116 protein-coding genes, 3 tRNA genes and 1 pseudogene (2 of these 120 only partly in view) are annotated in these 110,133 nt (G+C 71.7%); 54 read left to right on the top strand and 66 right to left on the bottom strand.

The genetic code is table 11. From position 1 onward, the window contains the following. From ITJ54_RS07535 to tilS, 15 genes are all read right to left on the bottom strand, one after another. Nucleotides 1–824, bottom strand: partial view of a sigma-70 family RNA polymerase sigma factor gene (locus ITJ54_RS07535; RefSeq protein ID WP_194626984.1) — the 5' portion only. Its footprint begins 238 nt before the window's first position; the window shows 824 of its 1,062 coding nt (coding positions 1–824); the start codon lies at nt 822–824; the stop codon falls past the left edge of the window. A 356-nt stretch (nt 825–1,180) separates the two neighbouring features. Beyond that, nucleotides 1,181–1,312 (bottom strand): hypothetical protein, encoded by a 132-nt coding sequence (locus ITJ54_RS18095; RefSeq protein ID WP_267237989.1) that lies wholly within the window; start codon nt 1,310–1,312, stop codon nt 1,181–1,183. A 100-nt stretch (nt 1,313–1,412) separates the two neighbouring features. Further along, nucleotides 1,413–1,616: a hypothetical protein gene (locus ITJ54_RS07530; RefSeq protein WP_194626982.1), complete on the bottom strand. Its 204-nt coding sequence runs from the start codon at nt 1,614–1,616 to the stop codon at nt 1,413–1,415. Nucleotides 1,617–1,686: 70 nt separating this feature from the next. After that, on the bottom strand, nt 1,687–3,213 hold the full coding sequence (gene lysS / locus ITJ54_RS07525) for a lysine--tRNA ligase (protein ID WP_194626980.1): 1,527 nt from the start codon (nt 3,211–3,213) through the stop codon (nt 1,687–1,689). A gap of 64 nt (nt 3,214–3,277) precedes the next feature. Beyond that, nucleotides 3,278–3,733 (bottom strand): hypothetical protein, encoded by a 456-nt coding sequence (locus ITJ54_RS07520; RefSeq protein ID WP_194626978.1) that lies wholly within the window; start codon nt 3,731–3,733, stop codon nt 3,278–3,280. Next, nucleotides 3,730–4,422 (bottom strand): Rossmann-like and DUF2520 domain-containing protein, encoded by a 693-nt coding sequence (locus tag ITJ54_RS07515; protein WP_323741628.1) that lies wholly within the window; start codon nt 4,420–4,422, stop codon nt 3,730–3,732. The genes ITJ54_RS07520 and ITJ54_RS07515 overlap by 4 nt, the downstream gene beginning before the upstream one ends. Then, nucleotides 4,419–6,179, bottom strand: a complete 1,761-nt coding sequence (locus ITJ54_RS07510) for a PH domain-containing protein (RefSeq protein WP_194626977.1) — start codon at nt 6,177–6,179, stop codon at nt 4,419–4,421. Before ITJ54_RS07510 ends, ITJ54_RS07515 begins: the two co-directional genes overlap by 4 nt. A gap of 8 nt (nt 6,180–6,187) precedes the next feature. Further along, the gene (locus tag ITJ54_RS07505) at nt 6,188–6,709 is read right to left on the bottom strand and encodes a PH domain-containing protein (protein WP_194626975.1); all 522 of its coding nucleotides are present in this window, start codon (nt 6,707–6,709) and stop codon (nt 6,188–6,190) included. Between the two features lie 59 nt (nt 6,710–6,768). After that, on the bottom strand, nt 6,769–7,248 hold the full coding sequence (locus tag ITJ54_RS07500; RefSeq protein WP_194626974.1) for a DUF3180 domain-containing protein: 480 nt from the start codon (nt 7,246–7,248) through the stop codon (nt 6,769–6,771). Further along, a complete protein-coding gene (gene folK / locus ITJ54_RS07495; RefSeq protein ID WP_194626973.1) occupies nt 7,245–7,841 on the bottom strand; it encodes a 2-amino-4-hydroxy-6-hydroxymethyldihydropteridine diphosphokinase in 597 nt (198 codons plus the stop codon). Before folK ends, ITJ54_RS07500 begins: the two co-directional genes overlap by 4 nt. Then, nucleotides 7,838–8,218 (bottom strand): dihydroneopterin aldolase, encoded by a 381-nt coding sequence (gene folB, locus ITJ54_RS07490; RefSeq protein WP_194626972.1) that lies wholly within the window; start codon nt 8,216–8,218, stop codon nt 7,838–7,840. The genes folK and folB overlap by 4 nt, the downstream gene beginning before the upstream one ends. Next, nucleotides 8,215–9,006, bottom strand: coding sequence for a dihydropteroate synthase (gene folP / locus ITJ54_RS07485; protein WP_323741627.1), 792 nt, complete (start codon nt 9,004–9,006; stop codon nt 8,215–8,217). The genes folB and folP overlap by 4 nt, the downstream gene beginning before the upstream one ends. A 77-nt stretch (nt 9,007–9,083) precedes the next feature. After that, nucleotides 9,084–11,069, bottom strand: coding sequence for an ATP-dependent zinc metalloprotease FtsH (ftsH, locus tag ITJ54_RS07480; protein ID WP_194626970.1), 1,986 nt, complete (start codon nt 11,067–11,069; stop codon nt 9,084–9,086). A 157-nt stretch (nt 11,070–11,226) separates the two neighbouring features. Continuing rightward, a complete protein-coding gene (gene hpt / locus ITJ54_RS07475) occupies nt 11,227–11,778 on the bottom strand; it encodes a hypoxanthine phosphoribosyltransferase (RefSeq protein ID WP_194626969.1) in 552 nt (183 codons plus the stop codon). A gap of 25 nt (nt 11,779–11,803) precedes the next feature. After that, a complete protein-coding gene (gene tilS, locus ITJ54_RS07470) occupies nt 11,804–12,826 on the bottom strand; it encodes a tRNA lysidine(34) synthetase TilS (protein WP_194626968.1) in 1,023 nt (340 codons plus the stop codon). Nucleotides 12,827–12,878: 52 nt separating this feature from the next. On the opposite strand from tilS, the gene ITJ54_RS07465 reads away from it, so the two are divergent. Then, nucleotides 12,879–13,370, top strand: coding sequence for an inorganic diphosphatase (locus ITJ54_RS07465; protein ID WP_194626967.1), 492 nt, complete (start codon nt 12,879–12,881; stop codon nt 13,368–13,370). A 165-nt stretch (nt 13,371–13,535) separates the two neighbouring features. On the opposite strand, the gene ITJ54_RS07460 is transcribed toward ITJ54_RS07465, so the two are convergent. Together ITJ54_RS07460 and ITJ54_RS07455 are read right to left on the bottom strand one after the other, a co-directional pair. Then, nucleotides 13,536–15,053 (bottom strand): NlpC/P60 family protein, encoded by a 1,518-nt coding sequence (locus ITJ54_RS07460; protein ID WP_194626965.1) that lies wholly within the window; start codon nt 15,051–15,053, stop codon nt 13,536–13,538. Between the two features lie 32 nt (nt 15,054–15,085). Next, entirely contained in the window at nt 15,086–16,399 is a 1,314-nt protein-coding gene (locus tag ITJ54_RS07455) for a M23 family metallopeptidase (RefSeq protein WP_194626963.1), read from the bottom strand. Nucleotides 16,400–16,699: 300 nt separating this feature from the next. On the opposite strand from ITJ54_RS07455, the gene ITJ54_RS07450 reads away from it, so the two are divergent. From ITJ54_RS07450 to ITJ54_RS07440, 3 genes are all read left to right on the top strand, one after another. Further along, a tRNA-Glu gene (locus ITJ54_RS07450) sits at nt 16,700–16,772 on the top strand. Between the two features lie 72 nt (nt 16,773–16,844). Beyond that, a tRNA-Asp gene (locus ITJ54_RS07445) sits at nt 16,845–16,921 on the top strand. A 1-nt stretch (nt 16,922) separates the two neighbouring features. Continuing rightward, nucleotides 16,923–16,995 (top strand) — tRNA-Phe (locus ITJ54_RS07440). A 53-nt stretch (nt 16,996–17,048) separates the two neighbouring features. Here the strand turns inward: ITJ54_RS07440 and ITJ54_RS07435 are convergent. Next, on the bottom strand, nt 17,049–18,059 hold the full coding sequence (locus tag ITJ54_RS07435) for an aldo/keto reductase family protein (RefSeq protein ID WP_194626961.1): 1,011 nt from the start codon (nt 18,057–18,059) through the stop codon (nt 17,049–17,051). A gap of 206 nt (nt 18,060–18,265) precedes the next feature. Here ITJ54_RS07435 and ITJ54_RS07430 point away from each other — a divergent pair, with 206 nt between their 5' ends. Both ITJ54_RS07430 and ITJ54_RS07425 read left to right on the top strand, forming a co-directional pair. After that, complete coding sequence (locus ITJ54_RS07430; RefSeq protein WP_194626959.1) at nt 18,266–18,934, top strand: hypothetical protein; 669 nt, start codon at nt 18,266–18,268, stop codon at nt 18,932–18,934. Nucleotides 18,935–18,990: 56 nt separating this feature from the next. Then, the gene (locus tag ITJ54_RS07425) at nt 18,991–19,983 is read left to right on the top strand and encodes an NAD-dependent epimerase/dehydratase family protein (protein ID WP_194626957.1); all 993 of its coding nucleotides are present in this window, start codon (nt 18,991–18,993) and stop codon (nt 19,981–19,983) included. Between the two features lie 167 nt (nt 19,984–20,150). On the opposite strand, the gene ITJ54_RS18090 is transcribed toward ITJ54_RS07425, so the two are convergent. Next, nucleotides 20,151–20,285, bottom strand: coding sequence for a hypothetical protein (locus ITJ54_RS18090; RefSeq protein WP_267237988.1), 135 nt, complete (start codon nt 20,283–20,285; stop codon nt 20,151–20,153). 305 nt (nt 20,286–20,590) lie between these two features. On the opposite strand from ITJ54_RS18090, the gene ITJ54_RS07420 reads away from it, so the two are divergent. Next, nucleotides 20,591–21,772 carry a hypothetical protein gene (locus ITJ54_RS07420; protein WP_194626955.1) on the top strand — a complete coding sequence of 394 codons (1,182 nt, stop codon included), beginning with the start codon at nt 20,591–20,593 and terminating at the stop codon, nt 21,770–21,772. A gap of 19 nt (nt 21,773–21,791) precedes the next feature. Here the strand turns inward: ITJ54_RS07420 and rocD are convergent, their stop codons facing one another. Together rocD and ddaH are read right to left on the bottom strand one after the other, a co-directional pair. Beyond that, the gene (rocD, locus tag ITJ54_RS07415; protein ID WP_323741626.1) at nt 21,792–23,006 is read right to left on the bottom strand and encodes an ornithine--oxo-acid transaminase; all 1,215 of its coding nucleotides are present in this window, start codon (nt 23,004–23,006) and stop codon (nt 21,792–21,794) included. 53 nt (nt 23,007–23,059) lie between these two features. Further along, on the bottom strand, nt 23,060–23,956 hold the full coding sequence (gene ddaH / locus ITJ54_RS07410) for a dimethylargininase (protein ID WP_416354899.1): 897 nt from the start codon (nt 23,954–23,956) through the stop codon (nt 23,060–23,062). Between the two features lie 215 nt (nt 23,957–24,171). Here ddaH and ITJ54_RS07405 point away from each other — a divergent pair, with 215 nt between their 5' ends. Together ITJ54_RS07405 and ITJ54_RS07400 are read left to right on the top strand one after the other, a co-directional pair. Then, nucleotides 24,172–24,609 carry an Lrp/AsnC family transcriptional regulator gene (locus ITJ54_RS07405; protein ID WP_194626951.1) on the top strand — a complete coding sequence of 146 codons (438 nt, stop codon included), beginning with the start codon at nt 24,172–24,174 and terminating at the stop codon, nt 24,607–24,609. 85 nt (nt 24,610–24,694) lie between these two features. Beyond that, entirely contained in the window at nt 24,695–25,468 is a 774-nt protein-coding gene (locus ITJ54_RS07400) for a YqjF family protein (RefSeq protein WP_228508728.1), read from the top strand. A gap of 19 nt (nt 25,469–25,487) precedes the next feature. Here ITJ54_RS07400 and ITJ54_RS07395 read toward each other — a convergent pair whose 3' ends face one another. Beyond that, a complete protein-coding gene (locus ITJ54_RS07395) occupies nt 25,488–26,102 on the bottom strand; it encodes a hypothetical protein (RefSeq protein ID WP_194626947.1) in 615 nt (204 codons plus the stop codon). A gap of 81 nt (nt 26,103–26,183) precedes the next feature. Here ITJ54_RS07395 and ITJ54_RS07390 point away from each other — a divergent pair, with 81 nt between their 5' ends. From ITJ54_RS07390 to ITJ54_RS07375, 4 genes are all read left to right on the top strand, one after another. Then, complete coding sequence (locus ITJ54_RS07390) at nt 26,184–27,179, top strand: SDR family oxidoreductase (RefSeq protein WP_194626945.1); 996 nt, start codon at nt 26,184–26,186, stop codon at nt 27,177–27,179. Continuing rightward, nucleotides 27,176–27,544, top strand: coding sequence for a hypothetical protein (locus ITJ54_RS07385; protein WP_194626943.1), 369 nt, complete (start codon nt 27,176–27,178; stop codon nt 27,542–27,544). The genes ITJ54_RS07390 and ITJ54_RS07385 overlap by 4 nt, the downstream gene beginning before the upstream one ends. Nucleotides 27,545–27,785: 241 nt before the next feature. Then, complete coding sequence (locus ITJ54_RS07380; RefSeq protein ID WP_194626941.1) at nt 27,786–27,983, top strand: hypothetical protein; 198 nt, start codon at nt 27,786–27,788, stop codon at nt 27,981–27,983. 140 nt (nt 27,984–28,123) lie between these two features. Next, nucleotides 28,124–28,771 carry a hypothetical protein gene (locus ITJ54_RS07375; protein ID WP_194626939.1) on the top strand — a complete coding sequence of 216 codons (648 nt, stop codon included), beginning with the start codon at nt 28,124–28,126 and terminating at the stop codon, nt 28,769–28,771. Nucleotides 28,772–28,777: 6 nt separating this feature from the next. Here ITJ54_RS07375 and ITJ54_RS07370 read toward each other — a convergent pair whose 3' ends face one another. Further along, a complete protein-coding gene (locus ITJ54_RS07370; protein WP_194626936.1) occupies nt 28,778–32,350 on the bottom strand; it encodes a proline dehydrogenase family protein in 3,573 nt (1,190 codons plus the stop codon). 151 nt (nt 32,351–32,501) lie between these two features. Here ITJ54_RS07370 and ITJ54_RS07365 point away from each other — a divergent pair, with 151 nt between their 5' ends. Continuing rightward, entirely contained in the window at nt 32,502–32,966 is a 465-nt protein-coding gene (locus tag ITJ54_RS07365; protein ID WP_194626934.1) for a MarR family winged helix-turn-helix transcriptional regulator, read from the top strand. A gap of 56 nt (nt 32,967–33,022) precedes the next feature. Here the strand turns inward: ITJ54_RS07365 and ITJ54_RS07360 are convergent, their stop codons facing one another. The 3 genes from ITJ54_RS07360 to ITJ54_RS07350 form a co-directional block, all read right to left on the bottom strand. Beyond that, nucleotides 33,023–33,202 carry a hypothetical protein gene (locus ITJ54_RS07360; RefSeq protein ID WP_194626932.1) on the bottom strand — a complete coding sequence of 60 codons (180 nt, stop codon included), beginning with the start codon at nt 33,200–33,202 and terminating at the stop codon, nt 33,023–33,025. A gap of 36 nt (nt 33,203–33,238) precedes the next feature. After that, nucleotides 33,239–33,982 carry a M23 family metallopeptidase gene (locus ITJ54_RS07355; RefSeq protein ID WP_194626930.1) on the bottom strand — a complete coding sequence of 248 codons (744 nt, stop codon included), beginning with the start codon at nt 33,980–33,982 and terminating at the stop codon, nt 33,239–33,241. Nucleotides 33,983–34,093: 111 nt separating this feature from the next. After that, the gene (locus ITJ54_RS07350; RefSeq protein ID WP_194626928.1) at nt 34,094–35,044 is read right to left on the bottom strand and encodes a DNA-3-methyladenine glycosylase family protein; all 951 of its coding nucleotides are present in this window, start codon (nt 35,042–35,044) and stop codon (nt 34,094–34,096) included. Nucleotides 35,045–35,118: 74 nt separating this feature from the next. Between ITJ54_RS07350 and ITJ54_RS07345 the strand changes: the two genes are divergently transcribed. The 4 genes from ITJ54_RS07345 to ITJ54_RS07330 all read left to right on the top strand — a co-directional run bounded on the left by ITJ54_RS07345 (nt 35,119) and on the right by ITJ54_RS07330 (nt 38,884). Beyond that, entirely contained in the window at nt 35,119–36,147 is a 1,029-nt protein-coding gene (locus tag ITJ54_RS07345; RefSeq protein WP_071278774.1) for a 6-phosphofructokinase, read from the top strand. A gap of 101 nt (nt 36,148–36,248) precedes the next feature. Beyond that, nucleotides 36,249–37,226 (top strand): acryloyl-CoA reductase, encoded by a 978-nt coding sequence (locus ITJ54_RS07340; protein ID WP_194626927.1) that lies wholly within the window; start codon nt 36,249–36,251, stop codon nt 37,224–37,226. Between the two features lie 87 nt (nt 37,227–37,313). Beyond that, the gene (locus tag ITJ54_RS07335) at nt 37,314–37,982 is read left to right on the top strand and encodes a GntR family transcriptional regulator (protein ID WP_194626926.1); all 669 of its coding nucleotides are present in this window, start codon (nt 37,314–37,316) and stop codon (nt 37,980–37,982) included. An 80-nt stretch (nt 37,983–38,062) separates the two neighbouring features. Continuing rightward, complete coding sequence (locus ITJ54_RS07330) at nt 38,063–38,884, top strand: ABC transporter ATP-binding protein (RefSeq protein ID WP_323741625.1); 822 nt, start codon at nt 38,063–38,065, stop codon at nt 38,882–38,884. Nucleotides 38,885–39,349: 465 nt separating this feature from the next. On the opposite strand, the gene hemL is transcribed toward ITJ54_RS07330, so the two are convergent. The 11 genes from hemL to hemE all read right to left on the bottom strand — a co-directional run bounded on the left by hemL (nt 39,350) and on the right by hemE (nt 49,228). Further along, nucleotides 39,350–40,693 (bottom strand): glutamate-1-semialdehyde 2,1-aminomutase, encoded by a 1,344-nt coding sequence (gene hemL, locus ITJ54_RS07325; RefSeq protein ID WP_194626924.1) that lies wholly within the window; start codon nt 40,691–40,693, stop codon nt 39,350–39,352. Then, entirely contained in the window at nt 40,690–41,745 is a 1,056-nt protein-coding gene (gene hemB / locus ITJ54_RS07320; protein WP_323741624.1) for a porphobilinogen synthase, read from the bottom strand. The genes hemL and hemB overlap by 4 nt, the downstream gene beginning before the upstream one ends. Continuing rightward, a complete protein-coding gene (locus ITJ54_RS07315) occupies nt 41,742–42,530 on the bottom strand; it encodes a uroporphyrinogen-III synthase (RefSeq protein ID WP_194626923.1) in 789 nt (262 codons plus the stop codon). The genes hemB and ITJ54_RS07315 overlap by 4 nt, the downstream gene beginning before the upstream one ends. A gap of 52 nt (nt 42,531–42,582) precedes the next feature. Continuing rightward, nucleotides 42,583–43,602: a hydroxymethylbilane synthase gene (gene hemC / locus ITJ54_RS07310; protein WP_194626922.1), complete on the bottom strand. Its 1,020-nt coding sequence runs from the start codon at nt 43,600–43,602 to the stop codon at nt 42,583–42,585. Beyond that, entirely contained in the window at nt 43,599–44,834 is a 1,236-nt protein-coding gene (locus ITJ54_RS07305; RefSeq protein ID WP_194626921.1) for a ferrochelatase, read from the bottom strand. The genes hemC and ITJ54_RS07305 overlap by 4 nt, the downstream gene beginning before the upstream one ends. Beyond that, complete coding sequence (hemQ, locus tag ITJ54_RS07300; protein ID WP_228508726.1) at nt 44,831–45,637, bottom strand: hydrogen peroxide-dependent heme synthase; 807 nt, start codon at nt 45,635–45,637, stop codon at nt 44,831–44,833. Before hemQ ends, ITJ54_RS07305 begins: the two co-directional genes overlap by 4 nt. Nucleotides 45,638–45,729: 92 nt before the next feature. Continuing rightward, a complete protein-coding gene (locus tag ITJ54_RS07295) occupies nt 45,730–45,960 on the bottom strand; it encodes a hypothetical protein (RefSeq protein ID WP_194626919.1) in 231 nt (76 codons plus the stop codon). 44 nt (nt 45,961–46,004) lie between these two features. Next, nucleotides 46,005–46,463 carry a phage holin family protein gene (locus ITJ54_RS07290; RefSeq protein ID WP_194626917.1) on the bottom strand — a complete coding sequence of 153 codons (459 nt, stop codon included), beginning with the start codon at nt 46,461–46,463 and terminating at the stop codon, nt 46,005–46,007. Next, on the bottom strand, nt 46,460–46,714 hold the full coding sequence (locus ITJ54_RS07285; protein ID WP_071278748.1) for a hypothetical protein: 255 nt from the start codon (nt 46,712–46,714) through the stop codon (nt 46,460–46,462). Before ITJ54_RS07285 ends, ITJ54_RS07290 begins: the two co-directional genes overlap by 4 nt. 88 nt (nt 46,715–46,802) lie before the next feature. After that, entirely contained in the window at nt 46,803–48,119 is a 1,317-nt protein-coding gene (locus ITJ54_RS07280) for a protoporphyrinogen/coproporphyrinogen oxidase (protein WP_194626915.1), read from the bottom strand. Further along, entirely contained in the window at nt 48,116–49,228 is a 1,113-nt protein-coding gene (hemE, locus tag ITJ54_RS07275) for a uroporphyrinogen decarboxylase (protein WP_323741623.1), read from the bottom strand. The genes ITJ54_RS07280 and hemE overlap by 4 nt, the downstream gene beginning before the upstream one ends. A 38-nt stretch (nt 49,229–49,266) precedes the next feature. Between hemE and ITJ54_RS07270 the strand changes: the two genes are divergently transcribed. Continuing rightward, the gene (locus ITJ54_RS07270) at nt 49,267–50,583 is read left to right on the top strand and encodes a glutamyl-tRNA reductase (protein ID WP_194626913.1); all 1,317 of its coding nucleotides are present in this window, start codon (nt 49,267–49,269) and stop codon (nt 50,581–50,583) included. Between the two features lie 80 nt (nt 50,584–50,663). Next, on the top strand, nt 50,664–51,062 hold the full coding sequence (locus ITJ54_RS07265) for an NUDIX domain-containing protein (RefSeq protein ID WP_323741622.1): 399 nt from the start codon (nt 50,664–50,666) through the stop codon (nt 51,060–51,062). 10 nt (nt 51,063–51,072) lie between these two features. On the opposite strand, the gene ITJ54_RS07260 is transcribed toward ITJ54_RS07265, so the two are convergent. Next, a complete protein-coding gene (locus ITJ54_RS07260) occupies nt 51,073–51,381 on the bottom strand; it encodes a hypothetical protein (protein ID WP_194626910.1) in 309 nt (102 codons plus the stop codon). A gap of 154 nt (nt 51,382–51,535) precedes the next feature. Here ITJ54_RS07260 and ITJ54_RS18270 point away from each other — a divergent pair, with 154 nt between their 5' ends. The 10 genes from ITJ54_RS18270 to ITJ54_RS07210 all read left to right on the top strand — a co-directional run bounded on the left by ITJ54_RS18270 (nt 51,536) and on the right by ITJ54_RS07210 (nt 56,956). Continuing rightward, on the top strand, nt 51,536–52,738 hold the full coding sequence (locus ITJ54_RS18270; RefSeq protein ID WP_194626908.1) for an AraC family transcriptional regulator: 1,203 nt from the start codon (nt 51,536–51,538) through the stop codon (nt 52,736–52,738). A 160-nt stretch (nt 52,739–52,898) separates the two neighbouring features. Next, nucleotides 52,899–53,363, top strand: a complete 465-nt coding sequence (locus ITJ54_RS07250) for an Asp23/Gls24 family envelope stress response protein (protein WP_194626907.1) — start codon at nt 52,899–52,901, stop codon at nt 53,361–53,363. After that, nucleotides 53,360–53,551 (top strand): DUF2273 domain-containing protein, encoded by a 192-nt coding sequence (locus ITJ54_RS07245; protein ID WP_194626905.1) that lies wholly within the window; start codon nt 53,360–53,362, stop codon nt 53,549–53,551. Before ITJ54_RS07250 ends, ITJ54_RS07245 begins: the two co-directional genes overlap by 4 nt. Continuing rightward, entirely contained in the window at nt 53,548–53,862 is a 315-nt protein-coding gene (locus tag ITJ54_RS07240; protein ID WP_194626903.1) for a hypothetical protein, read from the top strand. Before ITJ54_RS07245 ends, ITJ54_RS07240 begins: the two co-directional genes overlap by 4 nt. A gap of 9 nt (nt 53,863–53,871) precedes the next feature. Further along, on the top strand, nt 53,872–54,462 hold the full coding sequence (locus ITJ54_RS07235) for a DUF6286 domain-containing protein (RefSeq protein ID WP_194626901.1): 591 nt from the start codon (nt 53,872–53,874) through the stop codon (nt 54,460–54,462). After that, entirely contained in the window at nt 54,459–55,022 is a 564-nt protein-coding gene (locus ITJ54_RS07230) for a hypothetical protein (RefSeq protein WP_194626899.1), read from the top strand. The genes ITJ54_RS07235 and ITJ54_RS07230 overlap by 4 nt, the downstream gene beginning before the upstream one ends. Before the next feature lie 85 nt (nt 55,023–55,107). After that, nucleotides 55,108–55,281 (top strand): CsbD family protein, encoded by a 174-nt coding sequence (locus ITJ54_RS07225; protein ID WP_194626897.1) that lies wholly within the window; start codon nt 55,108–55,110, stop codon nt 55,279–55,281. A 93-nt stretch (nt 55,282–55,374) separates the two neighbouring features. After that, complete coding sequence (locus tag ITJ54_RS07220) at nt 55,375–56,313, top strand: Asp23/Gls24 family envelope stress response protein (protein ID WP_194626895.1); 939 nt, start codon at nt 55,375–55,377, stop codon at nt 56,311–56,313. Then, nucleotides 56,310–56,732, top strand: coding sequence for an MFS transporter permease (locus ITJ54_RS07215; protein WP_194626893.1), 423 nt, complete (start codon nt 56,310–56,312; stop codon nt 56,730–56,732). Before ITJ54_RS07220 ends, ITJ54_RS07215 begins: the two co-directional genes overlap by 4 nt. A gap of 32 nt (nt 56,733–56,764) precedes the next feature. Then, on the top strand, nt 56,765–56,956 hold the full coding sequence (locus ITJ54_RS07210; protein ID WP_194626891.1) for a hypothetical protein: 192 nt from the start codon (nt 56,765–56,767) through the stop codon (nt 56,954–56,956). 65 nt (nt 56,957–57,021) lie between these two features. Here the strand turns inward: ITJ54_RS07210 and ITJ54_RS07205 are convergent, their stop codons facing one another. Continuing rightward, nucleotides 57,022–57,960 carry a serine hydrolase gene (locus ITJ54_RS07205; protein ID WP_194626889.1) on the bottom strand — a complete coding sequence of 313 codons (939 nt, stop codon included), beginning with the start codon at nt 57,958–57,960 and terminating at the stop codon, nt 57,022–57,024. Continuing rightward, nucleotides 57,960–59,924: a M13 family metallopeptidase gene (locus tag ITJ54_RS07200; RefSeq protein ID WP_194626887.1), complete on the bottom strand. Its 1,965-nt coding sequence runs from the start codon at nt 59,922–59,924 to the stop codon at nt 57,960–57,962. The genes ITJ54_RS07205 and ITJ54_RS07200 overlap by 1 nt, the downstream gene beginning before the upstream one ends. A gap of 94 nt (nt 59,925–60,018) precedes the next feature. Between ITJ54_RS07200 and ITJ54_RS07195 the strand changes: the two genes are divergently transcribed. After that, nucleotides 60,019–61,362, top strand: a complete 1,344-nt coding sequence (locus ITJ54_RS07195) for a uracil-xanthine permease family protein (RefSeq protein ID WP_194626885.1) — start codon at nt 60,019–60,021, stop codon at nt 61,360–61,362. A 102-nt stretch (nt 61,363–61,464) separates the two neighbouring features. Here ITJ54_RS07195 and ITJ54_RS07190 read toward each other — a convergent pair whose 3' ends face one another. Further along, on the bottom strand, nt 61,465–62,136 hold the full coding sequence (locus tag ITJ54_RS07190) for a GAP family protein (RefSeq protein ID WP_194626883.1): 672 nt from the start codon (nt 62,134–62,136) through the stop codon (nt 61,465–61,467). A gap of 32 nt (nt 62,137–62,168) precedes the next feature. Here ITJ54_RS07190 and ITJ54_RS07185 point away from each other — a divergent pair, with 32 nt between their 5' ends. Continuing rightward, complete coding sequence (locus ITJ54_RS07185) at nt 62,169–63,479, top strand: MATE family efflux transporter (protein WP_194626881.1); 1,311 nt, start codon at nt 62,169–62,171, stop codon at nt 63,477–63,479. Nucleotides 63,480–63,670: 191 nt separating this feature from the next. Here the strand turns inward: ITJ54_RS07185 and ITJ54_RS07180 are convergent, their stop codons facing one another. Continuing rightward, nucleotides 63,671–64,810 carry a LacI family DNA-binding transcriptional regulator gene (locus ITJ54_RS07180; RefSeq protein ID WP_194626879.1) on the bottom strand — a complete coding sequence of 380 codons (1,140 nt, stop codon included), beginning with the start codon at nt 64,808–64,810 and terminating at the stop codon, nt 63,671–63,673. Nucleotides 64,811–64,863: 53 nt separating this feature from the next. Here ITJ54_RS07180 and ITJ54_RS07175 point away from each other — a divergent pair, with 53 nt between their 5' ends. The 4 genes from ITJ54_RS07175 (at nt 64,864) to ITJ54_RS07160 (ending at nt 69,132) form a co-directional block, all read left to right on the top strand. Further along, nucleotides 64,864–66,192, top strand: a complete 1,329-nt coding sequence (locus ITJ54_RS07175; protein ID WP_194626877.1) for an MFS transporter — start codon at nt 64,864–64,866, stop codon at nt 66,190–66,192. 9 nt (nt 66,193–66,201) lie between these two features. Then, nucleotides 66,202–66,897: an endonuclease NucS gene (gene nucS / locus ITJ54_RS07170; protein WP_194626875.1), complete on the top strand. Its 696-nt coding sequence runs from the start codon at nt 66,202–66,204 to the stop codon at nt 66,895–66,897. A 226-nt stretch (nt 66,898–67,123) separates the two neighbouring features. Next, nucleotides 67,124–67,879 (top strand): HAD hydrolase-like protein, encoded by a 756-nt coding sequence (locus ITJ54_RS07165; protein ID WP_228508724.1) that lies wholly within the window; start codon nt 67,124–67,126, stop codon nt 67,877–67,879. Further along, on the top strand, nt 67,876–69,132 hold the full coding sequence (locus ITJ54_RS07160) for a CynX/NimT family MFS transporter (protein WP_194626872.1): 1,257 nt from the start codon (nt 67,876–67,878) through the stop codon (nt 69,130–69,132). Before ITJ54_RS07165 ends, ITJ54_RS07160 begins: the two co-directional genes overlap by 4 nt. A gap of 12 nt (nt 69,133–69,144) precedes the next feature. Here the strand turns inward: ITJ54_RS07160 and ITJ54_RS07155 are convergent, their stop codons facing one another. Beyond that, entirely contained in the window at nt 69,145–69,978 is an 834-nt protein-coding gene (locus ITJ54_RS07155) for an SDR family oxidoreductase (protein ID WP_194626870.1), read from the bottom strand. Between the two features lie 42 nt (nt 69,979–70,020). After that, the gene (locus tag ITJ54_RS07150; protein WP_194626869.1) at nt 70,021–70,659 is read right to left on the bottom strand and encodes a nucleoside/nucleotide kinase family protein; all 639 of its coding nucleotides are present in this window, start codon (nt 70,657–70,659) and stop codon (nt 70,021–70,023) included. Between the two features lie 33 nt (nt 70,660–70,692). Between ITJ54_RS07150 and ITJ54_RS07145 the strand changes: the two genes are divergently transcribed. Further along, nucleotides 70,693–71,064 (top strand): VOC family protein, encoded by a 372-nt coding sequence (locus ITJ54_RS07145; RefSeq protein WP_071278694.1) that lies wholly within the window; start codon nt 70,693–70,695, stop codon nt 71,062–71,064. Between the two features lie 113 nt (nt 71,065–71,177). Here the strand turns inward: ITJ54_RS07145 and ITJ54_RS07140 are convergent, their stop codons facing one another. From ITJ54_RS07140 to ITJ54_RS07130, 3 genes are all read right to left on the bottom strand, one after another. After that, nucleotides 71,178–71,615: an NUDIX hydrolase gene (locus ITJ54_RS07140; protein WP_194626867.1), complete on the bottom strand. Its 438-nt coding sequence runs from the start codon at nt 71,613–71,615 to the stop codon at nt 71,178–71,180. A gap of 79 nt (nt 71,616–71,694) precedes the next feature. Continuing rightward, complete coding sequence (locus ITJ54_RS07135) at nt 71,695–72,297, bottom strand: TetR family transcriptional regulator C-terminal domain-containing protein (RefSeq protein ID WP_194626865.1); 603 nt, start codon at nt 72,295–72,297, stop codon at nt 71,695–71,697. 122 nt (nt 72,298–72,419) lie between these two features. Continuing rightward, on the bottom strand, nt 72,420–73,739 hold the full coding sequence (locus ITJ54_RS07130; protein ID WP_194626863.1) for a carboxylesterase family protein: 1,320 nt from the start codon (nt 73,737–73,739) through the stop codon (nt 72,420–72,422). A gap of 214 nt (nt 73,740–73,953) precedes the next feature. On the opposite strand from ITJ54_RS07130, the gene ITJ54_RS07125 reads away from it, so the two are divergent. Both ITJ54_RS07125 and ITJ54_RS07120 read left to right on the top strand, forming a co-directional pair. Then, entirely contained in the window at nt 73,954–74,754 is an 801-nt protein-coding gene (locus ITJ54_RS07125; protein WP_194626861.1) for a sugar phosphate isomerase/epimerase family protein, read from the top strand. Beyond that, entirely contained in the window at nt 74,751–75,854 is a 1,104-nt protein-coding gene (locus ITJ54_RS07120; RefSeq protein ID WP_194626859.1) for a Gfo/Idh/MocA family protein, read from the top strand. Before ITJ54_RS07125 ends, ITJ54_RS07120 begins: the two co-directional genes overlap by 4 nt. A gap of 24 nt (nt 75,855–75,878) precedes the next feature. Here ITJ54_RS07120 and ITJ54_RS07115 read toward each other — a convergent pair whose 3' ends face one another. The 3 genes from ITJ54_RS07115 to ITJ54_RS07105 form a co-directional block, all read right to left on the bottom strand. Continuing rightward, entirely contained in the window at nt 75,879–76,487 is a 609-nt protein-coding gene (locus tag ITJ54_RS07115) for a TetR/AcrR family transcriptional regulator (protein ID WP_194626857.1), read from the bottom strand. Between the two features lie 95 nt (nt 76,488–76,582). Next, the gene (locus tag ITJ54_RS07110; protein ID WP_194626856.1) at nt 76,583–77,122 is read right to left on the bottom strand and encodes a MarR family winged helix-turn-helix transcriptional regulator; all 540 of its coding nucleotides are present in this window, start codon (nt 77,120–77,122) and stop codon (nt 76,583–76,585) included. A 71-nt stretch (nt 77,123–77,193) separates the two neighbouring features. Beyond that, the gene (locus ITJ54_RS07105; RefSeq protein ID WP_194626855.1) at nt 77,194–77,376 is read right to left on the bottom strand and encodes a hypothetical protein; all 183 of its coding nucleotides are present in this window, start codon (nt 77,374–77,376) and stop codon (nt 77,194–77,196) included. A 157-nt stretch (nt 77,377–77,533) separates the two neighbouring features. Between ITJ54_RS07105 and ITJ54_RS07100 the strand changes: the two genes are divergently transcribed. Then, entirely contained in the window at nt 77,534–78,247 is a 714-nt protein-coding gene (locus tag ITJ54_RS07100; RefSeq protein WP_194626854.1) for an SDR family NAD(P)-dependent oxidoreductase, read from the top strand. A 34-nt stretch (nt 78,248–78,281) separates the two neighbouring features. Here the strand turns inward: ITJ54_RS07100 and ITJ54_RS07095 are convergent, their stop codons facing one another. Beyond that, complete coding sequence (locus ITJ54_RS07095; protein ID WP_228508722.1) at nt 78,282–78,614, bottom strand: hypothetical protein; 333 nt, start codon at nt 78,612–78,614, stop codon at nt 78,282–78,284. On the opposite strand from ITJ54_RS07095, the pseudogene ITJ54_RS18455 reads away from it, so the two are divergent. From ITJ54_RS18455 to ITJ54_RS07070, 6 genes and pseudogenes are all read left to right on the top strand, one after another. Continuing rightward, nucleotides 78,585–79,040 (top strand): annotated as a pseudogene (locus ITJ54_RS18455) (alanine racemase); the annotation flags it as partial. The gene ITJ54_RS07095 and the pseudogene ITJ54_RS18455 overlap by 30 nt on opposite strands. Before the next feature lie 121 nt (nt 79,041–79,161). After that, nucleotides 79,162–79,746: an alanine racemase gene (locus ITJ54_RS17865; RefSeq protein WP_323741621.1), complete on the top strand. Its 585-nt coding sequence runs from the start codon at nt 79,162–79,164 to the stop codon at nt 79,744–79,746. Then, nucleotides 79,739–80,743 (top strand): D-alanine--D-alanine ligase family protein, encoded by a 1,005-nt coding sequence (locus tag ITJ54_RS07085; protein WP_194626853.1) that lies wholly within the window; start codon nt 79,739–79,741, stop codon nt 80,741–80,743. The genes ITJ54_RS17865 and ITJ54_RS07085 overlap by 8 nt, the downstream gene beginning before the upstream one ends. Continuing rightward, entirely contained in the window at nt 80,740–81,930 is a 1,191-nt protein-coding gene (locus ITJ54_RS07080) for a sensor histidine kinase (RefSeq protein ID WP_323741620.1), read from the top strand. Before ITJ54_RS07085 ends, ITJ54_RS07080 begins: the two co-directional genes overlap by 4 nt. Beyond that, nucleotides 81,927–82,595, top strand: coding sequence for a response regulator (locus ITJ54_RS07075; RefSeq protein WP_194626852.1), 669 nt, complete (start codon nt 81,927–81,929; stop codon nt 82,593–82,595). The genes ITJ54_RS07080 and ITJ54_RS07075 overlap by 4 nt, the downstream gene beginning before the upstream one ends. Before the next feature lie 82 nt (nt 82,596–82,677). Continuing rightward, a complete protein-coding gene (locus ITJ54_RS07070; RefSeq protein ID WP_228508720.1) occupies nt 82,678–83,076 on the top strand; it encodes a hypothetical protein in 399 nt (132 codons plus the stop codon). 10 nt (nt 83,077–83,086) lie between these two features. Here ITJ54_RS07070 and ITJ54_RS07065 read toward each other — a convergent pair whose 3' ends face one another. From ITJ54_RS07065 to ITJ54_RS07030, 8 genes are all read right to left on the bottom strand, one after another. Then, nucleotides 83,087–84,040 carry a 3-hydroxyacyl-CoA dehydrogenase family protein gene (locus ITJ54_RS07065; RefSeq protein WP_194626851.1) on the bottom strand — a complete coding sequence of 318 codons (954 nt, stop codon included), beginning with the start codon at nt 84,038–84,040 and terminating at the stop codon, nt 83,087–83,089. Continuing rightward, nucleotides 84,037–85,077, bottom strand: a complete 1,041-nt coding sequence (locus tag ITJ54_RS07060; protein ID WP_194626850.1) for a sugar phosphate isomerase/epimerase family protein — start codon at nt 85,075–85,077, stop codon at nt 84,037–84,039. Before ITJ54_RS07060 ends, ITJ54_RS07065 begins: the two co-directional genes overlap by 4 nt. 206 nt (nt 85,078–85,283) lie before the next feature. Next, on the bottom strand, nt 85,284–85,613 hold the full coding sequence (locus ITJ54_RS07055; protein ID WP_194626849.1) for a hypothetical protein: 330 nt from the start codon (nt 85,611–85,613) through the stop codon (nt 85,284–85,286). 188 nt (nt 85,614–85,801) lie between these two features. Further along, nucleotides 85,802–86,119, bottom strand: a complete 318-nt coding sequence (locus tag ITJ54_RS07050) for a transcriptional regulator (RefSeq protein ID WP_194626847.1) — start codon at nt 86,117–86,119, stop codon at nt 85,802–85,804. A 69-nt stretch (nt 86,120–86,188) separates the two neighbouring features. Beyond that, a complete protein-coding gene (locus ITJ54_RS07045) occupies nt 86,189–86,905 on the bottom strand; it encodes a GntR family transcriptional regulator (RefSeq protein ID WP_194626845.1) in 717 nt (238 codons plus the stop codon). A 42-nt stretch (nt 86,906–86,947) separates the two neighbouring features. Further along, nucleotides 86,948–88,900 (bottom strand): S9 family peptidase, encoded by a 1,953-nt coding sequence (locus ITJ54_RS18265; protein WP_323741619.1) that lies wholly within the window; start codon nt 88,898–88,900, stop codon nt 86,948–86,950. After that, nucleotides 88,897–90,708, bottom strand: coding sequence for an N-acetylglutaminylglutamine amidotransferase (locus tag ITJ54_RS07035; protein ID WP_194626843.1), 1,812 nt, complete (start codon nt 90,706–90,708; stop codon nt 88,897–88,899). Before ITJ54_RS07035 ends, ITJ54_RS18265 begins: the two co-directional genes overlap by 4 nt. Further along, the gene (locus ITJ54_RS07030; protein WP_194626841.1) at nt 90,708–93,257 is read right to left on the bottom strand and encodes a carboxylate--amine ligase/circularly permuted type 2 ATP-grasp protein; all 2,550 of its coding nucleotides are present in this window, start codon (nt 93,255–93,257) and stop codon (nt 90,708–90,710) included. The genes ITJ54_RS07035 and ITJ54_RS07030 overlap by 1 nt, the downstream gene beginning before the upstream one ends. Nucleotides 93,258–93,422: 165 nt before the next feature. On the opposite strand from ITJ54_RS07030, the gene ITJ54_RS07025 reads away from it, so the two are divergent. From ITJ54_RS07025 to ITJ54_RS07015, 3 genes are all read left to right on the top strand, one after another. Beyond that, complete coding sequence (locus tag ITJ54_RS07025) at nt 93,423–94,772, top strand: alpha/beta fold hydrolase (RefSeq protein ID WP_194626839.1); 1,350 nt, start codon at nt 93,423–93,425, stop codon at nt 94,770–94,772. Beyond that, entirely contained in the window at nt 94,769–96,358 is a 1,590-nt protein-coding gene (locus tag ITJ54_RS07020) for a GMC family oxidoreductase (protein ID WP_194626837.1), read from the top strand. The genes ITJ54_RS07025 and ITJ54_RS07020 overlap by 4 nt, the downstream gene beginning before the upstream one ends. A 179-nt stretch (nt 96,359–96,537) precedes the next feature. Then, the gene (locus ITJ54_RS07015; protein ID WP_194626835.1) at nt 96,538–96,711 is read left to right on the top strand and encodes a hypothetical protein; all 174 of its coding nucleotides are present in this window, start codon (nt 96,538–96,540) and stop codon (nt 96,709–96,711) included. Between the two features lie 422 nt (nt 96,712–97,133). Here ITJ54_RS07015 and ITJ54_RS07010 read toward each other — a convergent pair whose 3' ends face one another. Genes ITJ54_RS07010 through ITJ54_RS06990 form a run of 5 tightly spaced genes read right to left on the bottom strand, consistent with a single transcriptional unit; the run spans nt 97,134 to nt 102,813 of the window. Next, nucleotides 97,134–98,012, bottom strand: a complete 879-nt coding sequence (locus ITJ54_RS07010; protein ID WP_194626833.1) for an ABC transporter permease — start codon at nt 98,010–98,012, stop codon at nt 97,134–97,136. Further along, a complete protein-coding gene (locus ITJ54_RS07005) occupies nt 98,009–98,929 on the bottom strand; it encodes an ABC transporter permease (protein WP_228508716.1) in 921 nt (306 codons plus the stop codon). The genes ITJ54_RS07010 and ITJ54_RS07005 overlap by 4 nt, the downstream gene beginning before the upstream one ends. Further along, complete coding sequence (locus ITJ54_RS07000) at nt 98,926–100,146, bottom strand: ABC transporter substrate-binding protein (protein WP_194626831.1); 1,221 nt, start codon at nt 100,144–100,146, stop codon at nt 98,926–98,928. Before ITJ54_RS07000 ends, ITJ54_RS07005 begins: the two co-directional genes overlap by 4 nt. After that, on the bottom strand, nt 100,143–101,327 hold the full coding sequence (locus tag ITJ54_RS06995) for an ABC transporter ATP-binding protein (RefSeq protein ID WP_194626829.1): 1,185 nt from the start codon (nt 101,325–101,327) through the stop codon (nt 100,143–100,145). Before ITJ54_RS06995 ends, ITJ54_RS07000 begins: the two co-directional genes overlap by 4 nt. A gap of 19 nt (nt 101,328–101,346) precedes the next feature. Beyond that, nucleotides 101,347–102,813 carry a gamma-aminobutyraldehyde dehydrogenase gene (locus tag ITJ54_RS06990; RefSeq protein ID WP_194626827.1) on the bottom strand — a complete coding sequence of 489 codons (1,467 nt, stop codon included), beginning with the start codon at nt 102,811–102,813 and terminating at the stop codon, nt 101,347–101,349. A gap of 125 nt (nt 102,814–102,938) precedes the next feature. Here ITJ54_RS06990 and ITJ54_RS06985 point away from each other — a divergent pair, with 125 nt between their 5' ends. From ITJ54_RS06985 to ITJ54_RS06975, 3 genes are read left to right on the top strand one after another with little or no spacing between them, the layout of a single operon-like run. After that, a complete protein-coding gene (locus ITJ54_RS06985; RefSeq protein WP_139200785.1) occupies nt 102,939–103,409 on the top strand; it encodes an Lrp/AsnC family transcriptional regulator in 471 nt (156 codons plus the stop codon). Next, nucleotides 103,406–104,836 (top strand): aspartate aminotransferase family protein, encoded by a 1,431-nt coding sequence (locus tag ITJ54_RS06980; RefSeq protein ID WP_194626825.1) that lies wholly within the window; start codon nt 103,406–103,408, stop codon nt 104,834–104,836. The genes ITJ54_RS06985 and ITJ54_RS06980 overlap by 4 nt, the downstream gene beginning before the upstream one ends. 6 nt (nt 104,837–104,842) lie before the next feature. Beyond that, nucleotides 104,843–106,165, top strand: a complete 1,323-nt coding sequence (locus tag ITJ54_RS06975; RefSeq protein ID WP_194626823.1) for a flavin monoamine oxidase family protein — start codon at nt 104,843–104,845, stop codon at nt 106,163–106,165. A 28-nt stretch (nt 106,166–106,193) separates the two neighbouring features. Here the strand turns inward: ITJ54_RS06975 and ITJ54_RS06970 are convergent, their stop codons facing one another. Both ITJ54_RS06970 and ITJ54_RS06965 read right to left on the bottom strand, forming a co-directional pair. After that, nucleotides 106,194–107,012 carry an SDR family oxidoreductase gene (locus ITJ54_RS06970; protein WP_194626821.1) on the bottom strand — a complete coding sequence of 273 codons (819 nt, stop codon included), beginning with the start codon at nt 107,010–107,012 and terminating at the stop codon, nt 106,194–106,196. 119 nt (nt 107,013–107,131) lie between these two features. After that, the gene (locus ITJ54_RS06965; protein ID WP_194626819.1) at nt 107,132–107,575 is read right to left on the bottom strand and encodes a VOC family protein; all 444 of its coding nucleotides are present in this window, start codon (nt 107,573–107,575) and stop codon (nt 107,132–107,134) included. Between the two features lie 158 nt (nt 107,576–107,733). Between ITJ54_RS06965 and ITJ54_RS06960 the strand changes: the two genes are divergently transcribed. Together ITJ54_RS06960 and ITJ54_RS06955 are read left to right on the top strand one after the other, a co-directional pair. Next, a complete protein-coding gene (locus ITJ54_RS06960; protein ID WP_194626816.1) occupies nt 107,734–109,500 on the top strand; it encodes a hypothetical protein in 1,767 nt (588 codons plus the stop codon). 44 nt (nt 109,501–109,544) lie between these two features. Continuing rightward, nucleotides 109,545–110,133, top strand: the 5' portion of a protein-coding gene (locus tag ITJ54_RS06955; RefSeq protein ID WP_194626814.1) for a family 16 glycosylhydrolase. It continues 245 nt past the right edge of the window; 589 of the gene's 834 nt are visible here — the first part of the coding sequence; its start codon is at nt 109,545–109,547; the stop codon falls past the right edge of the window.

Raw genomic sequence — 110,133 nt, 5'->3', positions numbered from 1 at the left:
GTGAGCTCGTTCGGGGACGCGGCGTCCTCGTCCTCGATGAAGTCGCCCAGTTCGCTGTCGTCCGAGTCGCCGACGACGGTGTGGATCGAGACCGGCTCGTGCGAGCGGCCCTTGAGGTCGACGAGTTCCTCGACGCTCATGCTCAGCTCGGCGGCGACCTCGTCGGGCATCGGCGCACGGCCGAGGTCGACGGTGAGGTCACGCTCGGTGCGGGAGATCTTGTTGATCAGCTCGACGGTGTGCACCGGGATGCGGATGGTGCGGGCCTTGTCGGCGAGGCCGCGGGAGATCGCCTGGCGGATCCACCAGGTGGCGTACGTGGAGAACTTGTAGCCCTGCGTGAAGTCGAACTTCTCGACAGCGCGGACGAGGCCGAGGTTGCCCTCCTGGATGACGTCCATGAACGGCAGGCCGCGCTGGGAGTAGCGCTTCGCGATGCTGACGACCAGGCGGAGGTTCGAGGTGATCATCCGCTCCTTGGCGCGCTCACCGTCGCGGACGAGCCACTTGAGCTCACGCTGCAGCGCCTTCGGCAGGCCCTGCTCGGTGGCGAGCTTCTCGCCGGCGAACAGGCCGACCTCGATGCGACGGGCGATGTCCGCTTCTTCCTCGGCGGTGAGGAGTGCGAGACGCCCGATGTGGCGGAGGTAGTCACCGACCTGGTCGACGGATGCACCACGGACGCCGGCGAGCTGCTCGTCTGCCTCGACCTCAGCTGCTGCGGCGTCGAGCGTGGTGCTCTCGACCTTGGCGGAGTCGGTCTTGGTAGTCGCCTTCTTGGTGCGGCGTGAGGTGGTGCTCGGCGTTGCCGTTGCGATCGTCATGTGACTCTCCCTGCATTCGACGGTGATGAACCTCGTCGGTGTTGGCCCTTGTCGGGTGAGACCGAGTAAAGCGGTCCGGAGGTGTACCCCACAAACCCGCTGCATCGATTCCCAGGGTTCTCCGTGCTTCGCCATCACCACCCCTTGGTAAGGGGTACACGATGCTGACGGCATTTCCCCTCGACTTCCGCGGAAGTGCGCGGTTCGCGGTGTTTTTCCGGCGATGTCGGCATGTGTCGGGCAGGTTTCAGCAGGTGTACCCCGGGGCACAGCGCTTCGTGGACATCAAAAAGGGGTACGTCGGTCCGGATCAGTGCGATCCGGCCTCCGTACCCCGAAGAGCAGGTGCGTGGGGGTCACCAGGACGGTTCGAGCCACCCCGATCGCCGCTTCGAGACCTCGAGGTCGGCGTCGCGGTCGTACTCGTCGTACTCGCTCTCGATGTCGCCGACGAGGCTGCGAGAACGGAACATCTGCGTGAGGGACATGCGGATGATGCTCACACCGGTCGGCAACAGCCGCGTGAACGCCGGACGACCGGGACGTGTCGGGCTGCTCGGACGAGTCGGACTGCTCCGACGGGTCGGGCTACTCGGAGGGCGTCGACGTGGGCGCCGTGGTGCCGTGGACACGCTCGAAGCGGGCGCGCTCCTCGGCCTCGACCTTGGCGTACGCGGACCGCTCGTTGCGGTCCGCCCGCATGATCGCGCGCATGACGAACCAGAACACGAGGCCGACCACGACGGTCGGCGTCAGCGCGAAGATGATCCCGGTCACGACTCCATGCGGCACGCGGTCATCGTACCTCGCCCTGTCAGGAGGCTCGGTGTGCGTCGGACGCGCACCGAGCCTCCTGGCTGGCTCACTTGACGAGCGGGAAGAGGATCGTCTCGCGGATGCCGAGACCGGTGATCGCCATGAGCAGGCGGTCGACGCCCATGCCCATGCCGCCGGACGGCGGCATGGCGTGCTCGAGGGCCCGCAGGAACTCCTCGTCGACGCGCATGGCCTCGGGGTCGCCGCCCGCGGCGAGCTTCGCCTGCTCGACGAAGCGCTCGCGCTGCACGACCGGGTCGACGAGCTCCGAGTAGGCCGTCGCGAGCTCGAACCCGCGGATGTACAGGTCCCACTTCTCGACGATGCCCGGGCGGGTGCGGTGCTCACGGGTCAGCGGTGAAGTGTCGACCGGGAAGTTCATCACGAACGTCGGGCGGTCGAGCGAGTCGATGACGAAGTGCTCCCACAGCTCTTCGACGTACTTGCCGTGCGTGGCGTGCGCGACCTCGACGCCCTCGGCGGCCGCGAGCTCCTGCAGCTCGGCGAGCGGGGTCTCCGGCGTGATCGTGCGCCCGGCGGCCTCGGACAGGGAGCCGTACATGTCGATGCGGGGCCACTCGCCACCGAGGTCGTACGCGGTGCCGTCGGGCAGCGTGACCTCGAGCGAGCCACCGGTCACCGCGCGGGTCGCGTTCTGCACGAGCTCCTGCGTGAGGTCGGCCATCTGCTCGTAGTTGCCGTACGCCTGGTAGGCCTCGACCATCGCGAACTCGGGCGAGTGCGACGAGTCGGCGCCCTCGTTCCGGAAGTTGCGGTTGATCTCGAAGACGCGGTCGATCCCGCCGACGACGGCCCGCTTCAGGAAGAGCTCCGGCGCGATGCGCAGGTAGAGCTCGGTGTCGAACGCGTTCGAGTGCGTGACGAAGGGCCGGGCTGACGCGCCACCGTGTTGGGTCTGCAGCATCGGGGTCTCGACCTCGAGGTACTCGTGGCCGGTGAACGTCTGGCGGAGCGACGCCATCACGGCGGCACGGGCACGGACGGTCGCGCGGGCCTGGTCGCGGACGATGAGGTCGAGGTACCGCTGGCGGACGCGGGTCTCCTCGTTGAGTTCGTTGTGCAGGTTCGGCAGCGGCAGGATCGCCTTCGCCGCGATCGCCCACTCGTCGACCATGATGCTCAGCTCGCCACGACGCGACGAGATCACGCGGCCGTGCACGAACACGTGGTCGCCGAGGTCGACGTACTCCTTCCAGCGTGCCAGGGAGTCCTCGCCCACCTCGGCGAGGGAGACCATCGCCTGGATGCGCTGGCCGTCGCCGGACTGCAGGGACGCGAAGCAGAGCTTGCCGGTGTTGCGCGAGAACACGATGCGGCCGGCGATCCCGACGACGTCCTGGGTCTCCTCGCCGGTCTCCAGGTGCTCGTACTGCGCCCGGACCGCGGGGATCGTCGTGGTGATCGGGAGCTCGGCGGGGTAGGCCTCGATCCCGGCCTCGAGCAGCCGCGCGCGCTTGTCGAGCCGGACCTGACGCTGCTCGTTCGTCTCCTGTTCGGCCAGGGCGGCGGCGTCGGCGATCGCGGTGTCGGTGGTGGCGGTCTCGTCGGTCATGGGGTGCGGCTCCGGAGGTCGTGGGGGATCGCGTCGATGCTACCGGCCAGCGCCCCGCCGCCCGTCACCGGCGGGATGCGGCCCCGCCCTCGGCGAAGGCCCCGGCGGGCGGACGGCCCTGCGACCGCAGCACGAGCAGGGTCACCGAGGAGCCGACGTAGGCCGCCGCGACGAGGAGCATCACGACGGTGCCGGCCACGTCGTACGCGCTCGAGACGGTCGGCCGCGCGAGCAGCCCGTCGGCGACGAAGTACGCGGCCAGCAGGAACCCGGCGAAGGGCCTCGCGGTCATCCGCCACCACGCACGCGGCGGCGCGACGGGCTCGTCGTCCCCGCGGAACACCCGGACGCCGATGCCGACCATCAGGACGAAGCCGATCGCAGCGATCAGCGGCACGACGGCGTCCGGCAGACCGAACGCGAAGAGCAGCAGCGTGAGCAGGATCCCGATGACGGTGGCCGCGACGACGTACCCGACCTTGGCCTGGGCGGTGGTGATGCGGAACGGGCCGCCCTTCACAGCGCCGACTGCCCGTCCGCCGCCGTCAGCGCGTTGTCGACCGCCGAGCGCACGAGCGCCCCGAGCACACGGCCAGGCCGCTCCACCCCGATCGACGACAGCGTGCCGGCGGACTGGTCCACGATGGCCGTCGAGAAGCTCACGGCAGCGCGCACGGCATCGGCGTACGCGGGCCGGTCCTGCTCGGCGACGACGAAGGGCTCGGCCCCCATCTCGACCACGAGCGCCTGGGCGATCGGGAGCACGGGACCGGGAGCGGTCACGGCGCAGTAGGCGTCCCGCAGCCGCGACAGGTCGACGCTGGTGCCGGTGAACGCCATCGCCGGGTGGATGGCCAGCGGGATCGCGCCGGCGGCCATCGCGGGCGCGAGGATGCCGACGCCGTGGTCCGGACTCGTGTGCACGACGAGCTGTCCCGGCTGCCAGATGCCCGCGTCGGCGAGCCCCTGCACGAGCTCCGCGAGCTGGTCGTCCGGCACCGCGAGCAGCACGAGCTCGCTGCGCTCCACCAGCTCCGGCGTCGTGAGGACGGGGACGCCGGGCAGCAGGGCCTCGGCACGGTCGACGCTCGACATCGAGACGGCGGTGATGCCGACGACCGCGTGCTCCGCGTTCGCCAGCGCCGCGCCGAGGACCGGGCCGACCCGTCCGGCGCCGACGACGCCGACTCCCAGCCGTCCCGCCCTCACCGGGCGGCTCCCGTCCCGGGGACGTCCTGCCAGCCGGGAGGCACGGCGAGCCCTGGGCGGGCCGCTTGCGGGACCGCAGGGTGCGCGTCGGGGGTGGTGCGAGCCTCCTGGCCGTCAGCTGCTGCGGGTCCACGCGACCGCCAGCGGTGCGAGGTGTCGGTGGCCGCTGCCTCGACCGCGCGTTCGGCGGTGCCGGACCACAGGAGTTGGGCGTCCTTCGCATCGAGCGCACCGACGCGCGCCGCGACCGGACCCGACACGGTGTGGACGTGGACCGAGGCCAGGCGGAGCGCACGCTCCAGCGGTCCCTGCTCGACGCGGACGCTCTGCACGCGGGGCAGCGGGACGACGACGAGCGAGCGCCAGACGGCACCGAGGCGGAGCAGCACGGCGCCCTCGACGAAGCGGTACCCGTTGCGGCGCGCCGAGAGCGGGCGGAGCCAACGACCCCGACGCGGCGAGTGCACGAAGCCACCGGCGTCCCCGGTGGTGGTGAGACTGTCGTCGACGACGCTGACCGCTTCCGCGGAGCCCTCGCGGAGGCGGTCCTTCGAGGCCTCCGGGCCGACCACGGCGGACCCGACGAGTGCCGGCAGGATGATCTCGAGCACCTGGCGGACGTCGGCGGCGGTCCCCACGGGGAGGACGATGGACGACACCTGCTGGTTGCTCGACGCCCCGTTGCCGGCGTTGGTCGCGCGGTTGATGCGGACGTCCCACCAGCCGAACGGGCGCCAGAGCAGGGGCTGCGCGACGCTCACGGCGTGGATGCGGCCGGGCGGCAGGGTCTCGTTCGTCGTCGAGACCAGGCCGAAGCCGATCCGGATGCCGTCGCGGGTGTCGGCGATCGTGTACTGCAGCGACTTCGAGAACTTGCGGACGTAGTAGCCGCCGCTGCCGATGACGGCGGGGAACAGCGTCACGAGCAGGAAGTACTCCCCCGTGATCGCGATGCTGACGATGATCGCGACGACCAGCGCCAGGATGACCACGGTCGTGCCGGAAAGCAACATCGAGGCGATGAGGCGCCCGGGACGGACCTTCACGATGCGGGTGGCGTGCACGGCGTCGGCGTCGAGCTCGGGCGAGAGGAACTCGTAGACGCGGTCCGACACCACCCCGTCCGAGCTGTACTGGCGGCGGGCGGTCGCTTCCTCGGGCTCGTCGCGCGCACCGGACGCGAGCGACAGGATGCGCTGCCGGAGGTCGTCCGACGCCTTCGCCCCGAGGTACGCGAGCTGCACGTTGGCGTCGTTGCCCGCCTGCGCGATCTCGAGCTTCGCCGTCCCGAACAGGCGGGGGATCAGCGGACGGGTGATGTTGATGCCCTGGATCCGGTCGAGTCGGGCCTTGCGGTGGTTGCGGAAGAGCACGCCGGAGCGCACCTCGACGATCTCACCGGTGACGCGGAACTCGTGCATGCGCCACGACAGGTAGAACAGCCCGATCAGCACGATCAGGAACACCGCGATCCCGAGCAGCACCCACCCGAACGCGCCGTGCTCCCACACGTAGCGAACGGGGTCACCCTGCTCGCGTGAGCCGCTGCCCGGGATGAAGGTCTCGAACAGGGTGTCGCGGAGGTTGTTCACGACGATGCCGAGCACGACGACCAGGAAGATCCCGCCGCGCAGCAGCGGTGTCAGCGGGTGCAGTCGGTGCCACTCCCCGTCGGTCAGGGGCGCTGCCGCGGCCGCGTTCCCCCGGCGGTTCGGGGCGGGCGGTGCGGGCGGCGGCGGTCCGGGTCGGAAGGTCACGTCGGCCCCTACAGCCCGGCGCGACGGGACTCGGCGAGCTCGACGAGTCGGTCGCGGAGCTCGTCGGCGCGGTCGGCGGGGATGCCCGGGATCCGGACGTTCGTCGACGCTGCGGCGGTCACGAACTTCAGCTCGCTCATGCCGAGCGCCCGGTCGAGCGGACCGCGGTTCACGTCGACGAGCTGCAGACGGCCGTACGGCACCGCGGTGAAGCGCTGCCACATCAGGCCCTTGCGGAGCACGAAGTCGTCGTCGCGCAGGGCGTACCCGATCGCACGGACCCGGCGCGGCGTGAGGACGGCCGTGACCAGCGTGATGATGCCGATCGCGACACCGATCAGCGTCCAGACGAGGCCGGACGTCTCACCGGGCCCACCGCTCGCGACGCCGATCAGCACGCAGCCGACGGTCACGACGACGCCGGCCAGGACGGTCGTGATGAGCTCGGTCCAGACGAGCTTGGAGGACACCCGGGTCCAGTCGACACCGGTCAGGCCGAGGCTGGGCTCGTCGAGTCGTTCGCGCGGCATCGCGGCCTCCTGTGGTGTGGCGTCGGTGGGCCGTCGCGCGGTGGTCGTGCGGCCGTCGGTCAGTGCACCGCCGTGCCGCCGCGCGGGTCGTCGTGGTCGTCGTCGTCCGGGGGGACGACGCACATGCGTTCGGCGGCGAGGGCGCACACGGTGAGCACGATCCCGCCTCCGACCGCCACGGCGTTCGGCAGGGTCGAGCCTAGCGAAGGCACGACCGAGCGGGTCAGGAGGTACACGACCAGTCCGAGCGCCAGCGCACCGAACAGGGTGCCGCAGATGCTCGAGGCCTTCGCGAGCAGGACCACGCGGGTGGCGTAGTGCGGGTCGACGCGGCGCTCGGCACGCCCCCGGACCTGTCGACGGATCGGGAGCGCCATCACCACGAGGGCGATGCCGATGAACGCGAGCGTCAGGCCGAGGGGGGCGGACAGGATGAGCGTCGGGGCCTGACGCGAGGCGAGCGCTGCGTCGAGGGCGAAGCCGGCCACGACCGCGACGATCGCGACGCTGACCAGGGTCGAGGCGCGGGTCGGCTTCACGAGGGAGCTCCGGGGGTCGCGTCGGCGGTCGGCGCTGCTGCGGCGTCGGTCGGACGGGAGGCTCGGGTCGGCTCGTCGAAGAGGCGCGGCTCGTCGACGCGCTCGGTGTCGTCGCCGACCGCGGCGAGCAGGTCGGCCACCGGCCCGGCACCGGGCAGCACGGCCGAGGGGTCGGCGTCGTGCCAGGGTGCGAGCACGAACGCCCGCTCGTGTGCCCGGGGGTGCGGCACGGTCAGCGTCAGGGTGTCGACGAGGACGTCCGTGCCGTCGTCGTCCTGCAGCGCGACGACGTCGAGGTCGAGCGTGCGGTCGCCCCACCGGACCTCGCGGGTGCGGCCGTGGGCGTCCTCGATGGCGTGCAGGGCGTCGAGGAGCTCCTGCGGACCCAGGTCGGTGTCCACGACGACCACGGCGTTGCGGTACCGGGGCTTCGCCGTGTCCGGGCCGTCGAGGGTCACGGCGACGGACTCGACCTCGTGGCTGGACGCGACCGGTCGGACGCCGGGGACCGCTGCGACGGCGGCCGCTGCGGCGCGGAGCGTGCTGCCCCGGTCGCCGAGGTTGGCGCCGAGGGCGATGACGGCACGGCTCACGCGGGGGCCTCGCCAGCGGCGCGCTCGCGGCGAATCGTGATCGACACGTCGGTGAACGGCACGGTGATCGGCGCCTGCGGCTTGTGCACGGTCACCTCGGTGGCCAGGGCGGCGCGGTGGGTGAGCACGGCGGCGGCGATGCGCTCGGCGAGGGTCTCGATGAGGTCGACCGGGTCGCGCTCGATCTCGGCGACGACCTGCTCGGCGAGGACCCCGTAGTGCACGGTGCGGTCGAGGTCGTCGGTGCCGGCCGCGGCTCGGGCATCGACCTCGACCGCGACGTCGACCACGAAGTCCTGGCCGTCGGCACGCTCGTGGTCGAAGACGCCGTGGTTGCCACGGGCACGGACCCCGGTGAGGCGGATGGTGTCGTTCACGATCGAGCTGCCCTCCAGGCTTCCCACACGTCCAGGACGGCGCGGGTCGGTGCGGGGTCGTGCACGCGCACGCCCCAGGCGCCTCGTTCGGCGGCCAACAGGCTGATGGCGGCCGTGGCGAGGTCACGGTCCTTCGGTGGAGCACCCTCGGCGCTGCCGACGCCCTCGAGGAAGCGCTTCCGCGAGGCGGCGACGAGCACGGGCAGACCGATCGAGGCGAAGCGCTCGTACCCGGCGAGGATCTCCCAGTTCTGCGCGCCCTGCTTGGCGAAGCCGAGGCCCGGGTCGATGACGACCTGCTCCTGACGGACGCCCAGCACGATCAGCTCGGCGACGCGCATCTCGACCTCGCGACGGACCTCGTCCACCGCGTGCTCGTAGACCGCGTCGCGGTACATCCGGTCGCTGTGGCCCCGCCAGTGCATCACCACGAAGCCGGTGCCCGTCGCTGCCACCACCCGGGCCATGTCCGGGTCGGCGAGACCGCCGGACACGTCGTTCACGATGACGGCGCCGAGCTCGACCGCGCGTTCGGCGGTGCTGGCGTTCATCGTGTCGATGCTGACCGGCACGCCCTCGGCGACGAGCTGCTCGACGACGGGAAGCACCCGCGCCTGCTCGACGTCCACGGGCACACGCTCGGCCCCGGGACGGGTGGACTCCCCGCCGACGTCGACGATGTCGGCACCGGTGGCGACGAGGTCACGGGCGTGGGCCAGGGCACTGTCGTACGCCTGGTGCAGCCCGCCGTCGGAGAACGAGTCCGGCGTGACGTTGAGGATCCCCATCACGCGGGTCCGTCCTCCGACGGACGAGCGGCCACCTCGGCGGCGTTCCCGTCTCGTCGGCAGGTCCGTCATGCCGGCTACGCGGGTGCGATGCCCGGGTTGCCGAACGGACGGGCCCGACGGTTCTTCGACGCCTCGGTCTCCTGCTCGGCGGCGGTGTTCGCGGCCTTGCCGGGGACGGCGATGGCGGGCAGGTCGCTCACCGGTCGCTTCTCGCTCGAGAGCCACTGCGGGCGCTCGGGGAGCTTGCGGACGTCCTTGAACAGCTCGACGAGCTCCGGCGCGTCCAGCGTCTCCTTCTCGAGGAGCTCACCGGCCAGGCGGTCGAGCAGGTCGCGGTTGTCGTTGAGGACCTGGTAGGCCTCGTCGTGTGCGGCCTCGAGCAGCGCGCGGGTCTCGGCGTCGACGGTCTCGGCGATGTTCTCCGAGTAGTCGCGCCCCGTCCCACCGCTCATGTCACGGCCGACGAACGGCTCGGTCGACCCGGCGCCGAGCTTGACGGACCCGACGGCACGGCTCATGCCGTACTCGGTCACCATCTTGCGCGCGGTGCCGGTGGCCTTCTCGATGTCGTTCGACGCGCCCGTGGTCGGGTCGTGGAAGACGATCTCCTCGGCGACGCGGCCGCCCATGGCGTAGGTGAGCTGGTCGAGGAGCTCGTTGCGCGTGACGGAGTACTTGTCCTCGAGCGGGAGCACCATCGTGTAGCCGAGGGCACGGCCGCGCGGCAGGATCGTGATCTTCGTGACCGGGTCGGTGTGGCGCATCGCCGCTGCCGCGAGTGCGTGGCCGCCCTCGTGGTACGCGGTGATCAGGCGTTCCTGGTCGGACATGATGCGCGTGCGGCGCTGCGGGCCGGCCATCACGCGGTCGACGGCCTCGTCCAGGGCACGGTTGTCGATGAGCTGCGCGTTCGACCGGGCGGTCAGCAGCGCGGCCTCGTTCAGCACGTTCGCCAGGTCGGCACCGGTGAAGCCCGGCGTCTTGCGGGCGAGCAGCTCGAGGTCGACGCCGGCGGCCAGGGGCTTGCCCTTCGAGTGCACCTCGAGGATCTGCTTGCGGCCCTGCAGGCCCGGTGCGTCGACGCCGATCTGGCGGTCGAAGCGGCCCGGACGCAGGAGCGCGGGGTCGAGCACGTCGGGACGGTTCGTCGCGGCGATGAGGATGACGTTCGTCTTGCCGTCGAAGCCGTCCATCTCGACGAGGAGCTGGTTCAGCGTCTGCTCGCGCTCGTCGTTGCCGCCGCCGATGCCGGCGCCACGGTGACGTCCCACGGCGTCGATCTCGTCGATGAAGACGATGGCCGGGGAGTTCTGCTTGGCCTGGTCGAAGAGGTCACGGACACGGCTCGCACCGACACCGACGAACATCTCGACGAAGTCCGAACCGGAGATCGAGTAGAACGGCACGCCCGCTTCGCCGGCGACGGCACGTGCGAGCAGGGTCTTGCCGGTGCCGGGAGGGCCGTACAGCAGCACGCCCTTCGGGATCTTGGCACCGACGGCCTGGAACTTGGCCGGCTCCTTGAGGAACTCCTTGATCTCGTGGAGCTCCTCGATGGCCTCGTCCGCACCGGCGACGTCGGAGAAGGAGACCTGCGGGTTCTCCTTGTTGTTCATCTTCGCCTTGGACTTGCCGAACTGCATGACCTTCGACCCGCCGCCCTGCGAGTTGGCGATGAGGAACCAGAACAGCGCACCGATGAGCAGGAACGGCAGGAGCGTCAGGATGAGCGTGACGAACCAGTTCGACTGCTGGACGGTGTCGTTGTAGCCCTTCGGCAGGTCGGCCTGCGCGATGGCGTCGACGACCTCGGGCCCGCGCGGCTCGGAGTAGTAGAACTGCTCCGTCGCGCCGCCGTCCTTGAGGACGAGGTCGACGCGCTGGTCGGTCGAGTTCACGACGGCGGAGGACACCTTGCCGTCAGCGATCTGCTCGAGCCCCTTCTGGGTGTCGATCTGGGAGGTACCGGTCGAGGACAGGAGCTGCCAGCCGACGATGATCCCCACGAGCGCGAGCAGTACCCAGACGTACGGTCCGCGGAAGATGCGCTTGAAGTCCATGTGATCCGGGCAGAGTGCCCGACACCTTTCTCTGCCGAAGTTGCGTGCAGGTCAGCATACGGCTGCGACTCTGTGGCGAGAATGGGTGTCCTCTGCGGGCGAACTGGACGGTTCGCCAGCGGGACTGGACGGTTCGCCAGCGGGACTGGACCGTTCGTCAGGAGTAGACGTGCGGGGCGAGGACCCCGATGCCGCGTAGGTTGCGGTAGCGCTCGTCGTAGTCGAGACCGAAGCCGACGACGAAGGCGTCCGGGATGTCGTAGCCGACGTAGCGGACGTCGACCTCGACCTTGGCGGCCTCGGGCTTGCGCAGGAGTGCGACGATCTCGACGCTCGCGGCTCCGCGGGACTCGAGGTTCTGCTTGAGCCAGGACAGCGTCAGCCCGGAGTCGATGATGTCCTCGACGATGATGACGTCGCGACCGTGCAGGTCGGTGTCGAGGTCCTTGAGGATGCGCACGACGCCGGACGACTTCGTGCCGGAGCCGTAGGACGACACCGCCATCCAGTCCATCTTCGCCTGCAGGGTCAGGTGCCGCGAGAAGTCCGCCATCACCATGACCGCGCCCTTGAGCACGCCGACGAGCAGCGGGTCCCGGTCGGCGTAGTCGCGATCGACCGCCGCCGCGAGCTCGGCGATCTTGTCGTCGATCTGCTCGGGGGTGAAGAGCACTTCGGAGAGGTCGTCCTGCACGTCGGAGAGTTCCACGCGCCAAGCCTAACGGCCCGCGGACTCAGTGCCCGGCGCTGAACGACAGCCGGTCGCCGTCGCGCGAGGCCCGGACGCCGGGCAGGTCGATCGGCCCCTGCCCGCTCCAGTCGGTCACGAGCCGGCAGACCTCGAGCGTCTGCACACGGGTCAGCGTCACGCCGAACTCGCTCTCGACGGCCAGGCGCACCAGCCGCTGCCGGAGCGCGGGCGGGTTCGCCTGGAGCTGCCGCACGGACAGCGCGATGCCGGCCTCGGAGTGCTCGGCGAGGTCCTCGGCCATCTCCTCGGCGAAGTGGTCGAGCGCGGCCGAGTCCTCGCGCAGCTGGTCGGCCGTGCGGGCAAGGGCCTCGGCCACGTCGGCACCGAGCTCCCGTTCGAGCGCGGGCAGCAGCGTCGTGCGGACCCGCACCCGCGTGTACGCCGGGTCGTCGTTCTGCGGGTCGTGCCACGGTGCCAGCCCCGCGGCGGCGCAGGCCTGCCGCGTCGTGGGCCGTCGGACCGCCAGGAGCGGTCGGCCGTAGGCGAGCCCGTCCGTCCGTCGCGCCAGCGGCGGCATGCCGGACAGGCTGTCCGGCCCGCTGCCGCGCAGCAGGCCGAGCAGCACCGTCTCGGCCTGGTCGTCCAGGGTGTGCCCGAACAGCACCAGGGGTGACCCGGTGGCGGCGGCGACCTCGGCGATCGACGCGTGGCGGGCCTCCCGGGCGGCGCCCTCCGGACCACCGTCGGAGCCGACGGTGACCCTGCGGACCTCGACCGGTGCCAGGCCCAGCTCGGCGGCCTGCCTGGAGGCTCGGCTCGCCACCGCCTCGGAGCCCGCCTGGAGCGCGTGGTCGACGACGACCGCGCCGGCGCGGAGGTCCTGCTTCGGGGCCTCGAACGCGGTGGCCGCGGCGAGGGCGAGGGAGTCCGGTCCGCCGCTCAGGGCGACGAGGACCAGGTCGCCGTCACGGACGATCCCCTCGGTGCGCGCCTGGGCGAGGAGCTCGCGCACGGCGCGGCGTGTGCCGGCGACTGCGGGATCCAACCGGGGACGCGGAGAGTTCACCCGGTAACGTTAGCCGCGCTTTCCCGTGCAACCGACAGACCAGGAGCAACCAATGGCCGCGTACGACGTCGTCGTCGAGATCCCCAAGGGCAGCCGCAACAAGTACGAGGTGGACCACGAGACCGGTCGCGTCTACCTCGACCGCGTGCTGTTCACGTCGTTCGTCTACCCGACGGACTACGGCTTCTTCGAGCAGACCCTGGCGGACGACGGTGACCCCGTGGACGCCCTGCTGCTGCTCGAGTACCCGACCTTCCCGGGCGTGGGCGTGAAGGTCCGCCCCGTCGGCGTCTTCAAGATGAGCGACGAGGCCGGCATCGACGCCAAGGTCCTCGTGGTCCCCGCGAAGGACCCGCGCTGGGCGCACATCCAGGACATCTCGGACGTCGACGACCAGACCAAGGCCGAGATCGCGCACTTCTTCGAGCGCTACAAGGACCTCGAGCCGAACAAGTGGGTCAAGGCCGAGGGCTGGGGCGACGCCGCCGAGGCCGAGGCCATCGTCACGGCCGGCCAGGCCGCGTACGTGCCCGCGGGGCACTGACGCCCGTCTGCTGACGCCCGAACGGCCCGGTCCCCTCGTGGGGCCGGGCCGTTCTGCGTGTGCCGCCGGGTCGCTCCTGCGGGGCGTCTCGGGTTGCGCCCCCGCGTGCACATCGCGCCCCGGTGCGACGGGGCGCGATGTGCGCGGCGGGGCGCGACGTCCGGCCTAGAGGGAGCCGCTCGGGCGGCCGACGTACGGCAGGAGTTCGCCGGGCGACCAGATGGCCCGTTCGACGACGCCGACGCGGACGTTCGCGGCCTCGACCATCATCCCGCCGCCGGTGTAGATGGCGTCGTGGTACCCGCCGGACGCTGCGCCGTTCTTCGAGAAGAACAGGACGTCGCCGGGCTGGCGCTGCGACATGGGCACGAGCCGTCCGACGCTCTGGAAGTAGTAGTACTGCGACACGACGTTGTGGGCACCGGTGGCGACACCCTGGCTCGAGTAGGCCATCTTCACGAGGCCGGAGCAGTCGTAGGCACGAGGGCCCTCGCCGCCGAACTCGTACGGCTTGCCGATCTGTGCCCGGGCGTAGCCGATGGCGCCGGCGGCCTTGGACGGGGAGCTCGGGGCGGGGGCGGGCTTCGGCGCCGGAGCTGGGGCTGGGGCTGGAGCCGGCTTCGGCGCGGGGGCAGGCGCTGGCTTCGGGGCGGGCGCGGGAGCCGGGGCTGGGGCCGGCTCGGCGCCGGAGCCGGAGCCGCTCGACGCGGTGTCGCCACTCGTGCTGCCGCTGGGCCTGCTGCTGTTGGGCTTGCTGCTGTTGGGCTTGCTGCTGCTCGGCTTGCTGCTGCTGGGCTTGTCGTTGCTGGGCTTGCTGCTGCCCGACGTGCTGCCGCCGGCCGTGCTGCCGCCCGTGTTCTCATCGCCGGAGGAAGTCGTCGTGGTCCCGCTGCCGGTCGAGGTCGTCTGCGCGGCGAGCTGTGCCTCAGCCTGCTCGGCCCGCTGCTGCGTGTAGTAGGCGCTCTCGGCGGCGGCCGTCGTGCCCTTGAGGAACGCGAGCTGCTCGAGCACCTCACCCTGCTGCGCCTGGCTCTTCTCGAGGCGCCCGTTCGCCGTGGCTGCGGCGTCGTTCGCGTCGGCGAGCGCGGCCTTCGTGGTCTCGGTGGCCGCAGCGAGTGCCATCGTCGCCTTCGACTTCTGCGCGGCGAGGGCGTCGACGGTCTTCTGGTCCGCCTCGGCACGGGCGAGGACCATCGCGGACCGCTCGGACAGGTGCGACATCGTGCCGACCTGGTAGAGCAGGTCCTTCGCGTCGCCGTCGTCCAGCAGCAGGCTCGTCGAGAGGTCTCCGCCACCCGAGCGGGACAGTTCGACGACGAGCGCGGCGACCTGCGCCGCTGAGTCGTCGGCCTTCGACTTCGCCCGCTTCGACTGCGCGCTGAGGTCGTCGAGCGTCGACTGCGCCTCCTGCTGCTGCGACGCGGCGGCCGAGTACGTCTGGCCTGCCTGCTGCACCACGGCGCCAGCGGCGTCCGCGGCGTCCTGCAACGAGGACAGCCGCGACGCCAGCTCGTCGACCGTCTGCTGCGTGTCGGCCTGGTCGGCCTTCGCTGCCTGCACGTCCGCCCACGACGGGGCCTTCGGTGCCGCCTCGGCCGGTCCGGCGATCGACACGGACAGCCCGATGCCGATCAGGGTGACGGTGGCGATGCCGCAGGCGAGGGAACGCGCAGGCTTCTTCATGTGGTGTCAGGGCCTCTCGGGCGCGCACACGGTCATACCGAGATCCCCCGCGCAGCCATGAAGGGGACCGGGTCGACGGCAGCACCGTTGACGCGGGTCTCGAAGTGGAGGTGGCAGCCGGTCGACCACCCGGTCGAACCGACCTGGGCGATCTGCTGGCCGGCCTCGACGTGCTGGCCGCTCGCGACCATGATGCCGCCGTCGACCACGTGCCCGTAGGCGGTGGAGATCCCGCCGCCGTTGTCGAGGATGACCTCGTTGCCGTAGCCGCCGCCGTTGCCCGCGAACACCACGGTGCCGGACGCCGCGGCGTAGATCGGGGAGTAGCAGGCCGGGGCCAGGTCGACACCCGCGTGCAGGGCGTGCGCGTGCGTGTACGGGTCGACGCGGTAGCCGAAGGGACTCGTCTGGTACCCGGCAGAGGGGCGGACCCACCCGGACGCGTTCGCGGTGCCTCCGGCGACGGCCGGGGCGCTGCCGCTGGGCTGCGCCGGCGTCGGTGCTGCTGCGGCCGCCGCAGCTGCCGCTGCCGCTTCTTCTGCGCGCTTCCGAGCGAGGGCCGCCTGCCGCGCCTTCTCGACCTGGACGCCCTTCTTGTACTTCGACTCGACGTTGCTCGCGTTCGTCGTGAGCAGGGTCAGCTGCGCTTCGAGACGTTCCTGGTTGGCGTTCTGGGCGTCGACAGCTCGCTGCGCGGAGTCGGCGGCCGACTGCGCGGCCTGCATCTTCTGCTGGGCGGCATCAGCCAGTGCGCCGAGGGCCTTCTTGGCGACGTTCGACTTGTCGGCGAGGGCCTGCGCCGTGCCCCGGTCCTGTGACGCCTGCGAGTAGATGCCGTCCGCCTGCTCGCTGAGCTTCGACATCGCGCCGAGCTCGTACAGCAGGTCACCGGAGTTCGTGGGGTGCGTGAGGAGGTCCGTCGTCACGTCGCTCGAACTCGCGCGCCCGAGCTGAGCGGCCAGCTGACCGGCCTGCTCCTCGGACTGGGCAGCGGTCTTCTCGGCGGCGTCGGCCTGACCCTGGAGCTTCTGCTGCTTGAGCGTGGCCTCGTCGAACGCGGTCTGTGCCGTCTGGTACGCCGAACCGGCAGCCGCGGCGGACTTCTGCTTCGCCGAGGCGTCCGACTTCAGGCCCGCGATGAGGCCACGGATCTCGGTCACCTTGTCCTGCTGCGCCGACGCCGAGGCCTTCGCGGACTGCACGTCGTCCCAGCTCGGGTACGACACGGCAGAAGCGGCCCCGACGGGTCCGACCACAGCGAGGGTCCCTGCGGTGAGCACGACAGCGACCGCGGCGGCGACGAGGCGGCGGCGGAAGCGGCGGGACTGCGGGAATGAGGTCGACATGTATCTCGATTTCGTAACAGCGCGGCAAGGCTCACGCACGTAACACTGTTAACAGACGCAACAGTAACAACAGGTGCCGACCCGATGCAGCCCCTCGGAGGAGGGGCGCGGGCCGACGACGATGGTCCCACTCGACCATCGACAGCGCAGAATCGGAGCCAGTGCTCCACGGTGAGTGAAGACCGGCGGGATGAACACGACCACGCGACACGCCGGGCGGACCGGCTCGGACGCATCCGATTTGGCATCGGGGCGAGGCATCCGTATGCTTGTCCATCGGTAGCGCGATGCACTGCTTGCGGCCCTATCGTTTAGTGGCCTAGGACACCGCCCTTTCACGGCGGCAGCACGGGTTCGAATCCCGTTGGGGTCACTCTCCGGAGTGAGCAAGTAACGTAGTGCGAAGCAACACCGAGCAAGACAGTACGATCAAGTAATTCCATATGGCCCTGTAGCGCAGCTGGTTAGCGTGCCGCCCTGTCACGGCGGAGGTCGCGGGTTCAAGTCCCGTCAGGGTCGCCACGGCTGGGTAGCTCAGTTGGTAGAGCGTTCGACTGAAAATCGAAAGGTCCGCGGATCGACGCCGCGTCCAGCCACATGGTGAAGAGCCCCTCGCGGAAGCGAGGGGCTCTTCTGCGTTTCCCTGGCCTCAGGCCTCGCGGGTCTTCGGGCTGCTGTCGTTCGTCTTCGCCGGGTCGCTCTCCACGACGCCACCGAGTGCGTCGTCGATGCGGGACATCAGCTCGGCCGGGATCGTCATGCCCGCGGCGCCGGCGTTGTCGTGCACCTGCTCCGGTCGGGACGCACCGATGATCGCCGAGGCGACGTTCTCGTTCTGCAGCACCCAGGCCACGGCGAGCTGCGCCATCGATAGGTCGAGCTCCTTCGCGATCGGCTCGAGCTCCTGCACGGACGACAGGACCTCGTCGCGCATGAAGCGCTTGATCATGTCCGCGCCGCCCTTGTCGTCGGTCGCGCGGGACCCCTCGGGCAGCGGCTGACCCGGCTTGTACTTGCCGGTGAGCACGCCCTGGGCGATCGGCGACCAGACGATCTGCGAGATGCCGAGTTCCTTCGAGGTCGGGACGACCTCGGCCTCGATGACCCGGTACAGCGCGGAGTACTGCGGCTGGTTCGAGATGAGCTGGAAGCCGAGCTCCTTCGCGAGCGCAGCACCGGCGCGGAGCTGGTCGGCGGTCCACTCGGACACGCCGACGTACAGCACCTTGCCCTGGCGGACGATGTCGGCGAACGCCTGCATCGTCTCTTCGAGCGGGGTCTCGTGGTCGTAGCGGTGCGCCTGGTACAGGTCGACGTAGTCCGTCTGCAGGCGACCGAGCGAGCCGTCGATCGACTCGAGGATGTGCTTGCGCGACAGCCCGGTGTCGTTGTGCTGCTTCGGGCCGGTCGGGCCGAAGACCTTCGTGGCGATCTCGAGCGACTGGCGGCGCTCACCCTTGAGGGCTTCACCGAGAACGGTCTCGGCGCCGGTGTTCGCGTAGACGTCGGCGGTGTCGAACGTCGAGATGCCGACGTCGAGCGCGGCACGGACGCAGGCGATCGCCGCGTCGTTCTCGACCTGGGACGCGTGGGTCAGCCAGTTGCCGTAGGTGATCTCGGAGACCTTGAGGCCCGAGTTGCCGAGGTAGCGGTACTCCATGTGCAGTTTCCTCCCGTGCCGCGGCGTCGCGGCGTCCGCCCCGACGGTAGTCCACAGCTCGGGGCCATCGACCCAGCCGGAACTACCACCCGTGATACATGTGTATTTGAGCGGAACACGGAGAAGCGGGAAAGACGAAACCCCGGCGATGTGGCTGGGCCAGTGATCGTTCCGGGGTCTTCAAGATCAGTCTACGAGGAGGGCGGATGGGAAGCAACAGGGGCACACCGAGCACTGATGCAGTCCGCGCGCTCTTGACTCCGAGTCGCCTGCGGTCGTACGTCGACGCGACTCCCGACCTCCGCGGCGCGCTGACGCTCTACGAGTGGAACATGCGGGCGTCGGCCGGCGTGACGGAACTCGTCGGCATCGTGGAGGTCGTCGCGCGGAACGCCCTCGATCGTGAACTGACCACCTGGGTCAGGAGGCGACACCCGGACAGCACCTGGTTCGAGGAGGTCCGCCTGGACGCCCAGGGCAGGAGCGATCTGGCGAAGGCGAGGGGTCGCGCGACGCGGAACGGGCGACGTCCCGAGGTACACGGCCGTGTCGTGGCGGAACTGACCTTCGGGTTCTGGCGGTACCTCGTGGAATCGCGCTACCTGACGACTCTCTGGATCCCAGTTCTCCACGCCGCGTTCCCCCACGGTCCTCATGACCTCCTGACCCGTCAGCGCGAGGTCCGGGCGCGCCTGCAGCAACTGCACTTCGTCCGCAACCGCGCCGCACACCACGAGCCCCTCCATGCACGCGACCTCGATCGGGACCACGACTACGCGATCGAACTCCTCGGCTGGATCCACCCAGCGGCCGCGGAGTGGGCCCAGGACGTGACGAGCCTCCGGGCGGTACTGGGCGCCCGGCCCAGCGCGTGAGGTGCAGGATCGGGAAGAGTGCAGTGCGCACGACCACCACGACGAAGGAGTCATCAATGACCGGAGCGAGCGTCCTGTTCATCGGCGGGAGCGGCGTCATCAGCGCCGCATGCGTCACGGAGGCCACCCAGCAGGGGTACGACGTCACGGTCCTGAACCGTGGGACCACCGGAGGCAGGCCGATCCCGGACAGCGTGACGCGCCTCCAGGCCGACGTGTCGGACCGCACCGCCCTGGCGGAGGTGCTGGGCGACCGCCACTTCGACACGGTCGTGAACTGGATCGCCTTCACGCCGGACCAGGTGCAGGCGGACGTGGAGTTCTTCGCGGGCCGGACCCGGCAGTACGTGTTCATCAGCTCCGCCTCGGCGTACCAGACGCCGGCGACGCACCTGCCGATCACGGAGTCGACGCCGTTGAAGAACCCGTTCTGGCAGTACTCGCGCGACAAGATCGCGTGCGAGGAGCTGCTCATGGAGGCCTACCGGGAGCAGGACTTCCCGGTGACGATCGTGCGGCCGTCGCACACCTACGACGAGACGAAGCTGCCGCTGACCGGCGGGTGGACGGCGATCGCGCGCATGCGCGCCGGCAAGCCGGTCATCATCACGGGTGACGGCACCTCGCTGTGGACCCTCACGCACAGCCGCGACTTCGCGGTGGGCTTCACCGGGCTGCTCGACAACGCTTCGGCGATCGGCGAGGCCTTCACGATCACGAGCGACGAGGCGCCGACCTGGAACGCGATCGCGGCCGAGCTCGCCGCCGCGGCAGGCGTCGAGGACCTGAAGATCGTGCACGTGCCGGCGGAGGCCATCGCGGCCGTCGACGAGGACTGGGGCGCGGCGCTGCTCGGCGACAAGGCCAACAGCTCGGTGTTCGACAACAGCAAGATCCGGTCGCTGGTGCCGTGGTACCGGCCGCGCACGACCTACCGGCAGGGCGCTCGCGAGGTCATCGCCTGGTACGAGGCACACCCGGAGGAACAGGTCGTCGACGAGGGACTCGACGCGCGGATGGACCAGCTCGCGGAGCGCTGGGCGGTCTGACGCGGCGGCCCGACGCGGCGGCGGCGGGGGGCACCGGCCGCTTGAGGAAGGTGCCGCACAACGGAGATCGGCTCGCACCACGTAATTGCATGGTGCGAGCCGATTTCTGTCGTGCGAGACAGGACCGGCACTCCGCCGCCCGGGAGGTTCGGCGCGGGCCCGGTGGGTCAGCTGCGGTCATTCAGGACCGCCGCCAGGGCCCCAATCGCCATGGCGACCTCGTCGTCCGTGACAACGAGCGGCGGTGCGAAGCGGATCGTCCACCCGTGGGTGTCCTTCACGAGGACCTCGCGGGTCGCCATGGCCTTGGCGATCTCCTTGCCGGTGCCGATGGCGGGGGGTCGATGTCGATCGCGCTTATCGCCGAGGAGACGAGTGTACGGGTCGCTCGAACCTGCCGCAGTTCACTGACCACGTCCGCCGACAGAGGTAGTACTGCTCCCCTGGCCTGGCATGATCGCAGCCAGACACAAGAGATGGACCTCTTTCGCCTTAAATCTCGGGGGGGGGGGGAGGAGGAGACTCTCCGGCTTACCGAAGAGAGGTTAGCCGCCTTCCACTCCTGCAGGAAGTGCGCCGATCTAGATCTCTTGGGTACGATATTCAGATGACCATTCAAACGCAACACCCGATTTACTTTGGCATTGGCTGTTACACCTTTGAAGCTCCTGACGCCGATCTCCTTACGATGGTGAACCCAGAAGGAAGCTATTCAATTCACTCATGGTCCCAGGATGTGGAAGCTGCACTCCGATCAATTCCAAGCTTGGACAATATCGAGGTCAGTGGCTTTCACTCGGTCCGCGGTGACCACCCTTTCAATTGGCGCGAGACTACTAGAGCTGCGCTGCACTCGCTACCACATTCCTCGCTTCACCGCGGTGGAGATTTTCGACCTCACCCCGTCAACGGTCAAATCCGGTTCGATGCCACCATTCCGGTGCACATACAGAACGAAGTTTTTCCATACGTCGAAAATCGGAGGGGGACTCGATTCACCGTGCATATTTCCTACGCATTTGGCATGCCGGTCGCCTTCGTTCGCACGTATGACGACCATCAAGACCCTTCCACTGCGGTCGCCATCGTTCGAGAATTTCTGAAAAGAGAATTCGACAAACAGATCCCAGCAGGCAACCCGATCAAGTTCGTCTGCATGGGCCCAAGTCCTGCATGGCTTAACCTGGTACTGAATGCACCCGAGTCTGGCCCCGTCGACGAGGCTGACAGAGTGACTGTGATCGATACGCCGGGCTACAAATGGGTGACCATGCGCATCGCCCAACAACCTGGAGTGATGACGGTCGAGGACGCCTATGACTTCCTCAGAGCCGTTATCTCTGAATCCGCTGCGGTGTTTTATGATCTGGTATCCGAAATGGCTATCAGCGCCTTAACCAGGCAATATATTGAAACTCAACTACAGAAACTCGTGGAACTTCACCGAGCGCCTGGTTTCCGAAGCTGGCTTCGTCGCGTGTGGAGCGCAGGTAAGTCAGCAAATGACTTGATGCTCGAAATACTCGCAGTCGACCTCGAGGAGAAGCGAAGCTTCGCAGCAAGTAAAGAACGTTGGAATTCTATTCGTTCAGCCTCGGGTAAGAAGATTATTGCACCGGTGTTCAACATCGAATCTTCTCGAGACATACCTGACTACGTTCCACATGCTCGAGCCGTGGTGGACCTTCTCAGCACGCGGCAGTCGCGTAGCATCGAGTTGATTGGCGTCATTACTTCAGCAGTGATTGGCGGTGCCGCTGGTGCCGCCCTTACCGCATTCTTCCAGTGAAATGGGTGCGCTGCCTCGGTCAGCTGCGGTCGCGCAGGACCGCGGCCAGGGCTCCGATCGCGGTGGCGACCTCGTCGTCGGTGACGACGAGCGGCGGGGCGAAGCGGATCGTCGATCCGTGGGTGTCCTTCACGAGGACCCCGCGGGCGGCCATGGCCTTCGCGATCTCCTTGCCGGTGCCGATGGCGGGGTCGATGTCGATGCCCGCCCAGAGCCCGGCGACGCGGTGCGACACGACGCCGTGCCCGACGAGGTCGTCGAGCAGGCCGCGCAGGACCGGCTCGCCCGCGAGGGCCCGCTGCTGGAACGTGCCCTCGTCGAGCATCGCGACGACCTCGGCACCGACGGCTGCGGCGAGCGGGTTGCCGCCGAACGTGGAGCCGTGCTCGCCCGGACGCAGGACGCCGAGCACCTCGCGCGACCCGACGACCGCGGACACCGGGACGATGCCGCCGCCGAGGGCCTTGCCGAGCGTGATGAGGTCGGGCCGGACGCCGACGCGCGACACCGCGAGGGTGTGCCCGGTGCGACCGAGGCCGGACTGGATCTCGTCGGCGATGAACAACGCGCCGAACTCGTCGCAGACCTCGCGCACGGCCGGCAGGTACTCGGCGGGCGGGATGACCACGCCGCCCTCGCCCTGGATCGGCTCGAGCAGCACGGCGACGACGGTCTCGTCCATGGCCTCGCGGAGCGCAGCGGCGTCGCCGTACGGCACCGTGCGGAACCCCGGCGTGTACGGGCCGAAGTCGTTGCGCGCGTCGGGGTCGTCGGAGAACGAGATGATCGTCGTCGTGCGGCCGTGGAAGTTCCCGCCGGCGACGATGATCGTGGCCTGCCCCTGCGGCACGCCCTTCACCCGGTAGCCCCAGGCCCGCGACACCTTGATCGCGGACTCGACGGCCTCGGCACCGGTGTTCATGGGCAGGACCATGTCCGTGCCGGTGAGGGCGGCGAGCGACTCGGCGAACGGGCCGAGCCGGTCGTTGACGAACGCGCGGCTCGTCAGGGTCACCCGGTCGAGCTGCGCCCTGGCGGCGTCGAGCAGCCGCGGGTTGCCGTGGCCGAAGTTCACCGCCGAGTACGCGGCGAGGCCGTCCAGGTAGCGCTTGCCGTCGACGTCCGTCACCCAGGCGCCGTCACCGGAGGCGATGACGACGGGCAGCGGGCTGTAGTTGTGGGCGAGCGCACGGTCCTCGACGGCGAGGGCGGCAGCCGTGTTGGTGCCGGTCACGGAGGTGCCTGCGGCCGTCGCGCTGCCGGGTGTGGTGTCCGGTGCGGTGTCCATCAGGACCGCGCGACGGAGTTGCCGGTGCCGACCGGGTGCAGGTCGAGCGTGCAGCACTTCACGCCGCCGCCACCGAGGAGGAGCTCGGACAGGTCGACGCCGATCGGGTTGTAGCCCTTCGCGCGCAGCTGCTCGGCGAACGTGGTCGCACGGGCCGCGATCACGATGTTGTAGCCGTCGGAGTAGGAGTTCAGGCCGAGGATGGCCGCGTCCTCCTCAGTGGCGATGATCGCGTCCGGGAACCGCTCACGGAGGATCGCCAGCGAGGGCTCGTCGAACGCGGACTCGAGGTACGCGATGTTCGAGGTGCCGTCGGCGGTGGGCTCCGGGTCGAGCACGGCGATGGCGGTGTCGAGGTGGTAGAAGCTCGGGTTGATCAGCTTCAGGGTGATGACGTCGCGGCCGTAGACCTTCGCGATCTCCTCGTGCGAGGTGCTGTCCGAGCGGAACCCGGTGCCGGCGAGGATCACGTCGCCGACGAGCAGGAAGTCGCCCTCGCCCTCGTTCGTCTCGACGGGCTCGGCGACCTGCAGGCCGGCGGCGCGGAACCAGTCCATGTACGCCGGGCCCTCGGGCTGACGCTCGGGGTACTGGAACTTCGCGCCGTACGCCACACCGTCGAGCACGAACCCGCCGTTGGCCGCGTAGACCATGTCGGGCAGGCCGTCGACGGGGTCGATCAGGTGGATCTCGAAGCCGAGCCCCTGGTAGACGTCGTACAGCTCCTGCCACTGGGCGACGGCCTTGGCGGTGTCCGTCGGGTCCTCGGGGTGCATCCAGGGGTTGATCCGGTAGCTGACCGTGTAGAAGTCGGGCTTGCACATGAGGATGGTGCGCTTCGTCGCGGTGCGGGCCGGAGCGGCCGCAGACACGGTGTTGGGTGCGGGGTTCGACACTGGAGTCCTCCTGGGACTTCGGGCCCGAGCCTGCCAGGAACCACCACTGGACCAACCTCGGCGAGATGCAGGCTCACTCGCCGGTACCGCGGCGGACCAGGTCGACGCCGAGCATCAGTCTAGGAGTGCACGCCGACCGCCACAGCACCGGATCGCGCACGTTTCGTGCGTGCACCCCGACGTCCTCGCAACGACTGCGCGTACGATGGCTGCCGATGGACTCGCTCGACCACCGCATCCTGGACCAGCTCCGGGAGAACGCCCGCGCCGGATACGGCGACATCGGGTCGGTCGTCGGGCTCTCGGCGTCGGCCGTCAAGCGTCGCGTGGACCGTCTGGTCGCCGACGGGGTCATCCGCGGGTTCACGATCAAGGTCGACCCCGCGGTCGAGGACCGTGGCACCGAGGCCTGGGTGGAGCTCTACTGCCGCGGCACGGTCTCGCCCGACGAACTCCGGACGCTGCTCGACTCCGTGCCCGAGGTCGTCGACGCCGGCACGGTCACCGGCAGTGCCGACGCCGTGGTGCACATGCGCTCGAAGGACCTGCCTGCGCTCGAGGAAGCGCTCGACCGCGTCCGGCTAGCGCCCCAGGTCGACCACACGCGCTCCGCGATCGTGCTGTCCCGCCTGGTCTCTCGCGAGTCCGCGTAGTCCTGCGACCGGGGCTCAGCCAACCGCCGGATCCAGCGGAGGCGCTCGGCGTAGGTTCGACTGCATGCGAAGGCATGCGTCTCACTTGACCGACACCCGACCTGCGGGAGCCGCACCGAGCCTCCCGTCCGCTGCCCCCGGCCTGACGGGCCGTCCCTGGATCTCGCAGGACTGGCTCGACGTCGTCTTCGTGCACTGGCGGGTCGACGTGTCCGCCGTCGCACCCCTGCTGCCCGCCGGCACGCGGCCCGACACGATGAGCGTCGACGGGGTGGACGACGGGGTGACCACCTGGGTGGGCCTCATCGGGTTCCGGTTCGAGGACACCCGCTTCCCGCCGCTCGGGCCGCTCGGACGGACGGGGTCGATCGGCGACTTCGTCGAGGTGAACGTGCGCGTCTACACGGTGGACGAGCGCGGGCAGCACGGGGTGGTGTTCCTGTCGCTCGACGCGGGGAAGCTCCTGCCGACGATCGGTGCCCGCGTGGCCACCGGCCTGCCGTACTGGTGGGCGAACGCCGAGTACCGCTCCGGTGACGGTCGCGTCGGGTACGCGACGCGGCGGCACGGGTCCCACCTGCGGTCCCTCGTCGAGGTCGACGTGGGCGAGGCGATCGCGGAGCCGAGCACGCTCGAGACCTTCCTGACGGCGCGGTGGGGCATGCACGTGCGGCGGGCCGGCGCGACGCGGTACTGGCCGAACGAGCACGAGCCGTGGGCACTGCACCGCGGGACGGTCGCGACGCTGCGGGACGACCTGATCGGTGCCGCGGGGCTGCCGCTCGCGCTGACGTCGCTGGCGCCGGACTCGGTGCTCTACTCCCCCGGTGTGACGACGCGGTTCGGCGCCGGGCGCTGACGGCGCTAGTTCGGCTCGCTCACTCGAGCGGCGCTGTGCGGGCCGCACGGAACTGGACGACGGCGACGACTGCGGCCAGGACCGCGACGAGGGTCCCCGGGCCGATCCAGACGGCCTGGCGCGCCTCCGGGACGTCCGGCAGGACCACGCCGAGCACCGCGAGGGTCACTGCACCCGCGGCGAGCGCCGTCGCGCAGACGGCAGCGACGAGCCGGTCGAGCCTCGGGACCGAGCGAGCGAACTGGAAGACCTGCCAGGCCATGAAGACGCCGCCGGAACCCACGCCGATGAAGTGGCCCCTCACCAGGCCGGCGAGGGCCAGGATCGTCGCCGCGCCGAACCCGAGGACTGTCCCCACGACGTGGAACCTCCAGGACGCCGCGCGCGACTGCTCCCGGTAGGCCGTCCGTCCGGCGACGGCCAACATGACTGCACCGACCCCCACGGGGACGCCGGACAGGACACCGACGACGATCGAGACGGGGCCACCGAGCCACACGGGGATGACGACGAGCACCACGGCGAGAGCCGCTGCGAGCGCCGGCAGGGGCCAGACCTCCCGCCGCCGGGTCGGCGTCCGCAGCACCCAGGAGGGCGGGGCTTCCTCGATGACGTCGTCCTCGTGGGTGGTCATGGTGCTCAGTCTGCTCGCCGGACAGCGCGCCCGGGGGACATCGCTGAGTGGCGGCGCCCGGGCGTGCGTACAACTGGAGGCATGACACGTGTGGCAGTGGTGACCGGTGGTTCGGCAGGACTCGGACGAGCGACGGTGCGGGAGCTCGCCGCCAAGGGGTGGGACGTGGCCGTGATCGCCCGCGGCCAGGAGGGCGTCGACGCCGCGGCCGCCGAGGTCGTGGCCGCCGGACAGCGTGGACTCGCGCTCTCGGTGGACGTGGCCGACCGCGAGGCCGTCGAGCGCGCCGCCGACCGCATCGAGGCCGAACTCGGCCCGATCGACCTGTGGGTGAACGGGGTCATGGTGGGTGTCTTCGGCCGCTTCCTCGACACCGCGCCCGAGGACTTCGAGCGGGCCCTGAACGTGACCTACCTCGGCTTCGTGAACGGAACCCGGGCCGCACTCACCCGCATGGTCCCGCGCGACCGCGGGCACGTGATCCAGGTCGGGTCGGCGCTCGGCTTCCGGGGCATCCCGCTGCAGGCCGCCTACTGCGGTGCGAAGCACGCGATCGTCGGCTTCACCGAGTCGGTCGTCTCCGAGCTCATCGAGCAGGGCAGCAAGGTGCAGGTGTCCCGCGTCGACATGCCCGCGCTCAACACGATCCAGTTCAACTGGGTCAAGTCGCAGCTGCCGCACCACCCGCAGCCCGTCGCACCCATCTACCAGCCCGAGGTCGGGGCCCGCGCCATCGCCGCCACCGCCGAGCGCCCGCGCCGCCGGACCTGGGTCGGCGAGTCAACCGTCTACACGATCCTCGGGAACCGGATCAGCGGGCGCTTCGCCGACTGGTACGCCGCGAAGACCCTGGTGTCCGGGCAGCAGATCGCGTCGAAGGACGGCCAGTCGTTGCCGTCGAACCTCTACGAACCCGTCGAGGGCGACCACGGCGCACACGGTGTGTTCGACGACAACGCGCACGCGTGGTCGCCGCAGACCTGGTGGGTCGAGAACCGTCGTCTCGGCAACGGGATCATCGGTGCCGCGCTCGGCATCGTCGGTGCCGTCGCCGTCGCAGCAGGGCGCCGACGATGAGCCGCCAGCGCGCGGTCCGCGCCGCTCTCATGCAGCGTCAGACCGTCGTCGAGGGCGTCCGCGCCGGGCTCGGCGTCGCGCACCTCGCCAACGCCCGTCGTGCGGTCGACGCCACGAGCGGCACGGCGGCGTTCCACCGCGTCCTCGGGGCGCGGCACCTCGTGCAGGCGGTCCTGCTCCTCCGTGCGGGTTCCGGCAACGCCCACACCCTCGGTGCAGCGATCGACGCCGGGCACGCGGTCACGATGCTGCCGCTGATGCTGCTCGGCGGCCGGTGGGGTCGGATCGGCACGCGGCAGTTCTGGCTCGCGACGGGCCTGGCCGTGGCCGAGATCGCCCTCGTGGGGACCGGCCGGAAGCGCTGATCCGGAGGCATCCGAGCAAGGGCGCTCCGGCCCGGGCGCAGGGACGCTCCAGAGGGGCCGGAGCGTCGATGCTTCGTGCGAACCTGCGGCAGTCAGGGGAACCGCCGATCGGGTGTGGCTCGCTGGGGACGACACTAGCCGGTCCACCGAAAGGGGGACAGAGCACCTGTCTCCCCCAGTTCGAGGGACAGAGTGGACAGGCCGACGGGCGCGCACGGGATCCGCGCGTAGCGTCCAGATCATGAGTGACAACGAGCAGACCGAACCCGTCATGGACGGCGCCACGGACGCGACCAACCACGAGAAGCTGTCCGGCCTCATCGAGCAGGTGAACCACGACCACGGCACCGAAGGTGCCGCGTCGATGGCCGACCACCTGCGCGACCGCATGGACGAGACCGGCGTCGAGCCCGAGGACGAGGGCGACACCGAGGACTGATGGGTCTTCGTTCACAGACCTGACGGATCCGGTCGGCGGAACGCGCGTTCCGCCGACCGGATCCGTCATGTCTGGCGAGGGGAACCAGCGCCCGTCGGCCTCCACCAGCAGCCGCCCGACCCCATCGGCAGACTGGGCACATGACCGGCTGGCAGCAGGACCTGCTCGAACACCTCGTCAGCGTGCTCCCGGTGGAGTCCGTCTCCGCGTACGGGTCGGTGACGCGTGCCGGTGACCTCGATCGGTGGAGCGACCTCGACGTCCGCGTCCGCGTCCGCATCCGCCATCCGCTGGACGTCGAGCGGGTCCTCGCCGCACGGCTCTGGGCATGGCAGGAGCACCGCGGGACGACCGCGCACGAGCTCCGCCTCGTCACCGCCGACGGGCGCCGTGTCGACCTGACGATCGACGGCCCGCCACCGGTGCTGCCACGCCCTCCCGCAGATCTGGCGGTCCGCTTCGACGCGGCCCTCGCCGCGGTCCGACTCGGCCGCGGGAACCTGCTGATCGGCCTGCACCTGGTACTGGGGATCGGACGGGAGGCGCTGGTCCGGTCCATGGAGACGGCCGACCTGGCGACGGGCACCGTCCACCACCGACTGCCGACCCCGTTCGACGCGCGGGCCGCCGACGTGGCTGCCCTCACGGCCGACGGACTGCACCCGGCCGTCGCACTGCGAGCCTACGAACTGTACGGGCAGTGGCGTGCCGAGCTCGAGCCTGACTACAAACCGGACGTGAGCGGGCTGGTCAGCGTGCTGCAGCGCGGGAACGCACCAGCCAGCTAATCCGGCTCAGATGCGCAGGGCCGCGAACCGGGGGTCGATCGAGCCGAAGCGGTGCGTGGTGACCGACACGGACTGCTCGCGGAGGTACGGCAACATCTCGATCAGGCCGGCCTCGACGACCGGTGCGTCGAAGATCGCGACGTCGATGCTGGCACCCAGCGCTTCCTCGAGCGCCAGGGTGTCCCCGCCGATCAGTCGGATGCGCGCACCAGGGCCACCGAACGCCGTGTGCTTCGGCTGCTCACGCGCCTGCGAGAGCACGATGTCGAGGGCGTCCTGCGGCTCGTCGGTCGGGTTCGACCAGTTGTCGCGGAACACCGCACCCGACTCCGCGCGGGCGAGGAACTCCTCGTCCGACTCGACGAGGTGGTCCACGACGTCGAGCGGCGGTCGGTTCGCCGCCAGCAGCTGCGTGAGGGGACCCGGCAGCGGGCGGGCCGTGCTCAGCAGGACGTGGGCACGAGCGGCCGTCGCGGCGACCAGCGCCCGGACGAAGTCACCGTTGGAGGCGGCTTCGGCCTGGCGCAGGATCACGGACTGGGGCCGGTAGCGGACGACGTTCCGCTCGACACCGAGCCCGGCGGTGTCCCGCGCGGTGCCGAACCGGGTCTTCCGTGCCCGGACGTCACTGAGTGCGCCCGCCCGCACCTGGTCGAACTCCTCGAACCGCAGTCCGCTGCGGGCGGCCTCGATGACCGCGGCGACCCGCGCCGGCAGCCCGTGCAGCTGGATGCTCTGGTGCGCGGTGCGCCTGACCGGCTCCCACCGTCCGAGCGACGCGACGTACGACGGCCCGCCGGGCTTGGTCCCGGGGCCGACCGCGGATCGCTTCCAGCCACCGGTGGGCTGGCGTCGGACGACGGACCCCGTGGTGGGGCGGTTGACGACGAGGTTGCCGGCCCGGACGCGGTGCAGCCAGTCGGCGACCTCGTCGACGTCGAGCGAGTGGAGCCCGGCGGTGAGACCGAAGTCGGTGTCGTTCTGGATGGCGATCGCCTCGCGGAGCGTGTCGGCGCGCATGATGCCGAGCACCGGCACGCCGTACTCGGTCTGGTGGAAGGCGCTGCCGGGTCGGACGCCGTCGCGGATGCCCGGCGACCAGAGCCTGCCGGAGTCGTCGAGCGCCTCCGGCTGCACGAGCCAGGTCTCCCCCGGGCCGAGCTCGGTGAGCCCGCGCAGTGCGGCACCGGCTGGTTCGTGGACGAGCGGACCCATCTGCGCTGCAGGGTCGTCGGGCCAGGCCACCAGGAGGGAGCGCGTGGCATCGACGAGCTGCCGACGGAACCGCTCGCTCTCGCCCACGGAACCGACCAGCACCACGAGGGACGCCGCCGTCCGCTGCTGACCGGCACGCCCGAACGCCGAACGGACGACGTCCCGCACGGCCAGGTCGAAGTCCGCCGACGGGGTGACCACGATCGCGTTCTTGCCGGTCGTGTCCGCGGTGAGCGGGAGTCCGGCGCGCCACCACGTGAAGGACCGCGCCGTCTCGGTGGACCCCGTGAGCAGGATGCGGTCGACGGCCCGGTGCGCGATCAGCTGGCGGCCGAGGACGTCCTGGTCGAGGTCGATGAGCTGCAGGAGCGAGTGCGGCACCCCGGCGTCCCAGAGCACGTCGGCCAGGACGGCCCCGGTGCGCTTGGCCTCGGGTGCCGGCTTCAGCAGCACGCCACTGCCCGCGGCGAGCGCGGCGAGCACCCCACCGGCGGCAGCCGCGATCGGGGAGTCCCACGAGGGTGCGACCACGGTCAGGCGCGGGGGCACGAACGCCGCGTCGGTGACCTCGAGCAGCCCGCGGGCCTGCTCGGCGGCGATGTAGGCGTGGTCGACCGCCTGGCTGACCTCGACGTCGGCCTCGGTGAGCGTGGCAGCGGTCTCGGCGACCGCGGCCTCGACCAGGTCGGCGCGACGGGTCTGGAGTTCGTGGGCGATCAGCTCGAGGAGTTCGGCGCGGTCGACGGGGTCCTGTCGGCCCCAGTTGACGCCGGCCTGGGCGGTGCTGCGGATGATCCGCTCGAGCTTGGTGCGGTCGAGCACCCGGGAACCGCGGATCGTCTGCGCTCCGGCCTTCGACGCCGGGACACGACGCAGCACGTCGGCGGCCCAGCGTCGGTTGGCGGGGACCGTGGGGTCGGTGTCCGGCGTGGTCGTCGTCGGCACCACGGGCACCGGCTCGCCCAGTGGACGACGGCGGTCCTGCGTGCGGTGCGTCGCCGCCACGGGCGCTTCGAGCGCGGCGACGGCGGTGGTCCAGCGCTGGTGCGCCCGCTCGAACGCGGCCTGGTCGCGGTCGATCTCGAACGCGCTGGCCGCGGTGCCCTGGGGGTCGGCGTTCTGCTGCAGCCGTCGGGCCAGGTACGCGATCGCCGAGCGGAACTCGTCGGGGTGGACCACCGGGGTGGACAGCACGATGCGACCCACGTCGGCACGCACGGCGTCGGCGTGTGACGCGGTCATGCCGAGCTGCATCTCGACCTCCACGGCGTCGGTCACCCCGCGCCGTCCGGCGAGCACCCACGCGGCGGCCACGGTGAAGAGGTCCTGCGTGGCGACCCCGACGTGCACGGCGTCCGTGCGCTCCGGCGTGAGCGCGGTGTCGAGCAGCCGCAGGGCCGCGGTCGTGGTCTCGGTCGCGCTGCCCCACGTCGCGAGCGGCCGGTCGTGCAGCAGGGCGTCGACCCGCTCGGTCGCCAGCGAGGCGCCCTCGGTCAGCCGGACGGTGATCGGTGCCCCGCCGCGGGCGCGACGTGCGACGGCCCACTCGGTGAGGGACTCGAGCACACCGGCGGTGTCCGGCAGGGCGGCCTGCAGCAGGACGCCGGCGGGCAGCTCGAGGAACTCGTCTCGGTCGAGCAGCTGCCGGAACGCGGCGACGGTCACGTCGAGGTCGTGGTGGTCCTCGGTGTCGAGGGTGACGAACGTGGTCGGGCGGCCCTCGGTGCCCGGGGTCGATGCCGCAAGCCGGAACAGGGGTTCGAGCCGGTCGGCGATGCGCTCCACGGTCTGGTCGAACGCCCAGAGCGACATCGCTGGCACGACGGTTCCGGCCGAGACGGTCACGCGGTCGACGTCGTCGCGGCGGACGAGGTCCATCGTGCGCTGCAGCTGGCGGTCGCTCTCCGCCACCCCGAGCACGGTCCCCCCGAGCAGGTGCACGTCGAGCACCGTCGCGCCGCCAGCGACCTTCGCGAGGGCCGGTCCGAGCCTGGCCGGTGCGGCGTCGACGACCAGGTGCCCGGCCATCCGGCGCAGGATCCGACGGGCGGTGGGGACCACGGCCCACGGGGCCATCGTCGCGAAGCCACCGCCGAGCGTCACCGCACCGCGGAGGTACCACGCGAGCTCGTCGGGGACGTCCTGGCTGATCTCCTCGAGCTGCCGGGCGGCGACCCGCGGGTCCTCTGGCCGGACGACCCGGTCCACGAACCCGAGCGTGAAGTCGAGACCCTGCTCGTCGCGCAGGACCGCCGCCAGGCGTGCGGCACCCGGGTCGGGCTTCACCTCGGCGGACGCGGCGACCCACCGCCGCACGAGGGCGACGACGTCGTCGGTGCAGTCCTGGAGTCGAGCGGTCGCCATGGATCGATCGTATGGCGACCCACCGGCATGACCTCGGAGCGCGCCGGACGACGGCGAAGAGTCAGCTGAGCGTCATCCCGAGGGATGATCCTGCCGACGGGTGGCCGTCCGGATGGACGCGGGTGCCCGTCCGCATGGATACGCTGACGACATGTCGAAGCAGGGCGACGTGGACCGTGACTGGGCCACGTGGGACGCGTACCACGACGTCTGGCGACGACTGGACCGGGCCCTCGACCACGCCGTGCAGCAGGGCGCCGGGATCTCCACGCCCGAGTTCGAGATCCTCATCGGTCTGCACCGCCAGGTCGACCACCGCCTGCGTGTCCGCGACGTCGCGGCGGGCATCGGCTGGGAGAAGTCGCGCGTCAGCCACCAGGTCACCCGCATGGTGTCCCGAGGCCTCGTCGAGCGCACCGACTGCCCGACCGACGGCCGTGGCAGCTGGGTCGTGATGACCCCCGACGGGCGTCGCGCAGTGCTCGCCGGCATCCGCGCACACACCGCGGCACTCGAGCAACTGTTCTGGAGGCCCGTGGCGGGCGACGCGGACACGCTGCGGTCCGTCAGCGCCCGGCTCCAGAGCGCACTGGGCCCGGCCGACATCCTCGACTGAGCCCAGCAGAACGCCGCCGCACCGTCCATGGACGTCGCGGCGGCGCTCTCAGCGGGTCACGCGGACGTGCCCTGCAGGGCGATCGCCTTCCAGACGTCGAACTGGCGATCGTTGCCGATGGTCGGGTTGCCCCACAGGTTGACGGCCTGGGTGACCTCCTCGCCTTCCTTCAGGCTCTTGTAGTACCCGGGGCCGATGATCGCGATGCCGCGGTTGGTGGACTGGATGAGCTGCATGGGTGTTCTCCTTGCTCGTGTCGAAGTGTCGTGAGGTCAGGCCGCGGTGCCGCTGATGGCGATCGACTTCCAGACGTCGAACTGCCGGTCGTTGCCGATGACCGGGTCGCCGAACAGCGCCCTCGCGCAGGTCTCGAACTCCTCGGTCGGCAGTGCCCGGAAGTAGCCGGCGCCGAGCACCGCGGCGCCGCGACCGGGCGACTTGATGATCGTGAAGTCGTCGTCCCGAGGCGTCGACGGCGCGGTCGAGTCGTTCGCGTAGGGCGCGCCGATGATGAACGGCGCCGGGTCGATGAAGGTCCCGTTCAGGGTCACCCCGAGGTGGAGGTGGTTGCCAGTGGAGTCGCCCGTCGTGCCGACCCGGCCGATGAACTGGCCGGCGGACACGGATGCGCCCTTCGCGATGTCGATGTGGTTCTGGTGGCCGTAGTAGCTGACGTAGCCGTCGGCGTGCTGGATCCTCGTCAGGTTGCCGTACCCGCCGGACACGCCGGTGAAGATGACGGTCCCGCTCGCGACCGCGTGGATCCGGGTGTCCTGCGCCGCGGCGAAGTCGATGCCCTGGTGGTTCGTGCTGCCCACGCCACCCGGCGACGGTCGCGGGCCGAACCCGCTCGACACCGGGTACGCGCTGGTGAACGGGTATCGCCACGCGACTGCTGCGAACGCCGGTGTCGCTCCGAAGCCGATCGTCCCGACGGCGGCGGCTCCGGCAGCGGCTCCCGCGTACGCGAGCAGCTGACGTCGGGTCGGCCCTCCGGCCTGTTCTCGATGGCCCATGGTTCCCCTCTCCGGGGGGACGACCCCTTCGTCTCCCCGTCCACGACGCTATCGACGGACCGACCGGTGATGCAGTCCGCAACTCCACCGACCGTTCTGTCCCCCGCCTGCTCAGTGGTGGCGGTGGTCCTGGATCGTGATGCGCGGTCCGAACGCCGGCTTCCGGAAGCCGCTGCCGCCGATCAACCGGACGACCCGGTGCCGGTGTCCGCGCCACGGCTCGAGCAGCTCGAGCATGCCGTCGTCGTCCACGGGGCCGCCCGTCAGCGCCCACCCGACGAGCGCCGGCACGTGGAAGTCCCCGACGCTCGGGGAGTCCGGGTCGCCGTGGGAACGCTGGGTGGTCTCGGCGGCCGTCCACACCCCGATGCCCGGGACCGACTGCAGCCGCGCGGCCACGACGGCGCCGCCGCGGCCGAGGGACAGGGTGCGCTCGAGGGACGCCGCGACCTTGACGGCCCGCATCACCGTGGCGCTGCGTCCGGGCTCGATGCCCGCACGGTGCCACTCCCAGCTCGGGATGCGGGCCCACTGCTCAGCGGACGGCGGCACGACCATGCCGTCGGGTGCCGGCCCCGGAGCCGGGGTACCGTGGCGCCGCAGCAGGTACCGCCACGCGCCCCAGGCCTGCCGCGAGGTGACCTTCTGCTCCATGATCGCCGGCACGAGCATCGCGACGACGGTGTTCGTGCGGCACAGCCGGAGCCCGGGCTGCCGGTGGCGGGCGTCGGCCAGGAACCGGTGCGCCGTGACGTCGAGGTCGGACCAGTCGTCCCCGCGACCGAGCAGGTCCGGGGCGTGCTCGAGCGCCCACGCGGCGCCGTCGCCCCACGCCGAGATCGCCACCGCGTCCCCAGTGCGCCGGAGCAGCACGGACGCAGGCCCCTCCGGCGTCCGGAGCGCGAGCCACACGTCGGAGCCGACCACACGGAAGGCCGGGTCGCCGGAGCCGCGCTGCAGGGGCCGGAGGGTCGCTGCCAGGTCGAGGGGGCCTCCTGGGCGGTAGACCGTGTCGAGACGCGCGCCGCCTGCGTGACGCGACTCGAGACGGACCTGCTGCATGACAGGGATGGTAAGCGAAACCACCGTCAGCCAAGATGGGTCCAGTCCCACCCACCCGACATCGGAGTCTCCCCATGCGCATCGGCATCCTCACCTCCGGCGGCGACTGCCCCGGCCTCAACGCCGTCATCCGGGCTGCGGTCCTCAAGGGCATCGCGATCCACGGGTACGAGTTCGTGGGCTTCCGGGACGGCTGGCGCGGCGTCGTCGAGGGCGACATCGTCCCGCTCGGGCGCAAGGACATCCAGGGCATCGCCAAGCAGGGCGGGACCATCCTCGGCACCAGCCGCACGAACCCCTTCGAGGGCCCGAACGGCGGCGTCGAGAACATCGAGCGCGTGCTCACCCGGCACGGCATCGACGCCATCATCGCGATCGGCGGCGAGGGCACCCTGGCTGCGGCGAAGCGCCTGACGGACGCCGGTCTGAAGATCGTCGGTGTGCCGAAGACCGTCGACAACGACCTCGGCGCGACGGACTACACGTTCGGGTTCGACACCGCGGTGGAGATCGCGACCGAGGCCATGGACCGCCTCCGCACCACGGGTGAGTCGCACTCGCGGTGCATGGTCGCCGAGGTGATGGGCCGGCACGTCGGCTGGATCGCGCTGCAGTCGGGCATGGCCGCGGGCGCGCACGCGATCCTGATCCCCGAGCAGAAGACGTCGCTCGACCAGATCGCCTCGTGGGTCCGCTCGGCGTACGACCGCGGACGCGCCCCGCTCGTCGTCGTCGCCGAGGGCTTCGTCCCCGACCACGAGGACAACGCCCACTCGGAGCGCGGCCTCGACGCCTTCGGCCGTCCGCGGCTCGGTGGGATCGGCGAGCGCCTCGCGCCGCTCATCGAGGAGATGACCGGCATCGAGACCCGGGCGACCACGCTGGGCCACATCCAGCGCGGTGGCACGCCGACGGCGTACGACCGGGTGCTCTCGACGCGGCTCGGACTCGCCGCCGTGGACTCCGTGGTCGAGCAGCGCTGGGGGCGCATGGTCGCGCTGCGCGGCACCGAGATCGTGCACGTGTCGTTCGAGGACGCGCTCGGCGAGCTGAAGACCGTGCCGCAGTCGCGCTTCGACGAGGCCGCGATCCTGTTCGGTTGATCGTGCTGGGTGCGCCGGCGGTCGCCGTCGCGCCGCTGGTCGCCGTCGCGTCGGCGGTCGCTGTCGCACCCGGCCGGGAGGCTCGGGGTAGCGTCCGGCGCATGAGCCGCGCCGTCCTCGTCTCCCGTTCCGCCGCCCCGACCGTCACCGAGGTCGACGTCCCCGACCCCGGCGAGGGCGAGGCGCTGGTCGACGTCACGTACTCGAGCGTGAACTACAAGGACGGTCTCGCGCTCGCGGGCGACCCCGGCGTCGCCAGGATCGACCCGCTCGTGCCCGGCGTGGACGTGGTCGGCACCGTCGCCGCTGTCGGGCCGGGCGTGCACGACGTCGTGATCGGTGACCGGGTCACGCTGAACGGTGCCGGCGCGGGCGAGACCCGGCACGGCGGCTGGACCTCGCAGGCGGTCGTCCCCGCGGCGTCGCTCGTCGTGCTCCCCGATGCCGTGTCCGACGACTTCGCCGCCGCCATCGGCACGGCCGGCTTCACGGCGGCACTGAGCGTGCTGGCCCTCGCTCGGTTCGTGACCCCGACCGACGGCCCCGTCGTGGTCACCGGCGCGTCCGGCGGCGTCGGCTCGGTCGCGATCCCGCTGCTCGCGGCCCGGGGGTACGCGGTGACCGCCTCCACCGGGCGGATGACCAACCGGGCGTCGCTGCAGGCGCTCGGCGCGACGGACGTCATCGACCGCGCCACGCTCGGCGAACCGGGCAAGCCGATGCAGAAGGCCGCGTGGGCTGGAGCCGTCGACAGCGTCGGCGGGGCGACCCTCGCGAACCTGCTCGCGGCGACCCGGTGGGGTGGGGCCGTGACGGCGTGCGGGCTGGCACAGGACGTCCAGCTGCCGACCACCGTCCTGCCGTTCATCCTGCGCGGGGTCTCCCTGCTCGGCATCAACTCGGTCGACGCCCCCGCTGCGCTCCGTCGGCAGGCGTGGGACCTGCTCGCCGCCGAACTCGACCCGCGCCTGCTCGCCGGGGTGACCCGCACGGTCGGGCTCGAGGACGCGATCGCCCTCGGGCCGGACGTCCTCGCCGGCGCCGTGCACGGTCGGACGATCGTCGACGTCCATCGGTGAGCCCCGCGCCCCGTATTCCGCAAGCGTTTGCCGAATGCGTCGCTAGGATGTGGGATACAAGACCGTCCGTCACGTGAGGAGTCCGGAATGCCGGTACCCAAGTCGACCGTCGAGAACTCCCCGCGCAAGCTGCTGCGCGACGTGGTGCTCGAGAAGATGCTCGCTGCGATCCAGGACGGCACGCTCCAGGCCGGGGAACGGCTCAACGACGACGAGCTCGTCCGCTGGCTCGGCGTCAGCCGCACGCCGATCCGCGAGGCCATCGCGAAGCTCGTCGACTACGGCCTCGTCGACATGGAGGCGAACCGCTACACCCGCATCGCCACCCCCTCGGCGAAGCAGTTCGACGACGCCCTCCAGGTGATGCTCGGGTTCGCCGAGCTCGGTGCCCGCTGGGGTGTCCCGCAGCTCGACGCCGCCGGCGAGAAGGCAGCGCTCGGGATCATCGAGGACCTCCGCACCCACGCCGAGGCCGAGGACCGCGCGGTCAACCGCGACCTCACCGCCCTGCTGGTCCTGCTCGTGCGTGCGACCGACAACGCGCTGCTCGAGACGTTCACGAGCTCGCTCGTCCCGCGCGTGCAGTTCCTCGCCCTGACCGCCGAGGAGTTCATCTTCTGGGACGTCAAGCAGGCCCTCGACCCGCTCCGTGCCGCCGTCACCGGGCGCGACGGCGAAGCGGCCGCTGCCGTGATCCGCGCACTCGCCCGCACGCTGGACGACCACCTGCAGACGCTCCGCGCCGCGCGGGCCTGACCCCCGCGACGGAGACCGGGACCGGGACCGGAGCCGGAGCCGGAGCCGTGACCGGTCTCCGGATGGGCGACGATGGGACGGTGAACTCCGTCCTCCTGCACACCGAGGGTGTCCGCGTGACACGCTCGGGCCGTGACCTGCTGCACGACATCGACCTGACCGTCCGGCGCGGGGAGCACTGGGCGCTCCTCGGGCCGAACGGCGCCGGCAAGTCGACGCTGCTCGCCGTGCTCGGCGCCACCGGGCACCCCTCTGGCGGGACCGTCGAGATCCTCGGGGAGCGCCTGGGTCGGGTCGACGTCCGAGCCCTCCGCGAGCGCATCGGGCACGTCGACCCACGCCACCGCATGCTGTCGCCGCTGACCGTCCGCGAGACCGTGCTCACCGGGCTGACGGGCACGACCGACCTGATGACGCGGTGGTCCCCCACGGACGACCAGGTGGAGCGCGCCGAGCAGCACATCGCCGACGTCGGGCTCTCCGCACGGAGCGAGGCCCGCTGGCCCGTGCTCTCGCAGGGGGAACGCGGTCGTGCGCTCATCGCCCGGGCGCTCATGGCGGAGCCCGAGCTGCTGCTGCTCGACGAACCCGCGACCGGACTCGACGTCGCCGCCCGCGAGCACCTGCTGGACACCGTCGACGCCCTGCGACAGCGGCACCCTGCGCTCGGGAGCGTGATGGTCACCCACCACCTCGAGGACCTGCCGACGTCGACCTCGCACGCGCTCCTGCTGCGGGACGGCGCCGCGGTGGCGCAGGGGCCTGCGGACGAGGTCATCACCTCGGCGACGGTGTCCCACGCGTTCGACTTCCCCCTCGCCATCACGCGGGACGGGGGCCGCTGGCACGCGCGTCGCGCTGCGGAGCCGGGCCGAGCCTCCCGGCCGTCGCGCGGGGCGTGAGACGGCCGAGCCTCCCCCGCCTCAGACCGTCCGCGCCGGATCGTCAGGGTGACTCGAGACGCCGGTGTCTCGGTGCCGACAGGACCGTCAGGGAGACTCGAGACGCCGGTGTCTCGACAAGACGCCTCCCCAGCGCCGAGACGCCGCCGGTTTCAGCGGCGTCTCGAGACTCTGGCGGCGTCTCGGCCAGACACCGGCGTCTCGCCAACGCCCACGCGCAAGACGCCGGCGTCTCGGTGCCGACAGGACCGTCACACCCGAGACGCCCCCGTCTCGATGTGGCCCGGGTCGTCAGGGTGACTCGAGACGCCGGTGTCTCGACGAGACGCCCCGCCAACGCCGAGACGCCGCGGATTTTGGCGGCGTCTCAGCGTCTCGACGGTGTCTCAGTCAGACGTCGGCGTCTCGCCATCGCCCACCCGCAAGACGCCGGCGTCTCGGTGAGCCGCCCGCGCGGCCCCCGCGTCAGACCGTCGCTGCTGCCGCTGCCTTCGCCGCAGCCGGCAGCGCGTCGAGCACCCGCCCGACCGCACGCTCGTCGTGGGCCGCGGTGACGAACCACGCCTCGAACACACTCGGCGGCAGGGTCACCCCGGCGTCGAGCATGGCGTGGAAGAACGGCGCGTACCGCCAGACGTCCTGCGCACGGACGTCGTCGTAGTTGCGCGGCGCCTGCTCGGAGAACGCGAACGAGAACAGGTTGCCGGCACGCTGCACGCTGTGGGCGACACCCTCGGCGGAGAGCGCCTCGCTCGTCGCCGCCGCGATGGCGGCAGCGGTGCGGTCGAGGTGCGCGTAGACCTCCGGCGTCGCGGCCCGGAGCGTGGCGATGCCCGCGGCGACCGCGAGCGGGTTCCCGGACAGGGTGCCCGCCTGGTAGACGGGGCCGAGCGGGGCGAGGAAGTCCATCACCTCGCGTCGGCCACCGAGGGCCGCGAGGGGCATGCCGCCGCCGATGACCTTGCCGAACGTGATCAGGTCGGGCTTCCACCCGGCACCGTCGGGGACGACCTTCGAGGCCTCGAGGCCCCACCAGCCGGCCGCACCGACACGGAAGCCGGTCAGCACCTCGTCGACGATGAGCAGCGCGCCCTGTGCCTGCGTGATCCGGGCCAGCTCGCGGTTGAAGCCGCGGTCGGGCGCCAGGACGCCCATGTTGGCGGCGGCGCTCTCGACGATGACCGCGGCGATGCGTTCGGAGTGGGTGTCGAACGCGGCGCGCACGGCGTCGAGGTCGTTGTACGGCAGCACGAGCGTCTGTGCGGCCGTCTCGGCGGTGATGCCCGCGCTGCCCGGCATCGCCAGGGTCGCGACACCGGAACCGGCCTCGGCCAGCAGCGAGTCGGAGTGGCCGTGGTAGTGCCCGGCGAACTTCACCAGGAGGTCACGGCCCGTGTAGCCGCGGGCGAGACGGATCGCCGTCATCGTGGCCTCGGTGCCGGTGGACACCATGCGGAGCTTCTCGATGGGACCGTCGCCGTCGACCGACACCCGCTGCTTCACGAGTTCGGCGAGCTCGGTCTCCCCCGGCGTCGACGCCCCGAAGGACAACCCCCGCGCGGCTGCCTGCTGCACGGCCTCGACGGTGCCCGGGTGGGCGTGCCCGAGGATCGCCGGACCCCACGACGCGACGAGGTCCACGTACTCGCGGCCCTCGGCGTCGGTGACGTACGCGCCCTTCGCGGCGACGAGGAAGCGGGGCGTGCCGCCGACCGAGCCGTACGCGCGGACCGGCGAGTTCACGCCGCCGGGGATGCTGTTCTTCGCACGGCTGAAGAGCTGGCCGTTCGTGGTGGGTGCCGTGGTCATTCGGGGGCCTTCCCGGTCGAGGCGATGCCGGCGACGTCCGCGGTGCTGCCGGAGGTGCGGAGGCCCGCGTCCTCGTTGAGCTTCCGCGCGATGTCCACGGCGAAGTAGGTCAGGATCGCGTCGGCACCGGCACGCTTGATGCCGACGAGCGACTCCATCGCGGCGGCGTCGCGGTCGATCCAGCCGTTCTGGGCGGCCGCGGTGATCATCGCGTACTCCCCGGAGATCTGGTACGCCCACACCGGCACGGGCGAGGTCGCCGCGGTCTCGGCGAGGACGTCGAGGTAGCTCATCGCGGGCTTCACCATGACGATGTCCGCGCCCTCGTCGACGTCGAGTGCGACCTCGCGCAGCCCCTGTCGTCCGTTCGCGGCGTCGATCTGGTACGTCCGGCGGTCCCCCACGAGCGAGGACGACACGGCTTCGCGGAAGGGGCCGTAGAACGCGGACGCGTACTTGGCGGCGTAGGCGAGCAGGGCGGTGCCGGCGTGCCCGGCGGTGTCGAGGGCGTCCCGCGCGGCGGCGATCTGGCCGTCCATCATGCCGCTCATGCAGACGAGCTCGGCGCCCGCCTCGGCCTGGGCGACGGCCATGTCGCGGTAGCGCAGCAGCGTGGCGTCGTTGTCGACCGAACCGTCGGCCGCCAGCACGCCGCAGTGCCCGTGGTCGGTGAACTCGTCGAGGCACAGGTCGGACTGCACGACGAGGGCGTCGCCCACCTCTTCGCGAGCAACGCGGATCGCCACGTTGAGGATGCCGTCCGGGTCGGTCGCGCCGGAGCCGTTCGCGTCCTTCGTGACGGGCACGCCGAACAGGTTGACCCCGCCGACGCCCTGCTCCGCCGCACCAACGAGCGCCCGACGGAACGAGTCGAGCGAGTGCTGCTGCACGCCCGGCATGCTCGAGATGTCGATGGCCTCGGTGGCGCCTTCGCGGATGAACATCGGCAGCACGAGCTCGGCCGGGTGCAGCCGGGTCTCGGCGACGAGTCGTCGCATGGCGGGGGTGGCGCGCAGTCGTCGGGGGCGGACCTGCGGGAAGCGTCCAGTCACGAGTGACCTTCCTGGTGGGGGTCGGGTTGGTGCAGTGCCTCGACGACGGCGTCGAGGAGGGCTTCGGCGGACCTGGCGGGAGCGACCGCGTGGACCGGCAGGCCGACAGACCGGGCGTCGTCGGCGGTGCCGGGACCGATGCAGGCCACGAGGGTCCGGGGGTCGAGCGGGGTCATCCGGCGGGCGATCTCGCTGGCGACACTGCCGCTCGTCACGAGCACCGCGTCGGGCGGCGGGTCGAGGGCGACCGGCTCGTCGCCGGTCCCCACGGTGCGGTAGGCCTCCACGTCGTCGACGGCGATGCCGCGGGAGCGCAGGCCGTCGACGAGCGTCGGTGCGGCGATCTCCGACCGGGGGAAGAGGACGGTGCCGTCCGTGTCCGGCAGGGCGGTGACGAGGGCGGCAGCGGAGGCGTCCTGCGGCACGAGGTCGACGGGCCACCCGGCAGCACGGGCGGCACGCGCGGTCGCCGCACCGACCGCCGCCACCAGCAGTCCGGACGGGAGGCTCGGCACACGTCCGGCGAGCACGGTGACGGCCGTCGCACTGGTCACCACGAGCCAGGTGTACCCGGCCATGTCGGGTCGGTCACCGCCGGACGGGGCCGAGGAGGGCCTCCTGTCCGTGCTGGAGGCGACCAGACGACCGACGGCGCGGTCGAGGTCCGCTGCGTCAGCCGGCGGCTCGGTCGTGATGAGCGGCACGACCACGGGGTCGAGCCCGCGCTCCCGTGCCGCTGCGGCGACCCGGTCACCCCACGCGCCACCGCGCGGGACGAGGACCACCGGGGGTGGGTCCTGGTCCGTGGCGGGGGCGGCGGAGTTCGTGGTGGCCGTCCTACTCTGCCGGGGTCGCGAGACCCGGGCCGGCGGTGTACGGGCCGTCGGTGGTGTCCTCGGCGACGGTGTCGGCCAGGTCGGCGAGCTCGCCCGCGCCGTTCTCGAGGAGCTCGGTCGCGACACGGCCGCCGACCTCGAGCGCTTCGTCCAGGCGGTCCTGCGGCGTGCCGTCGAGCACCGCTGCGTGGGACGACGTGCGGTACTCGGCGCCGTCGGGGCGGTAGACCGTGGCGGAGACGAGCAGGATCTCGCCGTCGACGATGGCCGTGGCCCCGATGGGCGCGGAGCAGCCGGCCTCGAGCTTGGCGAGGACCTCGCGCTCCGCGGCCACCGTGAGACGGGTCGGGGCGTGGTCGATCTTGCGCAGGGCAGCGAGCAGGGTGCGGTCGGTCTCGTCCGCGCGGGTCTCGATGGCCAGCGCGCCCTGGCCCGGCGCGCTCGGCCAGAAGCCGAGGTCGAGCAGCTCGGTGGCCTCGGCGAGACGGTCGATGCGGCTGAGCCCGGCGGCGGCGAGCACCACGGCGTCGAGGTCGTCGTGCACGCGACCGAGCCGGGTGTCGATGTTGCCGCGGATGTCGACGACGTCGATGTCCGGGCGCTTCGCGCGGAGCTGGGCGGCCCGACGGGGCGACCCCGTGCCGACCTTGGCGTGCTCGGGCAGGCTGTCGATCGTCGCGGCGTTCCTGGCGACCAGGACGTCGCGGGCGTCCGCGCGCTTGGGCACGGCGGCGATCGTCAGCCCCGGGTACGGCGCGGTGGGCAGGTCCTTGAGCGAGTGCACGAGGACGTCGACCTCTCCCGCGACGAGGGCCTCACGCAGGGCGCTGGCGAAGACGCCGGTCCCCCCGAGGCTCGCGAGGGAGGCGCGGTTCGTGTCGCCCTCGCTCGTCACGGTGACCAGCTCGACGGGCCGCCCGGACGCGCTCGCCAGGCGGTCGGCCACGTCCTGGGACTGGGCGACCGCCAGACGACTGGCGCGGGTGCCGAGGCGGATCGGCGTCGGGGTGTCCTCGGTCACGGCGCCAGACCCGCGGCAGCCGGCTTGAACCCGGCCCGCTCGTTCTCGCAGCAGCCCGGACGGCAGACGTCGTACCAGGGGCCGATGTCCGTGACGTGGGGACGCTCGGACGTGGGCACGCCGTTGACGCGCTCGAGCACCAGGTCGATCAGGCCCGCGACGTAGGCCGGGTCGATGCCGGGCGTCTGCGTGCGGAGCGACCAGTAGCCGAGCTCACCGGCGGTCTCGGTGGCCTCTTCGTCGAGGTCCCACATGACCTCCATGTGGTCGCTGACGAAGCCGAGCGGGACGATGAGCACGGCGCGGGTGGGACCGCCCTTGAGCTCCTCGTTCATGTAGTCGTTGATGTCGGGCTCGAGCCACGGCTGCGTCGGGGGGCCCGACCGCGACTGGTAGACGAGCTTCCACGTGGGCTTCGTCGTGCCCTGCAGGTGCGCGTGCTCCGGCTGCTCGACGAGCTCGGCCCAGGCCTGGTCGAGGACGACCTGCGCGACGGCCTCGTGCTGGGCGGCGTACGCACCACCGTCGCCGAAGCCACGGAAGTCCGGACCCGACTTGGCGGCGTCGGTGGACGGGATCGAGTGGGTGGAGAACAGGATGCGCAGCTCGGTGGCGACGTCGAGGCCGTCGTTCTCGGCGATCGCGCGGGCCAGGCCGTCGCGGACGCCGTCGACGAACGGCTGCACGAAGCCCGGGTGGTCGAAGAACTGCCGGACCTTGTCGATCTGGATCGTGTCGATCAGGCCGGTCTCGTCGAGCACGCGGGCGTAGTCCTCGCGGTACTGGCGGCAGCTGGAGAACGAGGAGTACGCGCTCGTGGCGATCGCGATGAGCTTGCCGTAGCCCTTGTCGGCTGCTTCCTTGAAGGCGTCCGCCAGGTACGGGTCCCAGTTGCGGTTGCCCCAGAGCACGGGCATGTCGATGCCGCGGCGCTGGAGCTCGGCTTCGAGTGCCGCCTTGAGCGCACGGTTCTGCGCGTTGATCGGGCTGACGCCGCCGAAGTGCCGGTAGTGGTGGGCGACCTCTTCGAGTCGCTCGTCCGGGATCCCGCGGCCACGGGTGACGTTGCGGAGGAAGGGGATGACGTCGTCCTGGCCCTCGGGGCCACCGAACCCGGCGAGCAGGATGGCGTCGTACGCCGTCGGGACCTCGACGTGCTCGGGGCCGGACGCGGCAGCTGCCGTGGCGGCGAGGACGGGGCGACCGTTCGAGATCTGGCTGGTGTCGGTCATGACAGCACCTCCGGGAGTTCGGCGGTCGTCACGCGACGACCCGTGTAGAAGGGGACTTCTTCGCGCACGTGCATGCGGGCTTCGGTGTAGCGGAGGTCGCGCATCAGGTCGACGAGGTCGACGAGGTCGGGGCTCTCGAGCGGCAGGATCCACTCGTAGTCGCCGAGCGCGAAGGACGCGATGGTGTTCGTCAGGACGCGGCGGTACTTGGCGCCCTGGATGCCGTGGTCGCGGAGCATCTTCGAGCGCTCTTCCTCTGGCAGGAGGTACCACTCGTAGGACCGGACGAACGGGTACACCGTGATCCAGGCCTCGGGGTCCTTGCCACGGAGGAACGCCGGCGTGTGCCGCTTGTTGAACTCGGCTTCGCGGTGCATGGCCATCGCGTGCCAGACCGGCTCGGCGTCCTGGAAGAGCTCGGTCCGGCGGACGTCGCGCAGCACGGCCTGGATCGCCTGGGCGTCGTCGCCGTGCAGCCAGATCATCACGTCGGCGTCGGCGCGGAAGCCGGACACGTCGTAGAAGCCGCGGATCGTGACGCCGTGCTGGGCGCCGCGGGCGACGACGGCGTCGAGTTCGGCCACGCCCTCGTCACCGACGCGGGTGACCGCGCCGACCGGGCGGCGGAACACGGCCCACAGCGCGTAGGCCGTGAGCAGGTTCGGGTCGATGCCCGAGTCCGGCGCGGTCTCGTGTGGCGAGGAGCCGTGGTGCGGGGTGGTGCTGTCGTGCGGGGCGGTGCTGTCGTTCGAGGCGGTGCTGTCGGGGCTGGTGCTGTCGTGCGCGGGCACGGTGGAACTCATGAGGTCCATTGTCCTATCGGTTGCAAGGAACGTGTCGTCGCCGGTCCCCACACCGGCGAGCACCCCGTGACCGCGGGCGACCCCTGTCGGATCTACCGCCGTCGGAGTACCAGCACGACGATACCCCCGACCACCGTCACGCCCGCTGCGACCCCGGCCAGGTACTCGGGGCGCTTCTCGACGACGCCGCGCTTGACCTTCGACGCCGCGATGCCGAGCTGCTTCGGCAGGTTGAGCTTGTCCTCGATCGCGTCGAGGGTGTCGAAGAGCTGCGCGCGGGTCGTCGCGACGCGGTCGGCGATGTCGTCGTGCTGGTCGGTCACTGGGACTCCTCGGTGTGGTGCGGGAACGGTCGTCACGTCGGACGTCAGAACCGGCCGCTGACGTCCGGCTTGCGGGACGCGTGCTGGACCTCGGGCGTGGGCTTCTTGCCCAGGCCCTTGACCGCGTTGATGTCGTTCTTGACGCTGTCGATCGTGCGCTTCGGCGTGATCGGCAGCCCCTTCTTGAACCGCTTCCAGCCGACGAACCCGAGGATCGCGGCGACGACGAGCATCACGAACGCGAGCACGAGCGCGGCGAGCCACGCAGGCATGATCGTCGCGAGGCCCATGACGGCCGCCGTCAGCAGCACGCCGATGGCGTACAGCACGATGACGAGCGCGCCGATGAGGAGACCGGCGGCGAGGGCGAAGACCTTCGCCTTCCCCATCAGCTCGGCCTTCAGCAGCGCGATCTCACCCTTGACGAGGTTCTTGACGAGCTGGGGGACGTCCCCGACGAGACCGAAGAGCGATCGCGACTTCCGGTCACGCGTGTCGGTCATGAGGTCGGTGCGTCCTTCTTCTGGCCGACCTTGCGGACGACCTTCTTGGTCTGCTCACCGATGAAGTCGGCGACGTCCGGCGTCTTGTCGGCGACGAACTCCTCGACGCCGTGCACGCTCTTCTGGACGTTGTCGTTGTTCCAGATCTTGCCGCTGACGGTCTTGATCTGTTCGTAGCGCGCCCGGCCGGCTCGCGATCCCAGGACGTACCCGAGTGCTGCGCCGGCGACGAACAGGAGCCTGCCTCGCATGGTTCCTCCGAAAGTCAGTGTGCGTGTCATGCGCCGAGAGGGACCCGGCGTTCCACCAACAGTAGCCCTCGGCGGGTCGGCGGTCCGCTCAGGAACCGAGGAGCTCGCGGACCGCTGCCCTGGTCGTGGTGACGATGCCGGAGAGCCCACGGCCTCGCGAGGCCTCGCCGATGCCGACGACCCCCTCGGCCAGTCCCGCCGCCTGCGTGTCCGGGCCGTGCCAGCGCACGGACGCGGCACCGAGGACGCGCGCCGCGTCCACCGGCAGGCCGAGCAGGGCGCTCGCGTCCGTCGTGGCCCGCACGCCCGTCTCGCCGCGGGGGTCGACCGGGAGGCTCGTGGCCACGTCCGCCGCGTCGGCCGCCGGGGTCGCGTAGCTGAGCCGCAGGACGTGACGCCCGCCGGCAGCGTCGGCCAGCCACGGCCACTTCACCGTCGCGTGCGTGAGCGCCTTCGCCCGGACGCCCGTGGCCGCCGGGTGCACGAGCATGCCCGTGCCGCGGGGCGCCGCGTCGAGTTCCGGCTGGTCCACCACCAGCGTGACCAGCTCGATGCCCGTCCGCGTCGCCGCGGTCGCCCGTGTCGGGTCGGACACCGCGGAGAGCACGTGGTCGGCCACCAGGCGCTCGGTCGTGCCGTCCGCGCCGACGACGTCGACCGCGGCCCGTTCGACCCGGGTCACGCGGGTGTGCAGCCGGACGTCGACGTGCCAGGTCTCGAGGTCGGCGATGAGCTCGTCCACGATCCGCACGATGCCGCCGCGGATGCCCTGCACGGCGGACCCGGCGGTCGCCCGTTCACGGAGCGCGAGGACGGCCCGCGCGAGGGAGCCCTCGCGGAGGAGCGCGTCGCGGAGCCCGGGAGCCACCCGGTCGGGGTCGAGGTCGTCCGGGTGCGTGGAGTGGACACCGGCGACCACGGGCACCACGAGGTCGTCGAGGACCTTGGCGCCCATCCGCTTCCGGACCATCGCGCCGAGCGACGTCGCCCGGGCACCGACGGGCGCCGGCAGCAGCGAGTCCATCTGCGCGCGGATCCCACCGCCCTGGCCGACCACGGCGAGCACGTCGGCCGCCATCGGGACGCCGGGGATGCCGAGCAGCCCGGTCGCCGGCATCGGGGCGGTGCGGCCGTCGCGCGTCATCAGCCAGGCGCCGCGCGGGTCCGGGGAGACGATCTCGTTGCCGAGTCCGAGCTCGATCGCGAGCGAGGAGACGGCGTCCGTCCTGGTGGCGAACGAGTCGGCGGCCATGTCGAGGTCGATCCCCGCGACGGTGTGCCGACGGATCATCCCGCCGAGCGCGCCCGAGGCCTCGACGAGCACCACGTGCACCCCGGCCTTGGCGAGGTCACGTGCCGCGAGCAGCCCGGCGACCCCGCCACCGACGACGATCGCCTCGGTCATGCGGCGGCCTCGGCGCCGCTCCCGAGGCCGTGGACGAGCTCGACGACCCGGGTCAGCACGGCGGGGTCGGTCTCCGGCGGGACACCGTGGCCGAGGTTCACGACGTGGGCGCGGGCGGCACCGCCGCAGCGCACGACCTGCCGCACGTGGGCCTCGAGGACCTCCCACGGGGCGGAGAGCATCGCCGGGTCGATGTTGCCCTGCACGGTGACGCCGGTGCCGACCCGCTCGACGGCCTGGTCGAGCGGCAGGCGCCAGTCCACGCCGACGGCGTCGACCGCGACCGCGTCGCCACCGAGGGTCGTCATGTCCCGCAGGACCTCGCCGCTGCCGACGCCGAAGTGGATGCGCGGGACCCCGAGGTCGGCCACGTGCGACAGGGCCTGCGCCGAGTGCGGTGCGACGTGCGCCAGGTAGTCCTCCCGCGAGAGCGAGCCCACCCAGGAGTCGAAGAGCTGGACCGCCGAGGCGCCGGCGAGCACCTGCGCCCGGAGGAACGTCCCCGACACCTCGGCCGCCCAGGCCAGCAGCCGCGACCAGGTCACCGGGTCGGCGTGCATGAGCGTGCGGGCGCGGATGTGGTCCTTCGACGGGCCGCCCTCGACCAGGTACGCCGCCAGGGTGAACGGCGCCCCGGCGAACCCGATGAGCGGCGTGCTGCCGAGTTCGGCCACGGTGCGGGCGACGGCCTCGGCGATCGGCGCCAGCGCGGCGGGGTCGAGGGCCTCGAGCGCGTCGACGTCCGCCACCGTGCGGATCGGCGAGCCGAGCACCGGTCCGCGGCCCGGGACGATCTCGACGTCCACACCGGCGAGCTTGATCGGCACGACGATGTCGCTGAAGAAGATGCCGGCGTCCACCCCGTGCCGACGGACCGGCTGCAGCGTGATCTCCGACGCCATCGCCGGGTCGAGGCAGGCGTCGAGCATGGCCGTGCCGACACGGAGGTCGCGGTACTCGGGCAGCGACCGGCCCGCCTGGCGCATGAACCACACCGGCAGGGTCTCCGGACGGTCACCCCGCAGGGCCCGGACCAGGGCCGATCCGGCGGTCCGTCCGTCGGCGAGCGGGTGCGTGGCTGGCAGTGCGGCTGTGGATGCGTCGGTCACCGCACGATTCTCCCACCGAGCGCGGTACCATCGAGTACGTGCTCATCTGTCTCACGGCGTCGCATCGCAACGCCAGCTTCGACCTCCTGGAGCGACTGAGCATCGGCGCACCCGCGGCGGCCAGCAGACTGGTCACCGACTCGGACGTCCTCGACGGCGCCGTGGTCCTCGCGACCTGCAACCGCTTCGAGGCCTACCTCGACATCGCCGGCGACGACGCCGACTCCGCGGTGACCACCACGGTCGAGGCCGTCGCCCAGGCGAGCGGGCTCGTCGGCACCGAGGTCCTCGAGTCCGTGTCCGTGCTCGGCGGCAAGGACGTCGTCCAGCACCTCTTCGCCGTCTCGAGCGGCCTGGAGTCCGTCGTCATCGGCGAGACCGAGATCTCCGGGCAGGTCCGCCGTTCGCTCGAGGACGCCCGCGCCAACGGCACCACCACCTCCGACCTCGAGCGCCTGTTCCAAGAGGCCGCCCACACCTCCCGCGGCGTCAAGACCCGCACGCGCATCGGCGCTGCCGGCCGCTCGCTCGTCCGCCTCGGGCTCGAGCTCGCGTCGTCCCGCGTGACCGACTGGGCCCGCGCCAACGTGCTGCTCGTCGGCACGGGCAGCTACGCCGCCACCACGATCGCCGCCCTGCGCGACCGCGGCGCCGAGCGGATCCAGGTCTACTCGCCGTCCGGCCGCGCCCCGTGGTTCGCCGCCAAGCACGACCTGGTCGCCGCGCACGACCTGCGCCAGGCGATCGCGTCGAGCGACGTCGTCATCACCTGCACCTCGAGCGAGACGCCGGTCATCGGGGCATCCGACCTGGACGACGGCGTGCGGCGCATCGTCATCGACCTCGGACTCCCCCGGAACGTCGACCCCGCCGCCGCACAGGTGCAGGGCACGGACCTCCTCGACCTCGAGACGATCAGCATCCACGCGCCGGTCTCCGAGCTGAACGCCGAGTCCGAGGCCCGTGCCATGGTCGAGGACGCCGTGTCCCGGTTCCGCGCGCAGGCGATGGAGCAGTCGACGACGCCCGCGCTCGTGGCGTTCCGCAAGCACGTGTTCGACATCCTCGACGCCGAGATCGAGCGCTCGACCCGGCGCGGGGACGTCACCCCGGAGTCCGCGGAGCAGACCGAACGGGCGCTGCGGCACCTGGTCGGGGTGCTGCTGCACCGGCCGTCGGTCCGCGCCAGGGAGCTCGGTCGCGCGGGGCGTGGCGACGAGTTCGTCCAGGCGCTCGACGCCCTCTACGGCGTCCGACCGGAACCCGAGGCGGAGCTCGACGTGCCCGCCCCGGTCGTGCCGCTGGCGGACCGCACCGCCCCGGTCCACGGCGACGACGCTGCGGACGCCAGCTGAGCCTCCCCATGCCCTCGGCCGGCCCGCCGCTCCGCGTCGCGCCGGAACCGGGGCACGTGGGCCCACAGGCCGTGTTGCAGGTGAGCGCACTCCTGCTGGTGCGCGACCGCCGCGTCCTGATGGTGCGGGCGCGCGGACGTGACGTCCTCTACCTGCCCGGCGGCAAGGTCGAGCCCGGCGAGACGGCCGTGCAGGCCGCGGTGCGCGAGGCCCTCGAGGAGACCGGCCTGCGGTTCACCGCAGCCGACGTCGACGAGTTCGCGGTCGTGACCGAACCGGCCCACGGGCAGGCGCCCGGCACGGTGGTCGCGATGACGCTCTTCCTGGCCAGGCCGGGAGGCCCGCTGGACGCCGCCGCGCCCGTCGCCTCCGCAGAGGTCGACGAGGTCGAGTGGGTCACGTCGCGGGACTCGGACCGGTGCCCGCCGGCGGGCGTCGAGACGCTGCGCCTGCTCACGCAGGCGCAGCTCGTCGACTGACGACGCGGACTCAGCCGTTCTCGGTGTCGTCGGTGCCCGTGCCGGTGTCGACGTAGTGGCCGACCTCGGCCGAGGCCCGTGCGGTGTCCTCGTCCACGCCCTCGCCGGGGATGTCGCTGTCGACGTACTCGCCGTCGGTGTCCGTGCTGGTCGGCGTCGCCTCGCCCGGGATGTCGCTCTCGACGAACTCGCCGACGGGCTCCTCGGAGCGGGGCGTGGCCTCGCCCGGGATGTCGCTGTCCACGAAGGCGCCGGCGGCCGGTTCGACGCCGTCGGCGCGGTCGGACTCGCCGCGGATCTGCTCGTGCTTGCCTGCCATGGTCGGCCTCCTGGGTGCGTGGGCGGCATCGCTGCCGTGTGCTGGCGAGTGTGCTCGTGCACCCTGAGTGTCCTCCGGACCGGACGGAGCGTCGGGCGATGTCCCCCGACCACGGTCATCGACCCGGTGTGGGCACGGATGTGAGGATGGGCGCGTGAGCACGTCGTCCAACGGATTCCGCCGACTGCGGTTCTCGGACGAGGACGGCACCGACTACGACGCCATCTTCAGCTCGGAGTACCGCGGGTCGGAGTTCGCGACCCAGACGCGGGTCGCGCCCGGCACCCGGTACGAGTACACGGTGGTCGGTGACGACGACCTGTCCCTCCGGACGATGCGCGCGACGGGCGGGCGGCGCACGGGCGTCATCGGCCCGCGCGAGGACCACGTCGTCTTCTGGTTGTCCCAGGGCACGCTCGAGATGCACTTCGCCGACCGGGTCCGCGTCGTCCGACCGGGCGCGCCCTACATCGCCTCGGCGTCCGAGGCCTACCGGTTCGAGTCCGAGGAGACCGTCTACAACGGCGTGCACGTCGCGGACCGGTTCCTCCGGGCGGTCGGACGCGAGCTCGGCTACCGGCAGCCCGACGGCCCGCTGCTGTTCGCCCAGCAGGACGAGGTCGTCGCCCGGCGCGAGCCACTCCGACGGCTGCTGCGCGAACTCACCCCGGCGCTCCTCGACGACCGGGTGCAGGGGGCCATGCGCACGGCGTTGAACCGCCGCCTGGCCGTCGTCGTCCTCGACACGTTCCCCCTGCGGGACGTCGACGACGACGTCCCGCTCGCCAACCGGCTGCGCGACGCCATCCGCCACATCGAGGACCATGCGCGCGAGCGGCCGTCGGTCGGGGCGATCGCCGCCGCCGCGGGCCTGGGTGAACGGAGCCTGCAGGACGTGTTCGTCCGCACGCTCGGGGTCGCCCCGAGCCGGTTCCTCCGCGACCACCGCCTGGACGAGGTCCGCCGACAGCTCCTGCACGGCGACGCCACCGACGGGGTCATCGACGTCGCGCGCTGCTGGGGCTTCACGAACGCCGGCCGGTTCGCCGCCACGTACCGAGAACGCTTCGGTGAGAGCCCCGGCGAGACGCGCGCGGCAGCACGTGGCCCGCAGGTCGCGACCGGGGAGCCCTCCGCACGCGTCCGGCAGGCCTTGGCGTTCATCGCCGAGCACGCCGACGAGCCCCTCACCGTCCAGGCGATCGCCGACGCGACCGGGGTACGTCCCCGTCGGCTGCAGCAGCTCTTCCAGGACGAGTGCGGCACCACACCGATGGCGTCCCTGCGTGCCGTCCGGGCCGCGACCGCCGCCCGAGCAGAACGCAACCCGGCGGACGAAAACGGCGTCGAGCGCTGACTCGTCCACAGAACGGGGGACAAGAACCGCTGGAACGGCCCGCTGTCTGGCAGAAGTCTGGGAACCGCGATCGGCGTGTGACTTCTCTCGACCCCAGCCCGTCTCATCCGTGAACAGCAACCGCTGGGAACACCCGGCGGGCCCTCGGAAGGAGACACCCATGGCCGACACCACGACCACCCCCACCACCGCTGCGACGACCGCGAACGCGACCCGCTCGCACGCGAACACGAACGGCTCCACCACCGGCAAGACCGTCATCGACGACACCGTCGTCTCGAAGGTCGCCGGCATCGCCGCCCGCGAGGTCAACGGCGTGCACGGCCTCGGTGGCGGCGCAGCCCGTGCCATCGGTGCGATCCGCGACGCCATCGGCCAGCGCGACCTCTCGCAGGGCGTCAAGGTCGAGGTCGGCGAGAAGCAGGTCGCCGCTGACATCACCATCGTCGCCGAGTACCCGGTGCCGCTGCAGCAGGTCGCCGAGGGCGTCCGCTCCTCGGTCGCCCGTGCCCTCGAGCAGATCGTCGGCATGGAGGTCGCCGAGGTCAACGTGACCGTCCAGGACGTCTTCATCCCGGGTGACGACGACGAGGACGACGACAAGAAGGAAGCGCGCGTCGCATGAGCACCACACTCGCAGGCGCCCTGATCGGCGCCGTCCTCGCAGTCGTCGCACTGCAGTTCGGCTTCTGGGGCTTCGTCCTCGTCGTCGTGTTCGCCGCGATCGGCGCCCTCGTGGCCGCCCTCGTGTCCGGACGCATCGACCGCGGTGCCCTGACCGACGTGCTGACCGGACGCCGGAGCTCCAAGTGACCGGCGGCCCGGAGGTCCCGGGCCGCGTCGAGATCACGGCGCGCGCCCTGACCTCGTGCGCCCGCGCCGTGGCCGCCGAACACCTCGGTGCTCCGGCCCGTCGTGTCCGGGTGACCCTCGGTGACCACCGAGGGTCCCTGGCACTCGACGTCACCGGCCCGATGGCCGCGTCCGACGACCTCGTCGGCCGGGCCACGACCTCGGCCTCCGAGGTCCGCGACCGCGTGAGCGAGCTCACCGGCCGTCGGGTCGGCAGTGCCCACATCGAACTGACCGGGATCGTGCGCGAGCACGACACCCGGGTCCGCTAGGAGACCATCATGAGCAGCAGTCCCAACGGCGCCAGTGGCGTCGAGCGACGCATCCGGCGCCGGAGCGTACACCGCTCCCGTTCCACCGCCGTGTCCGTCGCGCTCGTGGTGCTCGCCCTGGTCGCCGCCTGGATCGGCACCGAGTCCGTCCTCCGCGCGGTCGGCGCAGCACCCCTGCTCGCCGACCCGCAGACGGCCGTGGACACCGCGCTCCGCCCGGACGCCGCCTTCGTCACGATCGCCGAGGTGATCGCCGGCGTGCTCGTCGTGCTCGGGATCGTCCTGGTCGTCCTGGCGTTGAAGCCCGGTCGACAGCACCGCTCCCCCGTGCCGCACGACCGTGGCGCGGTCATCATCGACACCCGCATCATCGCGGCCACGGCAGCGAACGCCGCCGGCACCGCAGCGGGCGTCCCGGACGGCAACACCACCGCCACGTCGCGTGGCACCAGCACCGAGGTGCGGGTCGTCCCGGTCTCCGGCATCGCCGTGGACGAGGGCGTCGTGCGCGACGCCGTCAAGGAACGCCTCGGCCAGCTCGACGAGCGCTTCGGTCGTCGGGTCAAGGTCCGCATCGCAGAACAGGGGACGCTGTCATGACCAAGAGCAACCGCACCCTCAACCGCATCATCCTGTTCGTCCTCGGGCTCGTCGCCGTCCTGGTCGGTCTGACCATCGGCGCCGGCGTGCTCCCCGCGGTCCGCGACGCGGTCAAGCCGTACCTCGAGCTGCCCCGCAGCCTCGACGTCCCCGCGGAGTCGCTGTGGATCGTGGCCGTGGCGTGCGCGGTCGTCATCGTGATCGCACTGATCTGGGTGTTCACCCGCGGCGGCGGCGGGACCTCCATCGCCGTCCGGGAACGCTCCGGAGACGACGCCGTGACGATCAACGTCGCGCTCGTCCGTGACGTCGTGGAGCACGAGCTCCGCGAGGTCCGGGACGTCGTCAACGCGAAGGTCGACGTCTTCCTGGTCCGTCGGCAGCGTGCCGCGCGGATCAAGGTGGCCGTGCGCCGCGGCGGCGACGCCGTCGCCGTGCTCGACGCCGTCGACCACGCCCTCGCGGTCCTGGACCGCACCCTCGGACGGCCGGTCCCCGTGCTCGTCCACCTCACCGGCGGGACCCGTTCGGTCCTCGCCAAGCCGTCCCGCGTCGGCTGACGCCGGCCCGCGGACGCACCCAGAGCCTCCCGGCTCGAACCCACCACCCCACCGGGCTCGCGCCCACCTCGAGAAAGGACCCCTCATGGGACTCGACGACAAGATCAAGAACGCCGCTCAGGACATCGCCGGCAAGGCGAAGGAGGCCTTCGGCAACGCGACCGACGACGACTCCAAGGTCGCCGAGGGCAAGAAGGACCAGGCCTCGGCCAGCGTCAAGCAGACCGGTGAGGACGTCAAGGACGTCTTCAAGAAGTAGGACACCCACACCGACGACGACGGGGTACCCGCCACGGGTGCCCCGTCGTCGCCTGTCCGGCACCGGACGCACACAGACCGAGGAGGAGAGACCATGCAGAACGACACCCACGCCCGCACGCACGTCATCGACGTGGAGCTGCCCGCGTCGCTCACCGAGCCACTGCCCGAGGACGCGAGCACCCTCACGATCGCTGCTCGGACCGCGGCCGTCACCGCACTCGGTGTCGACGGGGTCCACCACCTCGGCAGCCTGGTGGAGCGGGCCGCCGACCAGGTGCGCTCCCGCCTCGGCCGTGCCGGCAGCGCCCTCGGCGTGACCGTCGACGACGCCGACGCGGCGCTCGACGTCCGGGTGTCGCTCGTGGTCGAGTACCCCCACCCCGTCACGACCGTCGCCGAGGAGGTCCGCTCACAGGTGTCGCACGCGGTCGGGCAGATCGCGCAGCGCCCCGCACACGTCGAGGTCCACGTGACCGACGTGCACGGACCGTTCGACGACGAGCCCTCCGTGATCGACCGGGCCTCCGACGCGGTCAAGGACGCCACGGACCAGGTGCGTGCCACCGCCTCGGACGTCTCCGACCAGGTCCGCGAGACCGCCGACCGTGCCCGCTCCGCCGGGTCCGAGGCGCTCGAACGCGCCTCCGAGACCGCCGCCGCCGCGGCCGACTCGGCGAAGCAGACCGCCCGCCACGCCCGCGACGCCGTCGAGGACGCCGCGGAGACCGCCGGCGACCGCACCGCTGACGCGGTCGACGCCACCACCGACGCGGTCGACACCGCCCACGACCGCACCGCCGACGTGGCGTCCGACGTGGCCGAGAAGGCCGCGGACGCAGCCGACGCCGCCCGGGACGCCGCCGCGAGCGCCGCTGACCAGCTGCACGACGTCGTCGACGCCGAGGCCGACCAGGCGACGGCATCCGTGGACGCCGGTGCCGAGCACGCCAGCGACGCCGCTGACGAGGCCCGGGCCGCAGCCGACGACGCCCGCACCACCGCGGACACGACGCCGGACTCCCGCGCATGACCGCCTGGTCCGGACGCAGCGGCCGTCGGTTCGGGCGCGAGCGTCCGCCCCGTGCCCGCGGCGTCTGGATCGCCACGGTCGTCGGTGTGCTGGTCGTCCTGCTCGTCTTCACCGCCGGCTTCCTGCCGCTCGTCGGCTTCCTCGGCGGCGTGACCGCGACGACGGCCGGCCTGGTGCCGTTCCCGGTCATCCGGGTCACGCTCGTCACGGTCCTCGGCGGCCTGGTGGTCCTCGGCCTGCTGGTCCTCGCGGTGACCAGACGCCGTAGCGTGGCCGCGTGGATCCCCGTGGTCCTCGCGGTGCTGGTCACGATCGCCGTGACCGTCTACCCGCTCGTCACCGTCGCCGTCGGGTCCGCCGACCGGGCCGGCGACGTGTGGCCCATCATCACCGACCTCGTACGACGGGTCACCGGCTGACCAGCCGGCACCCACCACCGAAGGGACACCCCATGCGCAACCGCGTCATCGTCATCGGAGCCATCGTGCTCATCGCGTTCGTGATCGGATCGCGGTCGAACCGCCCGGTCATCAAGCAGTCCAAGGGCGAGACCGCCCGCAAGATGTGGAACGACCCGCGCGCCCGCAAGGGACGCAAGAAGCTCGCGAAGAAGATCGCGAAGGCCGCGAAGAAGCACGGCTGAGGCTCCTTGCGGAACGGCCCCGACACCTGGGTGTCGGGGCAGTTCTGCGTCCGCGCTGTCGCTGCTCAGCGGGTGACGGTCGTGTGCACCGCTTCGAGGACCTCGGTGCCCATCGTGCGCAGGGCGTCCACCACGGCGAGCCGCTGGTCGAGGGTGTCGTCAGCGAAGGTCACCGTCACCGCGTAGCTGACCGAGGACCCCGGGCCCCGCAGGACCCCCGCCTCGGCACGGACCCCGCGTCCGACACCGGTGACGGAGACCGCCTGGAGGCCGTGGTCCAGTGCGCGGTGCGCCAGCGGATCGAGACCGAAGGCCCCGGCGACGAGTGACAGGTCGGCCGCGAGGGACAGCCACCCGAGGACCCGGTTCGAGACCCCTTCGTCGACGACCTCGCCGAGCGCGAGCCCGCGCATCAGCCAGCTGAGCTCACCCGAGGCCGCCACGGCGATGTCGGGGGCGTCGTCGGGACCACGCCGGTCCCGCACCCGGTCGATGAACGCCGAGCGCTCGACCCCGAGCGCCTCGGCACGCTCGCGGACGGCGTCGATCCCGACCAGCGAGAGCAGCGCGTTCGTCGCCCACGCGTCGGCGGTCGCCGCGACCAGCGTCGCGAGGTCGGGGACCTGCATGGTCGGCTCCTGCAGGAACTGCCAGAGGCCCGGCCCGGTCGCGGTGTCGCGCGCCATCCGCTGCAGCCGGTCGCCGTGCAGCCGGCCGTCCTCGAGCCGTGCCGCGACCTCGGTGAGGAGCAGCACCCGCCCGAGGCTGCCGACGGGCTGCACCAGTCGGTCGTCCACGGCCAGCAGTGCCCGGCCGGTAGACGTGTCGATGACCGACGCGCTGACGCCTGCGCCGTCGTGCGCCAGGGACCCGAGGGCGTCGACCGTCGCGACGAAGCGGTCCTCCGCCCCGCCGCGGTGTCGTCCCCGAGCACGGGTGCCCGCGCCGGAGCGACCGTCCTGGCGACGCCGCCGCGAGGACGGTGCCGCGTCCGGCTCGACCATCACCAGATCGCGACGCGCTCGGCGGGGTCGAGGTACATCGCGTCCTGCTCCGTCACGCCGAAGGTGTCGTAGAACACGTCGATGTTCTTGACCACCTGGTTGCAGCGGAACTCGGTCGGCGAGTGCGGGTCGATCGTCAGCAAGCGGGCTGCCTCTTCCGGGCGGATCGCCATCTGCCAGGCCTGCGCCCAGCTCAGGAAGAACCGCTCGGCACCGCTCAGGCCGTCGATGACGGGGGGCTCCTGGCCGTCGAGGGAGATCAGGTACGCCTTCCACGCGATCGACAGGCCGCCGAGGTCGCCGATGTTCTCGCCGATCGTGAGCGCACCGTTGACGTGGCCGTCGGGCACCTCGGTCGGGACGAGGACGTCGTACTGCGCGATGAGGGCCTTGGTGCGCTCCTCGAACGCCTGGCGGTCGGCCTCGGTCCACCAGTCCTGCAGGCGCCCGTCACCGTCGTACTGCGAGCCCTGGTCGTCGAAGCCGTGGCCGATCTCGTGGCCGATGACGGCCCCGATCGCGCCGTAGTTCGCGGCGGCGTCGCGCGAGGCATCGAAGAACGGGAACTGCAGGATCGCGGCCGGGAACACGATCTCGTTGAAGCCCGGGTTGTAGTACGCGTTGATCGTCTGCGGGGTCATGAACCACTCGTCGCGGTCGATCGGGGTGCCGATCTTGCCGAGCTCGCGGTCCACCTGGAACGACGCCACGGCGCGGACGTTGCCGAGCAGGTCGTCCGGTGCGACGGGCAGCGCGGAGTAGTCGCGCCACTTCACCGGGTAGCCGATCTTCGGCGTGAACTTGTCGAGCTTGTCGAGCGCACGGGCCCGGGTCTCGTCGGTCATCCAGTCGAGCGCAGTGATGCTCTGGCGGTAGGCCTCGACCAGGTTCGCCACGAGGTCGTCCATCGTGACCTTCGAGGTCTCGTCGAAGTGCTCGGCGACGTAGATCCGGCCGACGGCCTCGCCCATGGCGCCCTCGACGAGCGAGACACCGCGCTTCCAGCGCTCGCGCTGCTTGGGCGCACCGGTGAGTGCGGTGCCGTAGAACGAGAAGCTCGTCGCCGAGAACGCGCTCGTCAGGTACGGCGCCGAACCCCGGATGACCTGCCAGGCCAGCCAGTCCTTCCAGACGGTCAGCGGCTGGTCGCGGAGCAGCTCGGCGAGGCCGGTGAGGAACGAGGGCTCCCGGACGACCACGGTCTCGAAGGCGCCGACGGGGGCGCCGATGGCCTCCCACCAGAGCTGCAGGTCGACGCCGGGTGCGAGCGCGGCGACCTCGGCCCACGGGAGCTTGTTGTAGGTCTTCTGGCTGTCACGGGTGGCGACGTTGTCCCAGTGCGCGGCGGCGAGCGCCGTCTCGAGCGCGACCACGTGCTCGGTGCGCTCGGCCCCGGCCTCGAACCCGGCGAGCGGGAACATCGCGGCGACGAACTCGCGGTACTTCGCGCGGATGTCGGCGAAGCGCTCCTCGCGGTAGTACGACTCGTCGGGCAGGCCGAGCCCGGACTGCTCGAGGAAGACGACGTAGGAGTCGGGGTCGCCCGGGTCGTTGTCGACGAAGAGCTGGATGAAGCTCGGCAGGCCGAGGCGCTCGAAGCGACCGACCATCCGGACGACGTCGGCGGTGGTCTCGATCGCGGCGATCTCGGCGAGGAGCGGTTCGATCGGACCGGTGCCCAGCGCCTCGAGTGCGACCTCGTCGGTGAAGGCCGTGTAGAGGTCGCCGACCTTGCGCTCCTCGGTGCCCTCGGGAGCCTGCTGCGAGCGCTCGACGATCGTGCGCACGGCGGCCTCTGCCGCCTCGGCCAGCACCGTGAACGAGCCGTACCGCGCCTTGTCGTCGGGGATCGGCGTCGCCGCGATCCACTTCCCGTTGACGTGCCGGTAGAGGTCGTCCTTCGGGGACACGTCAGGGTCGAGTTCGTCGGTTCGGATTCCGGTGGTGCCTGCGACGTCGGTCATGCGCTCCACGATAGTCACCGGGCCCCCGCAGGTCCCCCCGGCGAGTCCTCCACAGGACGTCCACGGGCTGGTCGCTGGCCGGTACGGTCATCGCATGGGACTTCCGTGGAAGCTGCACGGTGACGGCGCGACCGTCTCCGCGACGACGATCGTGGCGCCGGACGAGCGCTTGACCTGGCCGCGGACGATCGGCCTGGGCGTGCAGCACGTCGTGGCGATGTTCGGCGCGACGTTCCTGGTGCCCCTGCTGACGGGGTTCCCGCCGTCCACGACGCTGCTCTTCAGCGGCATCGGCACGATCCTGTTCCTGCTGATCACCGGCAACCGCCTGCCGAGCTACCTCGGGTCCTCGTTCGCGTTCATCGCCCCGATCGGTGCCGCGACGAAGATCGGCGGCATCCCGCTCGCGCTGTCCGGCATCATCGTCGTCGGTGCGCTGCTCGCGGTCGTCGGCCTCGTGGTGCACCTGGCCGGCGCCGGCTGGATCGACCGCCTGATGCCGCCGATCGTCTCCGGGGCGATCGTCGCGCTCATCGGCTTCAACCTGGCGCCCGCCGCCCGCGACAACTTCACGAAGTCGCCCGTGATCGCGCTCATCACCCTGCTCGCGATCATCCTGGTGACCGTCCTCTTCAAGGGGCTGATCGGGCGCCTGTCCATCGTCATCGGCGTCGTGGTCGGCTACGTGGCCGCCCTGATCGCCGGGCAGGTCGACTTCTCCGCCGTCGCCGACGTGCCCTGGATCGGCCTGCCGACCTTCACGGCGCCCGCCTTCGACCCCGCGCAGCTGCCGATCTACCTGGCCTTCGTGCCGGTCGTCCTGGCCCTGGTCGCCGAGAACGTCGGGCACGTCAAGGGCGTCGGGCAGCTCACCGGCCGCGACCTCACCCCGCTGACCGGCCGGGCGCTCTTCGCCGACGGCATCTCCACCGTCCTGGCCGGCATCGGCGGTGGCTCCGCGACGACGACCTACGGCGAGAACATCGGCGTGATGGCCGCCACCCGCGTCTTCTCCACGGCCGCCTACTGGGTCGCCGCGATCGCCGCCGTCCTGCTCGGGCTGTCCCCGAAGATCGGCGCGGTCATCTCCTCGGTGCCCGCCGGCGTGCTCGGTGGGGCGACGACCGCGCTCTACGGCCTGATCGGCGTCATCGGCATCCGGATCTGGGTGGAGAACCGCGTCGACTTCGCCAAGCCGAAGAACCAGCTCACCGCGGGCATCGCGCTCATCATCGGCATCGCCGACTTCACGTTCTCGTTCGGGCAGGCCAGCTTCGGCGGCATCATCGTCGGCACCGTCGCGGCGATCGTCGTCTACCACCTGATGGACCTGATCGGCCGGGCGCGGGGCACCGACCCCGCCGAGCCGGAGGCCTCGGAGTCCGCGCACGCGGCCACCGGTGCCGTTCCGGCGGAACCGCGCGCCGACCGCCGCTGAGTCGCTGACGGACAGGAGGCCGTGGTCGCGACCGCCCCGCCGGCGCGGCGTGCGCGGACGGTGGCACCACGGCCTCCCGTCCGGCCAGACGTGACCGCTCGCTCAGGCGAGCAGGCCGACGGCGCCGGTGACGAGCTGGACGACCGCGAGCAGCACCAGCACGACCACCAGGAACACCGAACCCCACCGGGCGATCCACCCACGCATCGCGGCGAGCGCGCGCTTGGCACGGTCACCCAGGGTGACGGCGAGGACGATCGGCAGGAACGCCGTCGATCCCCCGACGAGCACGAAGAGCGCACCGGCGACGACCGTCTCGGCTGCTGCGGGATCGGCGTCCCCGAAGGCCAGGCCGGCACCGAGCGCCAGGACCAGCGCCTTCGGACTCGACACGAACCACAGGACGCCGACGCCGAACGCGCGGCGTGGACCGATCGACTCCATGGCCGCTGACCACCGGGAGCTGGCGGGTGACCCGTCGGGCAGCCGACGGACCGCCCACTGCCAGGCGGCGAGCGCGAGGAGCACGACGCCGGCGCCGAGGGCCACGAGCGCCTCGACGGGCGTGCCCCCGGCACCGGTCCGCGACGGCAGCCGTTCGCCGACGAGCACCGCGACCACGAGCGCGACGGCGATCGTCGTGATCCAACCGGTCGCGCACGCCACCGCGGACCCGTACCCACGGCGGTGTCCGAGCAGGAAGACGACCGAGGCGACGGTGAGCGGGCTGAGGGCCAGGCCGACGGCCCCCGGAACGAGCGCGACGACGTCCACACGGCGAGGCTAGTCGGCGGCATGATGTCCTGATGCCCTCGTCCCGCCGCGCCGTCGACCGCGACATCGTGCGGCTGGCGCTGCCCGCGCTCGGTGCGCTGGTCGTCGAGCCGCTGTTCCTGCTGACGGACACCGCGCTCGTCGGGCACCTCGGGGCGGCCCCGCTCGCGGCCGTCGGGCTCGCGAGTGCCGTGCTGCAGACCGTGACGGGGCTGCTGGTGTTCCTGGCGTACTCGACGACACCGGCGGTGGCCCGGGCACTCGGAGGTGGGGACCGTCGGAGTGCCGTGCACGCGGGCATCGACGGGATGTGGCTCGCGCTCGTGCTCGGCGTGGTGCTGGCCCTGGTCGGCTGGCCGCTCGCCGGACCGCTCGTGTCGGTGTTCGGCGCGTCGGCCGAGGTGTCCGCCGCGGCCACCGCGTACCTCCTCGTGTCGCTCATCGGGCTGCCCGGGATCCTCGTCGTGACGGCGTCGACCGGGCTGCTCCGCGGCCTGCAGGACACCAGGACGCCGCTCGTCGTCGCGTCGGTGGGGTTCGTCGCGAACGGGCTGCTCAACGCCCTGCTGATCTACGGGCTCGGTTGGGGCGTCGCGGGCTCGGCGGCCGGCACCGTGCTCGTGCAGTGGGCGATGGCCGCCGTCTACGTGGTGATCGCCGTGCGGGCTGCCCGTCGCGTGGGGGCTCCGCTGCGTCCCGGGGCGTCGGGCGTGGTGCGGGCGCTGCGGTCGGGCGCCTGGCTGTTCCTGCGCACGGCGTCACTGCGCGTGGCGATGCTCGCGACCGTCGGGGTGGCCGCCGGCCTCGGCACGGTCGGGCTGGCGACGACGCAGGTCGGCCTGACGGTGTTCAGCACCCTGGCGTTCGCGCTCGACGCGCTGGCGATCGCGGGGCAGGCGCTCGTCGGGCACGCGCTCGGCGCTCGTGACGCGGACCGGGTGCGGCTCGTGACGACGCGGCTCGTCGTGCTCGGCATCGGCGGCGGGGTGCTGCTCGGGCTCATCACGCTCGCGGTCAGCGGGGTGCTCGGCCCGGTGTTCTCGGACTCGGCGGCGGTTCGGGGAGCGCTGCCGCTCGTGCTCGTGCTCATCGCGGCGGGGATGCCTGTGGCCGGGTACGTGTTCGTGCTCGACGGGGTGCTCATCGGCGCTGGGGACGCCCGTTACCTGGCGATCGCGGGAGCGGTGAACCTCGTCGTGTACCTGCCGCTGCTGTGGTTCGTCGGGGACGGGCTCGCGTCGCTGTGGGCGGTGTTCTCGTTCGGGTACATCGGCGTGCGCGCGGTGACGCTCGGCGTGCGGGCGCATCGGCCGGGGTGGATCGCCGTCGCGATGGCGCGGTAGGGGCAGGCGGGGTCGACGGACGGGCGCGGGCGGTGGCGGCTTCGGGCGGTGCGGGTGCTCGATGCGGGGATGGCCACTCGGTGCGAGGTTGGCGGGTCGCACGGGGTGCGCAACCTCGCACGGGCCGAGGGTCCGCGCACGGTGCGGGCGGGGCGAGGGACCGCGCACGGTGCGGGCAGGCGGCCGGGCGCTCAGCCCCGCGGGGCCGCCGTCGTGTCGCCGACGCGGAGCTCGGAGCGGAACGCGGCGCCCTCGGCTGACTCGCCCTCGAGCATCGCCAGGGCCGCCCGCGCCGCCGCCTGGCCCTTCTGCACGAAGGGCTGCACGAGCGTGGTCAGCTGCCGGATCGGGGAGCGGTGGAACAGGCTGTCGTCGACCTGGATGCCGTCGAAGCCGACGACGCTGACGTCCTCCGGCACGCGGAGCCCGGCCTCGAGCGCTGCCGAGATCACCCCGACGGCGAGCAGGTCGCTCTGCGCCACCACCGCGGTCGGGCGGCTGCCGTCGACCGCGAAGAGCGCGGCGCCGGCGACGCGGCCCTCTTCCACCGAGCTGCCACCGGCCTCAATCGCGACGGCGTCGGGGAACACGTCCCACACCCCGCGGAGCCGTTCCATGGTGGTGAAGGCAGCGCCGGCAGCGAAGCGCTCGGGGCTGATCGGCCCGCGGTGGTGCGAGGCGTCGAGGGGCAGCGCGACGACCGTCACGGCGGCGTGGCCGAGGTCGCGGAGGTACTCGGCCGCACGCGCTGAGCCCTCGCGGTTGTCGAGCTTGATCGGGACCGCGCCCTCGATGTCGTCGGCCTCGATCGCGACGACGGGGATCCCGCGGCGACGGAGCACGGCGACCGCGGGGTCGACGCGCACGTTGCAGCCGACGAGCACGACGGCGTCCATCGGGGCGTCGACGAGCGGTCCGGCGCCGCGCTCGTCGTCGAGCGGGCTGCGGACGAGCAGCAGGGAGGCCCCGGCCTCGCCGGCGACCTCGGCGATGCCGTCGAGCGTCAGGACGTTGACCGGGTCGCGGAACGCGTCACTCAGGCGCTCGTCCATCACGACGCCGATGACGCCGGACCGGCCGCGGCGCAGCGACCGCGCGCGCGGGTCGGGCCCGTCGTAGCCGAGTTCGGCCGCCGCGGCGAGGACCCGGGCGCGGGTCTCCTCGGACACCGGGCCGGTGCCGCTGAAGGCCAGGGAGGCGGTGGACGGTGCCACCCCCGCGGCGCGGGCCACGGCGACGAGCGTCGGCCGGGCAGCTCGCGTGCTCGCTCGGACAGCGCCTGCCGCCCGGGGAGTCCCCGACGCGCCGCCGTGTGTTGCCGTGTCGTCCATCGCCGGTTAGCGTATCGGAGAACCCCACTCGAATCGATTCGATCGGAAGCACCATGACGACGGCGTCCGCCACCACGACCGCACCGAGCACCCGAGCGTGGCGCAACGCCGTGTTCGTGGTGTTCACGCTCTCGGGGCTCGACATCGCCACCTGGCTCGGACGCATCCCCAGCGTGCGCGACGAGCTCAGCGCCAGCACCCTGACGATGGGACTGCTCGTCGTCGGGATGAGCGTCGGGTCGATCGCCGGCCTGACCTTCGCCGGCCACATCGTCGGGCGCCTCGGGGCCAAGCGTGGCGTGCAGATCGCCGCCGTCTGCCTGGCCCTCGGGCTCGTGATGGCCGGCATCTCGGTCAGCCTCGGCTGGGGCTTCGCGGCCATCTGGATCAGCCTCATCGCGTTCGGCTTCGGCAACGGCCTGTGCGACGTGTCCATGAACGTCACGGGCGCCACGGCCGAGCGCCTCGGCGGGCGCACGATCATGCCGCTCTTCCACGCCGCGTTCAGCCTCGGCACGCTCGCCGGCGCCGGCCTCGGTGCCCTGGCCGAGCGACTCGAGGTGCCGGTCGCGTTGCACTTCATCGTCCTGGGCATCGTCACGAGCCTGGCGATGGTCACCGTCGTCCGCTGGTTCGGCGACGAGCGGGTCATCGAGGCCGAGGCCACCGACACCAGCCCCGTGCCGCTCCCGGTCTCGCGCTGGGACGTCTGGCGCCAGCCGTCGACGCTGCTCATCGGCGTGATCGTGCTCGGCATGGCCCTGGCCGAGGGCTCCGCGAACGACTGGCTGCCCCTCGCCATGATCGACGGCCACGGGCTGGAGAACGACGGCGGCTCGGCCGTGCTCACCGTGTTCCTGGCCGCGATGACCGCGGGTCGCATCGCCGGCAGCCCGCTCATCGACCGGTTCGGCCGGGTCCCCGTGCTCCGCGCCAGTGCTGCGGTGGCCGTCGTGGGCCTCGGCATGTTGATCTTCGTGCCGAGCGTGCCGCTGGCGATCGTCGGCGTGGTCCTCTGGGGCCTGGGGGCGTCGCTCGGCTTCCCGATGGGCATGTCCGCCGCCGCGGACGACCCCCGCACAGCGGCGGCCCGGGTCAGCGCCGTGGCCACCATCGGCTACGTCGCGTTCCTCGCCGGCCCGCCGATCATCGGTCTCGTCGGTGAGCACTTCGGCCTGCTCCACGGCCTGCTCATCGTGTTCGTGTTCATCATCGCGGCGGGTCTGGCATCCGGTGCTGCCCGCGAGCGCACGCCGGAGGCGACCGGGACCGCCGGGGCCGGCCCGAGCCTCCAGGCCGGACCCGGCGCAACCGGCGCAACCGGCGCGACCGACGAGACGGATGCGACCAGCGCGACCGGAGCGCGACGCGACGCCCGTTAGGCTTCCCGGGTGCGTCTCGTCATCGCCCGTTGCTCCGTCGACTACGCCGGTCGCCTCGCGGCTCACCTGCCCCTCGCGACCCGGCTCCTCATGCTCAAGGCGGACGGCTCGCTGCTCGTCCACTCGGACGGCGGCAGCTACAAGCCGCTGAACTGGATGAGCCCGCCGTGCTCGATCGAGATCGGTGAGCCCTCCGAGGACCAGGCCTCGGCCGGCATCGAGCAGGTCTGGACGGTCACGCAGAAGAAGACCCAGGACAAGCTCGTCGTCAGCATCCACGAGGTCATCGCGGACCAGACCCACGACCTCGGCGTCGACCTGGGGCTGGTGAAGGACGGGGTCGAGGCCCACCTGCAGCAGCTCCTGTCCGAGCAGATCGAGCTCCTCGGTGACGGCCACACGCTGGTCCGGCGCGAGTACATGACCGCCATCGGGCCGGTCGACATCCTGGCGCGGGACGACGCCGGCGCGAGCGTGGCCGTGGAGATGAAGCGGAACGCCAACATCGACGCGGTCGAGCAGCTCACGCGCTACCTCGAGCTGATGAACCGCGACCCGATGCTGCGTCCGGTGCAGGGCGTGCTCGCGGCGCAGACCGTGGCGCCGCAGGCCCGCACCCTCGCCGAGGACCGCGGCATCCGCGTGCTGGTGCTCGACTACGACGCGATGCGCGGCATCGAGGGCGGGCACACCCGCCTGTTCTGAGGGGTGGTTGCGCGGGTGGTCGCGCGCGTGGCGGGTCGTCCCGCGCGTGGTGAGTCGAATCGCGCGTGGCGGGTCGTTCCCTCCGACCCCCAACGCGCGATCCCACTTGCCAACGCGGCCGTGATGGGAAGGAACACCCGACGGCCAGGAGGCTCGGCCCGACTCCGCAGCGCGCGTCCCGCCCGCTGACGGTCGCCTCCACCGCCCCGGTTAGGCTGGTCCTGACATGACCAGCCCGTTCAGCGCCATCCTCTTCGACCTCGACGGCACCATCAGCGACTCGGCGCCGGGCATCCTCGAGAGCCTGACGTACACGTTCCGCCAGGTCGGCGTGCCCGTCCCCGACCGCGCGACGATGATGTCGTTCGTCGGTCCGCCGATCCTCGACACCTTCCACATCGCGATGGGCATGGACGACGAGCTCGCCGACCGCACGCTCGCCGTGTACCGCGAGCACTACTTCTCGCACGGGGCGCTCGACTCCCGGATGTTCGAGGGCATCGACGTCGTGCTCCGCACCCTGCACCAGGCCGGGCTGCCGATCTCGACGGCGACGAGCAAGCCCGAGACCCCGGCGACGTACATCCTCGACCACTACGGACTCGTCGGGGACATCGACGTGATCACCGGGGCGAGCGACGACGAGGTCCGGTCCTCGAAGGCCGACGTGGTCGAGGAAGCGCTCAAGCGTCTCGACGCCCGCGGGTTCGACATCAGCCGTCCGGTGCTGATCGGCGACCGGGTGCACGACGTCGAGGGCGCGACCGTGCACGGGGTCCCGGTGGTCTTCGCCGAGTGGGGCTACGGCTCCCCCGCCGAGGCCGTCGGCACCATCGCGACCGCCGCCACCCCGCTCGACCTGCTGCCGATCCTGCTGCCCGGGTCGGACACGGGAACGCGCTCGGGCTCGGGCTCGGGCTCGGACGCTTCCGGGTCCGACGCTTCTGGGACGTCCGCCGCCGACCTCGCCGGCCGGGCGTGAGCACCCGGGGCGAGCTGGTCCGCCGCGCGGGCTGGGTCCTGCCGGTCGCGATCGTCCTGGTCGCGCTGAACTTCCGTGGGCCCATCGTCGCGCCGGCACCCGTCATCGGGGACGTCCGGATGGACCTCGGGCTCACCACCACCGTCGCAGGGCTGCTGACGACGATCCCCGTCCTCTGCTTCGCCCTCGCGACACCGCTCGCGAGCTGGGTGATCGCGAAGGCCACCCCGGAGCGGGCGGTGTCGCTGTCGCTCGTCGTCGTGCTCGTCGGCACGGTGATCCGGTCGCTGCCGAGTGCCGCCGCACTGCTCATCGGCACCGCGGTGATCGGCATCGGCATCACGATCGGCAACGTCGTCGTCCCGGTGGTCATCCGCCGCGACACCTCGCCGGAACGCGTGGGGATCGTCACCGGCGTCTACACGTCGGCGCTCAACGTGGGGTCGATGACGACCTCGCTCGGTACCGCCCCGATCGCCGACCTGTGGGGCTGGCCGGTCGCCATCGCCCTGTGGGGTGTGTTCGCGCTGATCGCCGGCCTCGCCTGGACGTACACCGTCGGTGCGCGTGCCGCCTGGCTCGGCCCACGGTCCGGTGCGGTCGCCGAACCGCTGCCGGTCACCGGGCCGATCGACCAGGTGCTCGACACCGGCGCGGTCCGCACCACGACCAGGCCGACTCGGGTCTCCGTCGTGCGCCCGACCCGCTGGGTGACGATTGGACTGACGTTCGCCTTCGGTGGGCAGGCCTTCTCGTACTACGCCCTGACCGCCTGGATCCCGACGCTGCTGCACGACGAGATCGGCTTCTCGAAGGCGTCGTCCGGGGCGAGCTCGTCCGTGTTCCAGATCCTCGCGGTGGTCGGGGCGCTCGGCGTTCCGGTCCTCGCGGCGCGCTGGCGACCCCGCGCGATCCTGTCCCTCGTCGGGACCCTGTGGCTCGCGATGCCCCTCGGGCTGCTGTTCGCGCCGCAGCTCTGGTTGCTGTGGTCGATCCTCGGCGGTGCGGCCCAGGGCGGCGGCATCACGGTGATCTTCATCATCATCGTGCGGCTCGTCTCGAACGACGACGATGCCCGCCGGATGTCCGCGTTCGTGCAGGGCGGCGGGTACCTGCTCGGGTCCGCGGGGCCGATCGTCGCCGGGGCGCTCCACGGTGCGACCGGGGACTGGACGGCGCCGCTGCTCGTCGTGCTCGTGGCGGTGCTGGTCCTCGGTGTCGTCGGCACCTTGGCCGCGCGCCGGGTGCCCTGAGCCGCGCGGAACTCAGCCCGCGCGCAACACGTCCCGCAACGACATCGGCGCCCGACCCGTCACCCGCTCGACGTCACCCGTGACCCGCGCGAGCGCCCCCTCCGCGATCGCCGTGTACGTGCTCACCCACGCGTCCGCCTGCCACGGCTCGGGGTTCCACCGCGCCCGCGAGGCGTAGGCCTCCTCCACCGTCTCCGGCTGGTACCGCACGGCACGACCACGTTCCGCGCTCACGACCGCCGCCGCCTCCGCGAGCGTGATCGCCACCGGCCCGGTCAGGTCGTACGTCCGGTCGAGGTGCGCCGCCGGGTCCCGGAGCACGGCCGTCGCCACCCGCGCCACGTCCGCCCGCGCGACCGCTGCCATCGCGCCGTCGCCCGCGGGTCCCCGGATCACGCCGTCCTCGCCGACCAGGTCCTCGACGAAGTCCAGGTAGAAGCTGTCCCGCAGGAACGTGTGCCCCATGTCGGTCGCGCGGATCGCCTGCTCCGTCGCCCAGTGGTCGCGCCCGAGCGTGAAGGTCGCGTCCTCCGCGGCGCCCATGAAGGACGTGTAGACGACGTGCCGGACACCCGCGTCCGCAGCCGCCGCCACGAAGGTCCGGTGCTGCTCCAGCCGGTCCCGAGCCTCCGCTCCGGAGACCATGAGCAGCAGGTCGACGCCCTCCAGCGCGGCCCGCGACGCCGCGGCGTCCGCGAACGTCGCGGTGCGCACCTCGGTGCCCGGCAGCTCCGGTGCACGGGCGGGGTCGCGCACGACCATGCGGAACGGCGCGCCGTCCGCGGCGAGCGCGCGGGCGACGGCGCCGCCGATGTTGCCGGTCGCTCCGGTGATGGCGATGGTCATGAGGGCTCCTGTCGTGTGGTGCGGGTCGCGACCCGCAGGTGGTCAGGTCCGGACGATCCGGGAGGCTCGGCTCACCGTGGCAGCGACCCGTGCGGCGTTCACGCCGTCGACCTCCACCGCCCAGGTGCGGGCCGCCTCGTGGTCGCGGCCGTGTCGCATGTGCCGACCGACGAGGCGGTCGACGCGGACGTCGTCGTCGACCGTGCAGAACCAGGTCTCGGTGAACAGGTCGGGCAGCGCTGCCCAGGGGGTGGAGTCGTCGAGGAGGTAGTTGCCCTCCGACACCACGAGCCTGGCTGCCTGCGGCACGGCGATGCTGCCGGCGACGGGCTCGTCGACGCGGCGGTCGAAGTCCGGCGCCCACACGACGGGCTCGTCACCGTTCACCAACCGGCGGACGAGGGCGACGTACCCGTCGGCGTCGAAGGTGTCGATCGCGCCCTTGCGGTCGTGCCGACCGAGGCGGTCGAGTGCGGCGTTCGACAGGTGGAAGCCGTCCATGGGGACCTGCACGGCGGTGCCGGCGCCGAGGTGCTCGTCGACGGCGACGACCACGCGGCGGGCCAGGGTCGACTTGCCCGCGCCGGGGGCTCCCGCGATGCCGAGCACGACCCGCTCGCCGGACGCGGCCAGCTCGACCGCGCGGCGGACGGCGTCGTCGACCGTTCCCTCCGTGCGCACGCCCTCATCCTCCCAGAGGAGTTCACTGTCGGCATGACGATCGACGCGACGAAGGCGTTCAGCGGGTTCTCCGTGCGGGACCCGGCCGAGGCGAAGGCGTTCTACGAGGACGTCCTCGGGCTCGAGGTCACCGAGGACCACGGCATGCTCGCGCTCCAGCTCGGCGGCGGCCGATGGGTGCTGGCCTACCCGAAGGGCCCCGCGCACGAGCCCGCGGCCTTCACGGTGCTCAACTTCCCCGTGCCCGACGTCGACGCCGCGGTCGACGAGCTCACCGCGAAGGGCGTGACGTTCCTGCAGTACGAGGGCATGACCGACGCGAAGGGCGTCAACCGCAGAGGTGGCCCGCTCATCGCCTGGTTCACCGACCCCTCCGGCAACGTCTTCAGCGTCATCGCCGAGTGACGACCGGGCAGTGCCGACGCTGAGATCGCACTTCGTGTCGGCTCGGGCAGCGCCGACCCGACACCAACTGCGATCTCACCGCCGAGACCGCGCCCCGGGCGGTGCGGCACGGCTCAGCCGAGCGCGCCCGCCCACCCCAGCGCGATCGGCACGACCAGGCCGTGCCGGTGGTGCGGGAGCTCCGCGATCGGGATCCAGTCCGCCCGCTCGGTGGAGCCGTCGGCCTCGTCCCGCAGGGCTCCGCCGGTGATCCGCACGCGGAACACGACCTGCACGGCCTTCATCGGCCGGCCGTTCTCGTGCATCCGTCGCTCCGCGGGCACCAGGTGGTGCCGCACACCGAGCAGTCCCCCGACGGTGACCTCGTACCCGGTCTCCTCCATGAACTCGCGGACGACGGCCTGTTCGACGCCCTCGTCGTACTCGACGCCGCCGCCGGGCAGCGCCCAGGTCCCGGCTTCGGGGAAGCGCTGCATCGCCAGCAGCACACGCCCCTCGTGCGTGACCACGCCGTACGCCGCCAGCCGGGTGTCGTAGTCCGTGTACTCCATGACCCGACCATCCCAGGAAGCCGCGGGTGCGCACGCGTGCCGCGCCGAGCCTCCCGTCCGGGTGGTCCCGGTGCTGCTGTCAGCGGGTCGGCTGCGCGACGGGGCCGCTCGCCCAGCCCACCCGCATCCGGGCCACGGCGCGGTCGTACCCGCCGAGCAGGTCGACGTCGTCGCGGAGCAGGGACTGCAGCTGCAGGCCCTCGTACAGCGCGAGCAGCTGCTCAGCACCGTGGCGGGGTGCGGTCCCGCGGGCCTCGCGCCCCATCACGACGTCGCGGGCGAGGGTCAGCGTGAGGTCCTCGAACGAGCGCGCGTACTGCTTGCGGAACCACCCGGCGGCGGCGTGCCCGGGGTTCGACGCGGCGCTCAGCAGGGCGATGCGCAGTCGGACCAGCGCGGGGTCGCCCTCGCCGGTCTCCAGGCGGGCGCGGACGTAGGCGACGGCACCCTCGCGCTCGGCGATGGGGCGCAGGATCTGCCGCGTGGCGGTGTTCCAGCGGTCGACCACCGCGACGATGAAGAGCTCCCAGACCGGGTAGGCGAGACGGAACTCCTCCACCGTGATGTCGGCGTGGACCGCGACCTCCTCGGGTCCGACCTGGTGGAAGTCGGCTGCGCGGTACGCGAAGATCCCCGCGGCCACGATGCGGGCACGGAGGTCGGGATCCACGGACACGGGCATGCCCCGATTCTCCGGGGGTGGAACGACCGTGGATACCGCCAGTTCAGGGGGTGCCGGCCTGGGCCACCCGCTGCCGACAGCCGCGGGCGAACGCCGCCGTCGCCCACGGGCGGACGCCGCAGTCACCCGCGGTCGAACGCCAGCGTCTCGTCGCTCGGCGCCGTGACCCGGCCGGTCCGCGCGAACTCGGCCCAGATCGCCCGGATCCCGGGGCCACGGCGTTCGGCCTCGGGCCAGTCGCGCTCGGACACGAACAGGCTGCCGGCCCAGGCCTCGCGCCCGCCGAGCAGCATCGGGAGCTCACCCATGTGTGCCGCACCGGTCGGCCGTCGCGTCGCACCGCGGAGCAGTCGGTACCGGACCGCCGTGCCGCCGCCGGCGCGGTGCCGTTCGGCGAACCGACGGGCATCGCGGCCGTAGATGACCTCGGTCAACGGGCGGACGAGCCACCACCGCACGAGCGCGCGGCCCACCCGGGTGCGGGCGACCTGACGCACGCCCGGCAGGACGGGCACGTACATCGCGGTCTCGTCCGCGGCCGAGCCGATCATCAGGTCGATGCGGGGCGCGACCCGTCGCCAGGCGTCGGCGAGGTCGCGCTCCGCGGGCAGCGGCGCGAAGCCGTACTGGGTGCCGTAGGGCATCCCGCCGCGCAGGCCGAACGGCATCGCGATCCGTTCCGCGCGGGCCTGTCGACCGAGCAGGTCCTCGAGCGCCGTGTCCGGGCCGACCGCGCCGATGGTCCGCACCATGGCGCGGTTCATCCGGGAGCGCCCCCGCGACAGACCCAGCGGCGCGCTCTGCACGATCGCCCGGTGGAACAGGCCCTCGGTGCCCTCGCTGATCATCAGGTGCGCGACGGCGTCACCGCCGGCGGACTGCCCGAACACGGTGACGTTCGCGGGGTCGCCGCCGAACGCGGCGATGTTCTCGTGCACCCACCCGAGCGACGCGACGAGGTCGAGCAGCCCGAGGTTCGCCGGCACCCGGTCGCCGTCGCCGAGGAACCCGAGCACCCCGAGCCGGAAGGTGACGGTCACGACGACGACCCGCTGCTCGGTGACCAGGTCGGTCGGGTCGTTCATCGGCAGGTCCCCGCCACCGATGACGTACGAGCCGCCGTGCACCCAGACCATCACCGGCAGGCGCTCGTCGGCGCCGACGTCGGCCGGCAGCGTGATCGAGAGCCGTTGGCAGTGCTCGTCGACCTCGGCCTCGACCACGTGCAGGAGCTGGTCGACCACCGGGGAGGCCGACTGCGGCGCGAGGGGCGCCGGGGTGTCGGCGTCGAACACGTCGGGGAACGGCGGCACCGGCTGCGGCGGCTGGAAGCGCTCGGCGTGTGCGTACGGGACCCCGAGGACCCGCACCACCCCGTCGTCGCGCTGGCCACAGATGCGTCCGGCGGGGCTGTCGAAGGTCAGGGTCGCGTCGTGGAGCACCGGTCCACGCTAGCCCGGGAGGCTCGGCGCACGCCCGGTGCGCCGGCCGCGGCTGACGGGGCGCGGACGCTCGTGACGACGGGGCGCGGACACGGGCGACGCAAAACTACACACCGGGTGGTTTTCGGTGTAGCGTCGTCCTCGATCTCGCCGCGGAGCATCGCGTCCTCGACGGGTCAGCACAGCCCAGTCAGGACCGAAGGAGCCCCGCGCAATGCCCATCACCTCCGTGCAGCTGTACTCGCTGCGAGACGCCATCGCCGACGACCTCGATGCGGCCATCGCCCGCGTGCGCGAGATCGGGTACGAGAACGTCGAGCCCTACGCGTTCGTCGAGCGTGCCGCCGACCTCGAGCGGGCCTTCGCCGCCACCGGCCTGAAGGCCCCGTCCGGCCACGTCGCCGTGATCGACGCCGCCGACACCACGCCGATCTGGGACGCCGCCGAGCGCCTCGGCATCACGACGGTCATCGACCCGTTCATCCCGACCGACCGCTGGCAGACCGCCGACGACGTCAAGGCCATCGCCGACCGCGTCAACGAGCTCACCGCCGAGGCCGCAGCCCGTGGCCTGCAGTTCGGCTACCACAACCACCAGTGGGAGTTCACGAACAAGGTCGAGGGCCGCACGGTCTACGAGCTCTTCGTCGAGCAGCTCGCCCCCGAGACCGTCCTCGAGGTCGACACCTTCTGGGCGACCGTCGGTGGCGCGGACGCCCCCGCCGTGCTCCGCTCCCTCGGGGACCGCGTCGTCGCGATCCACGTCAAGGACGGCCAGGTCGACGGCGACATCCGCGACGCCCTGCCCTCGTCCGAGAGCGCCCTCATCGTCCCTGAGGCCCTGCAGCGCGCCTTCGAGAACCAGACCCCCGCCGGCCAGGGCGACGTCGACGTGGTGTCGATCCTCGCCGCTGCGCCCCAGGCGATCCGCGTCGTCGAGTTCGACGCGTACAAGGGCGACGTCTTCGAGGGCATCGCCGAGTCCCTCACCTGGCTGAAGGACAACGACAAGTGAGCCGTGTCGGGATCGGCATCATCGGTGCCGGCAACATCTCCACGCAGTACCTGGGCAACCTGACGCAGTTCGCCGACGTCGAGGTCCGCTTCGTCGCCGACGTCCTGCTCGACCGCGCTGCTGCCCAGGCAGCGGAGTACGGCGTCGGGGCCTCCGGTTCGGTCGAGGAGCTCCTGGCCCGGGACGACGTCCAGATCGTCATCAACCTGACGATCCCGGCCGCGCACGCCGAGGTCGACCAGCAGATCATCGACGCCGGCAAGCACGTCTGGAGCGAGAAGCCGATCGCCACGGACCACGACTCCGCCGCCGCGGTGCTCGAGTCCGCGAAGGCCAGGGGCCTCCGGGTCGCGACCGCGCCGGACACGGTGCTCGGCGCCGGCATCCAGACCGCGCTCCGGGCCATCGCCCGCGGTGACATCGGCGAGCCGCTCACCGCGACGACGATGTTCCACGTCCCCGGGCCCGAGGCCTGGCACCCGAACCCGGACTTCCTGTTCGCCACGGGTGCCGGACCGCTGTTCGACATGGGTCCGTACTACGTGACGACGCTCGTGCACGCCCTCGGTGCCGCCACCCGCGTGCAGGCCGTGTCGTCGAAGTCGCTCGAGCGTCGGACCATCGCGTCCGGCGACCGCGCGGGCGAGACGTTCCCGGTCGAGGTCCCGACGCACCACGCGGCCCTCATCGAGTTCGCCGGCGGGCAGTCGGCACAGTCCACGTTCTCGTTCCAGCACGCGATGCCGCGCATGGGCTTCGTGGAGATCAACGGCACGCTCGGCACGATCTCGCTCCCCGACCCGAACACGTTCGAGGGTGACTCCACCCTGTGGCGGTACGGCCAGGACGAGCCCGAGACGATCACCGCCGTCGGGTCGACCTGGGGCCGCGGTACCGGGGTCGTCGACCTCGCGCGCGCCATCGCCGAGGACCGCCCCGAGCGCGCCTCGGGTGCCACCGCACTGCACGTCCTCGACGTGCTGCTCGGCATCCGCGACGCTGCCGAGTCGCACACGGCGGTCGACATCACCTCGACCGTGGCGTCGATCCCGCCGCTCCCCGAGGACTTCGACCCCGCCGCGGCGGTGCTCACCGCGTAGCTCGGGCACGCTCCCCCGCTCGCGTCAGGACGCGGGCGGGGGGACGAGCTGCTCGAGCAGGCGCAGGACCCGCTCGCCGTCGACGGCGTCCGGGTCGAGCAGCCACTGCACCTGCAGCCCGTCGGACGCCGCGATGCTCAGGGACGCCAGGTCCGTGGGGTCGAGGTCGGCCCGGATCCGGCCGAGGTCCTGGTCGCGCTGGATCAGCAGGGCGAGCTCCGACCGCAACCGCGCGAAGCGCTCGCGCATGAAGTCGCTCGTGGCCGGGTGCCCCTCGCCGACGGCGTCCGCGGCCAGGGTCGTGTAGAGCTGCACGAGCCCGGGCACCTCGCGGTTGCGCCTGGCGCTGTCCCGCATGTCGCCGATCGCCGACGCCAACCGGTCGGGCGAGTTCTGCTCGCGCACCTCGTGCTCGCGGTAGACCGCCAGCAGCAGCTCGTCACGCGAGGGGAAGTAGTGCCGCAGTGCGGCGTGCGTGATGCCGAGCGCCTCGGCCACGGAGCGCAACGAGGACGCGTCGACGCCCTGCTCGGCGACCATCCGGATCATCTCGTCGAGGATCTGCACCCGCCGCTCGGCGCCCTTGCGGTACCCGCGTCGCGGAGCGGCGTCGGCGTCCTCGGCGGCGGTCATGCAGACAACTTACCGCTGGAAGGTTTCCGGTGGGGCAGAAGACGGGAGGCTCGTGGCGGCGCCGCCACGAGCCTCCTGTCCGGATCCTGGTCGCGTCAGCGAGCGCCCTCCGGCACCGTGTACTCGTCCTCGGGCTCCGGCACCGTCTCGGCGAGCGCCTCGACCACCTGGCCGAGCGCCCGGGTGACGGCCTCGTTCTCGGGGGCGGGCAGCCGGTCGAGGACCTCGACGACCACCTCGTGGAAGCGCGCGTACGAGGCGTCGATCTTGGCGGCCGCCTGCTCTGTCGGCTCGAGCACCTGCGCCCGGCGGTCGGTGGGGTGTGCGGTGCGGACGAGGTCGCCCTTCTCGACGAGGGTGTCGACGAGCTTCGTGACCGACGCGTTCGACACGGCGAGCATCACGGCGAGGTCCTTCGGCCCCATGGCGCGGTGGTCGCGGTGCGCCTGGAGCAGGTACCGGACGGCGAGGAACTCGTTCTTCGACAGGCCGCTCTCGGTGCGGGCATGTTCGATCTGCTGTTCCTCGGCGTGCTGCAGCCGGAGGATGGCCTCGACGGCGCGGCGGGCGGCGGTGGATCGGGGCTCGCGGGTGTAGAGGTGGTGGTGCTCGCGGCGGACGACGGTCAACGGCATGGGGTCAGGGACTCCGGGTGCTCAGGCGTGCTGGGTGCTCAGGCCGGTGGGTGCTCAGGGGTGCTCGGTGCTCAGGCGTGCTGGGCGGCGAAGAAGTCGGCGTAGGACGGCTCGGTCCGTGTCGAGAGCAGCGAGGGGTCCTCGATGCGGGCGTTGACGTACGCGGCGATCACGGCGGGGGCGGTGAGGCCGACGCGGGTGTGGGTGCCGAAGAGCGACGTGCTCCGCTGAGCCCCGTGGTACGTGCTGCGCATGTCTGGTTCCGCCTTCCTCGTCGTCGTGCCGTCCGGATCGGACGAGTGAGAGTCTTTCAGGACGTGAACGGTTCACGCAACGAACGGTTCGGCTGCTGTACGTTTCGCGCACCGAACTGCTCGGACGGTCGTGGCACCGGGGGCTAGCGTGACGGGCATGGACCTGCAGCTCAGTGACCGTGTCGCCCTCGTCGTCGGTGGGAAGGGCTACATCGGTGCCGCCGTGGCCGACCGCCTCCGGGCCGAGGGGGCGACCGTCGTGGTGGCCTCGCGGAGCGCGTCGGAGGACGGAGGTGTGGGACTCTCCGGGGTGGCGATCTCCGCGGTGGCGATGGACACCGCGGACCAGGCCTCGGTCGACGCCGGCGTCGCGCGGGTGCTCGCCGAGCACGGACGCATCGACGTGCTGGTCGTGACGGCGGCACCGAGCGCGCGCACGCTGGACCCGGCGAAGCGGTCGGACCCCGACCAGGTCGCACAGGCGGTCGACGGCAAGGCCCTCGGGTTCCTGCGGGTCGCGAACGCCGTCCTGCCGGCCCAACGGGACGCGGGCTTCGGCCGGGTCGTCGTGGTGAGCGGCCAGAACGCGTACCTGTCCGGCAACATCACGGCCTCGCTCCGGAACACCGCGGTGAACGTCATCGCGAAGAACCTGGCGGACGAGCTCGCCGGGTCGGGCGTCACGGTGAACGTCGTCAACCCGGGCACGGTCTCCGACGAGCCCGGTGCTGAGGTGCAGCGTGGTGCCGGTGGGGAGTCGAGCCCGACGCAGATCGCCGACCTGGTCGCGTTCCTGTCCTCGCCACTGTCGGCGGTGTCGGGCGAGTCGATCTCGATCGCGCACCGCGTGCTGGGGTCCGTCGTCATCTGAGTCGTGCTCTCCGGGACCGACTCGTGAGTCGATCTCACCCGGAGGGCTGAGTGGCTTCGACCCGCAGGACGATGCCCGCTGAAGGTCCCCTGCCGGACGCTTGTCCCATGACCAGCAGGACCACCAGGAGCACCGCCGCCACCCTCGTCGCCATCGTCGTCGTGATCGGGACGGCGTGCTGGGCGATCGACGGCAGCCACCCGACCGCGACCACGTCGTCGTCGATGTCGTCGTCCCCTTCCTCTTCTTCTTCTTCGTCGTCGTCGTCGTCCGGCTCGGCGCTCCCCCGCGGGGTCGTCACCGTCACCGTCGGCGCTCCCGCCGGCACGGTCGGCTGATGTCCGCGCCGTCCGAACTCGTCGTCCACGACGACGCGATCCGCGCGAACACCGCGTACTTCGCCGCGTTGACCGGCAACCGGCTGATGGCGGTGCTCAAGGCCGACGCGTTCGGGCACGGCGCCGTCGCCACGTCGGTCCTGGCGAGCGGCGCCACGTCGGTGGGCGTCGCCACGATCGACGAGGCCCTGGCCCTCCGCGCCGCCGGGGTCCGCGCCAGGATCCTCACCTGGCTGAACCCGCCGGACGCCGACTTCAGCGCGGCCGTCCTCGCCGACGTGGACGTCGCGGTGTCGAGCCCGGCGGTCCTGCACGCCGTGGGGCTCGCCGCGCTCGCGGTCCGCCAGCGCGCCCGGGTCCACCTGCACGTCGACGTCGGCATGGCCCGGGACGGCTCCCCCGCCGAGGCATGGCCGTCCCTGTGCGCACTCGCCCGCGAGTCCGAGGCGCTCGGGCTCGTCGGGGTCGTCGGGGTGATGGGGCACATGTCCTGCGCCGACCGGGCCGACCACCCGCGAGCGGCTGCTCTTCCGGAACGCGGTCCGCACGGCTCGGCGCAGCGGCCTGACGCCGTCCGTGACCCACCTCGCCGCGACCGCAGCGACCATCACCGGCGTCGCGGACGGCTTCGACCTGCACCGCATCGGCGCCGGCCTGTTCGGCATCGACCCGTCGGGCACCTCGTCGGCACTGCGTCCGGCCCTGTCGCTCACCACCCAGGTCGCCGCAGCACGGGAGGTCGAGCCCGGCACCGGCGTCGGGTACGGCCTGGACCACGTCGTGGACCGGCGGACGAACCTGGCGCTCCTGCCGATCGGCTACGGCGACGGGCTGCCCCGTGCGGCGTCCGAGCGGGCCGAGGTGTCCGTCCGCGGACGCCGGCGGCCCCTGGTGGGCCGGTTCTCGATGGACATGGTCGTCGTCGACACCGGGGACGACCGCCTGGACGCCGGGGAGACCGTCACGGTGTTCGGACCCGGCGCGGCCGGCGAGCCGACCGTGGCGGAGTGGGCCGCGTGGTCGGACACCATCGAGCACGAGATCGTGACGCGGATCGGGACGCGGGTGGCACGTGTCCACCGCTCGACGGCGGTCGGCCGTCCGACGACGGACGACACCGACGCTGCGCCGGCCCGCACCCTGGAGGCACTCGGTGCATGACGCCCAGCAGACCGTCGCCGTGATCGGCGGCGGCGCCAACGACGAGCACGACGTCTCCCTCGCCTCGGCCGCAGCGGTCGCCCGGGCGCTCCGGGAGCTCGGACACGACGCGGTCCCGCTCACGATCGACCGGTCCGGTGGGTGGGTCGACGAGCACGGTACTGCGCTGACCCCGACCGAGGCGGTGACCGTGCTGACGTCGTCTGACGTGGCGTTCCCCGTCCTGCACGGCGTCGGTGGTGAGGACGGTGCGATCGCCGGACTCCTCGGGCTGCTCGGTGTGCCGTTCGTCGGGTCGCCCGTCCGCGCCGGGGCACTCGGGATGGACAAGTGGGTGACGAAGACGATCGCCGAGGCGGTGGGCATCCGCACGGCGCCCGGCCAGCTCGTGCACCGGGACGACACCGCAGGACGGGGTGGGGCTCGTGACGACCTCCCCGCCATCGCCGTCCCGCTGCCCGTCGTGGTCAAGCCGACGACGGGTGGTTCCAGCAACGGCGTCTCCGTCGTGCAGGACGTCGCCGACCTCGGCCTCGCCCTGGACCGGGCGTTCTCGGCCGGCGAGCACGCGCTCGTCGAGGCCTTCGTCACCGGACGCGAGGTCGACATCGCGCTGTTCCGCGACCGCGACGGCGTCGTGCGTGCCGGTTCGACGCTCGAGATCGGTGTCGGCCCCGGCGACGTCTTCGGTCGCGAACAGAAGTACGACGGCTCGGCCGACTTCACGGTGCCCGCCCGGATCAGCGCCGAGGAGCACGCCAGGCTCGAGCAGGCAGCACGGACGCTCTACGACGTGCTCGGCTGTGCCGGGGTCGCCCGGTTCGACTTCTTCGTGACCCCCGCCGGTGTCGTGCTGAACGAGGTGAACACGGCGCCGGGCTTCACCGAGCAGTCCCAGGTCCCCCGGATGTTCGCCGCGGCGGGCCTGTCCTACGTCGATCTCGTGGCCGCCCTGCTCGCGACGACCGGACGCGCCCGTGCGATGATCACGTGGTGACGGATCGGCGGGGGTTCATCAGGGCACTCGCGCCCGGTTCCGTCGTCATCGACCTGGCGCTCGGGCTCGTCGCCGGCCTGGTGTTCATCGCACCGGTCGACGTCCAGCTCGAACAGGCGAGCACGTGGGCGGTCGTGCTCGCCGTCGTCGCCATCGCCGTGCGTCGGGTCTCCCCCTCGGGCTCGATGTTCGCAGTCGTCGTGCTGGGCGCCGTGCAGGTCATCGGCTCCGAGCGGCCGTCGCTGGTCGACATCGCGCTCTACGTCGTCATCGGCACGACGGTCATCGTCGGCAACAAGGTCGAGGTCGTCCTGTCGGGCATCCTGGCCGTCGTCGCCGGCGTCGGTGCGACCGTGTACCTCGCGACCACCGGCTTCCGGTTCGCCCTGCTGGTCAACGGGCCGATCGACCAGGCCCTGGTCGCCCTCGCCGCCCCGGTCGCGTCGCTGCTCGTCGTGTGGGCGACCGGCCTCGCGGTCCGCTCGCTGACGTCGCGCAACCGCGAGTCCGCGCTCCGCGTGCGTGAGTCCGAACTCCGCGTGCAGGCCGAGGAGGTCGCGACGCGCGCCGTCGACGAAGCGGAGTCGGAGCGCATCCGTGGTGCCATCGCCCGGGACGTCCACGACGTCGTCGGGCACTCCCTCGCCGTCATCATCGCGCAGGCCGACTCGGTCCCGTTCCTGCACGACGAGGCCCGCATCCGCGAGGTCAGCGCCACCATCGCCAGCACCGCCCGTAGCTCCCTGCTCGAGGTCCGACAGGTGCTCGGGCACATCGACGGCACCGGCGACCGCGTCGACCCGGGCTCGCTCGAGGAGATCGTGCAGGGCATCCGCGACGCCGGCGTCCAGGTCGACCGCACGGTCCGCGGCACCCCGAGGGCCATGCGCTCGGACACCGGCACCGCGATCCGCCGCGTGCTGCAGGAGATGCTCACGAACGCCCTGCGGCACGGCGCTCCCGGTCAGCCCGTCACGGTCCGCGAGACCTGGCGCTCCGGCGACGTCGTGCTCGAGGTCGAGAACGTCGTCGGCACCGGCGCGACCGGCGGCTCCGGCCGGGGCATCGTCGGCATGCGCTCCCGCCTCACCGCGCTCGACGGGTCGTTCGACGCGGCGGTCGTCGAGGACGTCTTCGCCGCCCGTGCCCGTGTGCCGCTCGACATCGACGAAGGAGTCACCCTGTGACCACGCCCATCCGGATCCTGTTGACGGACGACCAGGCACTGTTCCGCGCAGGCCTCCGCGTGGTCCTCGACGCGCAGGAGGACATGGAGGTCGTCGGTGAGGCCTCCGACGGCGCCGAGGCCCTGACACTGGTCACCGAGCTGCACCCGGACATCGTGCTGCTCGACATGCGCATGCCGCGGATGGACGGCCTCGAGACCGTCCGCCGACTGTTCGACGGCGCCTTCCCCGAACCCCTGCCCAGGGTGATCGTGCTCACGACCTTCGGCCTCGACCCCGCCGCCGCCACCGCGATCCGGCTCGGCGCGAGCGGGTTCCTGCTCAAGGACGCGACGCCGTCGTTCCTGTTCGCCGCGGTCCGGGCCGTGCACGAGGGCAGTTCGGTGATCGCGCCGAACGACCTCGCGCAGCTCTTCGGGCAGGACGTCGAACGGGCACCGACCCCGCAGCCCGCCGAGTTCGGCACCCTGACCGAGCGGGAGCGGATCGTCTTCGGCTGGGCGGCGCGGGGCCTGTCGAACAGCGAGATCTCGGCGCGCGAGTTCGTCACCGAGTCCACGGTGAAGACCCAGCTCAGCAGCGTGCTCGGCAAGCTCGGGCTGCGCGACCGGGTGCAGCTCGTCGTCTACGCGAACGACCACGGGCTCGCCGGCGCCCGGGAGTGACACCGCTCAGTCCTGTGCGGATCGCGCGGCGGCTGGACGACCGTCTCCCGTCCCGCGCGAAGATGGACGGAGGGAGGGACCGATGAAACACATCCGGTACGACAACACGACGATCCTGACCGGCGACGACATCGCCGACGCGGTGATCGAGTACGCGGCTGCCCTCTCCGGCGGCGACCGAGCCGACACCGTCGCGGTGCCGTCGATCGCCCCGGACGGCACGCGCACCACGACGAAGATCCTGATCGGCCCGACCAGCGAGCTCGTGGTCGAGGACGCCGACGACGACCAGCTCGAGGACGAGGACGGCGACTTCGTCGAACGCCTCCGCGCTGCCGCCCGGACCTTCGGTCACGCCGAGCCGATCCATGCCAGCACCCGCTCCGACCTCAAGGACGTCGGGTCGAGCAACGCGGACGACCGGGCCGACGCCGAGACGAGCCGCACGGACGCGTCGGAGGACTCGCCCGCCAGCCGTTGACCCGCCGCCCTCAGTGGATCGGCGCCGGGCCGAGCTCGTCCAGCAGCTTCTGCATGGCGACGTAGGCGCGGTTGCGGTAGGCGACGAGCTCCGGCGTGCGGTCGGCCGGCACCTGCAGGTACCCGGCACCGGACTTCGTGCCGAGCTCCCCGGCATCGACGTGCTGCTGCAGCGAGGGCGGCGTCGCGAAGCGCTCGGGCCAGCGGGTCTGCAGCGACTCGAAGCAGAACGCGTAGACGTCGAGCCCGGCCATGTCGGCGATCGCGAACGGGCCGAAGAACGGCAGGCGGAACCCGAACGTCGTCCGGACGATCGTGTCGATGTCGTCGGGGGTCGCGATGCCCTCGTCCGCGATCTTCGTCGCCTCCTCGAACAGGGCGTACTGCAGCCGGTTGAGCACGAACCCGGTGGAGTCCTTGACCCGCGCGGACTGCTTGCCCGTCGCGGCGACGACGGCCTCGGCGACCTGCACCGCGTGGTCCCCCGTGGTCGGGTGCGGGATGAGCTCGACGCCCGGGATGAACGGCGCGGGGTTGGAGAAGTGCACCCCGAGGAACCGCTCGGGACCGGTGACGGCCTCGGCGAGGGACTCGATGAGGATGGTCGACGTGTTCGAACCGATCACCGCGTCCGGCCGGGCCGCCGCCGTGATGCGTCGGAGGGTCTCGTGCTTGATCGCGAGCTTCTCGGGCACCGCCTCCTCGATGAAGTCAGCCGTGGCCACCGCGTCTTCGATGCTCTCGGCGGCGCTGAGGTGCTCGCGCACCCGCTCGACGGCGTCAGCGGGGAAGAGCCCGTCGTCGACGAACTGCTGCGTCTCGACGAGCAGCCGGGCGAGGTTCTGCCGGGCGATCTCGCCCGAGACGTCGGCGATGTGGACGGTGTGGCCGGCGAGCGCGAGGACCTGCGCGATCCCGCCGCCCATGTAGCCGGATCCGACGACGGCGATTTCGAGGGTGCTCATCGGACTGCTCCTTCAGTGGTGGTGACGGCGGGCATGCGGGTGGACTGGCGGGTGCCGGTGGTCTCGTCGAACTTCGCGGTGGCGAGGACGGACCGGATGTAGCGCTGGTTCGTGGCGCAGACACCGAGGCTGTCCCCGCCGTACTGCTCGGTCATGAAGATGCCGCGGAAGCCGTTCGCCACGGCGTCGCGGAGCACCTGGCGGTAGTTGATGAGCCCGGTCTCCATCGTGCTCGGCACGCTCGTCGCCCAGCTCCCGTCGCCGGCTTCGTCACGCGTGTAGTTCTTCACGTGCAGGTAGTTCGTGTACGGGAGCGTCTTGGCGAAGAGCTCCCGCCAGTCCTCGACCGGACGGTGCAGGCGGATCAGGTTCGCGACGTCCGCGTTCAGGCCGACGGTGTCGAGCCCGATGTCCTCGATCAGGCGCACGGCGCTGTCCGCGGTGCCGAGGTAGGTGTCCTCGTACATCTCGAGCGCCATCGGGAGCCCGACCGATGCCGCGTGCTCCCCCAGTTCGCGGAGACGTGAGACCGCGGCCTGCCACACCTCGGGGTCGTCGGGGTCCTTCGGGCCCTGCGCGGTCCAGAACCAGAGCGCCCGCTTCTGGGCGTCGTTGAACGGCTGGTGCAGCCCCGTCGAGAAGACCTGCATGCCCCACTCGGCCGCCGCGTCGATCGTGCGGTGCGCGTAGGCGAGGTTGTCCTCCTCGTGCCCGGGCTGGATGACGCTGCGACGCTGCAGGTGCACCGACGGGATGCCGACGCCGTGGGACCGCGCGATCGCCAGGAACTCGTCGCGGCGTGAGACCTCGAGGTCCGCGGGGCGGATGTGGCTGTCCGCGACCTCCGCGAGCGAGAAGCCCGCAGCTGCCACCTGCCCGAGGATGTCGTCCCAGACCTCGGGAGCGGCATCGTGCACCGCGACCCCGTCGCGCCCCACGGCCGGGAACCCGTGGAGACAGGCGGCGATCGGCCACGTCTCGGCGGTCCAGGTGGTCGTGTCCCAGTCCTGCTGGACCCAGTCCTGTGCGTGGTTCACGGGATGCTCCTCTGCATGTCGAGGCTCGTCATCGAACCTCTTTCCTATAGGAAAGATACCGCTTCCATGCCATGCCGCAACCAGCGATCTCCATGTTGTTGAACAATCGACCAAACCCCCCGTCCGGGGGCTCCGAACTAGACCGGGCTCGGAGGATCAGGACGCCCGTGCCGCTGACCCGAACCTCGGCACGGGCGTCCGCCGGTTCAGCCCCCGTGCGACGCGTCGATCTCCTCGGCCCAGGACACGATCCGAGAACGCAGTGCGGTCAGTTCGGATCCGGTGGTGCCGTAGTCGGCGAAGCGTCCGTCCCGGATGCGTGTCACCCGCCGGAGTTGCGCGGAGTACACGGACCGGTCGAACCCGTCGTCGCGACCTTCCGCCATCCGCAGCAAGGCCTCGTCCGAGAACCGACCCGACCTCCGGATGGCATCGACGTCGATGAAGTCGCGAGCCTCCAGACGGTTGTAGATCGCGCCGACCTTGCTCCCCACGGCGTCCTCGACCGCGAGTACGGGCCCGACCTGCAGCGACACCGGTTCAGTGCTCCGCCAGTCAACCGCGAGGTCGACATCGACCGCCAGCCCTTCCGGGGTCGTCAACCGCAGCTGGGCGAACGACTCGTACCGACGGACCTCCTCGACCAGGTACCCCTCGCCCGCAGCGCCGCGCTGGTGACACGGCGCTGGACGTCCGTGGTGTCCTCGGTCATGGGCTGATGGACTCAGGCGGTCAGCGCGGGGAACCGCGACTCCCAGGCCGACCGGGCCCGCCCGGGCAGGAGCAGCGCCGACCAGACCACTCGGAGCCGCTCCGGGTTCACGATCGCCACGAGGTCCTCGATCCGGCCCTCCTGGATCACCGACTGGTACGCCTTCTCGATGCCGTCGTCGGTGTCGACGTCGACGACGGGGTTGGGGCCCCAGTACACGTTCAACGGGAGCTCCATGACGCCGTGCTCCGGTCCTCGGAGGTCCTCGAGACGGTCGGGCAGCGCGTACGGCTTCACGTCGCTGTAGAGCACGCGCTTGCTCGTCGTCATGTCAGGACCTCCTCAGACCAAGGGTACGGACCAGGACGGCCACGTGCCAGAGCACGGGCGTCCGCCGGTTCAGCCCCCGTGCGACGCGTCCGACCGCGACCGCAGCCGCACGGCGTCGATGTGCGCACGCATCGCCTCGACGGCGGACGCGAGGTCGACCGCCAGGGCGTCGACGATCGTCCGGTGCTCCTGCACGGCACGGTCGGTGTCGTCGTCGCCGCCCTCGACGATCTGGCGCATCCGGTGCACCCGCGTCGTGATGACCTCGGACATCTCCTGCAGGAACGGGTTCCGCGTCGCGTCGAAGAGCACCTGGTGGAACTGCCAGTCGCTGCGGAAGAACCGTGCCATCAGCTCCTCGGACGCCGCTGCCACCCCGACCACGGCGATCTCCTCGACGACGGCCGACTGCTCGGCGAGCGCCGACCCGAGCCGGGTCCGCAGCGCGGCGACGTCCCCGCGTGCGGCGAGCTCGACGGCGCCGCTCTCGACGACGAGCCGGGCGTCGAACAGTGCCTCGAGCTGCTCCCCCTGCAGCGGCGGGGCGACCCGGTAGCCCTTGTTGGCCTCGCGGACGACGAGTCCGGTGCGCTCGAGCTGCACGAGGGCCTCGCGCACGGGGGTCGGGGAGACGCCGAGCGTCCGGGCGAGTCCGTCGATCGACAGCCGCATGCCGGGTTCGACGTCGTGCCCCATCAAGACGTCGAGCACCCGGTCGTAGACGCGGTCACGGAGCCCGCGCTGCGTGATGCGCTCCGCACCGAAGCCGGGCATCGTCGTGGTCACGCCCTCGATCCTAGAGAATCCACGATGCGCGGCCGCACCCGCTCACGCCAGGCGGGACGCCAGGAACTCGACCATGCGCCGCACGAGCAGCGCCTGGGACGACCGACGGCGGTACTCGTGCCCCTCGCCCGCGAGCTCCAGGTAGCCGACGTCGTGCGACCGCTCCCGCAGCGCGGCGACGACCTGGTGCGCCTCGCCGATCGGCACGTTCGTGTCGAGTTCGCCGTGCACGACGAGCAGCGGCGCCGTGACCTCGTCGATCGCCCGCATCGGCGACAGGGCCTCCAGCAGTGCGGCGTCGTCCACGGGGTGGCCGTACTTCGTCGCCGCCGCTGCCGCGATCCACGGCTCGGTGTCCCGGTAGAACGTGGCGAAGTCGCTCATCCCGCACACCATGACCCCGGCCGCGAACACGTCGGGCGTGAAGGCCAGGGACGCGAGCGTGGCGTAGCCGCCGTAGGAGCGGCCCTCGACCGCCACGCGGGACCGGTCGGCCAGGTCGTTCGTCACGAGCCACCTGGCGCAGTCGACGACGTCCGCGAGCGCGTTCCACCGCAGCCCGAGGTCGTCGGCGTGCACGAACTCGTGCCCGGACCCGGACGAGCCACGGATGTTCGGGGCGAACACCGTGATGCCCGCCGCGGCGAGCGCCTGGTGCTGCGCGGAGAACGTCGGCCGCTCCTGCGACTCCGGTCCGCCGTGCAGGTGGATCATCGCTGCGCGGACTGGAGGCTCGACCCCCGTCCCGACGCCGGTCCCGGTCGACGACACGGCCGGCTCCACCGCCCGGTACAGCCACCCGGTCAGCTCGAGTCCGTCCCGTGCCCGCACGCGTTCCAGCGTCGGCTCGACGAGAGCGACAGCGGGCAGGTCGGGCACGTCGGTGACGCGGCTCCAGGTCAGGGCGTTCGTGTCGAGGCGCCAGAGCTCCCGCGGGTGGGTCGGCCCCTCCACCGCGAGCAGGACGCTCCGGCCGTCACGGCTGAGCACGGGGTCCGTGACGACCTCGCCGGGCAGGTCGGGCACGGGGGTGCGCGAGGCGTCGTGCGTGTTGATGAGCTCGAGCTCGCTGCGGCCGTCGACGTTCCAGCCGAGCAGCACCGTGCGGCCGGCGTCGTCGGCGTCCAGGAACTCGAGTTCGCCGTCGGGTCGGGCGACGATGCTCCTGGGTCGTCCGCGCCACCCGTGCGGGCCGACGGGCTGCGCGACGAGCTGGCGTCGGGGTGCGCCGGCCTCGGTGGCGACGTAGGCGACGAGCGGGCTGGTCTCGCTGGCGGGCGACGGGCGCATGAAGGCGATCTCGGCCGAGCCGGACGGCGGGTCGATGAGGAGCGGGTGGTCCTCGTCGGTGAGGCGGTCCACGACGACGACGAACTCGCGGCCGCGCTGCCCGTCGCGCAGCACCACGAGGCGCTCCTCGACGGAGAGGTCGAGGACGTGGATGAGCTCGCCGAGGGCCAGGTCGTCGCGGTCGCCGGACACGGGGTCGACGAGGTAGGCGCGGGCGGGCTGGTCGGCCTCGGTGGAGGGCAGCGTGATGACCACCCGGTGCCCGCTGCGGCTCCACGGCCCGAGTTCGGCGTGCTGGTACCGGGACCCGGCGATCTGCGCGGGGTCGGTGCCGTCGGGTCGGACCACCCAGACCTGCTGCTTCACGCCGCCGTCGGTCGCGATGGCCACGGCGAGCCACTCGCCGTCGGACGACCACGAGACGCGGATGACGGGGTCGTCGCTCAGCGTGATCCGGGTCGGCTCGGGCAGGGGTCCGTCGACGACGACGTCCTGCACGAAGACCTCGGGCGTGCCGTGTCGGTCGCTGACGAAGGCCACACGGCGGGCGTTCCGTGTCATGGTCGGGCCCCACGAGCCCCAGGCGGCGGTGAGCCGCTCGCCGAGGTCAGCGGCGGAGCCGGCCACGGAGTCGGAGCCGGCCACGGACCGGACGTGCGGTGCGGGTGCGACGGAGGTCGAGCCTCCCGGCCGGGTCTCGCTCACCGCACCCCCTGCTGCTGCAGCCACATCTCGATCAGGCCGAGCTGCCACAGTGCGTTCGCGCCGATCTCGGTCCTGGTCGTGTTCGGGTCCTGGAGCATCCGCTCGACCGTACCCGGGTCGAAGAGCCCGCGTTCCCGCGCCTCCGGGGCGTGCAGGGCCTGGCGGACCCGTTCCAGGTACGGGCCCTCGAGCTGCCGGATCGCCGGCACCGGGAAGTAGCCCTTGGTGCGGTCGATGACGGCGTCGGGGACGATGCCGCGCGCCGCGCGCTTCATGACGCCCTTGCCGCCGTCGGCGAGCTTGAGCGCCGGCGGGATCTGGCCGGCGAGCTCGACGAACTCGTGGTCCAGGAACGGCACGCGGGCCTCGAGTCCCCACGCCATGGTCATGTTGTCGACGCGCTTCACCGGGTCGTCCACGAGCATGATCGTGGTGTCGCTCCGCAGCGCGGCGTCGACGCTCGTCTCGGCTCCTGGGCGGGCGAACTCCTGGTCGACGAAGGCCGACGGGGTGTCGTCGTCGCTCCGCCAGCGCTCCCCGAGCAGGTCCTGCAGGGACGCCCACCGGCGGTCCATGAAGACGGACCGGTACGCCTCGGCGGCCTGGTCGCGCGGGACGTCGGCGAGCGGCGGGTACCAGCTGTAGCCGCCGAGGACCTCGTCGGCGCCCTGGCCGGACTGCACGACCTTGACGTGCTGCGAGACCTCCTGCGACAGCAGCCAGAACGCCACGCAGTCGTGGCTGACCATCGGTTCGCTCATCGCGGCGATCGACCCGTCGATGCCGTCGAGCAGGCGGTCGGAGGGGATCCGGATCCGGTGGTGGTCGGTGCCGAAGTGGCGCGCGACCTCGTCGGAGTACTCGAACTCGTCGCCGGACTCCCCGCCGGCCGACTCGAAGCCGATGCTGAACGTGGCGAGGTCCTGCTGGCCGGCCTCGGCGAGCAGCGCGACCACGAGGGACGAGTCGATGCCGCCGGAGAGCAGCACACCGACCGGCACGTCGGCGACCATGCGGCGCTCGACGGCCGTGCGGAGCGAGTCGATGAAGGCCTGCTGCCAGTCCGCGTCGGACCAGTCCGCCTTCGCGGGGTCGCGCTCGAAGCGCGGCTCCCAGTAGGTGGTGTCCGTGCTGGTGCCGTCGGGCTCGACGACCCGCACGGTCGCGGGCGGGAGCTTGCCGACGCCGGACAGGATCGTGCGCGGTGCCGGGACGATCGAGTGGAAGGTCATGTACGACGCCAGCGCGACCGGGTCGACCGAGGTGTCGACGGCGTGCGCGGAGGTGCCGGCGTCGTTCCGGTCACCGGCGAGGATCGCGGGCAGCGAGCTGGCGAACCGCAGGCCGCCGGGCACCGCGGCGACGTAGAGCGGCTTGATGCCGAGTCGGTCGCGCGCCAGGACGAGCCGCCCGCTGCCGTGCTCCCAGATCGCGATGGCGAACATCCCGATCAGGTGCTCGACGAACGCGGTGCCCCACTCGGCGTACGCGGTGACGATCACCTCGGTGTCGGACGTCGAGAAGAAGGTGTGGCCCTTGCCGTGTAGTTCGTCGCGCAGCTGCCGGTAGTTGTAGACCATGCCGTTGTAGGTGATCGTCAGGCCGAGCCGCGGCACGACCATCGGCTGCGCACCGGCGGTCGACAGGTCCACGATCGACAGCCGACGGTGCCCGAGGGCCACCGGCCCGCGTGCCCAGAGTCCGTCGCCGTCGGGACCGCGGTGCGCCAGGCACGCCGTCATCCGCGCGACCGCCCCGACGTCGGGAGCGGTGCCGTCGAACCGGATCTCGCCCGCGAGCCCGCACATCAGCGTTCCCCTGTCGTCCCGATGATCCAGGTGTCCTTCGCGCCGCCGCCCCGCGAGGAGTTCACGACCATGCTGCCCTCGGGTGCGACGCGGGTGAGTGCGACGTCGGCGAGGTGGGTGTCGTCCGGACCGGTGCCCGTGACGTAGACGAACGCGCGCAGGTCGACGTGCCGCGGGTCGAGTCCCGCCGGACCGATGGTCGGGTGCGACGAGAGCTGCACGACCTCTTGTCCGACCCAGCCGGCCGGGTCCGCCGCGATCTCCCGCCGGCGTTCGGCGACCTCGGGCGCACTCGCGCTCGGCCCGATGAGGACACCGCGCCCGCCCTCGCCGTCGACGGGCTTCGTCACGAGCTCCCCGACGCGGTCGAGCACGGACAGCCGCTCGCCCTCGATGCTGGTGCGGTAGGTCGGCACGGACTCGAGCAGCGGCTTCTCCTCGAGGTAGTACCAGATCAGGTCCGGCACGTTGACGTACATCGCCTTGTCGTCGACGAGGGCGTTGCCGGGCGCGTTGGCCAGGTAGACGCGACCCGCCGCGGCCGCGTCGAGGACCTGCGCGCCGAGGTCCGGCGCGTGGTCGCTCGTCAGGGCGCGAACGTCGCGGTCGACCCGCAGGTACAGCGCGTCCAGCACGTCGCCGGTCGCCGCCTCGACGACGTGGCCGTCCCGGACGGTCAGGTCCGACTCGGTCAGGAGGCGCATCCCGGCCCCGTCGGACAGGCGGCGGTGCTCGTACCAGGCGCCGGCGGCGGGGCCGTCCGTCACCAGTGCCAGGACCGGGTCCTGGTTGCCGGTCACGGCAGCGGCGTTCCGCCGCAGGGTCTCGCGGAGGAGCGCCGGGACGCCGGACGGGTCGCGGAGTCGGTCGGGCCGCGGTGCGTCGGGCACCACGTCGTCCATCAGCTCGCGGAGCGCCAGGCCGTACGCGACACCTGAGGGCGAGCGGACGTTGTCCTCGAGCACCCGCCAGCCGCCGAACTCGTTGCGGACCAGGTCGAAGCCCATCACCGGGGCGCGGACGGCGTGCTGCGGGAGGCGCTCGGCGTCCGCGTCCCAGCCGTTCTTGCCGACCACGTCGTGCTCGTCCATCGCGCCGTCGGCCACGATCCGGCGTGGACCGTAGGCGTCGCGGAGGAACAGCTCGATCGCCCGTGCCCGCTGCCCGAGACCCTGCTCCAGCTGCGCCCACTCGTACGCACTGACCGTGCGGGGGACGAGGTCGCAGCCGAACTGCTGCACGCCGCCGTCGACGACGAACCCGACCTCGTGCTCGCGCGTCCAGACGTCGCGGGCGGTGCAGTGCTCGATGGTCGCGTCGGCGTCCCAGCCGCGGAAGAACGCGGCCAGGTCGCGGAAGGCCGGACGGGGACGGGCACCGGGGCCGACGGCTTCGTCACCGGCACGGACCCGGTACGACGGGATCGCGACGGTCGGGTGCTCGTCACGGCCGGACGGCGTGCCGGCGGTGTCCTCGACGACCTGGGCCACGACGTCGTCGAGCTCCCCGCGCTCGGCGTACGCCGTGCGCTGCCGGTCGGTGGAGTTGCCGCGCGCCAGGGTGTCCTCGAGCAGGCTGCTCACGGTGCCCCAGTCGCCGAGCTCCTCGAGCTCCGGGCGCAGGCGGGAGACGAGCTGACGGACGGCGACCTCGGCGGGCAGCCGCTCCGGGTGCTGACCGAGGCCGAGCAGTTCGCCGCTGAGCCCGCTGCGCGCCGCCTGCCACATCGCCGCACGGTGCAGCGGTTCGCTCCGGGGATGGCACTCGGCGCCGGACTCGATCGCGAGCTCAGCACGACGGACCGATGCGCGGAACAGCCCGGCGATCAGGACCGCGTCGTCGACGACGGGGGTGGCGTCGCAGACCCGGAGCTCGAGCGTCGGGGCGTGCGAGGACGGCCGCACGTCGAAGTACGCCATCTTCTTGTCCGCGATCACGCCCGAGGCGATGAGGTCGTCGAGCACGCGGTCGTACTCGGCGGCGTCCTCGACCCGCCCGAAGCTGCCGGCGGACGGCCAGCGCTGCCAGATGATGCTCCGGAAGGACGCGTACCCGGTGTCCTGCCCGTTCCAGAACGGACTCGACGCGCTGAGCGCCAGCAGCACCGGGAGCACCGGAGCCACACGCTGGGCGATCTGCACCGCCAGGTCGCGGTCGCTCACCCCGACGTGCACCTGCAGGCCGCAGATGAGCTGTTCGTCGACGAGCATCCGGTACTGCTCCTGCATGCGGCCGTAGCGGCCACCCGAGGTCAGTTCGAAGTCGGCGTACTCGGACCGGGGCGCCGTGCCGACCGCGGCGATGGTGACACCCGCCGGGGCGATGGCCGCGGAGAGCTCGCTCCGCAGGTCGACGATCACCCGCCGCAGGTCGTCGAGCGTCGTCACCACCGGGGTGTTCGTCTCGATGGTCGTGCGCTGCAGTTCGGCGCCGAAGCGATCGGCTGGCAGCTTGGGGAGAAGGCGGGGGGCCTTCGCGGAAAGTCGGCCGGACTCGAGGTCGATGAGGTGCAGCTCTTCCTCGGCGCCGAGCGTCAGCTCTGCACTCATGTCTGGAACCTACCGAAGGGACACCCGGGTGCGCCTGCGTCCTGCGAGATCGTCTCGCGCCCGTAACAAACGAGCGTCACGTGTCCTACGGAGACCGTCGCCGTCGCGGGCTGTGGGGTACAGGCGCGCTGGGAGCGAGCGCCCTCGGCACCGTAGAAACGAGGGATGACGGCAACTGCGTTCTGCCTCCACGCCCTCGGGTCGAGTTCCGAGGAGTTCGCGACGCTCCGCGCCCGACTCGCTGGCACCCTCGACCTGATCGGCATCGACCTGCCCGGCTTCGGCCGGAGCTCTGCCGTCACCGGGACGACCGTCGAGGAGATGGCCGAGCTCGTCGAGCGGGCGGTCGGCCGCAGCGGGGCCACCGAGTGGGTGCTGATCGGGCACTCGATGGGCGGCAAGGTCGCCTCGGTCGTGGCGTCGCGGACGATCGACGGCTCGAACGGCCTGTTCGGGCTGCGCGCCGTGGTCCTGCTCGCCGCGTCGCCGCTCTCACCCGAGCCCATGGACGACGAGCGCCGCACCACCATGCTCGGCTGGGCCGCCGACGGCGAGATCGGCGCGGACGAGGCCGACACCTTCGTCGAGGCGAACACCGACTCCCGGCTGCCCCCGGAGCCGCACGCGATGGCCGTGCACGACGTCCAGCGGGCCGACCCCCGTGCCTGGACCGACTGGCTGGTCCGCGGCAGCCGCGAGGACTGGTCCACCCAGTTCCCGCCGAACCCGGTGCCGGCACTGGTCCTGGCCGGTGTGGGCGACGGTGACCTCGGCCCGGAGGCCCAGCGGGAGCTGAACCTGCCGCACTGGACCGCCGGCGAGTTCGACGTCGTCCCCGGTGCCGCGCACCTGCTGCCGTGGGAACGTCCCGACGAGGTCGCCCAGCGCATCCGCGCCTTCTGGGAACGCCGTGTCGCGCCCAGCCCCGTCGTCCCGGCGTCGAGCGTCCGCATCCTCGCCTCGCCCCGGGTCAGCGCTCGGACCCGCGGCATCCTGGCCGTCCGCTCGCTGCCCGACGACCCGGGCGCCGCGCCGAAGGCCCTGTCGTCCGCGCAGCTCGAGACGCTCCGGGCGCTCGCCCGCGTCGTCGTGCCACAGCCCGGCGACCGGTCCATCGACCTCGCGCTCCGCGTCGACGCCCAGCTCGCAGCGGGGCTCGGCGACGGCTGGCGCCCGGACGGCCTGCCGGTGGACGTCGAGGCCTACCGCGCCGGACTCGACGCGCTCGCACCCGAAGCCGCACGGTCCGACGAGCACTTCGCCACCGTGCTCGACGCCGTCACCGCGGGCGAGCACACCCCGGCAGCCGGCCCCTTCGACGCCGAGCAGCTCCGTGCCTGGGCCGAGGACGCCGCGGTCGACCTGGCGAAGCACTGGGTCACACACCCGGCCACGATGGCCGACATCGACTACGACGGCTTCGCCAACGGTGGCGACGGCGTCCGCAAACAGGGCTTCCTGCTCCTCGGAGCCGGGCAGCGCGAAGCATGGGAACCGGCGGGAGCCACACGATGAACCTGACCAACCAGCGCCGGTACGACGAGGACGACATCGTCGACGTGGTCGTCGTCGGGACCGGGGCCGGCGGCGCCCCGCTGCTCGCGACCCTGGCCCGCAAGGGCCTGCGGGTCGTCGCGCTCGAGGCCGGCCCGAACACCGAGCCCGGTGACCACACCCCGGACGAGGTCGAGGCGCCAGCAGACATCAACTGGATGGACGAGCGCATCAGCGGCGGCGGCGCTCCCACGGCGTTCGGCCCGAACAACAGCGGCACCGGTGTCGGCGGGTCGACGCTGCACTGGGGCGCGTTCACCCCGCGGCCGAACGAGCACGACATCCACCTGCGCACCGACTCGGGCGAAGGCGAGGACTGGCCGATCGAGCACGCCGACCTGGTCCGGTACATCGAGCAGGCCGAGCACGACGTGGGCGTCGCCGGTCCTGCGCACTACCCGTGGGACCCCGCGCGCCGGTACCTGATGGGACCGCCCGCCCGGAACGCCTCCTCGGACATGATGATCCGCGGTGCCGCCGAGGTCGGGATCACGGCGACCGACGCCCCGGTCGGGCTCACGACCGAGGACCGGATGCAGGAGCACCACGGCCTGCGGCAGGCGTGCGTCGCGTGCGGGTCCTGCCACCAGGGCTGCCGGAACGGCGCGAAGGTCTCGATGGACACGACCTACCTGCCCGCCGCCGTGGCCTTCGGCGCCGAGATCCGACCGGGTGCGTTCGTGCACGGCATCGAGCTCGACGCCCGCGGTGAGGTCGAGGCCGTCGTCTACCGCCAGGACGGCCGCGACCACCGGCAGCGGTGCCGGTCCCTCGTGCTCGCAGCCGGCGGGATCGAGACGCCGCGCCTGCTCCTCCACACCGGCCTCGCGAACAGCAGCGGCCAGGTCGGACGCAACTTCACCGCCCACGGAGCGACCCAGGTCTGGGCGAAGTTCGACGAGTCGATGCGGTCGTACCGCGGCTACCCGTCGTCGATCATCACCGAGGACTTCATCCGTCCCGAGGGCGCCGACTTCGCCGGGGGGTACCTCATCCAGAGCCTCGGCGCACAGCCGCAGACACTGACGACGTCACTCGTGCGCGGCGGCGGACTCCGCGGCGCTGCCCTCGTGCGGGCGATCCAGGACTACCCGTACATGGCCGGCGTCGGGATCAACGCCGAGTGCCTGCCGTACGACGACAACCGGCTCGTGCTCTCCGACGAGCTCGACGGCAACGGGGTGCCGAAGGCCCGCGTCAGCTTCTCGCCGGGCGACAACGAGGCCGCGATCACCCGGCACGCCGTCCGCACGATGACCGCGATCGTCGAGGCCGCCGGTGGCCGCGACGTCCGCGTGCTCGACCGCACGGCGCACACCGTCGGCACGGCGCGGATGGGAACCGACGCGGCGAGCTCGGTCGTGGACGCCGCCGGCCGGTCGTGGGACGTCCCCAACCTGTGGATCGTGGACAACTCGGTGTTCCCGAGCTCCCTCATCGCGAACCCGGCGCTGACGATCATGGCGCTGTCGCTCCGCACCGCTGACCGGATGCTGCGCGACGACGCCCAGGCCGACCGCGCGGAGGCAGAGCTCACCGCGGCCTGACGCGGGTTCGGGTAGGCCCTTCCCCGCGGCCCTTCCGCGTGCAGGAGGTCGAATCGCGCGTAGGGGGTCGGTTCTTCCGACCCCCTACGCGCGTTCCCGCTTCCCATCGCACCTGACATGGGTCGATCCGCGCGGGCGGTGTGTAGAGTCCGACCACGCATCGATGACAGGGGCCCGACATGACGACTGACCAGGACGTGACGGAAGCCCAGCGGACCGCACAGGTCGCGCTGTTCAAGCGCATCGAGGACATGGCGGAGCGGGCCACGAACGCGGTGTCCCTCGGGTACGTGGCTCGTGCCTACCGCTCGGCTGCCGGCGGCCCCCAGCCGAGCCACGACGACGCGGACTGAACCCCGCTGAAATACCACATAGGCTGGGGGTGTGGGGTGCGACACCGCCGGGTGGCGCCCCTGGGGCAAGCGTGAAGCCCACCACCGCAGCAACGGTGATGGGCTTCGAGTTGCTCTCCGAGTGGAAAGCCGAGGACGGACGTACCCGTCCCCGAGTCTGAACGCTCGGGTTCAGTGTAGTCAGGCTCCGGCCCGACTGCACGTCCGTCCCGGCCATCCGCTCCTCGTGTCCGCCGGCGCTGACACCGGAGGTGGTCTCGATGTCGAACGACACCGATCCCAAGCCCAGGCGTCAGGTGTCCTGGTTGGGGGTCGCGGGCTTGCTCGTGAACCTCGCCAGGCTCCTCGTCGACCTGGTCCGGAAGGACTGAGACACGGGCGCCCCGCGACGGCCATCACCGGCGCGGGGCGCTCCGCACGCCTCACCCCCGCGTGCGCGCCAACCGCCGGTTGAGCGCCCCGTTCAGCAGCGCGACGAGCAGCCCCACCGCGAACACCAGCGTCCCGAAGCACAGCACCTGCGGTGGCATGCCGGCCTTCGCGGCCCCGTACACGAACAGCGGGAAGGTCACGGAGGGTCCGGCGACGAACGAGGTGATCACGTAGTCGTCGATCGACATCGCGAGCGCCAACAGCCCCGCGGCGAGCATGCCCGGCGCCAGCAGCGGCAGCGTCACGAGCCGGAAGGCCTGCAGCGGCGTCGCACCGAGGTCGCTGGCCGCCTCCTCGAGCGCCCGCGACGTCCCCGCGATCCGCGCCCGCAGCACCACGACCACGTAGGCCACGTCGAACGCCACGTGCGTCAGCAGCACGGTGAGGAACCCCGTGCCCAGCCCGATGGACAGGAAGAACGACAGCGACGCCGACCCGACGACGATCGACGGCGCCGCGATGTCCGCGAAGACGACGCTGTTCACGACGCCACGGCCCGGGAACCGGTGGCGTTCGAGCGCCAGGGCGAGCGGCAGACCGATGGCGACGGAGACGACCGCCGCCAGGAACGCGACGACGACCGAGGTGACGAAGGCCTGTCCGAGCCCGGAGACGTTCACGAGGTTCGCGTACCAGTAGGTCGTGAACCCGTTCCACGCGAACGACAACCGGTTCGTCGGGGCGTCGTTGAACGAGTACACGATCATGTAGACGATGGGCACGAGCGTGACCGCGATGACGACCCAGTAGACGATCGCCAGCCACGGTCCACGCCGGTCCACACCGCGGCGTCGCGACCGGCCGGGCACGGACCCGGTGACCGGCGAGGTCGGCGCGGTGGACGAGCGGGACGGAGCGACGGCGGTCATACGAGGTCCTCGAGGTCGTCGGTGCCGGACACCCTGGCGTACACGAACAGGATGATGCCGAGCACGACCATGAGCACGGTCGACAGCGCTGCGGCCACGTTGTACTGCTGGTTGCCGGAGTAGGCGTCCTGGATCGCCTGCCCGATCGTGTACGTGTTCGTGCCACCGAGGAGCGCCGAGTTGACCGGGTCCCCGACGCAGTCGATGAACACGAGCAGCACCCCGGCGAAGACGCCCGACCGGGACAGCGGCAGCGTGGTGTGCCAGAACGCGCGGACCTTGCCCGCGTAGAGGTCGTTCGCGGCCTCGCCGAGTCGCGGGTCGATGCGCTCGAGCGCGGCGTAGATCGGCAGCACCATGAAGGCCAGGTCGTTGTACGCGTCGCCGAAGACCACCGCTCCGGACGTGCCGAGGATCTGGAAGTCCTTGCCGGCCAGCCCGATGCCCTGCAGCACGGTGACGACCGGCCCCTGCGACGCGAGCACGAACGCCCACATGTCGGTGCGGATGACGAACGACACCAGGAAGCTGACGAACACGAGCATCAGCAGCGGGCTCTTCCACCGCGCCGAGACCCGGAACGCGATGAAGTACGCAACTGGGTAACCGACGATGATGGTCACCAGGGTCGCAGCCAGGCCGTACCAGAGCGACCGGAGCAGGAACGTCAGGTAGGGCACCTGCGGGTCGACGAAGAGCGCGGAGTAGACCCCGAAGTTCCACGTGAACGTGTAGCCGTCGTCCGGGTTGCCCGACATGAGCGACACGATCAGCCCGGAGAGCAGCGGGATCACGAAGAACACCGCCAGGTACGCGGTCCCGACGAGCGCGAGCAGGAACGGCGTGCTGCGTCGCCGCCCCCGCCGCACCGGCGCGGCCGGGGCACCCAGACCGGGAGCGGTCCCGAGCGCGGTCACGACTGCACCACCGCGTTGAAGACGCTGTTCCACTCCGAGTACTCGTCGTAGTTCTGGAAGACCCGGAACTCGTGCGACGCCGCCAGCACGGACTCGGACGGGAACACCAGCGGGCTGTCCGCGACGGCGGCGTCGTCGAGCTCGTCGCGCACGTAGTCCTCGGCCGCAGGCACGGGGCACACGTAGTTGACGTAGTCCTCGACGATCCCGGCGATCCGCGGCGTGTAGTAGAAGTCCATCCAGGCGAGGGCCGACACGGGGTTCGCGGCCTGGCGCGGGATCATCATGTTGTCGTGCCAGGTCATCTGGCCCTCGTCCGGTGTGACGAACTCCAGGTCCGGGAACCCCGACTGCTGCGCCTGGAACACGTCGCCCGACCACGCCTGGGTGATCCAGGTGTCGCCGTTCTCCAACCGGTTGATGTAGCTCTGGTCGTAGAACCCCGAGACGCTCGGTCGGAGTTCCCGGAGCCAGGCCTGCGCCTTCCTCCAGTCGGCCGGAGTGCTGTCCTCCGGGGGGATGCCGAGCGCCAGCAGCGCGAGCGATCCCAGCTCGGTGTTGTCGCTCATCAGCCCGATGCGGCCCTTGAACGCCGGGTCCTTGAGGTCCTCGAACGAGGTGATCCTCCGACCGGTGTACTTGGGGTTGTACGCGAGCCCGGTGAACCCGGTCTGCCAGACGACGGTGTGCGCGTTGCCCGGGTCGTAGTTCGGGTCCTTCACCGAGTCCGAGGCGTACTTCGCGAAGTTCGGCAGCCGACTGTGGTCGAGCTCGCAGACGAAACCGTTCTTGATCATCTCGGTGAGTTCGTACCCGTTCGTCATCACGACGACGTCGTACCCGGTGCCACCGTGCGCCCGGAGGATCGGGGAGACGGTCGCGTAGAACGTCGCGTTGTCCTGGATGACGGCCTGGTAGTCGATGTCGATCCCGGTCTCCTCGCGGAAGAGCGCGAGGGACTCGGACTTGCCGTGGTCGGAGTCGATGTAGAGCGGCCAGTTCGCGAAGTTCAGCTCGCCGGTCGGCTTCGCCGCCTTCCAGAACGCCGCCCAGTCGACGTCGGTGTCGGCCGAAGCGGCGGACCCCTTGATGCTGCAGCCGGTCAGGAGCGCGGCGAGCGCGGCGGCGCCTCCGCCAGCGAGCAGGCCACGTCGGCTCACGCGGGCGGACGTCAGTCCGCGCAGCAGGTCGGGGCTCGGTGCCGGCTCGCGGCTCACCGGGTCGCTCCCACCGTCTCGACCGCCGGGAGGCCCGGTGCGGGCTGGGTGGTGACCGTCGCGTCGGACGCGGGGGGAGCCTCCAGGCCGAAGCCGTGGTCGACGCCCCACGTGAGCCAGACCTCCGTGCCGGTGGCGACCCGCGGACCGCCCTTGGAGTTCTGCGCGAAGACGGCGACGCGTCCGGCGCCGGGGACCTCCACCAGGTACTGGGTGCTGACCCCGGAGAAGGAGACGTCGACAACTCGACCCGGTCCGAGGATGTTGCGGCCGGCCTCCTCCTCCGGTCGGACGATGCGGACCTTGAGCTTCTCGGGGCGCACACCGACGACGACACGGCCGGTGGTCGCGACGGCGCGGTCCGCCGGGACGGCGATCGTGCCAGCTGCCGTGGCGACGACGAGCAGGCCGCGCTCGGTGCCGCGGACCTCGCCCTCGAGCAGGTTCGACTGCCCGAGGAAGTTGGCGACGAACGCGGTGCGCGGCAGCTCGTAGAGGTCCTCGGGGCTGCCCATCTGCTCGATGCGCCCACCGTTCATGACGGCGACCGTGTCGGCCATCGTCATCGCCTCCTCCTGGTCGTGGGTGACGTGGAGGAAGGTCAGGCCGACCTCGGCCTGGATCGTCTTCAGCTCGAGCTGCATCTGGTGGCGGAGCTGCAGGTCGAGCGCACCGAGCGGTTCGTCGAGCAGCAGGAGCGCCGGTCGGTTGACGATCGCGCGGGCCAGGGCGACCCGCTGCTGCATGCCGCCGGACAGCTGGGCCGGGCGCTTGCCGGCGGAGCCCTCGAGCTCGACCAGGCGCAGGGCCTCCATCGCCTTCGTCATCGGGTCCGGGATGCGGCGGCGCTTCAGCCCGAAGGCGACGTTGTCGAGCACGCTCATGTGCGGGAACAGCGCGTAGTTCTGGAACACGGTGTTGACGGGCCGCTGGTACGGCTTCGTGTCGGTGACGTCCTTGCCACCCAGCAGGATGCTGCCACTGGTGGGCTCCTCCAACCCGGCGACCAGGCGCAGCGTGGTGGTCTTGCCGCAGCCGGACGGACCGAGCAGGGCGAAGAACGAGCCGGCCGGCACGGTCAGGTCGAGGGCGTCGACCGCGGTGTGCCCGGGGAACGACTTCGTGATCTGTTCGAGCCGGAGGTCGGCCCCGGATTCGGCGAACGTGCCGGTCATTGCCATGGTGCCTCCTGCTGGTCGGTCAGGCGATGTAGGACATGACGTGCTTGATGCGGGTGTAGTCGTCGAAACCGTACTGCGAGAGGTCCTTGCCGTACCCGCTGTGGCGGAAGCCACCGTGCGGCATCTCGGCGACGATCGGGATGTGGGTGTTGATCCACACGCAGCCGAAGTCGAGGTCGCGGGCGAAGCGCATGGCGCGGCCGTGGTCGGTCGTCCAGACCGAGCTCGCGAGGCCGTACTCGACGTCGTTCGCCCAGCGCAGGGCCTCGTCCTCGGTGTGGAAGCGCTGGACGGTCTGCACCGGCCCGAACACCTCCTGCTGGACGATGTGGTCGTCCTGCCGCAGGCCGGAGACGATCGTGGCCTCGTGGTGGAAGCCGACGTCGCCGACGCGGTGGCCACCGAGCTCGATCGACGCGTGGTCGGGGAGGGTGTCGAGGAACGACCGGACCTGGGCGAGCTGGGCGGCGTTGTTGACCGGGCCGAAGAAGGGGTCGGGCTCGCCGGCGCCGGTCCGTGCGGTCGCTCGGGCCTCGGCGACGAGGGCCGCGACGAACTCGTCGTGGACGCCGTCCTGCACGAGGAGCCGGGTGGCCGCGGTGCAGTCCTGCCCGGCGTTGAAGAACCCGGCGGCCACGATCCCGGCGACCGCTGCCTGGACGTCCGCGTCGTCGAACACGACCACGGGGGCCTTCCCGCCGAGTTCGAGGTGCGTGCGCTTGAGGTCACCGGCGGCAGCGCGGGCGACCTCGACACCGGCGCGGACGGACCCGGTGATCGAGACGAGCTGCGGTGTGGGGTGGTCGATCATCGCCGCACCGGTGGCGCGGTCCCCGACGACGACGTTGAGGACGCCGGGCGGCAGGAACTCCGCGGCGACCTCGGCGAGCAGGAGCGTCGACAGCGGTGTCGTGTCGCTCGGCTTCAGCACGGTCGTGTTGCCGGCGGCGATCGCGGGCGCGAACTTCCACACCGCCATGTTGAGCGGGTAGTTCCAGGGCGTGACCTGGGCGACGACGCCGATCGGCTCACGCCGCACGAACGAGGTGTGGTCGGCCAGGTACTCCCCGGCGCTCCGCCCCTCGAGGTTGCGCGCGGCACCGGCGAAGAAGCGGATCTGGTCGACGGAGAGCAGGATCTCGTCCTCGACCAGGGACACCCTGGGCTTCCCGGTGTCGAGCGACTCGAGGTCGGCGAACTCCTCCGCCCGGGCCTCCACCGCGTCGGCGATCCGGAACAGCGCGAGCTGGCGCTCCCCCGGGGTCGTGCGGCGCCAGGACGTGAACGCCGTCGCCGCCGACCGGAACGCGTCGTCCACGTCGGCGGCGGTGGACACCGGTGCGACGCCGTAGACCTGCTCGTTCGTCGGGTCGACGAGCTCGATCGTCCGGGCGCCCCGGGGCTCGACGGACTCGCCACCGATGACGTTCCGCACCGGTCGGGTGGCCGCCGCGGTGGTCGTCGTGGTCTGCTCGGTGTCCGGCATGGCGGTGATCCTGACACGGATCCCAGCAGTTCGGAAGACTTGTAACAACGGAAATCGTCGTGAAACACGTTGTTCACAACGGAATCCCTTGCATGCTGCGGAGTACCGCTGCCATGCTGTCCGGCATGGCGGCAGCACCACGACGTCCAGGACCCATCGACGACATCTCCAAGCGCATCATCGAGCAGCTCCAGGCCGACGGACGCCGGCCCTACGGGGAGATCGGCAAGGCGGTCGGCCTCAGTGAGGCGGCCGTCCGGCAGCGCGTGCAGAAGCTCACCGAGACCGGGGTCATGCAGATCGTCGCGGTCACCGACCCCATGCAGCTCGGGTTCCACCGGCAGGCGATGATCGGCATCCGGGTCAGCGGTGACACCCGCTCGGTCGCCGATGCACTCGAACAGCTGGCCGCGGTCGACTACCTCGTCATGACCGCCGGCAGCTTCGACCTGATGGTCGAGGTCGTCTGCGAGGACGACGACGACCTCATCGAACTGCTCAACGGCACGATCCGGGCGATCCCGGGTGTGACCGGCACCGAGACCTTCGTCTACCTGCAACTCCGCAAACAGCTCTACGACTGGGGAACGCGATGACCATCTCCGAACAGCCCACACGACTCGGCTCGTACGACCCGTTCGCCCCGGTGGACGACGCCGCCCTGCAGCAGAAGTCCCGCGACCACCTGTGGATGCACTTCGCGCGACACGGTGCCAACCAGGCCGGGGCCGACGTGCCGATCATGGTCCGCGGGGAGGGCCACCACGTCTACGACAGCCACGGCAAGGGCTACATCGACGGCCTGTCCGGGCTCTTCGTCGTAGCCGCCGGGCACGGTCGGAAGCGTCTGGCCGAGATGGCCGCCAAGCAGGCCGAGACACTGTCGTTCTTCCCGATCTGGTCGTACGCGCACCCCGCCGCGATCGAGCTCGCCGACCGCCTGGCCGACCACGCGCCCGGCGACCTCAACAAGGTGTTCTTCTCGACCGGCGGTGGCGAGGCCGTCGAGACCGCCTTCAAGCTCGCGAAGCACTACTGGAAGCTCCGCGGCAAGCCGACGAAGCACAAGGTGATCTCCCGCGCGGTCGCGTACCACGGCACCCCGCAGGGAGCCCTGGCGATCACGGGCATCCCGGCGATGAAGGCGATGTACGAACCCCTGGTCCCCGGCGGCTTCCGGGTCCCGAACACGAACTTCTACCGCGCCGAGGAGATGGGCTTCGCGGGGGCGACCGAGGAGGAGTTCGGGTTCTGGGCGGCCGAGCGCATCCGCGAGATGATCGAGTTCGAGGGACCGGACACCGTCGCGGCGGTCTTCCTCGAGCCCGTCCAGAACTCGGGCGGCTGCTTCACCCCGCCGCCCGGGTACTTCCAGCGTGTCCGCGAGATCTGCGACGAGCACGACGTCCTGCTCGTGTCCGACGAGGTGATCTGCGCCTTCGGTCGGATCGGCACGATGTTCGCCTGCGACACCTACGGCTTCGTGCCGGACATGATCACCTGCGCGAAGGCGATGACCTCCGGGTACTCGCCCATCGGCGCCACGATCATCAGCGACAAGCTCTTCGAGCCGTTCTCGACCGGGAACACGACCTTCTCCCACGGCTACACGTTCGGCGGGCATCCCGTCTCCGCCGCCGTCGCGATGGAGAACCTCGACATCTTCGAGGAGGAGGGCCTGCTCGAGAACGTCCAGCAGAACGCCCCGCTGTTCAAGGCCGAGCTCGACACCCTGCGCGACCTGCCGATCGTCGGCGACGTCCGCGGGGCCGGGTACTTCTACGGCATCGAGCTCGTGAAGGACAAGGCGACGAAGACCACGTTCGACAGCGACGAGTCCGAGCGTCTGCTCCGTGGCTTCCTGTCGAAGGCGCTGTTCGACGCGGGGCTGTACTGCCGCGCCGACGACCGCGGCGACCCGGTCGTCCAGCTCGCACCGCCGCTGACCATCGGACAGCCCGAGTTCCGCGAGATCACCTCGATCCTGCGGAGCGTGCTGTCCGAGGCCGCCACGAAGATCTGACCGCTGATGGGCGTGGACGTCATCGTCGTAGGGGCCGGGATCGCCGGACTGACCACGGCCCGCGCACTCGCGCTGAACGGCGCCAGCGTCGTCGTGCTCGAGGCCCGTGAGCGGATCGGTGGCCGCACCTGGACGGACGACGCGCTCGGCGTGCCGGTCGACCTCGGTGCCTCGTGGATCCACGGGATCGACGGCAACCCGCTCTGGTCCCTGGCCGCGGCCTTCGACATCGAGACCGTCGAGTTCACGGTCGGCAGCTTCCAGTTCCACGGGCGGCCGATCGCCTGGCACGACCCCTCCGGTGCCCGGCTGGCCGACGCGCCCTCCGACGCCTTCACCGCCGACCTGCACACCGTGGACGCGCTGCTGCCGGCGGCCGTCGACGCCGCTGCCCCCGGCACGTCCTACGCCGACGTCGTGGCGTCCGTCGTCGAGTCGCTCGGATGGGTCGACAGCCGGGCACGCCGCGTCGAGGAGCACATGGCCCACCGGTCCGAGGACCTCTGCGGGGCACCCGTCACCGACCTCGACGCCCACGGACTCGACGAGGAGCACGTCGCCGGGGACGAGGTCGTCTTCCCCGGTGGCTACGGGCAGTACGTCACCGCACTCGCAGCGGGCCTCGACGTCCGGACCCACGCGGTCGTGACCCTCGTCGAGCAGAACGACGAACGGGTCCGGGTGACCACGACGGACGGAGCGGTCTTCTGCGCCCAGGACGTCGTCGTGACCGTGCCGCTCGGGGTGCTGCAGTCGGGCGACGTGCGCTTCGACCCGCCCCTCGTCGCGCCGGTGGCGGGGGCCGTCGAGCGCCTCGGCATGGGCGTCTACGACAAGGTCTTCCTGCGGTTCCCGTCGACGTTCTGGGACGCCTGGGTCATCCGTCAGCAGGGGACCGCCGGCACCGACTGGCACTCCTGGTACGACATGTCCCGGGTGACGGGCGAACCCGTGCTCGCGGCCCTGGTCGGCGGGGACGGCGCTCGGCGCCTCGAGACCCTGACGGACCAGGAGGTCGTGGCCGAGGGCATGGCCGCACTCCGCCGGATGTACGGGCCGGACGTGCCGACGCCGGACGCGGTCCGGGTCACCCGCTGGGCGGCCGACCCCTTCGCGCGCGGGTCGTACTCGTACCTGCACCTCGGGGCGTCCCCCGACGACCACGACCTGCTCGGCACCCCCTCCGGACGTGTCCAGCTCGCCGGCGAGGCCACGTGGTCCGACGACCCCGCGACCGTGCACGGGGCGCTGGCCTCCGGCCTCCGGGCGGCGAACCGGATCCTCGACACCACGGTCGGTGTGGAGGACCTGGTCCGGCCCGTCCCGTGAGGAACCAGGTGACGGGTCAGGTGACCCGTCAGGCCCCGTGCGCCTGTTCGGCGACCGGCTGCCACTCGCGCCAGGTCGCCAGACGGGACTCGTAGTCATTCTCGGCGATGCCGAGCGGGGCCTTGCCGAAGAACACCCGGAGCGGCGGCTGCTCGGCGTCGACGACCGTCAGGATCGCCGCCCGGGTGGCCTCGGGCTTCCCCGGGTCAGCGGCGGACGGACGCTTCGACGCGGCCTCGCGGACCTCGGCGTAGGCGGCGTTCTCCTCGCTGTGCTTCGACGACGGACCCGACCAGTCGGTCGAGAAGCCGCCGGGCTCGACGAGCGTGACGTGGATGCCGAAGCCGGCGACCTCCTGCGACAGCGACTGCGAGATGCCCTCGAGCGCCCACTTCGACGCGTGGTACGCGCCCACTGTGGGGAAGGCGCTGATGCCGCCGATGCTCGACACCTGGATGACGTGCCCGGACCCCTGCTCCCGCATGATCGGCAGCGCCGCCTGCGTCACCCAGAGCGCCCCGAACAGGTTGGTCTCGAGCTGGGCGCGGACCTCGTCCTCGGTGAGTTCCTCGACCATGCCGAAGTGGCCGAAGCCGGCGTTGTTCACGACGACGTCGAGCGATCCGAAGTGCGAAGCAGCACGCTGCACGGCGGCGAAGTCGGCCTCACGGTCGGTGACGTCGAGCTGCAGCGCCAGGAACGTGTCCGGGTACTGGTCGGCGAGCGCCTGCACGTCGTCGGTGTTGCGGGCCGTGCCGGCGACCGAGTCGCCACGTTCGAGGGCGGCCTCCGTCCACTCGCGGCCGAAGCCCTTGGATGCTCCGGTGATGAACCAGGTCTTGCTCATGTGTCCTCCTGAGATCTGACGTCCTCAACGCAACGCCTGCCCGGTCCGTCGCGCCTGGACGGTCGGGTGACAGGTGCGCCGACCGGACACCGCAGGCCGGTCCGATCGGCGGCCGGACGTCATCGAGGCCGCGGGGCGGCGAACTCCAGGTTCACGTCGTCGGGGTCCTGGACGGACAGGATCACCACGCCGAAGGGTGGCAGGTCGGTGACCTCGCCGTGTTCGATGCCGGCTGCGTCGAGCCGACCGACTGCCGCATGCAGGTCGTCGACCGATCCGACACGGAAGCTGACGTGGTCGAGTCCCACGCGGTCGGGGTCGAACCGGTCCCCCGCTGGTGCCACCGGGCGGAGGCCGAGCGTCTGGCCGCTGAACGTGAACGAACACCCGCCGTAGGTCCGCCACGGGTCGTCGTGGATCGTCGGGTCGTCGATCTGGTCGCTGAAGTCGCTGCCGGGTGGCATGCCGAACAGCTGCTCGTAGAAGGCCTTGCTGCGGTGGATGTCGGTGACGGTCAGCCGCACGTGCGCGTAGCCGAGTGGCGTGACGATGGGATCGCTCATGGCGCCATCCTCGTCCCCCGGCCCCTGCACGTCGGGCGGCCGGGGCACGTGCTGGTCCGCCGATCGACCGACTGCCTGAGGGGACGATCAGGTCTACCGTCTGTTGCGTGCGGCAACGACGCCACACGCAACTCGAATCGAGCATCATGCAACGACGGATGAGACAGCTCTTCGCGATCGCCCTGAGCGCCGGTGTCGTCGGCGCCCTCGTGCCGGCGATCTCCGCGCAGGCGGTCACCACGAGCGACACCCCGGACTTCGGCAGCAACGTCAAGGTCTACTCGCCATCGACCCCGACCTCCACGATCCAGGCCGACGTCGACGCCGCCTTCAACTCGCAGCTCCGCAGCTCCACCGCGCAGTTCGGATCGCAGCGGTACGCCTTCCTGTTCAAGCCCGGCAGCTACGGTCGCGTCTGGGCGAACCTCGGCTTCTACACGTCCGTCGCCGGCCTCGGGAAGAACCCCGACGACGTGACGATCAACGGGGCGGTCAACGTCGACTCCGGGTGGAACGCCGGCGACGAGGCGAACGCCACGCAGAACTTCTGGCGCTCGGTCGAGAACCTCGCGATCGTGCCTGAGGGCGGCACCGACCGCTGGGCCGTCTCGCAGGCCGCGCCGATGCGCCGCGTGCACGTCAAGGGCAACCTGACGATGGGGCCGTCGAACCAGGACGGCGGCCAGGGCTACTCGTCCGGCGGGTACATCGCGGACACGAAGGTCGACGGCACGGTCACCTCGGGGTCGCAGCAGCAGTGGTACACCCGCAACTCGACGCTCGGCTCGTGGCAGGGCGGCAACTGGAACATGACGTTCTCGGGCGTGCAGGGCGCTCCCGCGAACGACTTCTCGAAGAGCTACACGACGCTCGCCACCACCCCGACGACCCGCGAGAAGCCGTACCTGTTCGTGGACTCGTCGAACAAGTACCACGTGTTCGTGCCGTCGCTCAAGCAGAACTCGAGCGGAGTGACCTGGCCGAACACCGGCGGTACCGACATCCCGATGCGCAACTTCTACGTGGCGCACCCGGGTGACTCGGCCGCGACGATCAACAGCGCGTTGGCACAGGGGCTCAACCTCTTCTTCACGCCAGGCACCTACCAGCTCGACACCGCGCTCAACGTCACCCGCGCGGACACGGTCGTGACGGGCATCGGCTTCCCGACGCTCGTGCCGACGCGAGGCAACGCCGTGCTCACCTCGACCGACGTCGCCGGTGTGAACGTGTCGAACCTCGTCGTGGACGCCGGCCCGCAGAACAGCGCCCAGCTCGTCCGCCTCGGCACGAGCGGCTCGCACGTCGACCACGCGGCCGATCCGCAGAGCATCCAGGACGTCTTCTTCCGCGTCGGCTCGAGCATCCAGGGCAAGGCGACCACGACCCTCCAGGTCAACGCCGACGACTCCCTGATCGACCACATCTGGGCCTGGCGAGCCGACCACGGCGGTGCAGCCACCGGCTGGACGGTGAACACCGGCGCGACCGGCGTCGAGGTGAACGGCAACGACGTCCTCGCCACCGGCCTGTTCGTCGAGCACTACCAGAAGTACGAGGTGCAGTGGAACGGCGACAACGGGAAGACGATCTTCTTCCAGAACGAGATGCCGTACGACGTGCCGGACAACGCCTCGTGGCAGAGCCCGACCGGAGCCGGGTACGCCGCCTACAAGGTCGCGTCGAACGTGACCACGCACCAGATCTGGGGCGGCGGCGTCTACTGCTTCTTCAACACGAACCCGGCAGTGCACGCTGACCGCGCGTTCGAGCTGCCGCAGACGGCCGGGGTGAAGGCCCGCGGTCTGGTCACGGTGTCCCTCGGCGACGTCGGCACGATCTCCAGCGTCGTCAACGGCGTCGGTGGTGCCGTCCCGACCCCCGCGGGCAACACCGCGCCGAACCGTGTCGCGTCGTACAACTGATGCGAGCGGAGCAGCGACCAACTGATGCGAGCGGAGCAGCGACGATGACCGCCACCGGCAGACGACGACTGGTCGCACTCACGGTCGCCGGGGCCGCGGTACTGGCGCTCGGCGCCGCCCCTGCCCTCGCCACCGCCGTGCCGGCGAACGCGGCGAACGGTGCCGTCGTCTGGTCGCAGGACTTCGACGGCGCTGCCGGCAGCGCTCCGGACCGGTCGGCCTGGACGAACGAGACCGGTGGGGGCGGCTGGGGGAACAACGAGCTCGAGACCTACACCGACTCGCGAGCGAACTCGGCGCTGGACGGCCAGGGCAACCTCGTCATCACCGCGAAGCGTGAGGCTGACGGGTCGTACACCAGTGCCCGACTCACCACGCAGGGCAAGTACACGCCGCGGTACGGGCGCGTCGAAGCCCGCATCCAGATCCCGCGCGGGCAGGGCATCTGGCCCGCGTTCTGGATGCTCGGCGCCGACCTGCCGCAGGTCGGATGGCCGGCCTCCGGTGAGGTCGACGTGATGGAGAACGTCGGGTTCGAGCCCGCGACCGTCCACGGCACCGTGCACGGCCCCGGCTACTCCGGCGGACAGGGCATCTCGTCGAGCTACCAGCATCCGCAGGGGTGGTCCTTCG

Source organism: Curtobacterium sp. VKM Ac-2865 (genome assembly GCF_015350905.1).
Classification (GTDB): Bacteria; Actinomycetota; Actinomycetes; order Actinomycetales; family Microbacteriaceae; genus Curtobacterium.
This window is presented reverse-complemented; position numbering and strand designations above follow the sequence as displayed.

What these genes read in the sequence shown, in the direction of transcription:
- ITJ54_RS07505 (WP_194626975.1), bottom strand. Translation starts at nt 6,709, where the DNA reads ATGCCGCGCGAACGACTCGACGAGCCCAGCCTCGGCCTGACCGGTGTC.
- ITJ54_RS07125 (WP_194626861.1), top strand. Translation starts at nt 73,954, where the DNA reads ATGCCCATCACCTCCGTGCAGCTGTACTCGCTGCGAGACGCCATCGCC.
- hemQ (WP_228508726.1), bottom strand. Translation starts at nt 45,637, where the DNA reads ATGAGTTCCACCGTGCCCGCGCACGACAGCACCAGCCCCGACAGCACC.
- ITJ54_RS07290 (WP_194626917.1), bottom strand. Translation starts at nt 46,463, where the DNA reads ATGACCGACACGCGTGACCGGAAGTCGCGATCGCTCTTCGGTCTCGTC.
- ITJ54_RS07390 (WP_194626945.1), top strand. Translation starts at nt 26,184, where the DNA reads ATGACACGTGTGGCAGTGGTGACCGGTGGTTCGGCAGGACTCGGACGA.
- ITJ54_RS07195 (WP_194626885.1), top strand. Translation starts at nt 60,019, where the DNA reads ATGGGACTTCCGTGGAAGCTGCACGGTGACGGCGCGACCGTCTCCGCG.
- ITJ54_RS07020 (WP_194626837.1), top strand. Translation starts at nt 94,769, where the DNA reads ATGAACCTGACCAACCAGCGCCGGTACGACGAGGACGACATCGTCGAC.
- ITJ54_RS06960 (WP_194626816.1), top strand. Translation starts at nt 107,734, where the DNA reads ATGAGACAGCTCTTCGCGATCGCCCTGAGCGCCGGTGTCGTCGGCGCC.
- ITJ54_RS07375 (WP_194626939.1), top strand. Translation starts at nt 28,124, where the DNA reads ATGACCGGCTGGCAGCAGGACCTGCTCGAACACCTCGTCAGCGTGCTC.
- ITJ54_RS07425 (WP_194626957.1), top strand. Translation starts at nt 18,991, where the DNA reads ATGACCGGAGCGAGCGTCCTGTTCATCGGCGGGAGCGGCGTCATCAGC.
- ITJ54_RS07405 (WP_194626951.1), top strand. Translation starts at nt 24,172, where the DNA reads ATGGACTCGCTCGACCACCGCATCCTGGACCAGCTCCGGGAGAACGCC.
- ITJ54_RS07465 (WP_194626967.1), top strand. Translation starts at nt 12,879, where the DNA reads ATGGCCGCGTACGACGTCGTCGTCGAGATCCCCAAGGGCAGCCGCAAC.
- ITJ54_RS06980 (WP_194626825.1), top strand. Translation starts at nt 103,406, where the DNA reads ATGACCATCTCCGAACAGCCCACACGACTCGGCTCGTACGACCCGTTC.
- ITJ54_RS07140 (WP_194626867.1), bottom strand. Translation starts at nt 71,615, where the DNA reads ATGGAGTACACGGACTACGACACCCGGCTGGCGGCGTACGGCGTGGTC.
- ITJ54_RS07105 (WP_194626855.1), bottom strand. Translation starts at nt 77,376, where the DNA reads ATGCGCAGCACGTACCACGGGGCTCAGCGGAGCACGTCGCTCTTCGGC.
- ITJ54_RS07250 (WP_194626907.1), top strand. Translation starts at nt 52,899, where the DNA reads ATGGCCGACACCACGACCACCCCCACCACCGCTGCGACGACCGCGAAC.
- ITJ54_RS07430 (WP_194626959.1), top strand. Translation starts at nt 18,266, where the DNA reads ATGGGAAGCAACAGGGGCACACCGAGCACTGATGCAGTCCGCGCGCTC.
- ITJ54_RS07145 (WP_071278694.1), top strand. Translation starts at nt 70,693, where the DNA reads ATGACGATCGACGCGACGAAGGCGTTCAGCGGGTTCTCCGTGCGGGAC.
- lysS (WP_194626980.1), bottom strand. Translation starts at nt 3,213, where the DNA reads ATGACCGACGAGACCGCCACCACCGACACCGCGATCGCCGACGCCGCC.
- ITJ54_RS07200 (WP_194626887.1), bottom strand. Translation starts at nt 59,924, where the DNA reads ATGACCGACGTCGCAGGCACCACCGGAATCCGAACCGACGAACTCGAC.
- ITJ54_RS06975 (WP_194626823.1), top strand. Translation starts at nt 104,843, where the DNA reads ATGGGCGTGGACGTCATCGTCGTAGGGGCCGGGATCGCCGGACTGACC.
- ITJ54_RS07175 (WP_194626877.1), top strand. Translation starts at nt 64,864, where the DNA reads ATGACGACGGCGTCCGCCACCACGACCGCACCGAGCACCCGAGCGTGG.
- ITJ54_RS07435 (WP_194626961.1), bottom strand. Translation starts at nt 18,059, where the DNA reads ATGGAGTACCGCTACCTCGGCAACTCGGGCCTCAAGGTCTCCGAGATC.
- ITJ54_RS07345 (WP_071278774.1), top strand. Translation starts at nt 35,119, where the DNA reads ATGCGCATCGGCATCCTCACCTCCGGCGGCGACTGCCCCGGCCTCAAC.
- ITJ54_RS18095 (WP_267237989.1), bottom strand. Translation starts at nt 1,312, where the DNA reads ATGTCCCTCACGCAGATGTTCCGTTCTCGCAGCCTCGTCGGCGACATC.
- ITJ54_RS07360 (WP_194626932.1), bottom strand. Translation starts at nt 33,202, where the DNA reads ATGCAGCTCATCCAGTCCACCAACCGCGGCATCGCGATCATCGGCCCC.
- ITJ54_RS07395 (WP_194626947.1), bottom strand. Translation starts at nt 26,102, where the DNA reads ATGACCACCCACGAGGACGACGTCATCGAGGAAGCCCCGCCCTCCTGG.
- ITJ54_RS06970 (WP_194626821.1), bottom strand. Translation starts at nt 107,012, where the DNA reads ATGAGCAAGACCTGGTTCATCACCGGAGCATCCAAGGGCTTCGGCCGC.
- ITJ54_RS07355 (WP_194626930.1), bottom strand. Translation starts at nt 33,982, where the DNA reads ATGGGCCATCGAGAACAGGCCGGAGGGCCGACCCGACGTCAGCTGCTC.
- ITJ54_RS07230 (WP_194626899.1), top strand. Translation starts at nt 54,459, where the DNA reads ATGACCAAGAGCAACCGCACCCTCAACCGCATCATCCTGTTCGTCCTC.
- ITJ54_RS07110 (WP_194626856.1), bottom strand. Translation starts at nt 77,122, where the DNA reads ATGCCGTTGACCGTCGTCCGCCGCGAGCACCACCACCTCTACACCCGC.
- ITJ54_RS07065 (WP_194626851.1), bottom strand. Translation starts at nt 84,040, where the DNA reads ATGAGCACCCTCGAAATCGCCGTCGTCGGATCCGGCTACATGGGCGGC.
- ITJ54_RS07100 (WP_194626854.1), top strand. Translation starts at nt 77,534, where the DNA reads ATGGACCTGCAGCTCAGTGACCGTGTCGCCCTCGTCGTCGGTGGGAAG.
- ITJ54_RS07235 (WP_194626901.1), top strand. Translation starts at nt 53,872, where the DNA reads ATGAGCAGCAGTCCCAACGGCGCCAGTGGCGTCGAGCGACGCATCCGG.
- ITJ54_RS07455 (WP_194626963.1), bottom strand. Translation starts at nt 16,399, where the DNA reads ATGTCGACCTCATTCCCGCAGTCCCGCCGCTTCCGCCGCCGCCTCGTC.
- ITJ54_RS07115 (WP_194626857.1), bottom strand. Translation starts at nt 76,487, where the DNA reads ATGACCGCCGCCGAGGACGCCGACGCCGCTCCGCGACGCGGGTACCGC.
- ITJ54_RS07340 (WP_194626927.1), top strand. Translation starts at nt 36,249, where the DNA reads ATGAGCCGCGCCGTCCTCGTCTCCCGTTCCGCCGCCCCGACCGTCACC.
- ITJ54_RS18090 (WP_267237988.1), bottom strand. Translation starts at nt 20,285, where the DNA reads ATGGCGACCCGCGAGGTCCTCGTGAAGGACACCCACGGGTGGACGATC.
- ITJ54_RS07350 (WP_194626928.1), bottom strand. Translation starts at nt 35,044, where the DNA reads ATGCAGCAGGTCCGTCTCGAGTCGCGTCACGCAGGCGGCGCGCGTCTC.
- ITJ54_RS07135 (WP_194626865.1), bottom strand. Translation starts at nt 72,297, where the DNA reads ATGCCCGTGTCCGTGGATCCCGACCTCCGTGCCCGCATCGTGGCCGCG.
- ITJ54_RS07165 (WP_228508724.1), top strand. Translation starts at nt 67,124, where the DNA reads ATGACCAGCCCGTTCAGCGCCATCCTCTTCGACCTCGACGGCACCATC.
- ITJ54_RS07225 (WP_194626897.1), top strand. Translation starts at nt 55,108, where the DNA reads ATGGGACTCGACGACAAGATCAAGAACGCCGCTCAGGACATCGCCGGC.
- ITJ54_RS06965 (WP_194626819.1), bottom strand. Translation starts at nt 107,575, where the DNA reads ATGAGCGATCCCATCGTCACGCCACTCGGCTACGCGCACGTGCGGCTG.
- ITJ54_RS06995 (WP_194626829.1), bottom strand. Translation starts at nt 101,327, where the DNA reads ATGGCAATGACCGGCACGTTCGCCGAATCCGGGGCCGACCTCCGGCTC.
- ITJ54_RS07365 (WP_194626934.1), top strand. Translation starts at nt 32,502, where the DNA reads ATGTCGAAGCAGGGCGACGTGGACCGTGACTGGGCCACGTGGGACGCG.
- ITJ54_RS07370 (WP_194626936.1), bottom strand. Translation starts at nt 32,350, where the DNA reads ATGGCGACCGCTCGACTCCAGGACTGCACCGACGACGTCGTCGCCCTC.
- hemL (WP_194626924.1), bottom strand. Translation starts at nt 40,693, where the DNA reads ATGACCACGGCACCCACCACGAACGGCCAGCTCTTCAGCCGTGCGAAG.
- ITJ54_RS07015 (WP_194626835.1), top strand. Translation starts at nt 96,538, where the DNA reads ATGACGACTGACCAGGACGTGACGGAAGCCCAGCGGACCGCACAGGTC.
- ITJ54_RS07380 (WP_194626941.1), top strand. Translation starts at nt 27,786, where the DNA reads ATGAGTGACAACGAGCAGACCGAACCCGTCATGGACGGCGCCACGGAC.
- ITJ54_RS07210 (WP_194626891.1), top strand. Translation starts at nt 56,765, where the DNA reads ATGCGCAACCGCGTCATCGTCATCGGAGCCATCGTGCTCATCGCGTTC.
- ITJ54_RS07180 (WP_194626879.1), bottom strand. Translation starts at nt 64,810, where the DNA reads ATGGACGACACGGCAACACACGGCGGCGCGTCGGGGACTCCCCGGGCG.
- ITJ54_RS07385 (WP_194626943.1), top strand. Translation starts at nt 27,176, where the DNA reads ATGAGCCGCCAGCGCGCGGTCCGCGCCGCTCTCATGCAGCGTCAGACC.
- ftsH (WP_194626970.1), bottom strand. Translation starts at nt 11,069, where the DNA reads ATGGACTTCAAGCGCATCTTCCGCGGACCGTACGTCTGGGTACTGCTC.
- ITJ54_RS07025 (WP_194626839.1), top strand. Translation starts at nt 93,423, where the DNA reads ATGACGGCAACTGCGTTCTGCCTCCACGCCCTCGGGTCGAGTTCCGAG.
- ITJ54_RS07215 (WP_194626893.1), top strand. Translation starts at nt 56,310, where the DNA reads ATGACCGCCTGGTCCGGACGCAGCGGCCGTCGGTTCGGGCGCGAGCGT.
- ITJ54_RS07460 (WP_194626965.1), bottom strand. Translation starts at nt 15,053, where the DNA reads ATGAAGAAGCCTGCGCGTTCCCTCGCCTGCGGCATCGCCACCGTCACC.
- ITJ54_RS07070 (WP_228508720.1), top strand. Translation starts at nt 82,678, where the DNA reads ATGAAACACATCCGGTACGACAACACGACGATCCTGACCGGCGACGAC.
- ITJ54_RS07050 (WP_194626847.1), bottom strand. Translation starts at nt 86,119, where the DNA reads ATGACGACGAGCAAGCGCGTGCTCTACAGCGACGTGAAGCCGTACGCG.
- folP (WP_323741627.1), bottom strand. Translation starts at nt 9,006, where the DNA reads ATGGGGATCCTCAACGTCACGCCGGACTCGTTCTCCGACGGCGGGCTG.
- ITJ54_RS07305 (WP_194626921.1), bottom strand. Translation starts at nt 44,834, where the DNA reads ATGACCGACACCAGCCAGATCTCGAACGGTCGCCCCGTCCTCGCCGCC.
- ITJ54_RS07335 (WP_194626926.1), top strand. Translation starts at nt 37,314, where the DNA reads ATGCCGGTACCCAAGTCGACCGTCGAGAACTCCCCGCGCAAGCTGCTG.
- ITJ54_RS06990 (WP_194626827.1), bottom strand. Translation starts at nt 102,813, where the DNA reads ATGCCGGACACCGAGCAGACCACGACGACCACCGCGGCGGCCACCCGA.
- ITJ54_RS07030 (WP_194626841.1), bottom strand. Translation starts at nt 93,257, where the DNA reads ATGAGTGCAGAGCTGACGCTCGGCGCCGAGGAAGAGCTGCACCTCATC.
- ITJ54_RS07205 (WP_194626889.1), bottom strand. Translation starts at nt 57,960, where the DNA reads ATGGTCGAGCCGGACGCGGCACCGTCCTCGCGGCGGCGTCGCCAGGAC.
- ITJ54_RS07220 (WP_194626895.1), top strand. Translation starts at nt 55,375, where the DNA reads ATGCAGAACGACACCCACGCCCGCACGCACGTCATCGACGTGGAGCTG.
- ITJ54_RS07285 (WP_071278748.1), bottom strand. Translation starts at nt 46,714, where the DNA reads ATGCGAGGCAGGCTCCTGTTCGTCGCCGGCGCAGCACTCGGGTACGTC.
- ITJ54_RS07035 (WP_194626843.1), bottom strand. Translation starts at nt 90,708, where the DNA reads ATGTGCGGGCTCGCGGGCGAGATCCGGTTCGACGGCACCGCTCCCGAC.
- ITJ54_RS07155 (WP_194626870.1), bottom strand. Translation starts at nt 69,978, where the DNA reads ATGACCATCGCCATCACCGGAGCGACCGGCAACATCGGCGGCGCCGTC.
- ITJ54_RS06985 (WP_139200785.1), top strand. Translation starts at nt 102,939, where the DNA reads ATGGCGGCAGCACCACGACGTCCAGGACCCATCGACGACATCTCCAAG.
- ITJ54_RS07185 (WP_194626881.1), top strand. Translation starts at nt 62,169, where the DNA reads ATGCCCTCGTCCCGCCGCGCCGTCGACCGCGACATCGTGCGGCTGGCG.
- ITJ54_RS07420 (WP_194626955.1), top strand. Translation starts at nt 20,591, where the DNA reads ATGACCATTCAAACGCAACACCCGATTTACTTTGGCATTGGCTGTTAC.
- ITJ54_RS07260 (WP_194626910.1), bottom strand. Translation starts at nt 51,381, where the DNA reads ATGGCAGGCAAGCACGAGCAGATCCGCGGCGAGTCCGACCGCGCCGAC.
- ITJ54_RS07280 (WP_194626915.1), bottom strand. Translation starts at nt 48,119, where the DNA reads ATGACCGAGGCGATCGTCGTCGGTGGCGGGGTCGCCGGGCTGCTCGCG.
- ITJ54_RS07245 (WP_194626905.1), top strand. Translation starts at nt 53,360, where the DNA reads ATGAGCACCACACTCGCAGGCGCCCTGATCGGCGCCGTCCTCGCAGTC.
- ITJ54_RS07010 (WP_194626833.1), bottom strand. Translation starts at nt 98,012, where the DNA reads ATGACCGCCGTCGCTCCGTCCCGCTCGTCCACCGCGCCGACCTCGCCG.